Origin of the sequence: Nonomuraea jabiensis, from assembly GCF_014204795.1 — a bacterium.
Taxonomy (GTDB): Bacteria; Actinomycetota; Actinomycetes; order Streptosporangiales; family Streptosporangiaceae; genus Nonomuraea; species Nonomuraea jabiensis.
On record NZ_JACHMB010000001.1, the window covers coordinates 3,238,564 to 3,349,318 of the forward strand.

Below are 110,755 nucleotides of genomic sequence, written 5' to 3' on the forward strand. Positions count from 1 at the left end.
CGAGGACGTCCATCACGGCCCTCCGAGCGGTGCTCGGCAATGAGCACGTCGCGGTGGGCCAGCTCGCGCAGGGCGTCGGCCGCGTAGATCACCAGGGACACGAACGAGACCGCGGCGATCGCGCCGCCGAGCCACAGGTCGTTGACCGTCGCGTCGACGTAGGCCGCGCCCCTGCCCTGGTAGCCGACCGCGAACGGCGCGGCGACCAGCCACAGGCCACCGAGGAACAGCAGGACGAGGGCGGAGACGCCCAGCTTGGCCTTCATCGGTTGTCCTCCACTCCGACCAGGGGAGCCTTGCCGTTGCGGCGGTGCTCACCCGAGTTGTTCATGTCCTCGCGCAGCGCCTCGACGAGCGGGGCCAGCAGGCTCGCCAGCTCGGCGGACGACGCCTGGGGCGCCACCGGCACGGGCTCCGGCTCCGGCTCGGGCCGGCGCTGCCGGACGACCACGAGGCCCCGCGCCACGAGCTCCTCGTAGATGGCCAGCACGAAGCAGATCGCGCCGACGAGCCCCACGACGGCCACGCCGAGGCCGGTGAAGAACTCCGACCGGGTGATGTCCGTCCAGTCGGCGTCCTCCGGCTGGGAGCCCAGGGCGAAGGGGGCGATCATCAGCCACAGCCCGGCCAGGACGGCCAGGGCGGCCGCGACGGCGCCCACGAACTTGCGAATCACTGTGAGATTCCTCCTGATACGAGGTCTTTCTGCGGGGGCGCGGCCTGCGCGATGAGGGCTCGCGAGGTCGGCCGCAGTACGTTCTGGGCGACGGACCGGGCCCGCTCGCGTTCCGGGCGGTCGTCCGGTGGCGCCATCTTGGCGACCGCGGTGAGCAGGGCGGACGGCTGGCCGTTGGTGCGTTCGATGCGCTGGGCGATCAGCTCGAGCAGCAGTCCGGCCAGGACCAGGTCGTCCTTGCTCAGCGGATTCGGCGCCGGGGGCGGCGTCGAGGAGCCGCGCAGCGGCAGCTCCTTGAGGAAGATCGTCGCCACGAACCCGAGCAGCGCGATGGGCACGCCCACCATGAACACCGTCTCCAGGCCCCTGGTGAACGCCTCCAGCACGATGTTCTTGATCGGCGCGGGCAGCTGCTGGATGGCGCTGGGGCTGCCGAGCTTGACGTTCGAGCCGCCGGGCAACGAGATGTGCGCGGCCCTGATCATGTCGGCCATCTCGTCCTTGAGGCGGTTCGTCAGGATCGCGCCGAAGGCCGCCACGCCGACGGCGCCGCCCAGCGAGCGGAAGAACGACACACCGGACGTGGTGGAGGCCATGTCACGGGGCTCGGAGCCGTTCTGGGCGGCCAGGATGAGCATCTGCATGGACAGGCCGAGCCCGGTGCCCAGCACCGCCACGTCGAAGCCGATGAGCCATTCGCTGGAGTCCACGTGCAGCCGGGACAGCAGGAACAGCCCGACCGCCACGACCAGCAGGCCCACCACCGGGAAGATCTTCCACCGGCCGGTCTGGGTGACGATCTTCCCGGAGATCACGCCGGCCAGGAACAGCGCCACCACCATGGGCAGCGTCATCAGGCCGGACTCGGTGGGGCTGAGGCCCTTGACGATCTGCAGGTATTGGGGCAGGTAGATCATCGCGCCGAACATCGCCATGCCGACGAACAGCGAGGCGAGGCCGGTGAGCACGAACGTACGGTTGCGGAACAGCCGCGGCGGCAGGATCGGGTTGCGCGCGGTCCGCTCCGACAGCACCGCCAGGGCCAGCATCAGCAGACTGAGCGCCGCCAGGAAGTACGTCCACAACGAGTTCCACTCGAACTCGACGCCGCCCAGCGTCAGCAGCAGCATGAGCGCGCTCGCGCTGGCCGTGATCGTCGTCGCGCCCCAGATGTCGATCGAGGTGCTCCGCCTGATCTTCGGCAGCTTCAGCACCTTCTGGATCACGATGAAGGACACCAGGGCGAACGGCACCACGACGTAGAAGCACCAGCGCCAGCCGAGCCAGTCGGTGTCCACCAGGAACCCGCCGAGCAGCGGCCCCGCGACCGTGGAGATCCCGAAGACCGCCCCCATGTAGCCGGAGTAGCGGCCACGCTCGCGGGGGGACACGATGTCGCCCAGGATCACCTGCGCGAGTGCCGACAGGCCGCCCACGCCAAGGCCCTGCACGGCCCGCGCCGCGATGAGCTGCCCCATGTTCTGCGACAGGCCGGCCACCAGCGAGGCCGCGACGAACAGCCCGAGCGCGGTCTGGAAGAGCAGCTTCCGCCCGAACAGGTCGGACAGCTTGCCCCACAACGGCGTGGACACCGTCATGGTCAGCATGGTCGCGGAGGCGACCCATGAGTACTGGTCCTGACCGCCCAGCTCGCCCACGATCGTCGGCAGCGCCGTGCCCACCACCGAGGTCGAGATCATCGACGTGAGCATGGCGAGCATGAGCCCGGACATGACCTCGAGGATTTCGCGGTGGGTGTACTGCCGCCTCGCGGGGGCTGCGGCCTGAGCGTGCGCTACCAAGACACTTCATCCCCTTACTACAACTTTGCGAACTTGAGTATACGCCCGTTTACTAGCCGCGCGGCAAGTGGGGGTGCGTTCAGTAGAGTTCGGGTGTGGATGCTCAGCTGTCTGAGGCCAGGCCCCGCGACCGCGAGGCCACTCGCGAGCGGATCCTCCGTGCGGCCCGCACGCTCTTCGGCGAGCAGGGGTACGAACGGGTGACCGTGCGCATGATCGCCGCCGCCGCGGACGCCAACATCGCCCTGGTCGGCCGCTACTTCGGCTCCAAGGCCGGCCTCTTCGGCGCGGTCCTGGACGGGGAGCCGACCATAAGAGACCTGTTCGGCGGCGACCGCGAGAGCCTGCCGCGCCGCCTGGCGGAATACGCGGCCGAGCGCATGGAGCACCCGCCGGAGAGCCCGATCCTGCGCACCCTCGAACGCTCCGCCGGCGATCCGGAGATCCAGGCCGTGGCCCGCGAGCGCCTGATCACGGCGCTGCTCGACCCGCTCGAGGAGCAGCTGGGCGGTCCGGACGCCCACGCCAGGGCCCGCATGGCCACGGCGGTCTTCCTCGGCATCGGCGCCCTGCGCCGCCGCCTCGGCCCCGAGAAGCCCGGACCGGCCGACGTCGACCGCCTGACCGCGGTCTTCGAGGCCTGTCTGCGCTGAAAGTTTCACCTCCTGCCAAGGGCCTGACCTGGGAAGACCTGGACGCCAGCGATCGGATGTCTTGGAACGGACACTGACCGTTACCTACGATCCGAGGAGCTGGTGGGAGCGCTCCCACATGACGGACGGAGTGAATTCCATGTCTCGCAAAAGGCCCGTCCTGGCGGTGCTCCTCTCGGCGGCCGCCATGGCCGCGGCGGGGGCGATCGTCCTGTCCTCGTCCACCGCCGAGGCCGCCGACTCCGCTTTCTACGTCGATCCGCAGACGAACGCGGCCAAATGGGTCGCCGCGAACCCGAACGACAGCCGCACCCCCGTGATCAGGGACCGGATCGCCGCCGTGCCCCAGGGCCGGTGGTTCGCCACGTACAACCCCGCCACCGTGCGGAGCCAGGTCGACGCGTACGTCGGCGCCGCCGCGTCGGCCGGCAAGATCCCGATCATGGTCGTGTACGACATGCCGAACCGCGACTGCGGCGGCGCGAGCGCGGGCGGCGCGCCGGACCACGCGTCGTACCGGGCCTGGATCGACCAGATCGCGGCCGGTCTCGGCGGCCGGCCCGCCACGATCGTGCTGGAGCCGGACGCGCTGGCGATCATGACGAACTGCATGAACTCCTCGCAGCAGGCCGAGGTCAAGGCGTCCATGGCCTATGCCGGCAAGAAGTTCAAGGGGACGTCGTCGCAGGTCAAGGTCTATTTCGACATCGGGCACGACGCCTGGTTGTCCGCCTCGGAGGCCGCGTCCAGGCTGACCGGCGCGGACGTGGCCAACAGCGCCGACGGCATCGCCGTCAACACCTCCAACTACCGCTCCACCCCGGGCCTGGTGTCGTACGCGAAGAGCGTCATCGCGGCGACCGGCGTGTCCAGGCTGAAGGCGGTCGTGGACACCAGCCGCAACGGCAACGGGCCGCAGGGCAGCGAGTGGTGCGACCCGGCGGGCCGCGCCACCGGCATCTGGAGCACCACGAACACGGGTGACTCGGCCGTCGACGCCTACCTGTGGGTCAAGCCGCCCGGCGAGTCGGACGGGTGCATCGCGCCAGCGGGACAGTTCGTGCCGCAGCGGGCCTACGACCTGGCCATCGCCGCCCCGCCGCCCACCGTCGGCCCGACCGTGACGCCCACGGTCACTCCCACTGTGACGCCGACCACCGGCCCCGCGGGCTGCGCGGCGACGTACAAGGTGACGAGCCAGTGGCAGGGCAGCTTCCAGGGTGAGGTCACCGTGAAGAACACGGGCTCGTCCGCCATCGCCGGCTGGAAGGTCGGCTGGACGTTCCCGAACGGGCAGACGATCACGCAGCTCTGGAACGGCAACCTCTCGGGCAGCGGTACCGTCACCGTGACCAACCTCAACTGGAACGGCGCCCTCGGGGCCGGGGCGAGCACCACGTTCGGCTTCGTCGCCAACTGGAACGGCCAGAACGGCGTCCCGTCACCGGTGACCTGTACGGCCTCATGAGGCGCGATGGGCCCCTGCGCCCGCCAGGGGCCCATCGATGAAATAACGGCGCCTTCGCGGCTGTTGACCACAGCCAGGTCGAACCGCTCTGCGAAAGGCGCGTACTCATGGCTCTGCCGCTGTCCATCCTTGATCTGGCGATCATCGGCGAGGGCGAGACGGCGGCGGACAGCCTCGCCGCCAGCGTGGCCCTGGCCCAGCGGGCCGAGGACCTGGGCTACCGGCGGATCTGGTACGCCGAGCACCACAACATGGCCAGCATCGCCTCCTCGGCGACCAGCGTGCTCATCGCCCACGTCGCCGCCCACACCCGGACGATCCGCCTCGGGGCGGGCGGCGTCATGCTCCCGAACCACGCCCCGCTCACCATCGCCGAGCAGTTCGGCACCCTCGAAACCCTGCATCCGGGACGCATCGACCTGGGCCTCGGCCGGGCGCCCGGCAGCGACCAGCAGACCCTGCGCGCCCTGCGCCGCAACCCGTCGGTCGCCGACGCGTTCCCGCAGGACGTCCTGGAGCTGCAGGGCTACCTCTCGGGCGAGTCCCGGATCCCGGGCGTGGAGGCCACGCCGGGCAAGGGCACGAACGTCCCGCTCTACATCCTCGGCTCCTCGCTGTTCGGGGCCCAGCTCGCCGCCGCGCTGGGGCTTCCGTACGCGTTCGCCTCGCACTTCGCCCCGGCCGCCCTGGAGGAGGCCGTGGCGCTCTACCGGCGCGACTTCCAGCCGTCGGCGCAGCTCGACCGGCCCTATGTCATCGCCGCGCTCAACGTGATCGCGGCGGACACGTCGCAGGAGGCGCAGGAGCAGTTCCTGGCCTCGAAGCGGATGAGGGTGAGCAGGTTCCTGGGACGGGGGCGCGAGTTCACGAGGGAGGAGGCGGACATGATCCTCGAGTCGCCGGCCGGGCAGCAGATCGTGCAGATGGCCAAGTATTCGGCGGTCGGGGACGCGGCGGAGGTCAAGGAGTATGTGGACCGGTTCGCGAAGCTCGCCGACGCCGATGAGCTGATCGTCGCCTTCTCGGCCACCGACAGGAAGGTCTGGATGCGCTCGGCCGAGCTGCTGGCCGAGGCGCACGGGCTCTGACCGCCCGGGCGGGGGGAGCCCGATCAGGTCAGCGCCGGCTAGCTTTCGCCGAGCAGGCGCCTGCGCAGGTAGGGGCCGGTGGCCTCGGACGGAGGCACGGGAGCCATCCCCGCGGCGATGAGCTGGGCGCGCAGGGCGACGACGGTGCGTTCGAGGGCGCGGATCTGGGCCTGGAGCTGGCCGATCTGGTCGCGCATCGCCGTGGCCGTGCTCTGCTCGCTGATCAGGTCGGTGCTGAGCTGGGAGGCTTGGTTCTGCACCCTGCTCAGCTGTTTCTCCATCTGGCTCAGCGCGTCCTCATAGATCGTCTTCGCTCTGAGGAAGGCCTCGGCGTCCACTTTGGAGCGTTCTAACTCGGCTTGGCGCTCGGCCTGGAGGATGGCGGTCTGCTGGGTCTTCTTGTTGGCGTCGGTGGCGGAGCGGAAGGCCAGGTACGCCACGCCGAGCGGGACGATCCCGAGGGCGACCTGGATGAGGATGTCAGTCAGCGTGGCCTCCTTCCACTGTGCGTATGACGCCGGTGTACGTGACCCCGTCGTCGCTGTGCCAGGCGTTGACGGTCAGCGCGATGGCGAACTCCGTGCCGTCGCGGCGCAGGCCGACCAGCGGGATGATCCGACCGGCCAGCTCGGAGTGGCCGTTGACGCGGACCTTGGCCAGCCCCATGTCGTGCTTGTCGCGGAAGCGCGCCGGCATGAGCATGGTCAGCGGCCGCCCGACCGCCTCGTCGGTGCTCCAGCCGAACATGGTGGCGGCCTGCGGGTTCCACGACTGGATGATCCCGGCGGCGTTGGCGACGATCACCGCCGAGCCGGAGCCCGGGAGCCGGTCGAGCGTGACGGCCTCCGGCCAGGTCGCGATCAGCGTGATCCAGCCGCCGAACGCCAGCCACACCGCACCCCCGACCCAGCCGCGCGGATTGTCCCCGGTGAACGTCGAGACCAGGAACACCAGGCCGTACAGGAGGACCAGCGCGGTGGCGGCGGCGAAGGCCATCCGGTCGGAGCGCAGGAACATCTGCACCAGGCACAGCATGCCGGTGGCGAGCCAGAGCACCGCCCAGACGTCGAGCGGCGCGATGGAGGCCAGCACGGCATAGGAGGCGGTGGCACGCTGGCTCGCCGGCGCGAAGGCCAGCGAGGCGGCGATCGCCAGAGATAACAGGCCGACGAACGCCAGGGACGCGCCGCGCCGCCCGATCCGCCGGAGGACTCTGTTACTCACGGTGGCAACAGTAGTGCAGAGAGTGAATGTTTCGCGGGATTGTCAGCCCAGAGCCGAACCCCCAGGCACAATGAGGCCATGGCGGCCTTCGAGAGGCTCACGATCGAGGAAGCACGTGCCCTGACCCGCGCCGAACTCCTGCCGCGGATCGAGGAGGAGCAGAAGTACTGGTACGAGCGCATCCACCGCTGCCAGATGAAGCCGGGTGACGACGAGGCGTTCCGGATCTTCAACCGGATCCTGCACGTCACCGCCGACCTCGGCCGCACCCACGACGACACCGAGGCCCTCCTCCAGAGCAGGTCCCTCGACGCGGACTACTGGCGCAAACCCCTCGGCGAGCTGGGCCTGCTCTGAGGCTCACGCCGGGTGCGGGCAGACGGTGCCCTGGGCGGGCAGGCGCAGGCTGGTCAGGTAGCGGTTGACGTGGGCGATGATGCAGGAGTTGTTGCTGTTGTAGAGGCCGTGGCCGTGCCACTGGTACTGGACCGCGGCCGAGCCGGGCACCCGCCGTACGAGGTCCGCGACCCCGTCGAAGTCCGTCCAGGAGCCGACGCCCAGGAAGGGCGGCAATCCCTTGGCGGGCAGCGGCGCGGGCGGGTTGGTGACCGGAGTCGGCCAGCCGACGCAGGCGAGCGAGTGCCACAGCTCGATCCCGGCGACGTTCGGCAGCAGGCGCTCACCCTCGCGGCGCTCCTCGCGGTACTCCTCGTAGTCGCGGAATCCCAGGCCGTCGAGGCAGTGGGTCATGTTCATCCCGATGAACGCGGGAACCTTCTGGCTTTTGGTGCTCTGCCGGACGTAGCCGGCGAACCCTGAGGCGTCACCGCCGGCGGCCCGCTTGATCGCCTCGGCGAGCTCCGTCCACCGGGGGAACTCGGGTTCCGGACCCGGCGAGATGATGCTGGGCGCGGCGGCCTCCTTGATGTCGAACCCGCTGTAGGCGACCCGCTCTCCCTCGACCGGCACCGGGGAGCGGTCGGCCCGGGCCACCAGCGCCCGCCAGACCTCGCCGACGTCCTGACCGTGCAGCGCGCAGGTGGTGGTCGCCGCGCACCAGGCCGCGAAGCGGGTGAAGGACTTTTCGTGAGAGAGCCTGCCCTGCGCGCGGTCCATGTACGGGTTGACCGTGCCGTCGAGCACCATCGCGCGCACCCGGCCGGGGAACAGCCGGGAGTAGGCGATGCCGGGCATGCCGCCGTAGGAGTTGGCGACGAAGCTCAGCTGCTCCTCGCCCAGCGCGACGCGGATCGCCTCCATGTCCCGCGCCACGGAGGACGAATCCATGTGGTCGAAGAACTCGGGATCGGCGGCGCGGCACCGCTCGGCCGCCGCCCGGTTGCGCCTGCCCACCTCGGCGTACTCGTCGCGAGTATCGGGCCAGGTGATCCACGGGCCGGAGACGAGGCAGTCGTACGGCAGCACGCCCTTGTCGATGGTGTTGCGGGGCTCGACGCTGACCACGTCGAAACGGTCGCGGAGCTCGGCGAAGCTGCCCGAATTCTTGGCCAGGTTCTCCACGCCCGAGGCGCCCGGCCCGCCGGGGATCGCGAACACCGTGCCGATCCGGCGTTCGGCGCCGGTGGCGGGCAGCATGCCGACGGTCAGCCGGATCTTCCGCCCGGACGGCTTGGCCCAGTCCAGCGGCACCTCGATCGAGGCGCACCGCATGTCCTTGGCGCCGTCCTTACAGGCCGCCCAGGCTAGCGAGGACGGGCCGGAGCCCGGCGAACCGGACGCGGCGGCGGGCACCGCCGACACCAGGACGGCGGCGGCCGTTCCCACCGCCAGCGCCCTGATCCTGCGCCCCTTCAGCGAGATCGTCGCCGCGCCCGCCGTCAGTGCGGCGACCACGTACGCGACCAGCAGTCCCGCCGCCGCGGCAGGCGGCAGGATCCCGCCGCCGACCCCCGCGATCTGGAGCGGCAGGTTCTCGATCATGAACGAGCCGGCCTGGGCGCGCAGCGGCATGGGCAGCGTCTTGGCCACCACCGGCAGCACCACGATGATCACGATCAGCGCGACCAGGGCGCCCGGGGTGGAGCGGACGGCCGCCCCGACGCCGAGCCCGATCAGCGCGACCGCCGCCATCGACAGCCCGGCGAGCACCACCGAGGCGAGCACGCCCGGCTCCGACAGCGGAGTGCCCAGCGTCTGCCCGTCGCGGAGCAACTGCCCGGCCCGGTCGCCGAGCACGACCATGGCCCCCGCGTGCATGCCGAACGCCAGGAGCTGACCCGCCACCAGCGCGACCGCGGCCAGCCCCGGGATCTTGGCCAGCAGCAGCACCTGCCGGCGCGGCACGGCCACCAGGCTCGTCTGGATCATCCCGGTGCTGTACTCCGAGGTGATCGCGAGGGCGCCCAGCGTCGCGAACACGAAATAGGCGACCGCGATCCCGTTGCCCAGGCCGTCCCCGTTGCCGGTGAAGCCCATCCGCTCGTGGAGCGGCTGGTTGTCGAACCCGCGCCCGATCATGAACGCCACCCCGGCGCAGGCCAGGACGGCCGCCACCGAGCAGGCCAGCAGGTAGAGGTTCGAGCGGAGGGAGCGGAGTTTCTGCCACTCCGAAGCGATCACTTCGGTCATCGGATGCCTGCCTTGTACTCGGTGCTGTCCTCGGTGAGCCGTACGAACGCCTCCTCCAGGGACGCGGCACGCGGGGACAGCTCCGCGAGCGCGATCCCCGCAGACAGCGCGAGCACGCCGATCCGGGCCGCGTCCAGGTCCCGCACCGACAGGGCGCCGTCGTCCTCGGAGGTCACCGCCGCCCCGTGCGCGCGCAGCACGCCGGCGAGCCGCTCCGGGTGAGGGGTACGCACCAGCACGTCGCGCTGGAAGTGCCCGGCCAGGGCTTGCATGTCGGTGTCGGCGATCAGCCGGCCCCGCCCGATGACGACGACGTGGTCGGCGGTGAGCGCCATCTCGTTCATCAGGTGGCTGGACAGCAGCACGGTGCGGCCCTCGGCCGCCAGTGAGCGCAGCAGGTCGCGGAGCCAGCGGATGCCCTCCGGGTCCAGCCCGTTCAGCGGCTCGTCGAGCATCAGCACCCCCGGGTCCCCGAGGAGCGCCGTGCCGATCCCCAGGCGCTGCCGCATGCCGAGCGAGAAGCCGCTGATCCGCTTGCCGGCGACGTCGTTCAGGCCGACCTGATCGAGGACGGCGGCCACCCGGGCGCGGCCGATGCCGTTGCTGCGGGCCAGGCAGGCGAGGTGCGCGTACGCGCTGCGCCCCCCGTGCACCGCCCCGGCGTCCAGCAGCGCCCCCATGGAGCGCATGGGCCGGGGCAGCGACGCGTACGGGCGGCCGTTCACCAGCGCCTTGCCGGCGGTGGGCACCTCCAGGCCGAGGACGGCACGCATGGTGGTGGACTTGCCCGCGCCGTTCGGGCCGAGGAAGCCGGTCACCAGCCCCGGTTTCACGGTGAACGTCAGGTCGTCGACGGCCACCTTGGCGCCGTATCTCATGGTCAGTCCGCTCACTTCGATCATGTTCTCCCCCCGGTCGTCCGGTTGACGGCCGCCAGCCTGCCGGTCCGGCGGGCGGATCTCGATGGGGGTGCGCCCACCCACGGAGGTAGGTCTGGGCCTACCGACTGCGCGCCGCGCGTCGGGCAGACTGCAGGCGTGACCTGGATCCGCCGAGCGTGCGCCGCCGGTGGCGGGCTGCTGCTGAACGCCGCCACGGGCGTGGCCGCGTCGGCGCTGATCGCCCTGCTGCTGGTGAGCGCCGCGCTGGTCCCGGTGGCCGGGCTCGGCGTGCCGCTGCTGCGCCGCGTGCTCGCGCTCGTCCGGTCCCTGGCCGGGGTGCAGCGGGCCTGGGTGCGGCGCGTGCTCGACCCGGATCCGCGGCCCGCTCCGCACGAGAGCGGGCCCCGGCGGGAGCTGGCCTGGCTGGCCGTGCACGCCGTCACGTGGCCGGTCCCCGCGCTCGTCGTCTGGGGGCTGCTGGCCGCCTTCGACTACATCTACTTCCGGGTGAACGTGGTCCAGACCAGCATTCTGAACACGTTCTCCCTCAGCGTCTCCGCCGCGGCCATCGCGACGATCACCCTGGCGGCGCTGCCCCTGATCAGAACGGGACAGGCACGGCTGTCGGCGCTGCTGCTCCTCCCGGAGGCGACCGCGACGGCACGGATCAGGCAGCTGACCGAGTCGCGGGCCGTGGTGGTCGACGCGCAGGCGGCCGAGCTGCGCCGGATCGAACGCGACCTGCACGACGGCGCGCAGGCCAAGCTGATCGCGATCCGGATGAACCTGGGGCTGGCCCGCGACCTCCGCGACCCGGCCGAGGTCCGGATGATGATCGACGAGGCCCGGGAGATCGCCGGCCAGGCCCTGACCGACCTGCGGGACCTGGTGCGCGGCGTCCATCCTCCGGTGCTGGCCGACCGCGGCCTGGCCGGCGCGGTCGAGGCCGCCGCGCTGCTGTGCCCGGTGCCGGTGGAGGTCGAGATCGACCTGCCGGGCCGCCTGGAGGCGCCGGTCGAGTCCGCGGTCTACTTCGCCACCGCCGAGGCGCTGACCAACGTGGCCAAGCACAGCGGCGCGTCCCGTGCGTGGCTGCGGGTGTCCCACGCGGGCGGCCTGCTCCGGGTGGCGGTACGCGACGACGGGCGCGGCGGGGCCGACCGAGCCGCCGGCACCGGCCTGCGCGGCATCGACAGGCGCCTGTCCGCCTTCGACGGCCGGCTCGTCGTGCGCAGCCCGCCCGGCGGCCCGACCGAACTCACCATGGAGCTCCCGTGCGCGTTGTCATAGCCGAAGACCTCGCCCTCCTCCGCGACGGCCTGATCCGCCTGCTGACGGCGAACGGCTTCGAGGTGGCCGCGGCGGTCGACAACGGCCCGATGCTGCTGGACGCGCTGACCCGCGACCGCCCGGACGTGGCCGTGGTCGACGTGCGGCTGCCGCCCGGCTACTCCGACGAGGGGCTGCGAACCGCGTTGGAGGCCCGCCGCCTGGTGCCCGGGCTGCCGGTGCTGATCCTCTCCCAGTACGTGGAGCAGCTGTACGCCCGCGAGCTGCTCTCCGACCGGTCCGGCGGCGTGGGCTACCTGCTCAAGGACCGGGTCGGCGACGTCGACCGGTTCGTGGACGCGGTACGCCAGGTCGCCGCGGGCGGCACCGTCATGGACCCCGAGGTGGTCGCGCAGCTGCTGACCCGGCGCAGCCGGGACGAGCCGCTGGGCGGGCTCACGCCGCGGGAGCGGGAGGTGCTGGCGCTGATGGCGGAGGGCCTGTCCAACCTCGCGATCGCCGCCCGGTTCCAGGTCACGGACAAGGCGGTCGGCAAGCACACGAACAACATCTTCGCCAAGCTGGGCCTGCCGCCGTCCGACGACCACAACCGCCGGGTGATGGCGGTCCTCACCTACCTGCAGCACGTGACGTGATGGGGGCCCGCCACACCCCGGAACCCCGGTTCGCCGCAGCGTCAGCCGCGGGGCCCGGCGGAGGGCGGCACGATCCGGACCCGCTCCTCAGGGCGGCTGTCGAGGTCGTCGAGCTGCTCGCGGAGCGGCTCGCCGGCGTCAAGGACGAGGGGCTGGAGCTGCCGGCGATCACCGGCGTGTTCGACACCCCGCGGCCCTCTACCTCTACACCTGTGAGTCGGCGTGCTACCGGCAGATCAACCGCCACCCTGCGCGATCCCGACCGCACCCGCGTCGTTCCGTACCTGCCTTACCTGCGGCTGCTGTTCTCGGCCGTGTCGCGGGGTGTCGCTGGACCTGCGGGCGCAGTACCCGCTCGGCCGGACCGTGACGTGGTGGGGCGTGTCCTCGTGCACGTCGACGTGAAGGCGGAACGCGGCGGCCTGTGCACGGTGACGCTCATCGAACTGGCCGAGCAGCACCTGATGGCCTGAGCGGGTGGTCATCCAGGATGCGGTCCAGCGTGCGCCGGCCCATCCGGCTCATGGGCGGGTTGCTCCTGAGGTAGTACCAGACGACGCCCATCGCCTGCTGGAAGGCCCACGCTTTGCCCCGCTCCCATTCGAGGTCGTCGCACCCGAGGTCCGAACGGAGCACCTGCCGCGGCCCGGCCTCGAGCAGATGCCAGGCGCTCACGAGATCCAGAGCAGGGTCGGCCGGTCCGAAGCCGCCGACGTCGAGAACCCCGGCCAGCCGGCCGGCGGAGACGAGCACGTTGCCCGGGATGAGATCAGCGTGGGTCATCACGTCGGCGTCCTTGCGCGGCAGACTCCGAAAGTCCTTCCACAGCCGCCGGAGCCGGGGAACGTCGAGGAGCTGTTCGCTGTGCTCGAAACAGGTCTCCATCCACTCGTCATGGGCCCGCAGGTCGCCTCCGCGGCCTTTGCCGGCGAACGTACGGCCACGCGTGTCGACGGCGCGCAGGTCCTTGATGAGATCGGCCAGGTCGTGGGCGAACGCGACCGATTCGCCCGGGTCCTCGTCGGTGGCCACGGCACCGGGCAGCCAGGTCTGCACCGACCACGGGAGAGGGTATCCCGCGCCGGGCTCACCGAGCGCGACCGGCTCGGGCGTGGGGAACCGGGTACGGCCTGCCAGCTCGCGGGCGGCTTCCGCTTCGGACTCCAGCCAGCCTCGAATCGCGTCGACGTGCCCGTCCTGCAGAGGGAACCGGGCCGCGAAGCGGTCGCCGACGCGGAAGATGGCGTTCACCGTCCCATGGGACGCGATGCCGGTGATCGGCAGGCTCCGCCACTCAGGGAACTGGTCGTCCACCAAGGCGCGTACTGTCTCCGGCGACACCGTCAGTTGGTTGGCGTGCATGTCCACGCTGGCAGCGTTCCGTGTCCCGGCCTTTGCCCGCAACGCCTTTTCGGCCCCCCAAGGCGGCGCGATCGATCGGCTGCGTGTGGGGGCGCGCGTCGTTCACGAAGCGAGCGTGATCTCGGCCAGCTCGCGCCAATCCCGCGCCGCACCGTCACGGGTCGCCTCGGTGAACAGGGGTTCACCGAGGCGATTCCGCGTCTCCTCGGCGATCCTGGAGGCGTCCGGCAGCGAACGGTCCGGCGTGCCGCGTACGCTGTCGCTCGCCCCGAGCAGCCGCGCGGCCTGCTCGTACTCTCCCTGGCGCAGCGCGAGATCCGCGATCCCGATCAACACCTCGGCGACCGCCGGTGGATACGCATGCTCTGCGGCCGCGTGGAGCGCCTCGGTCCGGTACGCACGGGCCGTCTCGAGATCCTCGGCGAGGTAGCCGTACAGGTCCAGGGTCTGGGCGCGGATGGGGCCGAGCTTGTCCGCGTCGCCCAGCATGGCCCGCACCGTGGCCAGGTGCTCGTGTGCCTGGTCCGGCTCGCCGCGCCAGCGCGCCAGCGCCGCCTTCGAAAGCGCCAGTTCAGCGAGCGCGTCCGGCCACGCGATCCCGCCCGCGCACCGCTGCGCTTCCGCCATGGCGGACGCGCTGGATCGCTCGTCGCCGAGCAGCCAGTACAGCTGCGCCTGCCGCGCCCGCAGGCCGATCACGTCCTCGGTCGCGCCTATCTCGGTCAGCGCCACGGCCGCCTCTTCGTAGTGCTCACACGCGCGGGTGAACTCGCCGCGCATGGCGCGCCGAGCGGCCAGGAAGGTCAGCGCCAACGAGATCCCCCACCGGTCGCCCAGTGCGCGGAACTCCGAAAGGGCGGTCTTGGCGTCGATGTCCACGTCGGTCTCGTCGCCGCCGAGCGTGAGCCGGAATCGGCCACGGGTGAGCCTGGCCTGCGCGCGTACCCACGGGTCCTCGCCGGCGATGAGCGGCTCCAGCGCGGGCAGGAAGTCCGTGGGGCCCTGCAGCATCCGCTCCAGCAGCGCGACGAACCCGAGCAGCGGGTGTCGATACCCGCTGCGCTGGGACAGCCGGTACGCCTCCTGGATCCACTCCCGCGCCTGGTACTGATCGCCGCCGACCCCGGAGGTCACGAAGATGGTCACGACGAGGCACGCCAGCGCCCGCACCTCATCGGACACCTCACCGGGCAGCGAGACCGCCGCGATGCTCAACTCGGCGCCCTCGACCCTGTGCCTGCCGTAGTAGTACCAGCCCGCGGCCCCGACCAGCCGCATCGCCTCCTCGGCCCAACCCTCGGCGATCGCCCCGCGCAGGGCCACGCTGATGTTGTCGTACTCGGCCTCGAGCGTGGACAGCCATTCCAGCTGCTCGGCCCGGCGCAGGTGCGGATCGGCCGTCTCGGCCAGCTCGGTGAAGTAGGCGAGGTGCGCCCGGCGGGCCGGCTCGCTCTCCCCGGCTTCGGCGAGGCGCTGCGCCGCGTACTCCCTGATGGTGTTGAGCATCCGGTAGCGCGGCGTGTCCCCGCCGTCGGCGAGCAGCAGCGACTTCTCCATCAACGCGGTGAGCACGTCGAACACCTGCTCCCCGGCGAACGCCTCGCCCCCGCACACCCGTTCGGCCGCTTCCAGGCTCGCCCCGCCGGAGAACACCGACAGCCGCCGCAGCACGCCGCGTTCGGCCTCGGTCAACAGGTCCCAGCTGTAGTCGACGACCGCGCGCAGCGTCTTGTGCCGGGAGAGCGCCGTACGGCTGCCACCGGTCAGCAGACGGAAACGGTCATCGAGCCCGCGTGCCAGCTGATCGACGGACATGGTGCGCAGCCGTGCCGCGGCCAGCTCGATCGCCAGCGGCATGCCGTCCAGCGCCCGGCAGATCCGCGCCATGGTCGACAAGGTGTGCGGGTCGGAGCCGATGTCCTTGCGCACCAGACCCGCGCGGTCCCGCAGCAGCCGCACCGCGGACGAGGACGCCACCTCGGAGGGGTCGGCTCCCTCCGCGGGCAGCGCGAGCGGCTCGACCCCCCACAGCACTTCCCCGAAGATACCGAGGGGTTCCCTGCTCGTGGCCAGGATCCGCAGCCTGCGGCACTCTCCCAGGAGCCGATCCGCGAAGGCCGCGGCCGCCTCGATCACGTGCTCGCAGTTGTCCAGGATCAGCAGCATCGTGCGCTCCCGGACCGCGGTGATGAGCCGATCCATCGGGTCCCCGGCTCGCGCACCGCCGAGCAGGGCCTGGTCACGCAGGCCGATCGCGGTGAGAACGGCCTGCGCCAGCTCGCCGCCTCCCCCCACCGAGGCCAGCTCGACCAGCCACGCCCCGTCCGGCAGCTCGGTGAGCATCGTCCGCGCGGTCTCGGTGGCCAGCCTGGTCTTGCCCGAGCCGCCCGCCCCCGTCAAGGTGACCAGCCGGTGCTTGACGGCCAGCTCGGCGACCGCGGCGATGTCATCGTCCTTGCCGACGAAACTCGTCAGCTCGGCGCGCAGGTTCGTCCTGCGGTTCTCCGCCCGCTCGCCCAGCTCGCCACGGAGCAGCGCCGTGTGCAGCGCGGACAGCTCGGCCGACGGGTCGGCGCCCAGCTCCTCGGCGAGCCGCTCGCGCGTCCGCTGGTACAGGGTCAACGCCTCGTTCCCACGCCCGGCCTCGGCCAGTGCTCGCATCAAGGCCGCCACGAACCCCTCCCGCAGCGGGTACGTGGCGACCAGCTCGGTCAGCTCGGAGACCAACTCCGAGCCGTGGCCGAGGCGGAGGTCGGCATCCACCCGATCCCCGAGCACGGCGACGTAGAGCTCGTTCAGCCGGGTGACCGCGGCGTCGAACGTATCGCTGCCCTGCAGGGCGATGTCCGCCATGGCCGTACCACGCCACAATGCCAAGGCCGAGCGCAGCAGATCCGCCCGCGCCGCCGGCTCGGCGGCACGGGCCTGACCGACCAGCTGCTCGAACCGGCTCACATCCACCGCATCGACAGCCACGGCCAGCCGGTAGCCGCCGGAGTCCGCCTCGAGCACACCGGCCGGCAACACCCTGCGCAGCCTGGACACCAGCGCCTGCAAGGCGTTCACTTCGTCCGCGGGCGGCTCTTCGCCCCAGATCCAGTCCACCAGCCTCGAACGCGTGACGATCCGGCCGGGTTCGAGGGCGAGTGCGGCCAGCAGCGCGCGCAGCCGAATCCCGGGAACCTCGACGACGGCCCCATCATGGTTCCGGACCTCGAAGGGTCCCAGCAATCCGACTCGCATATCGGTAATTGTGCCGAACAGTGGTGATAACTACCGCCACTGCGTGCAATCCGCAGACACCGCCGCCCTTCAGCGATCCGTCATCACAGGTCGCGCTTCGGCTTCTTCTTCGTGGGCGGCCCGCTTGTGACGTTCTGAGCGGTCAGCCCCGGCGGATGCACCAGGCTCAGGAGGATGCCGATCTGGGCAGTCGACAGCGGCATGCTGCTGCTGAGCAGCTCTTTCATGGGGATCATGGGTCCAGCCTGAGGGAGATCGCGACGCGGGGTCCAACACCGGAAAGGCCGGGATTAACGCGGATCTGTTGTTAATGTTGCCGCGTGGACCTGCATCCCCGGCTGCTCAGGGTGTTCGTGACCGTCGCCGAGGAGCTGCACTTCGGCCGCGCCGCCGCCCGCCTGTACGTGGCCCAGCAGGCGCTCAGCCGCGACGTGCGGCGGCTGGAGGAGCAACTCGGGCAGGCGTTGTTCACGAGGTCCACCCGGCGCGTGGAGCTGACCCCGGCGGGCGCGCGGCTGCTGTCCGGGGCCAGGCGGCTGCTCGCGCTGCATGACGAGCTGGTCGCGGAGCTCTCCGGCGCTCGGGGGCCGCTGCTCGTGGACGTCAACATGCAGGGGCACGAGCCGCCGCAGTCGCTGGTCAGGGCCAGGGAGCTGGCGCCGGGAGTGGAGATACTCGCCCGCTTCCACGGCGGCCTGGCCGCCGGGGTCGCCGCCATGCGGGAGGGGCGCCTCGACGTGTCGTTCGGCCGGTTCGCCGGATTGCCCGCTTCCGTACGCAAGGGCCTGGTCCAGGTGCCGGTACGGCTGGATGCCCTCGCCCTGCTGGTGCCCGAGGGGCATCCGCTGGCCGCGCTGGAGGAGGTGCCGCTCGGCGCGCTGGCCGAGTTCCCGCTGGACGCCCTGGCGGGCAACCCCGCCACCACGGAGTGGACCGACCTGGGGGAGCGCCTGGCGGAGGAGTTCGGACTCACCCTGGCCCCGCCACACGCGCCGCCGGTCGGATCCCACGAGATGGGCCTCTACCTGCAACGGCACCGAGAGCCCGTGCTGGCCACGGCGAAGGTCGGCGGAATCCCCGGCGCCGTGGTGCGGCCGCTGGTCGATCCCGTGCCGCTCGCCCTGGAGAACCTCGTCTTCCCCGAGGGCCTGCGGCATCCGGGTCTGGACGCGCTGCTCCAGGCCGTGACGGAGATCGGCGGCGCGGGACGCCGGCCGCCGCACTCGTGGCTGCCCGAGGCCGATGAGGCACTGCTGAGGCGGTCGCTATCCGGTTAGCGAGGTCGCTGGATCGTCGTGACAAACACGAAGGCCCGCTCCAGATTTTCCCTGGTAGCGGGCCTTGCTGCTGTGCGCGGCCGAGAGGACTCGAACCCCTAACCTTCTGATCCGTAGTCAGATGCTCTATCCATTGAGCTACGGCCGCTCGCTGCGTAAGCAAGCATAGCGGGTTCTGAGGAGTACCTCGAACCAGATATCGCAATCATGCGCTCGCGGAGTCGGACCGGAGGATGATCTCGCTGGTCGACCGGGGGATGGCGGTACATCGAAGGGTGTATCCACAGGCGGGTCCCGTGCAGGAGGGAACAGGGCGTGTCGGGTGGTGAGATGGGGGCATGAAGCGGGAGGCGTTGGGGGCCGGGGTGGCCTTTGCGGTGGGGGTGGTGCTCATCGCGGGTGGGGCCGCGCTCCAGCGGGGCGTGCCCGTCTGGCTGCTGTGCGTGCCGCTGGCGATCACCTGTGCCGGGGTGGTGGTGCGGCAGCGGGCGCCCCTCGCCTCGCTGGGGCTGGGGGTCGTCGCGATCACGATCGACGCGTTCGTGGGGCCCTCGCTGGCGACGGTGCTGATTTTCACTGACAACCTCTATGCCGCGGCGCTTTACGGGCCGGTTCGGTTCGCTCGGTGGCTGCTCGGGATCACCGCGGTGCTGGCGGTCGCGGCCGGGGCCGTGGCGGGGTTACTGGCCGCGGACTGGTGGCTGCTCGCGGTCATGGGGGTGCAGGCGGGGCTGGTGCTGGTGACGCCCGTCACCACGGCGCTGGTGCTGCGGGAGCATCGGGATCGGGCGGCGGCGGAGCGGGAGCGGGCCGAGCAGGTGGCTCATCTGGCCGAGCTGGACCGGCAGGCGGCCGTCGCGGCGGAGCGTACGCGGATGGCGCGCGAGCTGCACGACATGATCGCCAACCATTTCAGCGCCATCGCCATCCAGTCCACCGCCGCGCTTTCCCGCAAGGATCTCGATCGGGCGACCGTTCGGAAGGTCATGGAGTCCGTACGGGAGAACAGCGTGAAGGGGCTGGCCGAGATGCGGGCGATGATCGGGCTGCTGCGGCAGGAGGGTGACGATCCCGCGGAGGCCATGCGGCCTCGGCTGGCCGACGCGCAGACGTTGGTGGAGCGGGTCACGCGGGCCGGGCTGGTCGCCGAGCTGCGGGTCGAGGGGGAGCCGCGGGAACTGCCCGCCCCCGTCGATCTCGCCGGATACCGGATCCTGCAGGAGGCGCTCACCAACGCGCTCAAGCATGGGGAGTCGCCCGTCCGGGTCGTCATCACGTACGAGGCGGGGCGGGTTCTGATGAGTGTCGGGAACGCGGTCGGCGGGCGTGGGGCGCGGCTGCCCGGCGCGGGCGCAGGGCTGATCGGGATGCGGGAGCGGGTCTTGCTGGTGGGCGGATCTTTCGAGGCCGGGGCTTCGTCGGACGGTGATCGGTGGCTGGTGTCGGCCGAGTTGCCCACCGGTGAGGAGCAGGTGGTGCCGTACGCGGCCGTCCTGGGCTTCGGCCCCCGGGACAGGGAGTTCGGGGCCGAGGCGCGGCCGGAGGGGGCGCGGTGACGATCAAGGTGCTGGTGGCCGACGATCACGCGGCGGTCCGGGCGGGGATCGTGCTGATCCTGGACGGGGTCGAGGACATCGAGGTCGTCGGCGAGGCGGCGGACGGGGAGCAGGCCGTGGCCATGGCCCGGGAGGTGCGCCCGGACGTGGTGCTGATGGACGTGCGGATGCCGCGGCTCGACGGCATCTCGGCCACGCGGGAGCTGGCGGGGGTCAGCGATGTGCTGATCCTGACCACGTTCGATCTCGACGAGTACGTCTTCGGGGCGCTGCGGGCGGGGGCCGCCGGGTTCCTGCTGAAGAGCACCGACGCCGAATCGCTGGTCGAGGCCGTGCGGCTGGTGGCGCGCGGGGATGGGCTGATCTCGCCGGGGGTCACGCGCAAGCTGATCGCGGCGTTCGCCGGGCAGGCGCCGCGAAGGGAGCCGGTGGCCGATCCGGGAAGCCTGACACCTCGGGAGCGGGAGGTGCTGGCCTGCATCGGGCGGGGGTTGTCGAACGCCGAGATCGCCAGAGAGCTGGACATGGCAGAGGCCACGACGAAGACGCATGTCAGCCGGGTGCTGAACAAGCTGGGGCTGAAGAGCCGGGTGCAGGCGGCGATCTACTACTCGGGGTAGCGGGCTCTGCGGGGGAGTCATCGGGGTACGGCCGCCAGGTTCAGGACGATGTACTCCTTGGCGTCCTGCACCCTCGACCCGGTCCACCAGAAGGGCGTGGTCGAAGGCGACGTCGAGTAGCCGTTCCCCACCGCGCCGTCTCCCGCCGCGAACGGCCGCTCCCCGAGCTTGGCCATCACCCCGGTCTCGAAGTCGTACACGATGCTCAGCGGCACCCCCCGCTTCATCGGCTCGTCCAGCACGCCGAAGATCGCATACCGGTCACCCAGCAGCCCCCTCGGCTGCAACTCCTGAGGCAGGGTCTTCGGCTCGGACCCGTCCACGCGCTGCACGATCCCGCGCTGCCCCCGCGCTCCGGCGCACCACTCCGGATGGCACTGCATCGTCCTCACCCCGTCGGGCAGGGAGACCTCGGTCGACTCGCCGGTCTCCAGGTTGACGATCCGGTTCTGGACCAAGGGGGAGCCCGTGCCCGCCGCCCAGGGCCAGGAGGTCAGCCGGAGCCCGTCGGTGCCGGGCAGCCGCTGTGGAGTCCCGCCGGTCACGGGCATGCGGTAGACGCCGCCTCCCCCTCTGACCGACCAGACGAGGGTGTCGTCCGGGATCCCGAACGAGTCGACATCCGCCGCCACCTGGCCGACGCGCCTGGCCGCGCCGCCGGCTCGGGGCATGATCCAGAAATCCACCGGCCCACCGCTGAGCGGGCCCGTGTACCAGGCGATGTACCGCGTTCCCACCGCCACGTACCGCAGGTTCTGGGGCTCGGGGATGGAGCCCAGGATCCGGATCGTGCCGCGCGCCGCGTCGTACACCTCCAGCCGCCGCTCCTTCCCGGCCTTGGCCAGCAGCAGCACCTCGGTCGCGCTCATGCTGGTCGCCACCTGCGTCCGCCAGCCCTCGGAGTCGTAGGCGGGCACTCTGACCACGGCCCGCGGCCACAGCTCTTCGGCCGACCTGATCCCGTCCCAGCCGGGCAGGGTGATCGTCGCGGGCTCGGCCCGGCGGTGGCCGTCCGGGCGCGAGACGATCGCGGCCGTACCCGCCACGACCGCCACCACCGCCGCGGCGGCGAGCGCCACCCGCACGCGCCGCCTGGTACGCCGGGAGCGGCGCCGGCGGGCCACGCCGTCCGCGAGGTCGCGGTGTTCCATCTGGACGGCCGCAGTCCGCAGGGTCCGGACCAGATCGCGCTCGTCCCGCACCGCGTCATCGCGCCTTCCCGAAGCCCCGTTCATCGCGCCTCCTGCAGCACTCGCTTGATCCGGAGCTTGTCCAGGGCGCGGGCCGCCTGGCTGCGTACGGTTCCGCGGGAGACGCCGAGGATCTCGGCGATCTCCTTGTCCGAGAGGTCCTCGTAGTAGCGGAGCACGAGTACGGCCCGCTGCTTGCGGGGCAGTTCCTGGAGCTCGGCCCAGAGGTCGGCGTCGCCGTACCGGTCAGGTTCGCCGCGCTCGGGGACGGCGGCCACCAGGTCCTCCCGGCGCCGGCGGCGCCACGACCTGATGTGGAGCCTGACCATGGTCGTGCGGACGTACCCCTCAGGGTCGTGCTTCTTGCGCACGCGGGGCCAGGCGTCACCCAGCCGGGCCAGGGCCTCCTGTACGAGATCGGCCGCGTCCTCGGAATTTCCGGCCAGCACGAAGCCGTACCGGAGCAGCGCGTCGCCCCGGGCTCGGACGAACTCGTCGAAATCCTCCACGAACCCAGGGATCACGCGGGGCGCGCTTCTGTTGCAAACCTACTCGGCGGGCACGTACAGGCTCAGCGTCTCGGCGATGCAGGCGGGCCGCTTCTCGCCCTCGATCTCGATCGTCATCTTCAGGTTGGACAGGTAGCCGGCGGGGGTGCCCTTGACGTCCGTCAGCTCGCCCACGGCCCTGATCCGGGCGCCGACCATGATCGGCCGGGGGAAACGGACCTTGTTGAGGCCGTAGTTGACGCCCATGGCGATCCCCTCGACCTTGACCATCGAGAACATGAACGACGGCAGCAGCGACAGGCTCAGGTAGCCGTGGGCGATCGTGCCGCCGAACGGCCCCTCCTTGGCCCGCTCCACGTCGACGTGGATCCACTGGTGGTCGTCGGTGGCGTCGGCGAAGAGGTTGACCTGGTCCTGGGTGACGGTGCGCCACTCGGTCGGGCCGAACTTCTCGCCGACGGCCGCCTTGAGCTCCTGAACATTCGCGAAGGTCCGCATGGGTCCGAACGCTATTGCGCAGGCGGGACGGCTGCCAAGTTCGGCGCCGCCGCGACCTGTTGCGAAGATCTTTACTCGAAACCATCGCATAGGTGTTCGAGTCCGCGCTACAGTTCTATGTACCGCAATCGAACAAGGGTTCGGCCTGGTGAGAGGGGGTGTGTCCGATGACGGTGCTGGCGACCGCCCCTGCTCGGACACGCCGTAGCACTTTCTTCCCAAATCTAAGACGGCCGCTATATCCGGCAATAAAGTCCGAGAGCGTGGACCCTGTGCGAAACCCCTACGCTCCCGGCGCCGGGCAGCGACCGCCGGAGCTCGCCGGGCGCGACCGAGAGCTGCAGCAGTTCGAGGTCGTGCTGGAGCGGGTGGCCCGCGGCCGTCCCGAGCGCAGCATGGTCGTCACCGGCCTGCGGGGGGTCGGTAAGACCGTCCTGCTCAACACGTTCAAGTCCATGGCCATGCAGCGGCTGTGGGGCACGGGCAAGATCGAGGCCCGGCCCGACCAGTCGATCCGGCGCCCCGTGGCGGCCGCGCTGCACATGGCCATCCGGGAGCTGGCGCCGCGCCACCGCGCCCCCGAGCGCATCGAGGAGTTCCTCGGCGTGCTCAAGGCGTTCGCCATGCGCGATCCGGCGGCGGCCAAGGGCACCTCCCACTGGTCGCCCGGCATCGAGGTGCCCGCCAGCCGCGGGCGCGCCGACTCCGGCGACCTGGAGATCGACCTCACCGAGCTGTTCGTCGACGCCGCGAGCGTGGCCACCGACCTGGCCGTGGGCATCGCGCTCTTCATCGACGAGATGCAGGACGTCCCGGCCGCCGACGTCTCCGCGCTCTGCGCCGCCTGCCACGAGCTGTCCCAGACGGGCGGGCCGCTGATCGTGGTGGGGGCCGGGCTGCCGCACCTGCCGAGCGTGCTGTCGGCCAGCAAGAGCTACTCCGAGCGGCTGTTCCGCTATGCGCGTATCGACAAGCTCGACCGCGAGGCGGCCGATCTCGCGCTGATCCTGCCGGCGCGGGAGGAAGAGGTGGAGTTCACCCAGGAGGCCCTCGACGCCCTCTACGAGGCCGCCGACGGCTACCCCTACTTCGTGCAGGCGTACGGCAAGGTCGCCTGGGACCTGGCGCCGCGCAGCCCGATCACCATCGAAGACGTCAAGGTCTCCGCACCGGAGGCCGAGGAGGAGCTCGCGGTCGGGTTCTTCGGCAGCCGCTACGAGCGGGCCACCCCGGCCGAACGCGACTACATGCACGCCATGGCCCAGATCGGCGACGAGCCGGTCGCCACCGCGGAGGTGGCCGACGCCCTCGGGCGAAAGCCGTCCAGCCTCTCGCCCGCCCGTGACAGCCTCATCAAGAAAGGGCTCATCTACAGCGCCGAGCGCGGCCTGATCGCGTTCACGGTGCCGCACTTCGGGAAGTTCCTGCGCGCTCAGCCGATCTGAGCGACGCCCCTAGACCTCTATTGGGCTGTCTAGTGGGGAAGCTAGACAGCCCAATAGAGCTATATCGCCATGCCTGTCGAGCGGAATCTAACGCTCTCTAGCGTCAGGCCGATACTGGCGTATATTCCGGCAGAGTCCCGTTGTCCGCCGCGCTGACCACGGCCATCCGCACCGCCGGGCGCCGGCCGCTGAGGTAGACCGCGAAGACCACGTCGTCCGCGTCGTGGTTGCGGAAGGCGTAGAAGCGCCAGCACAGCTCGCGCCAGCTGTCGTACGGCTCGGCCGAGGTCAGCTCGCCCGCGTGGGCCCGCCAGGTGCCGCTCGACCGGAGCCTGGCCAGCGTGACCGATTCGGCGGGGCCGCGGCGCTGCTCGCAGGGGGCGCGGAACCGTACGCGGTCGATCAGCTCCTCGATCTCCGGGGAGAGGAGCGCGAGCACGGCCACGCCCGCGACCGTCAGCCACGACGGGTGGGCCACGGCCCCCCACCCGGGCACCGGCGCCCACACCGACAATCCGGCCATCCCGGTCAGCGCGACCGTCCGGCCGATCGAACGCAGCCCGACCGGCGCCGAGCTCACCTCGCCGAAGCAGCCGCAGCCCGCGTCCGGCCGGCGTCTGCGCAGCTCCAGCAGTACGTACGTGGACAGGGCGAAGAAGGCGACCGTACCCCAGCGGAAGAACGGATGCGTCGTGACCAGCAGCCCCACGGCCAGGAACAGCTCACCCGCCGCGCAGATCAGCAGCGCGATGGCCTGCATCCGCCCCGGCACCAGGACCGCGGGCCCCAGCCTGGACAGCGAGCCGGGTTCGCCTCCCGTGCGCACGGTGATCAACTTGGCCACCATGCCCAAGAGGAGCAGCGCGATCAGAAGCGGCAGCTGTGATTCGAGCACGTGCCCGTCACCCCAATCCGATCTGAGCGTTGAAACAGCCTTTGACCAGGTCGCCGCCGAGCTCCACGTAGGAGAACGGCGACAGCTCCACCACCCGCCCGCGCGGCGACGTGTCGCACTCTACGCAGCGGTCGCAGAAGCGCCCCGCCACGCAGCCGCACGCCACCACGGGGACGTTGGCGTTCCGCTGCGAGCACAGGTTCCTGACCTGGAGCAGCGACCCGACGGCCAGGTACGGCAGCCCGGTGCACGACACCCCGGCGTCGGGGCAGCCGGTGTCGGAGCGCTCCAGCATCGGGTACGCGGCGCCGCGCTCTTCCTGGTCGAACGTGTCCGACCAGGTGGCGGGGCCCGAGATGCGGGACTGCAGCCCGGCGTACGCGGGCGGCGGGGTCGGCACCGCGCGGGCCGGGTAAGGGGGCTGCGAGGTCGCGGGCAACATGGCCAGGCTCGTCCCCTCCTGCCTGATCCCGATCGCGTCGAACAGGTAGCCGGGCTCGAACTTGGGATGCCGCACCTGCAGCCGCCCCGACGCCCGGTAGGGGATGACGACCGTACGGTGGCCCCGGTGCGGGCCGCAGTCGAGCTCGACCGTCAGGTCCCTGCGCCCGCTGATCGACAGGATCGTCCCGGTGATGCGGGTGGTGTCCGCCCAGATGCGCTCCACCACGCGGCCGTCGCGCGTACGCATGATGACCATGGAACCCGCGGGGAGGTCGGCGGGCGCGGCGTCCTTCCCGTGCCAGGCGGTGGCCCAGGGGGCGATCACGAGCCGCTCCTCGGTGCCGTCGGGGGTCTCGATGATGATCAGATGCGGGCTGACGTCCTTGATCTCGCCGGCGACGGCGCGTAAAGGCTCCCCATTGTCCGGGTCAGCACCGGGAACGCCGGATTCGCGACCGAGCGCGGCCGCGGCGAGCACCCGACGGCGCTCAACGCTCGGATACCCCATCGGCCCCTCCCTCGTCGGTACTAGGTTCACACGACTCGGGCGTGGCTCACACCGTAGCGGCGCAGACGGGATCAAAATACGCATCCCCGGGGAAGTGAGATGACACCCGGCGTCGAACAAACCGCCACCGACCTTGACCTACCTTTATCGTCGGCGGACCGAAACCTGAATTCTGGTTCAGGCTCAATAGAGCATCCGGCTGCGATTCTGGCCACGATGCAGACCACCGGTTGGGAAGACGAGTTCCGCGAGTACGTGAGGGCGCGCGGTCCTGCTCTGCTGCGCGCGGCCCACCAGCTCACCGGACATCCGCTGGACGCGGAGGATCTGCTGCAGAACGCGCTGACCAAGACGTACCTGGCCTGGGACCGCATCGAGGACCGGGGGGCGCTCGACGGGTACGTGCGGCGGGCCATGGTGAACATCAACATCTCGCAGTGGCGGCGGCGCAGGCTGGAGGAGTATCCCTCGGACGATCTGCCGGAGGTGTGCTGCACCTTCGAGGAGCCGCACGGGGACGTGCACGAGCAGCTGGAACAGGCGCTGGAGGAGCTGCCGGAGCGGATGCGGGCGGCGATCGTGCTGCGGTATTACGAGGACATGACCGAACCGGAGATCGCCAGGACGCTGGGGATCAGTGTGGGGACGGTCAAGAGCACGGTGTCGCGCGCGATGGCCAAGCTCAGGAACGCCCTGGGCCTGCCGTCCCACGGTCACGGCTCGTGACCTTCGGCCCTGCGGCTTCGACCTACGACCTCGGCCTCATGGCGGCTTCCGCCGCGCATGCTACGGCCTGCGCCCCAGTTGCTTCAGTTGCCCCATTTGCCCCTGCGGTGGCACAGGGCCGTACCACATCCCTGATCTTCCGCAGCGTGGCCAGGAACCCCTCCAGCTCCTCCGCTCCCAGCAGCCCGGTGAACCAGTCCTCGATGTCCTGCACGTGCTGCGGCAGCACGGACTCCAGCCGCGCCCTTCCGGCCTCGGTGAGTACGGCATAGGAGGCCCTGCGGTCGCTCGGGCACGCCTGCCGGGTCACCAGCCCTTCCCGCTCCAGCCGGTCGACGACCCTGGTCACCCCGCTCGTCGACAACTCGGTCTGCGCGGCCAGATCACTCATCCGCAGCCGCTGACCCGGGGAGCGGGCCAGCCGGATGACGGTCTCGAAATCGATCTCCGACAACCCCGCGCCGCTGAGCACTGGCTGGAGTCTGGCCAGCAGACCCCCATGCACCTCCGTCAGAAGCCCAACGGCCGTCAGCCGGTGGTCGTCAAAGTTCATCACTCTCATAGCGTAACTGACGATAGTTGACGCGCGGAATATTCCTCGTGTAGAAATTTGTTGCCGCAGACATCCGCACCGCAACGAACCCCAATCGAGGAGAACCCCGATGACCACCACCCGCACCTGGGAGTCCCTGACCATCCCCGCCGCCGGCACCTACAACCTGGACGCGGCTCACACCCGCATCGGTTTCATGGTCAAGCACATGATGGTCAGCAAGGTCCGCGGCCACTTCGGCTCCTTCAGCGGCTCCGTCACGATCGCCGAGAACCCGCTCGAGTCGAGCGCCGAGCTCACGATCCAGGCCGCCAGCATCGACACCGGGGTCGCCGACCGCGACGGCCACCTGCGCAGCGACGACTTCCTGGCCACGGAGAAGTTCCCGACGATCACCTTCAGGAGCACCCGCGTGGTCGGCCACTCCGGCGACGAGTTCACCGTCGTCGGCGACCTGACCGTCCGTGACGTCACCAAGGAGGTCGAGCTCACGGTCGAGTACGGCGGCGCCGGCACCAACCCGTGGGGCGCTCCGGTCTGGGGCTTCTCGATCACCACGGAGTTCGACCGCGAGGAGTTCGGCCTGACCTGGAACCAGGCCCTGGAGACCGGCGGCGTCCTGGTGGGCAAGAAGGTAAAGATTGAGATCGAGGGCGAGGCCAACCCGGCCGCGTAACCTGGTTATCCACAGCCTCGAAGCCCGTCCACGCTCTGGACGGGCTTCATCCACAGGCAGTTACCCACAGGCTGTTGATAACTCTTGGCGAAGGACGGGGATCAATCACTTTGCCGCCTCGCCAGAAGGCCGGTACGCTGTCCTGAGCCGCGAAGGCTTCCAGGAGGATTCGCCTAGTCAGGTCTATGGCGCCGCACTGCTAATGCGGTTTGGGTTTACCGCCCATCCGGGGTTCAAATCCCCGATCCTCCGCAGGTGAGAGCCCTGCCCCATGATCACGGGGCAGGGCTCTTTGATCTTGATTGACTCGATGCCGGACCATTGCCGGACCATTGCGCTAACGATCATGGTTTTCCACAGCTCGCGGGATCGCCGCGATGGTCGCGTCCGCGGCCGCCTGGGCGACGTCGGGGACGACGCTTGTGTACACGTCCGCCGTGAAGCTGTGGCGAGCGTGGCCGAGATGTACTTCATGTCGACGCCGGCCGCCAGCATGATCGTCGCGACGAGCCGCGGCTTTCTGGTAATCGACCACGACCGTGGCATCGGAGACTGGGCGGTGGGATGGCTCCTCTGCTCGCGCTGCAACACCTGCTCGACTCCCACCAGCACGTGCTCGAAAAGGTCGCCGTTAAGGATGTTTGGTTATGAGGAGAGGCTGTGCGGCCGATCTGGGGGTATTGGTTCGAAAGAGGTTTAGACTGCACCTTCAAACAAAGGACACCGATGGTAGATCAGAAAGCTCCGGAGGATGTGGGGCTAACGCGCGACATGGCGATGCAGCACAACTGGCGGGCCTGTGCCAAATGCTTTGGCCTGTGGTGGAACGGCAACGCCTCCAGTAACGGCGTATGCCCTGCTGGGGGCTCACACGCCGGCCAGGGGCGTAGCTGGGATTACGTCTTGCCCGCCGACCCGAATGACCGCGTTTGAACTATCATTTGGTCGGCATAGTAGCCGCCACTATGGTTGAGTAGATGCGGTCACGCACAAAACGATGGAATTGGGGGCGGCGGCTGATAGTCATTCGTCGCCCCCATTTGTGAACGTCGTCGCTGACCCCAGGCCCGGCGGCGCCCAAAGCCTAACGCTCGATATGCCTGCGTTCTCTTGGGTAGCTCTCCCCACGCGCCGGCGCTAGGTCGACCTCGTCCGCTTCGCTGGCATGAGTCGGGGAGCCAACGCCAGGCACTCGATCCCGCGATTCGGGAGGCCGTACACGCGGCCCGCGCGGCGAAGAGGCAGAGCAGTAGGACGTCGGCCGCGGCCGAGCGACATCTCCACCGGCTGGCGCAGCTGCTCGGCCGTGTACCGCAGGACGCCGAGGTAGTCGGGTCGTGCTAGGGCTTGCTGACCAGGGTGCCGCCGAGGACGGATCGGGCCGTGTCCAGTGTGGCGCGGTCGTCGTGGTTGACGGTCCAGTTGCGGCCGGTCAGCAGCGAGACGCCGATACCGAGAGACTCCTCGAACTCAACTTGAGCCTGGACGTCGCCTTCACGCTCGTAGATCGACACCACAAGATCGCCTTGCTGGCATGATCCCCGATCCTTGGCGCCGGTGGCGCCCGCTATCGGCTCGTAGTCGTCGCAGGCGATGCCGGCGGCTTTGAGTTTTGTGACGATGTCGCGGGGTGAGGTGTAGCTGCCGCCGTCGGCGGGCGGCGTGGAGGCGGCCGACGCCGCAGCTCCGCTGGTTCCTGTGTCCGTGGCCGTGGTGGTGCCACACCCGGTGGCCAAGAGCGCGGCAGCGATCAGGGTGGCGGCTGTGAGCCTCAGCATGCGCATGGTGACTCCAAGTGTCGGGGAGATAGCGCACAGTATGACGCGGGGTATGGAGCTCGGCGGGCGGAAGCGTGGATGTGGGCCGGCGGCCGGCCGTCAGCCGCCCGGGAAGACCTGACGTCCCGCGTTGGGGTGCGTTCCCGCCGGCGGTGGTCTGGCAGACCGTGCCGGACCATTGCCGGACCCAACTCCCTGGCAATGCTCGGTAGTCATCAGTCATCCTCGGTACTGGTGTGAGGCGGCTGACCAGGGGATTCGGTACTCATCGATCATCCTCAGTTCTAGGCGATCACGGCGGACAGGGGACTGCTGATGCGGTTTGGGTTTACCGCCCATCCGGGGTTCAAATCCCCGATCCTCCGCAGGCGGAGGGCCTTCTCCCGTAGCCCTCCTTCCAGTGGTCGTCGCAACACCCCAGATGAGGGGATGCGATGGACTTCGAGATCCGGGAGGACCGGGAGCGCGCGCGGGGACGCAGGGCCCTTTCCCGTGAGCGAGCGGCATACTTGCGGCTCGTGCAGCAGGGCTTGAGCAACAAGGAGGCATGCCGGATCGTCGGCATCAACCTCCGGACCGGTCGGCGATGGCGTAACGGACGCAATCCGACCGGCAAGCACATGGGGGCGCTACCGATCACATCGGCGGCCCCCAGACGTGCGTGGCCGCTACCTGAACGAGACCGAGCGAATTCACATCGCCGACCGGGTGCGGGAGAAGGCGTCGATCCGCGAGATCGCGCGCGAGCTGGTCGTGCGTCCTCGACCATCAGTCGGGAGATCCGCCGCAACCGGCACCCCGCCAATGGTCAGTACCGCCCGCACGCGGCGCAGGCCCGAGCCGGCCGCGACATGCGCAAGCCCCGTCGCCATGCCCAGCAGCGCCAACCCCGCTACAGCGCGCCCATGGTGATGATCAGCGAGCGGCCGGCCGAGGCTGATGACCGGGCCGTGCCCGGCCACTGGGAAGGTGACTGCATCATTGGCAAGAACGGCACCTCGGCCATCGGCACCCTGGTCGAGCGGACCACCCGCTACGTGATGCTCGTCCACCTGCCGATCGACCGCAGCGCCGAGCGCATGCGCGACGCTCTGGTGGAGACCATGGCCACGCTGCCGGCTCATTTCAAGCGCTCTTCGACCTGGGATCAGGGCAGCGAGATGGGCGCTCACCGGGCGTTCACGCTCGCCACCGACATCCCCGTCTACTTCTGCGACCCGGCCAGCCCTTGGCAGCGCGGCTCCAACGAGAACACCAACGGCCTGCTGCGCCAGTACTTCCCCAAAGGTACCGACCTGCCCGTTCACATCCGCCACCAGCTCGACGCCGTCGCCGCCGAGCTGAACTTCAGACCTCGCAAGACGCTCGGCTGGGAGTCTCGTGCACAGCGCCTCACCGAGCTCATGACGGCCTGCCTCTGACCTGTGGGAGCAGCAGGACGGCCAGTGCTCCTGGTGGGCTAATCAGCCGCAGTGTTCCCGGTTCTGCCCGTCGCGCTGCCGGACTTCAGCTCCTCGGACAGGAGCTGCAACAGGCCGGGCAGATGACGCTCGATGTCCTGCCTGGGCAGTGAGACGGCGCTGCCGTTGCCGTGGTCACGCTGCATGATCAGCCCTGCCTCGCGCAGCACCCGGAAGTGATGCGTGCGCGCGGCCTTCTTCACCGGCAGGTCGAACGAGCCGCAGGCGCGCTCCCGGTCTTCGGGATCGGCCGCGAGTTCGGCCACGACCCGGCGGCGGGAGTCGTCGGCCAGCGCGCGGAACACCTTGCCCAGATCCATGACTCACTCCTAGGTACGATTTGCATCATACCTGGTCTGATGGCTAGCGTTGGCAGGTATGAAAATTGTCGTACCTGAAGGAGGCGGGGCGGTCGGTATCTACGGCTTCGCCCGGCCGAAGCCCGAGCGTGCCGATGAGCTGGAGCGGCTGCTGCTGTCATTCGTGGAGCCGACCAGGGCCGAGCCTGGCTCGATGCAGTATCAGGTCCACCGCGACGTGGCAGACCCCAGCACGTTCGTGTTCTACGAACTGTGGCGGTCGGCCGACGACCTGCGCGCGCATCTCGCGCGTCCCGAACTCGCACACTTCCAGGAGCACCGCATGGACTACCTACGAGAAGACCTGGAGATCCACTGGCTCACGCCTCTCAGCGTGACCCCCTGACCCCAGTGTCAGCGTCTCCACGCCCGATGCGCTGGACAGAGTGACCGACCTTGGCCAGGCGCTCCCCCGTCACATGCGTCGGCTCCCGCAGAACCTCGCCGCCGTCCGCATCGCATGAACACGCAGACGAACGGCCGCCCACTCCCCGCTATCGAGGGAGCGGGCGGCCATCGCCGCAACGCGCGGGGTCAGCGCGGACGTTCTCGCGGCTATGCCGACCGCTGACAGCAATTGATCACGTGTGTTGCGACGACCCCTCGAATGCGCCTAGTTGGGGAGAGGACCTTTTGATCTTCGGTTGCAACGGCTAGGGATTTCCCCAGAGTGCGGAGGCGAGCCGCTCGCCCGCGTCGCGCATCAAGGGTGTGGATACGTGGGTGTAGCGCTCGGTGGTGGTCACTCGGGTGTGGCCGAGCACTTGCTGAACGACCCGGATGTTCACATCTTGCTCGATGAGGAGTGTCGTGGCGGTGTGGCGAGCGTCGTGAACCCGGACGTCTCGGACGCCGGCCTGCTGAAGGATGGACTTCCAGATCTTGCAGTCCTCGGTGCGCTCGATGGGAGAGCCGTGCTTGGTCGCGAACACCAGGCCACGGTCTTCCCATCGATCTCCCGCCCTCTCCCGCTCGGCATCCTGCACCTCGGATGTGCCTTGAGCTGGGCGAGGAGTTCGAGCGGGCACTGGAGGGTGAGCTTGCTCTTGCCCTTGCGCTGGCGGAAGACCAGGCCGCCGCGGGTGCGCTTGGGGCACTTGTCCGCAGGGCCGGCGCAGTCCTTGAGGCAGGGCCGCTTGTAGCAGGCATGGCCTGATTTGGTGCGGCCCGGCTTGCAGGTCGGCTGGTGTCCCGTGGATCGTGCATCTCTTGTGGCAGGAGCGTCGACCTGACTCAGCAGGAGGTGGTCGTCTCGGCTACGCAGGAATCGGTGCCCGGCCCGCCGTTAGCGGTGTCGGTGCCCGGCCCGCCCAGGATCCGGTCGTTGCCGGCTTCGCCGTCGAGGGTGTCGTTGCCGTCGTCGCCGCTGATGTCGTCGTCGCCGTTGCCGCCGAAGACGGTGTCGTTGCCGCCACCGGCGGAGACCCGGTCGTTGCCCGCGAAGGAGAGGATGACGTCGTCGCCGCCCAGCGCGGCGATACGGTCGGCGAACGGTGACCCGCAGATGACATCGGCGCCCGAGGTGCCGACGATGGTCTGCCCCGAGGTGGCGGTGCGCCGGTCGATGGTGCAGCCCGGTCCGTTCTGGAGCGTCCCGTCGACACTGTTGGTGTTGAAGAAGCCGCTGCCGGTCTTTGCGGGGTTGTTGGTGAGGACCAGGCCCGTTTCCACCTTTAGCGCGCGGGTTGCGCCCTGCGCCGACGCCACGTCGTCGTGAAGCAAGATCCGGTCGGAGAAGAGGTACGTGTCGTCGTGTGGCCCCGAGATCTGCGAGCGAACCGACTGAGCCGGGAGGGGAGCACCGAGGAAGTCGTAGCTTGCGCTCTGCGTCGCGCTCATCCCTGCTTGGTCCATGAGCGCGTAGCCCTGGTAGGAGAACTTGGCGGTGGAAAGCGAGGTCCCCGGCGGCGTATGCACGTTCAGCGAGAGCGTGCATTCCTTATCCGAAGCATCACCACCAGGTTCGATGAGCGTCTCGTATGAGCTGAATGTAACCGTGAACGTCTTCCCGTCGGGGCTGATCGCCGCCTCCCATGTCCCGGGCGGGCACCCGTTTCCGTTCGCACTGACGCTCGAGATGTATGCCTCGGCCGGGTTGGGGACAGAGGACGCCGCGACCGCGGGCGTCATGACTGCTGCGGTGAGGACGGCGGCGGTGAGTGTACGTGCGGCCGGCTTGGGGAGTGTGTTGCGCATGATGAATGGCATAGGGCATTCCTTTCCGTGGTGAGCATTCCTGGCGAGAACGTCAGGTAATTTCCTGAGGCTCGTTGACCTGTGTCAGATCGAGTTCGTGAATGGTGCCGCGGTAGCGCGGATGCCGGAGCTGTACTTTTTGTATCCACCCACCCCGCTGCGATAGTGCGACAAGGGAGATACCCCAGCGTCAAACATGAAAGACGTACGCACTTTTATGAGGCAGGCAAACAATCAGCAAGGAGCGAAAAGAGAGCGTGTCCTTGATGTCCGGATATTCGCCATTAAATGGATATTATCCCGACGTGTAGCTCCCGAATTCCGATTTGCGCAGATGTGCCATGATTTGAGAATCTGGCCCATCGTGCGGCGGTGGGCCGGGGGCAACAACCGCAGCAGCAACCGCGCCATATCCGGGCGACCTTGAGCGGTCGTTAATGACCCCTGCGCGCAGCGCAAACGACCTGTAGCGATCTCGCTGCCGAGATTTCATGGCTCTGAGGTTTCCGCGCTCGACTCGGCGCGTGTCGACTCGGTAGGTCGGCGATGAGCGATGGCTACATTGATGTCCGTCACTCCGCGCTTGGCGATCAGGCGGCAGTGGGGCTGGTCTAGTTGCAGTTCTAGTTGCAATCCCGTCTCGTATATAGCCCGTCCAGGGAGACCAACGCGGCCAGGTGGTCCAGGTGAACCAATAGGGACACCCAAGACTCGAGCTGCTGATGCGGTTTGGTTTACCGCCCCTCCGGGGTTCAAATCCCCGATCCTCCGCAGGCGGAAGGCCCTCTCCCGTAGTTGGGGAGAGGGCCCTTTTGATCTTCGGTTGCAACGGCTAGGGATTTTCCCAGAGAGCGGAGGCGAGCCGCTCGCCCGCGTCGCACATCAGGCGTGTGGATACGTGGGTGTAGCGCTCGGTGGGGGTCCTGCCGCCGTTGTCGCTGGTTGGTTCGAGCTGGGTCGTGGACTCCTCGGCCAGGTAGCGTGCCCGCGTGACTGCCGCTCGTCGTGCATGTCCGGTCGCTGGGTCAGCGGTGTTGCCGGTACTGCAGATATACGATCCCGTTGCTGGAGGCGGTACTGGAGACCAGGTCGAGCTGGTAGGACTTGGGGACGCCGTCGAACAGCCGGGTGCCCTCGCCTGCGACGTAGGGGAACATGCTCAGCTGGAGCTCGTCGATCAGGTCGAGCCGCATGAGCGACCGCCAGAGGCTGACGCCGCCCCAGACCACGATGTGGCCGTCGCCGCCCAGCCTGAGCTTGTCGATCTCTTCTGCCGTGTCACCAGCGGCGATAGTGGTGTTGGCCCAGTCGGCCGCCTTCAGGGTCCGGGAGAAGACGACCTTGCGCCCGGCGTTCAGGATGTCGGCGAACGGGTGGTCGGTGGACGTTGTCATGCCCTCGGCGATGCCCTCGTAGGCGGTGCGGCCCATGATGTGCGCGTAGGCGCTCTGGAGAAAGTCGAGGTGCGCCGGGGCGTCGGGCTCACGGTTTTCGGGCAGGTCGAAGCAGAACTTCCAAAACTCGGTGCCCTCGTCGGCGAGGAGGCCGTCGAGGGAGTAGTTGAACACTGTCGCTATCAGCTTCCGCATGGTCAGAACTCCGTGGTCTCGGGTCGTCTGGGGGGAACGTGCGTGCCCCGGGCCGCAGCGCTCGCGTGGCGGCGGCGTCTGTGGCCTGTCGCTGATGCTTTTGACGACACTGCCGCCCGGAAATCATCGGTGCCTGGTCTACTGGCTGGTTACACGGTCAGGTACCGGGGTGTCTTGGAGCAGTGCGCACGTCCGCACGGGTCAGGTCCTCTGCAGGTGAGAGCCCTGTCCCGGGATCGCGGGGCAGGGCTCTTTGATCTTGGTTGACCCGATGCCGGACCATTGCGCTAACGGTAATGACTGCGAGAGACCCTCGCCGAGGATGCGGGCGATCACCTCGTCGACCCACGTCGCCGGCCGCGGATCCTCCCAGACGCCCCGCCGGATCGCGTACTCGGTCCGTAGTCAGGGCCTGGGTCGGCGGAGGCGCCTCGGCGCGAGATGAGGCGAGGTGGCGCTTCTCGCGCGCCAGCCGTGCCCTTACGGATGCCCGGCGACGCCGTATTGCGCCCTGAGGTTGGCACCCCGGCGTGCGCGTTGTGCCGTCGTGGGCTCGTGGGCTCGTGGGCTCGTGGGCTCGTGGCTCAGGGTGCGTCATCGGCCGCGATCGAGACGGCCACCCGAAATGTCCGCTGAGAAAGCGCACGTCAACCGGCACGCATGCGTGCTCGCCCACGCTTCCATCACCCGAGAAGGAGAACCCATGCGTACCCTTACCGTCCTGCCCGGCGCCCTGATCGCCGGCCTGCTGCTGGCAGGCTGTGCCCCTGTCACCAAAGGACCACTGTCCGCCCCCGCCTCCGCGAGCGGCACACCCTCGGCAGCCGCTACCACCTCCGCCCGCCCGGCCTCGTTCACGCACACACCGGACCCTGAGGAATTCGGCATCCGCGTGAAGATCCTCGAAAAGAAGTGTTTCGGCAGCGCCGGCTGCAACGTCACCTACAGCATCCGCGTCAGCTACTCCGGACCGGCGCTGAACCCGGAGCAGGAGTATCAGGTCACCTACGAGGTGACCGGCCTCGAGGACGGCCCGGCCGTCAACACGTTCACGATTCAGGGGGATGAGGTCAGCTACCAGGAGGAGGAGTTCGCCTCCACTCCGTCCTCGTCCAGGACGCTCAAGGCGAAGGCGACGGAGGTGGAACGCCTCGGCCTGTAGATCGCGCCATATGGCTGCCGGGCCCGCCTGGCGGCGGACCATGCCGGACCTTTGCCGGACCCAACGGTCCGGCAGCGTACGTGACGCGATGGACGCTTACACCCCCGACCAAGCGTACGTTCCTACCGTGCGGCGATCGCCTCGATCTCCAGCAGCCATGCCTCGTCGTAGATGCCCGTGATGATGACGGTGAGTGCCGGGCTGTGATCACCAAGGATTTCGCGGCGGATGGCCGAGTTCTCCGCGCGGTAGGCCCGATCGGACAGGAACGTGGTCACCTTCACCAGGTCAGCCAGAACCATGTCGTGATGCGCCAGGACGGCGGCCACATTGGCCCACACCTGGCGGCACTGTGCCGCGAAGCCTTCGGGAACAGTGCCGTCCGCGGTCACGGGGATCTGCCCGCTGACGTGTACCACGCGTGCAGGGGCCGTGATCTCGTACGAATGGACGTACCCGCCACCATCGGGCACCACCTGGCCAGGAGTAATCATGCGGAAATGATCACAGGCCGGAGATCTCTCGGCAAGACCGGGTGAGACGGGCTTGCAGGACCGGCTTGACGGTAGGCCAGTCTTCGGCGACCACCGCGAACATGGCCGAGTCGCGGACCTTGCCCTTCTCGCCGCGCGCCCACGACATGGACCAGGCGCGCAACACGCCCTCAAAGGGGATGCCGAGCCGCTCCAAGGCCCGGCGGCAGCGATGGTTGCGGGCGTCGGTCTTCAGGTCGACGCGGGCGACCCCGAGCACGTCGAACGCGTACGAGAGCAGCAACAGCTTCGCCTCGGCATTGATCCCGGTGCCCTGCGCCGAGGCGGCCAGCCAGGTGAAGCCGATCTCGATCGCCCGCAGGCCGGGCCGATCGGGCCACCCGCGAGGATCCCACAGCCCGGTGCAGCCCACCGCCCTGCCGTCGCTGAGCCGGACCTGTGCGAACGGGGTGAGCCCGTCGCGTGAGAGTTGGGCCGCCAGGTAGTCCGGTATCTCGTGGGCGCGTGGCACCAGCGTGAAGTCGTAGGACGACCGATCCTCCTCGACCGCCTCCGCGAGCTCTGGCGCGTGCCGCATCGCCAGCGGCTCCAACCGCACCAGATCACCGGCAAGGACAGGAACGTCAAGCCGCACGCTCATCAGCTCTCCCTCATCGTTCCTGGCATTGGCACCTTTCCCGCGGATTCCCCGCCGGGGAGGTTGCCGGACCGTCACAGGGCCAGGTCCCTCAGATCCTCTGGATGAACTACCGAGTCGAGATCATGCCCGCACGGGCGGGCACCGTCAATTCGCCGCAAGGGTGCGCACTCCCGACGTGGTTTCTTCCATCAGGCGTTGATCGACTTGCCGAGGGCGCTGCCCGCCAGCCAGTCGTCCCACGACTTCGCCCACGGCGTCGGCCCGTTGCCGAACTCGAGCTTCCGCGACGTCCCCGTGACCTCGATGATGTCTCCCCGCTGCGTGAAGTTGTAGAACCAGCGGGCGTTGGCCATGCTGGCGTTCACGCAGCCGTGGCTGACGTTGCTGTTGCCCTGCGCGCCGGTCGACCAGGGGGCGGCGTGGAAGAACATGCCGCTGTAGGTCATCCTGACATTCCACTTGGTACGGGCGTAGTACTCGCCGGGCCTGCCGATGGTGGCCGAGTCCATGAGGGTCTCCGCGGCCTTCTCCTGGGCGATCATGACGCCGGACCAGCTTTCGTCGCCCTTCTTGCCCAGGCTGACCGGGATGGTCCTGACGACCTTGCCGTTCTCCCGCACGACCGCGCGGTGGGTGGCATTGCGGATCTTGGTGATGTGCTCGTCGCCGACGGTGAACGTCAGGCTGCGGTCCCTGGTGCCCCACACGTCCCGCCCGGCACGCAACCCGGCCAGGTGCGCGACCACCGTGACCTTCTCGCCGACCGGCCAGTACTCGCGCGGCCTGAACTGGACCTCGCGGTCACTCACCCAGCTCCACGCGCCCTCGACCGGCTTGGACATCCGCACCTCCAGCGACCGCTCGACCGCGGCCCGGTCCCTCGTGGCGGTCACGGGGCGCGACAGCAGGAGCTGGACGGGCATGCCGACCCCGACCTTCTCGCCGTCCAGCGGGGACATGCCGCTCTCCAGCACCCGCTTCGGCTTGAGCGTGGTGAACGTGGACCGCGCGGTCACGGGCTTGCCGTCCGTGCCGGTGGCTTGCGCGCTCACCGTGTACGCCGTCGAGGGCCGCAACGGCCACGTGGGACGCCACGTCCCGTCCGCGCCCAGGGTCCCGCGTACCTCATGCCCCTTGGCGTCGGCGACGGTCAGCTTGGTGACCTTGCCGTAGGTGGCCTTGACGCTGACCCTCGTGTCCGGGGGCACCTTCTTCGTGCCGTTCGCCGGGGTGATCGAGAGTTTGGCTGCGAGGGCCCGCTCCTGCGGGCCGGCGGGCGCTGGTGGGTTCGAGCCACCCGAGGTGCAGCTTGCGGTCAGCAGCAGCACAGCCGTGAACGTGCTGACGAGTATGGTTCGGCCGTTCCGCATCGTCGATGCCTCCACTCCCCGACAAATAGGCATCTTTCAGACAAGACGGCCTATTGGTGATACGGAGAGCTATATGCCCATAACTGTAGGTAACAATGCAAAGATGCCTTGATCGATGCGGCAGGTTGCGAGGAGGGCGTATCCAGAGGGGAGTCTGCGAGGTCGAGGAGCGGGGGGCCAGGGTTCGGGGTGGTGGACGTGACCGATCACCCGCGCCGGCTCAGCCTTACCCGAACAAGGCAAGCCGGCAAGCCATGAGAGGCGAGCCCGGGCTGGTGGTCCTTCGCAATGGCGGGAGCGGCAGATGTTGGGGGCTCGGCAGTGACAACGTTCGCGACTTGGCCCGGGCGAGCGCAACGCGGAAAGTGAGGGGGATGCTCATCCCATCGTGAGGGATTCTCATGGCTACTCCTCTCCAGATCCCCGTGCCGTCGGAGCGGACGTCCGAGACCATCCGCCGTTACCACAACCAGCGCGGGCCGATCCTGCGCATCGAGCTCCCGGGCCAGGTGCCCGCCTGGCTGGTGACCTCGTACGAACTGGTCAACGAGGTCCTGACCAACGACGGCACGCTGTTCAGCAAGGACCCGGGGAACTTCACGGCGCTGAATGACGGCACCATCCCCGCTGACTGGCCGCTGCGCCAGCTCATCGAGGGTGAACACCTGCTGACCAAGGATGGCGCGGACCACCGGCGGCTGCGGGGGCTCGTCAACCGGGCCTTCACCCCCGCCCGCGTTCAGGGGCTGGCCCCGCGCATCCAGCAGATCACCGACGAACTGCTCGACCGGATGCCCGACCAGGATGACGCGGTGGACCTCGTGCGCTTCTTCAGCGAGCCGCTGCCGGTCATGGTGATCTGCGAGCTGTTCGGCGTGCCGCATGACGAACAGCAGCAGATCCGCGACTGGAGCCACACGCTGCTGCAGCACACCACCTCGCCGGAGGAGATGCTCGCCACCAACGCCGGGATGCTCGGGTATCTGGCGGCCTTCATCGAGCGCAAGCGCGACGATTCGGGTGACGATCTCACCACGGGGCTGATCCGGGCGCAGGAGGACGACGGCGATCGCCTGTCCGACAGCGAGATGTTATGGATCCTGTGGCTGGTGCTCATCGCCGGCCACGAGACCACGGTGCACCTGATCGCCAACACTGTCTGCGCCCTGTGCTCGGACCCGGAGCAACTGGCCTTCGCGCGCGCGAAGAACGCCTGGGAGCAGGTGGTCGAGGAGGCGCTGCGCAGCAGGAACTCCGTGGTCAGCGTCCTGTTCCGGTATCCGCTGAGGGATGTGCGGCTCGGCGAGGTGACGGTCGGGGCGGGGCAGCCCATCATGGTCGGCCTCTGCAGCGCCGGGACGGACCGGGACAGGTTCGGCGGGGAGGCAGGGCGGTTCGACGCGGCGCGGGAGTCGGCCGCGCATCTGGGGTTCGGCCGCGGCCCGCACTTCTGCCTGGGGGCACCGCTGGCCAGACTCGAGGCACGGATCGCGCTGGCGTCGTTGTTCGGCAGGTTCCCCGATCTGCGGCTGGCGGTCCAGCCCGGCGAGGTCTCCTACACCTCGTCACTCATCACCGAGGGGCCCAGGGCCCTGCCGGTGTTCCTCCGCTAGAGCCGGCTCAGTCGCATTCGCGGCGGACGGCGTGGACGTCGCCGCCGACGGCGCCGCGGCCCTGAGCATGTTTTCCGCGTCTCTGGGAGACTGGGTGCCTGTGACGCGCTCCGACCTGGCTCGCAGGATTCATGCCGCATCCCACCTCACCGGCCACTTCGTGCTCCGCTCAGGACGTACCGCCACCGAGTACTTCGACAAGTACAGGTTCGAGGGTGACCCTGTTCTGCTGGATGACATCGCTCGGGCCATGACTTCCCTGGTCCCGGGGGACATCGAGGTGTTGGCCGGGCTTGAGATGGGCGGGATCCCGGTGGTCACCGCCCTCGGCCGGCACACCGGCCTGCCGTGCGCGTTCGTCCGTAAGCAGGCCAAGGCGTACGGGACCTGTCGACTGGCCGAAGGCGCGGAGGTGGAGGGGCGGCGGGTTCTCGTGGTCGAGGACGTCGTCACCAGCGGCGGCCAGATCGTCCTGTCCACCGCTGAGCTGCGGAGCCTCGGAGCCCAGGTCGGCGAGGCACTGTGCGTCATCGACCGCGAACAAGGGGGCGCGGCGGCGCTGGCCGCGGAGGGCATCAGACTTTCGTCGTTGTTGACCGCGACCGACCTACGCATGACGAGCTGATCCGCCGGGCCATCGGCAAGAGCCCTCTCTCTACGATCGTCACCCGTCCGGCCAGGCAGAACAAGACTGTTTCTTCGGCCGGTGCCGTCGCAATGCTGTAACCGTGAACGCCATGAGCAGCGAGGTCTGGGATCCGTTCGGCACCTTGCACAACGCCCTGTGGATCGGAGGCGGACAATGGGCCGGCAAATCCACCGTCGCCAGGCTGCTGGCCGGCCGGTACGGCCTGACCGCCTACCACTACGACTACCACGACGCACGCGCACACAACGACCGTCGGATCGCCCGCCGCGTACGGCTCGGCGAGCCCGAGCCCATCGCGGAGCCCGACCCGGACGCCGTCTGGGTGAACACCAGCCCGCAGGAAATGGCCGACGAGACCCTGGCCGGCTTTCCCGTGCGCTTCGAATGGGCCCTGGACGACCTGCGCGGCCTGGTCTCGGGGCGACCGGTCATCGCCGAAGGCTGGGGGCTGCGGCCCGAACTGGTCGCTCCCATCATCGACTCGCCCTGGCGAATGATCGTCATGGTGCCGAGCGAAGGGTTCCGCCGGCGCCAGGTTCGCGAGCTGCCCCGTGCCGCCGCCGTCAGTCATCAAGTCAGCGATCCTGAACGAGCCCAGCGCAACCGGCTCGCCCGGGACCGGCTCGTCGCCGATGAGGCCGTCCGTTCGGCGCGCCGTCTGGGCATCCGGGTGCTGGAGGTGGACGGGGCCGATGATGCGGAGGCTGTGGCGGACATCGTGGCCGACCACTTCAGCTCCTACCTGCCGCCGCGGCCCTGCTCACCAGCTCAGCGCTTTCTGCCGGCCGCCCGCGGCGGGCAGCCGGTCTCGGAGCATCCGGGCGCCCAGCGGGACCAGCGCCACGCAGAGCAGGCCGGTGACCAGCACGTCGGGGACGGAGGCGCCCTTCAGCACGCCCATCCACGTGCCCCCGGCCAGCAGCACCATCACGGCCCGGGCGGTGCCGAGCAGGCCCGAGCGCCAGGCGGCGACGGCCAGCAGGAGCGAGCCCGCGTACTGGCCGACTGAGGCCCAGACCGGCACCCGCCACGGCCCGTAGGAGATGTCCACGTACTCCTTCATGATCGCGCTCGTCGTCTGGTCCAGGCCGATGACCTCGGTGAGCTGGAAGGCGGTCTGGTCGGCGCCGGCGAAGTACAGGCGGGCGAAGAGGCCGACGACCAGCAGCGTGGCGCCCCAGTAGGCGAGGTGGCCGCCCGCCTGCTGGGCCAGGGCGACGAAGGCGGGGAAGAGCAGCAACGCCCCCAGCGCGAACACCGCGTAGGAGAGGGTGAGCATGAAGGGCTCTGAGGTGTAGGCGAGGAGCTGGCCGTAGGCGGCGAAGGGCTGTGCCTCGTCCCAGGCCTGCTGCTGAGGGGTGAGAGCGGTGACCGTGCTCAGGTGACGCAGCAGGTATCCGGCGCACATGATGATCGGCCCGGCGATGAGCGTGGCGCCGCCGATCCATCGTCCGGGGAAGGGGGTGTTCATGGGAGTGAGCCTGGCGCCGGCGAGGGGGGCCGGTCATCGGCCGATGGTCAACCGGCGCCCCTGTCGAAAGTCAGGGGCGCCGGCCGGAGACGACGGTCAGTCGAGGATGTGGGTGGTGGCGCGGGCGTAGCGGTCGCGGATCGCGGGGACGGCGTCCCCCTCGTACGTCTCCGTCTCCTCCGACCGCCAGTCCGGCGTGGTGACCAGCGTGGCGGCCTGGTACGCGGCGCCGTTGGCGACGTACTCGGCCGGCGGCGGCACCGTGATCGGGACGCCGAAGATCGTCGGGGCGATGCGGCGGACCGCCTCGGAACGGGCCGCGCCGCCGATCAGCAGCACCCGCTCCGGCTTGGTGCCCAGCGCGTCGAGGGCGTCGGCGAGGCCGCACAGCATGCCCTCGATGGCCGCCCGCGCCAGGTGGGCGGGGGTCGAGGTGGCCAGGGTCAGCCCGTGGACGGAGCCCGTCGCGGTCGGGCGGTTGGGGGTGCGCTCGCCCTCCAGGTACGGCACCAGCGTCAGCCCGTCCGCCCCCGGCGGGGCCTGGAGAGCCAGATCGCTCAGGGCGTCCAGGCTCACCCCGGTGATGCGGGCGGCGGCGTCCATGACGCGGGCGGCGTTGAGCGTGCACACCAGCGGCAGGAACCGTCCCGTCGCGTCGGCGAAGCCGGCCACCGCGCCCGACGGGTCGGCGCTGGGCGACTCCGCGACCGCGAACACGGTGCCGGAGGTGCCCAGCGACACCACGACGTCGCCGGAACGGGCGCCCACGCCGAGCGCCGCCGCCATGTTGTCGCCCGTGCCCGGCGCGATCAGCGCCGCGCTCCCTTCGTACGCCGCCTCGGCCGGCCCCAGCACCCGGGGCAGCAGCGGGATCGAGCCGAACGCCAGCTTCAGCAGATCCGTCCGGTACGCGCCCGCCGACGGCGACCAGTAGCCCGTGCCCGAGGCGTCCCCCCGGTCCGTGGCCAGCTGGTCGAGCGGCGGCACCGGGGAGTCGGCCGAGAACGTCCCCGAGGCGAACGCGCCGGCCAGGCGCCAGGAGAGCCAGTCGTGCGGCAGGCAGACGGCCGCCGTACGGGCCGCGTTGTCCGGCTCGTGCTCGGCCAGCCAGCGCAGCTTGGTCACCGTGAACGAGGCGACCGGCACCGACCCGACGGCGGTGGCCCAGGCCTCCGGCCCGCCCAGCTCCGTCACGAGGTCGGCGGCGGCCTGGGCGGAACGGGTGTCGTTCCACAACAGGGCGTCACGTACGACATTTCCGGACTCGTCCAGGCAGACCATGCCATGCTGCTGCCCGCCCACACTGATAGCGCTCACATCGTCCAGCCCGCCGGCCTCCTCGATGGCCCGCAACAACGCGTCCCACCAGTGCGACGGATGCACCTCCGTGCCGTCGGGATGCGGCGCGCGGCCCTGCCGGACCAGCGCGCCCGTCTCCGCGTCACGAATGACGACCTTGCAACTCTGCGTCGAAGAATCGACCCCAGCGACCAGCGTCACCCACGAACTCCTAACAAGTGCTCCAGCGCAAGCTGGTTGAGATGCGTGAAATGGTATCCGCGCGCGGCGGCGCGGTCCGGATCGAAGTCGTCGGAGGCGAGATCGGCCAGCGTCTCGCCGCGGTTGAGCGTGGGCAGGCCGAGCTCCTCGACGCGGGAGGCCCGCAGGGCCTCGCGCACCTCGGGGTCGGCCCTGAAGGCGCGTGCCTTCTCCCGCAGGATCAGGTACGTACGCATGTTCGCGGCGGCCGACACCCACACGTCCGAGGCGTCCTCGGTGCGCAGCGGCTTGTAGTCGAAGTGCCGCGGCCCGTCGTAGCCGCCGTGCTCCAGCAGGTCCACCAGGAAGAAGGCGCTCATCACGTCGCCGTGCCCGAAGACCAGGTCCTGGTCGAAGCGCGGGCCGTGCTGCCCGTTGAGGTCGATGTGGAAGAGCTTGCCGTGCCACAGCGCCTGCGCGATGCCGTGCACGAAGTTGAGCCCGGCCATCTGCTCGTGGCCGACCTCCGGGTTGAGGCCCACCATCTCAGGGTGCTCCAGCTCGCCGATGAACGCGAGGGCGTGGCCGATCGTGGGCAGCAGGATGTCGCCGCGCGGCTCGTTCGGCTTGGGCTCGAGGGCGAACCGGATGCCGTAGCCGCGCTCGCGCACATAGCCGCAGAGCAGGTCGACGGCCTCCTTGTAGCGCCCGAGGGCCGCGCGCACGTCCTTGGCCGCGTCGGACTCGGACCCCTCCCTGCCGCCCCAGCACACGTAGGTGGTGGCGCCCAGCGAGGCGGCCAGGTCGAGGTTGCGCATGACCTTGCGCAGGGCGTACCGCCGCACGTCACGGTCGTTGCTGGTGAAGGCGCCGTCGCGGAAGACGGGGTGGGTGAACAGGTTGGTGGTCGCCATGGGCACTTTGAGCCCGGTTTCGGCAAGCGCTTTCCTGAAGGCCGCGATCGCCCGGTCGCGATCGGGCTGGACGGCCAGCAGGTCGTCGTCGTGGAAGGTGACGCCGTAGGCCCCGAGCTCGGCCAGCCGGTGCACGCTCTCCACCGGGTCGAGCGGCGCCCGCGAGGCGTCCCCGAACGGATCGCGCGCCTGCCAGCCGACCGTCCACAGACCGAACGTGAATCGATCTTCAGGAGTTGGCTCGTACATGTCTCGATGCTCCCCTGGCGATCAGCTGTTCACAAGCCCGAGGGATCACGTCCCACGCTGATCTCCTCGGCGATCTTGCGGATCTCCGCCACCTCGAGGCCCGGAGCCTCGGGCAGGTGGCGCAGCAACGCCTCCATCACCACGGGCACGGGCTGGCCGGCGAACCGCCCCGCGATGCCGTGGACCGCCCGGAACAGCGCCTCTTCGGTGTCGTGCATCGGCCTCTCCTTGTTCGGGTACCCGGAGAAACCTACGGCCTCGGCACGACAGTTCGCTCGCTACCCCTCCAGCGTGTTCCGCACTGCGACGCAAATCTCGTCGAGCCGGCGCACCTGCTCGGGCGTCAGCACGTCGAAGAGGCTGCGCCGTACCTCCTCGACGTGTCCGGGCGCGGCGGCGGCCAGCGCGGCGAACCCGGCGTCCGTGAGCACCGCGAAGCTGCCGCGCCCGTCGTCGGGGCAGCGCTCGCGGCGGACCCACCCGCGCTCCTCCAGGCGTGACACGGCGTGCGACAGGCGGCTCTGGGAGCTCTGCGCCCTGGCGGCCAGCTCGCTCATCCGCATCGACCGCCCGGGCGCCTCGGAGAGCGCCACGAGGATCATGTAGTACGTGTGCGGCATGCTCGCGTCCCGCTGGAGCTGGCGGTCGAGCGCCTCGTTGATGAGCTGGGTCGCCGCCAGGAAGTTCCGCCAGGTGTGCTGTTCGTCCGCATCCAGCCATCTCGTCACGGTCCCAATTTAGTTGAACTCTCATATACTTGAGACGGGACTCGGCCCGGAAAGGGGCACATCATGCCTGTTCAGCGACTCAACCACGCGGTCCTTTACGTCCGTGACGTGGAGCGCAGCGTCGCCTTTTACCGCGAGGCCCTCGGCTTCGACGTCGTGATGGGCATGCCGGGCGCCGCCTTCCTGCAGGCCCCCGGCTCGACGAACGACCACGACCTGGGCCTGTTCCAGATCGGCCCCGACGCGGATTCGTCCCCGGCCGGCCGGACGTCCGTGGGGCTCTACCACCTGGCGTGGGAGGTCGACACCCTCGACGAGCTGGAGCGGGTCGCGGTCAAGCTGAGCGAGCTCGGCGCGCTGGTCGGCTCCTCCGACCACGGCACCACCAAGGCGCTCTACGCCAAGGACCCCGACGGGCTGGAGTTCGAGGTGTCGTGGCTGGTGCCGGCCTCGCTGATCACCGACGAGGTCCTCGCCGCCCGCGCCCGCATCCGCCCGCTCGACCTGGCCGCCGACAAGGAGAGGTACGGCGCCACGACCCGAGGCGGAGTGGGCGTGTCCATCCCCGCCTGAAGTACCGTAGGGGTGATACGACCCTTCTTCCACGGGGAACGGTCATGCCAAGCGATCCTGACCACGTGCTCGACGCCATCGACGGCGTCGTCGACGAGTGGGAGACGCTGAGCGCGGACGCCATGCGCTGGTCGCCTCCCGAAACCAAGAGTCCCGATTTCCTGACCGAGGTGACGGAGATCTTCGGTCCGCTGGTCAACGCGTTCGCGCAGGCGCTGCGTCCCGTCAGCGACGCGTTCGAGCGGGTCATGCACACCTTCGACGACGACGATCACTAGCCGGTGCGCCGGCGCCGTGCCCGCCGCGGGTAGGCCTTGGCCGTCTCGGCCAGCCGTACGGCGTGTTCGGCCTGCTTGCGCCAGTGCCCGTAGGCGTCGCCGCGCTGTGCCAGCCGGTCCAGCTCGCTCATGGTCGCCAGCGGGATGAACGCGGGCTCGGCGTCCCGCCACGGCGTCCCGGGCAGCGGCATGAACGTGTGGGTGTGGATGCGGGCCCCCAGCTCGGCCAGGTCGGAGGCGAGCTTCAGCGACTGCTCCTGGTCCTCCTCGGTCTCGCCCGGCATGCCGAAGATGAAGTCGACGTTCGGCCGGAAGCCGTGCTCGACCGCGATCCTGACGGCGTCGCGCACCGGTGAGGTGTCGTGGCCGCGGCCCGAGGCGGCCAGCACCTTGTCGGAGCCGGACTGGGCGCCGATGATCAGGTTGTCGTTGGCCACGTAGCGCTTGAGCATGCGCATGGCCTCGGGGGTGACGTGCTCGGGCCGTACCTCCGAGGGGAAGCTCCCGAAGAAGACCCGGCCGCGCGGCGGCAGCTCCTCCTTGACCCCGGCCAGCAGCTCCTCCACCTTGCCCAGGTCGGGATCGGGGCCGGGGGAGCCGTAGGAGAGTGAGGTCGGCGTGATGAAGCGGATGTCGCGCAGGCCCCGGTCGACCATCCCGCGCACGTGCTCGCGCACGCTGGCGACCGAGCGGTGGCGGAACTGCCCGCCGAACATGAACGGCGTCTGGCAGAAGCGGCATGTATTGTTCACTTCATGACGCCATTGCCAGAGAGCGAGTCGGCACTCCTCGCCGCCCTGTACGCCAGGATCAGCGACGACAAGATGGGACAGGAGGCTGGCGTCAAGCGGCAGCTCGCCGACGGGCGCGGCATCGCTCAACGGCTGGGCCTGCCGGAGCCCCGCGAGTTCGTCGACAACGACATCAGCGCGACCAACGCCAAGCACCGTCCCGAGTACGAGAACCTCCTGGCCGCCATCGCTGCGGGCCTGATTCGCATCGTGATCATTTACCACTTGTCGCGGTTGTGGAGGAATCGCAAAGAGCGGGCCGCTGGCATCGAGTTCTTCAAGAAGTACGGCGTGCGGCTGATCATGGTGAAAGGCCCTGAGATCGACTTCGCCACGGCGTACGGTCGGGCGATGGCTGGGCTGTTGGGCGAGTTCGATTCGATGGAGGTTGAAGTTAAGAGCGAGAGGCAGGTGAGTGAGATGGAGCAGGCCGTGCGTGATGGCCGCCCGCCGACCGGTCGCCGGGCATTCGGCTACGCCCGTACGGGCGGCGAACTGGTCGCCGAGGAGGCCGAAGTGGTCGCCGAGGCGTACCGACTGCTACTCACTGGCGCCAGCCTGTCGAGCATCGCGAAGTGGCTCAACGAGGCCGGATGGCGGACCACGACGGGCGGCGCGTGGGGACACAACAGCGTGCGCAGCGTACTCATGAACGAGCGCAACGCGGGCCTGCGTGAGTACCACGGCGACCTGTACGGGGGCTCGTGGCCGCCGATCGTCGCTGAGGAGACATGGCGAGCGGCCCATGCCATCCTGACCGACGCTGGCCGCCGCACGAACAAGGTGGGCAGCTCGCGGAAGTGGCTGCTGACGAACCTCGCACACTGCGGCGTGTGCGCCGCCCAGGATATTGAGAGCGTGATGCTCTGCACATACCGCGACGACGCCAGGCGCGTATATCGATGCAAGCGATCGCCCGGCCACCTGACGCGCAACGCGGCGCCGGTCGACGAGCTGGTTGCCCGCGTCGTTGTTGAGCGGTTGTCCCGGCCAGATGCGGCCGACCTGCTCGTGAACGAGGACGCGCCAGATCTCGCGGCCCTCCGAGGAGAGGCCATGACCCTGCGGGCCCGCCAGGAGGACATTGCGGCCGCGTTCGGCGACGGTGAGATGACCCGCGTGCAGTTCAGAACCGCAAACGAGCGCGTGGCCGCGCGCCTGGCCGAGGTCGAGGCGGCCATGGGCGACGTGCAACGCGTGCCAGTGCTCGCCGACCTCGTGAAGGCTGATGACGTGTCGGCCGTCTGGGACGGGCTCATGCTGGACCGGCAGCGCGCCGTCGTGGACGTGCTCATGACCGTGACCATCCTGCCGGCTGGACCGGGCCGCCGCGTATTCGATCCCGCGAGCGTAAAAATCGACTGGCGCTAAATGTTCGATTTTTGGGCGATTTGCCGTATCGCTAGCTAAAGGGCGGTAGCTAATTAGGCCTAGTGTTCGTGTCGAAACTGGCGCGGCTATCCCGACTTAGCAATAATGATCACAGTCCGCCTCGGGATAGGCGGCGGTGCCGGGCGAGCAGTTGGCCCGCACGACGACGGTTTATCCACAGGCTCGGTTCGCGCCCGATGCCGTCCCCCATGCCGTCGCCAAGGTCGTGGCTGCGCGAAGAGGAACCGAAGCGCGGCCACGCGGCAAGCCCTTATCAGGAGGGCCTGCCGTCCGGGAAGTCCAGGGGGACTTCGTGGAACGCATCGCACCATCGTGGACCAACGCGCGAGCGCGGTTGGCCCGCGCCAGACAGACCGGCGATAAGGAGGCCGAGGAGCGCGCACGCGTTGACCTCAAGGCGGCACGGGCCGCCGACTACATCCAGGCCCTAGTGGATAGCGCGCCACCGTTGAGCCAGGAACAGCGCGACAAGTTGGCCATGCTCCTCCAAGGTCCTCGCGTGGCCAGGGGTGGCGCAGATGCCGCCTGAGGACAACGCAGAAGGCCGCCCCCGGGCAAGGGCGGCCTCCAGAGTCGATATCAACGGGCTCGACGCGACCAGCGTACGGCACACCCATGCTCGCCGCACGGTTCACGCGCTGCGCGGTCTGAGGCCGGCCGACCGGGCGCGCGTGCTGGGTCGGCTCGCCGAGCTCCGCGACCTCGAGACCCTGGCGCGGCAGCGCGGCACGCTGGCGGCCTGATGTCGGAGCGTCCAGCGGGCAGTGCCCGCCTTCACCGCGCCGTCATGGTGGCGAACGCGGACCGCAAGCCCGACCAGCGACTATGGCCGGACCAGGTCTACATTGACGCTGTGTGGGAGTCGTCGCTGACGAGCACACAGAAGATCGCCGCACTCTGCTACGCCAACCATGCCCGCACCAACCGCGAGCGTGACCGCGCGTGGGTGGTCTACGGCCGCTTCATGCAGCAGACCGGGATCCGGTCGCGGAACACCGTGGCGAAGGTCCATCAGGATCTGCTTGGTGCTGGGTGGCTCGAAGACGCCGGGCCGCGTCCCGGCCACAAGCAGATCCGTGTGTACTGGCTCGCTTTGCCAGCGGCGACCGGTATCGAAATCAGTACCGGTACTGATTTCGATACCGGTACAGCTAGCGACCAGACCGGTACGGATTTTGAGCCTGGACCGGTACGGAAATCACGCGCGACCAGTACCGATTTCGGTACCGGACCAGTACCGAAATCGGTACGCGACCCTCTCTCTGGAGATCCTCTAAAGGATCTCCCAGAGACCTCCGCGCCGACCGGCGCCGCCACGCAGAGCGCGGCGCCATCCGGCGAAACCCCGGCGGTGGCCGAGGAGGAAGGCGAACCGCTACCGAAGGACCAGGCCATCGCGCGTGCGCGTGCAAGCCTCGGCGTCGTCGGCAAGGGCAAGCCCGCGAGCCGATGGAAGCCCTACCGGTCGTCGAACGAGGGCCCCAACCCGAACTACGATCCGCGCATCGCCGCCGCCGCGGCTGGCCACCTGGAAGCGGTGGAACCGGGCGGTGATGCCGCGTGATCGCCTCACACGTCCGCAAGGCGAGGCACGACCACGGTCGGTGCCCGCTCTGCTGCATGACCATGCGTATTGGGCAACGGGTGTGCCGTGTCGGCCGCGGCGGCTCATGGGTGCACGTGGCGTGCTTCCTCCAGAAGTATCGGGCGGCCGATCAGGGGGCACTGTGACCGCCCTACGGGACTTCAACGCGCAGCTCGAAGTGAGAGGCCACCTGCGACGCCGTGTACTGCCGCCGCCCGCTGAGAGGCACCTCGACGCCGTAGAAGGGCTGACCGGCCGGGACGTTCGCCACCTCGAACTGGAACACACAGCCCCGATCGTCTCGCTGCCCAGCGCCGAGCTTGCCCAGGCCGATGGTCGTGCCCGACGTGTCGGTAACGACGACCTGGGCGCCCTGCCGGATGTCCGCGTACGACTCGGCACCCGTGCAGCTGAACGGCGCGTCGCCAGGCTTCGCGGAGACCCAGGGACGCTCCAGGATCACAGCCCCGCGCAGCGCGAACAGCGCCGGGGGCGCGGCCTGACTCGCCGCGACTGGCGCCGCCGCCGGAGGCTTGGCATCGGTGCCAGGCGAGAGCGCCAGGACCACGGTCGCGATAGCCGCCAGGACCAGGACCGCCAAGCCGCCCGCCAGGGCCAAACCCTTGACCATGCGGGCATCTTGCACCGGTCCACACGCCTCACGCCAGGCCCAATCACGGGCCGTCCAGACCCGAAGGAGAGGAACACCGCATGTTCACCATCCCCGTTGAAGAGATCACCGAGCGGGCCCGCCAGGCCCATCCCGGCCGCGCGCTACTGACCGCGATCGTGCTCGTGCCCTGGCTGCTCGGCTGGTCGCTGCGCAAGCTCTGGCTCGGGCTGACGATCCTCTGGCAGGCCGCCACGGTCGGGTGGCACGACGCCGGCGGCGACCCGCCCAGCGGCGGCCGACCGACACCCAGCGACCACGGCCCGTTCGGCGGTGCGTGATGCCCTTCATCGTCACAGGCAAGCCGACACCCAGCGGGCGCCTGGTCGTCGATCCCTGCCCAAGCTGCGGACGTCGGCACGTCCACCGCCACCCGGGCACGCAGCACACCACGTGCGGCATGACGTACGAGGTGATCAAGGTCGTCCCGGTGACGTCGGCAGCACCGACACCACTCAAGGGGCTAAGCACTGCTGAGCCCCTCGACGGGCGGCACTCATGATCCGGGGGCGGCTTCGACCAGGGCCCCGCATCACCGCCGGGGCCACGCGCACCGAGGCCACGATGCGGCCCCGGCGTAAGGCCGCCGCTCGGGCCACACCGGGCCAGGCCTCCACCCCACCCAACCAGGCAGCAAGGACAACGACGTGAGCGACGGACCCGACCCCGAGCGCGTGGCCAACGGCATCAACCACGTGATCAGCACCCTGCCACCCGAGTGGCGCCGCGTCGCGTACGACCTGATCGCCGAGATGCCGCACCGCACCACGTCCGAGATCCTCGCCGCGATCCTCACCCTCGTCGCCATCGAGGCACGGCGGGAAGCCGAGCAGGCGGACGCAGCAGAGGCGGACAACGACCGGGCACCGGGACGAGAGGAGGAGGCAGGGCCAGGCACCCCCGCCCCGCCCCCGCCCGTGCCCCGCCAGCACCCCACCTGCCTGCCACCCACCACGACCACGAACACATTGAGTAATCACGATGACGAACACGTTGAGTGACGAATCCCAATGGAGATCAACAAACGTGACAAACAGTAATCGTCAATCGAGTGACGTTTTCGCAGGTCAGGGCCCCGGGGGGCCGGGTCGGCGCGTGGATCTTGAAACCGTTCCCCACCCGGCCGCCTGGAACTTTTTTTCTCTCCCCGCTACGGGGGGCACGGAGAGTAATCATCAAGATCAACAGCACCGGATCGTAACCGGCATTCGATCTTGAAATGTCACGGAGGGTGATATGGCCCGGAAGTACGGCGCCGACCGCATCGGCAGCATGGCGTGGAAGGAACTGCGTCTCCAGATCCTTGAGCGGGACGGCTGGCGCTGCCGCAACTGTCAGGCGCCGATTCGCGCGGGTGACGGCTCGGCACATGTGGATCACCGCATCCCGCGCCACCGCGGTGGCCTCTCGACGCCGGAGAACTTGCAGGCGTTGTGCCGCCGCTGCAACTTGATCAAGTCGCGGGCGGAGGCGGCGGAGGTGGGTCTCCGCAAGCGGCGCGAGGCCGGCGGTGGCGCGGCCGACGCGACGCCCATCACCGAGGCCGGGGTGCCGTGCGAGATCCACGGCGCCCGGTGCTCTGCCCGGGGCCAGCATTCGAGGGAATGGTGATCATGGACGGGAACAGGATGTTGGCGAGGCTCGGCGAGATCATCCGCCGGAGCGTGGAGGGCCTCGACGCGGCTGACCGCGCCGAGCGGGTCGCCTACTGCCAGCGCACCGGCGAGCACGGGGTCAGGGTGCACGCCGAGAGTGAGGGCGTGCTGGTGCTCACGTGGGGCGGCAAGACGCTGGCCGCCATCGAGCGGACGGTGCTCACCGGAGACGGGCCGTTGCCCGAGCCGGAGCTGATCCCGGCGGTGCCGGATGACCCTCGGGAACTGACCCGGCCACGCGGATATGTGCGCGTCGTCGGACAGCGGTCCTTTCACCGCCACGACGACGAGCTCCATCTCTTCGCCCAGAACGGCACCGTCATCCCAGAGAGCCACTGGGCCTTTCAGCACTTCGGCCAGAGGGCGCCCGAGGCGTTCCAGCGCATCAGCAACGAGGAGGCGGAGCAGGCGTTGGCCAACGGCGAGGGTGTCGCGGATCTCGACCCCCGCGCGCTGGAGTTGCGGCACCTCGGGACACGGTATGGCCGCGACCGCTCGCGGTGGCCGGCCCATGTGCGTCGCCGGGCGGAGCAGCTCGACGACCGCGGCGAGAGCGGAGGCGTCGCGTGAGCGCCACCGACTCTCTCGTGATGGAGGCGCTGAGGGGCCTGCCGCCGGAGCTGGGCCCGGTGTTTGTGCGCGAGCTGGGCTACTTCGTCGAATCCCTGTGGGCGAACCCGGAACGCACCGAGACGTTCGGCATCGTGCGGGAGTTCGACATGGAGGCCGCCGTACGCGTGGCGTCCGGCTCGCCCACGGCGCCGCTATGGCTGGCGTTCTGCGAGTCGGTACGGCTGACGAGTGTCGTGCTGGAGATGGAGCACAACGCGTGATCTTTCCGTCTATGCTGGTAGTGACGCACGACGCGGCCACGGGCCGCCCGGCCACCGGCAGCGCCCCTGCCACCAGCCCGGCACCCTCGCCGCCGACGTCCGGACGCTTGCCGGAGCGCACCTGCGCCACCACTCGCCGCCGTCGATCACTCGACCTTGCGATCTGTGGTGGCTGCCCATGACCCTGATTCGAGCCTTCCCGAACGGCGATCTGTCGCTCGGGCGCGATGGCCGCACCGTGACCGGCGTCGCCGTGCCGTTCGGCGTCCAAGCGGACGTCAACGACGGCTACGGGATGTACCGCGAAGAGTTCCGGCGCGGCGCGTTCACCAGGACGATCGCCGAGCGCGGCAACCGCGTGAAGGTGCTCGCCCAGCACAACCGCAACACCATGCCCATTGGACGCGCGACCCTTCTCCGCGAGGACCCCGCCGGGCTGTACGCCGAGCTGCGCATCAGCCAGACGACGGCCGGCGACGAGGCGCTGGAGCTGATCCGCGATGGCGCGCTGGACGGCCTCTCGATCGGCTTCAACGCCATCCGCGACGAGCGCGGCGCGGACGGCACGGTCATCCGCACCGAGGTCCGGCTGAACGAGATCAGCGTCGTTCCGTTCGCCGCCTACGAGAGCGCCACGATCACCGGCGTCCGCTCCCAGGACGCCAGGCCCCACCTGAACCTGGCCCGCGCGCGACTCGCGCTCATCGAGGCCACCCTGAACCTGAAGGAGGAGCGGCGATGACTCAGCCGCACATCCCGCCCGCACAGAACTTCCGCGCACAGGACTACCACCGCCAGGCGGCCGACCTCACGCGAGACCGTGACGACCTGCTCGCGCAAGCACGGCACATCCTGAACACCGCCGAAGCCGAGGGCCGCGACCTCACCGAGGCGGAGCGCACCGAGCACGCCGAGCTGCTCACCCGCATCGAGGGGCGCACGACCGACATCGCCACCAGCCAGGACCGCGCCAACCGGATGGATCACCTGATCCACACCGTGCGCAGCGGCCGGGCCGGCTTCGAGCACGGCGACGGCAACCGCCCGGTCGACTACGGGACGCAGCAGTTCGGCGATCGGCAGTACGCCTCGCTGAGCGTTACCCGCAACGAGGCGGTCTATCGCCGCGGCGACCCTGGCGTGTCGTGGGTGCGCGACCTGGTCGCCGCAGGCATGCACCACGACCGCGACGCCGCCGACCGGCTCCGCAGCAACAACCGCGAGGTCGCCGGCCTGACCCGCGCCCTGTCCACGACGGACGGCGCCGGCGGCGAGTTCGTGCCGCCCGCGTGGCTGGTCTCCGAGTGGGTGCACCTGGCGCGCGCCGGCCGCGTGGTCGCCAACCGGATGCGCGGCCAGACCCTCCCGGCAGGCACCGACGTGATCAACCTGCCGAGGGTGGCGACCGGCACGAGCACCGCCGAGCAGGCCACGCAGAACACCGCCGTGTCGAACACTGACGCCACGACCGACAGCGTGGCCGCGAACGTGGCGACGCTCGCCGGTCAGCAGGTCGTCTCCCTGCAGCTCATCGAGCAGAGCCCGGTCAACATCGATGACGTACTGCTCGCCGACCTGCTCGCCGATCTGGCGGTCAAGGTGGACACGTTCGTGATCAACAACAACGCGGCGAACAAGCGAGGACTGCTCAACGTGAGCGGCCTCAACGCGATCTCGTACACGGACGCCTCGCCAACGGTCGGCGAGCTGTATCCCAAGCTGGCCGACGCGATCCAGCAGATCCACACCGGACGCTTCATGGCCGCGGACCACATCTTCATGCACCCGCGCCGGTGGGCGTGGATCATGGCGGCGGTGGACACGCAGTCCCGGCCGCTTGCGGTCCCGGCGGCAAACGCTCCGCAGAACGTGATCGCGGCGGTGGGCACCGTGGCGGCGGAGGGCTTCGTGGGCAGCATGCACGGTTTGCCCGTTTTTGTCGATCCGAACATTCCGGTCAATTTGGGCGCGGGCACCAATGAGGACCGGGTCATCGTCGCTCGCGCGAACGACGTGATCCTTTATGAGAGCCTGCCCCGTGCCGAGGCGTTCCGCGAGCCGCTCGCTGCACAGATGAGCGTCCTGCTCAGGGTGTACGAGTACGTCGCCCTGCACAGTGCCCGATACCCGAAGTCCATCAGCGTGATCAGCGGTACCGGGCTGATCGCGCCGACGTTCTAAGGCGGCCCCCATGAGCCAGGCCGAGTGGGACGTCACTCACCTCGACCCCGTCACGGGGACGCCGAGCTGGGACGAGCAGGCCATACACAGGAGTGGGGCCGGCGCGGAACGGGAGCCCGCGCCGGACCCCGAGGCGGTGCACGCCCAAGCTCTTTTCCGGGAGCGCGAGGGGTACGTCCGCCGCGGCCTGGCTGACCGCGTGGCCGCCGTCGACGCCGAGCTGACCCGGTTGGGCCATCCGGGGCCCGCCGGGCAGCAGGTGACCGCCAAGCCTGCCCGCAAGAGCCGGGCCAGGAAGGTTACCGATGGCGTCGCGTGACCTGATCATCGCGCTGAAGTCGAAGTGGGATGACAGCGGCTTCCAGCACGGCAACACGAGTACCAAGGCGTTCGCAAGCGAGTTGGGGCGGCTGGAGCGGCAGGCCCGGCAGCAGCGTGAGGCGCTCGCGCAGAGCGGCGCCCAGGCCGGCCGGTTCAGCGAGCAGCTCGACGACATCGGCCGCACGTCTATCCGCACCCGCCGATTGCTGGAGAACGCCACCCGGCGGCTTCCGGCGATCGAGATCACGGCGGACACCGGGGACGCTGAGCGGGAAGTCGCGGCCCTCTCGACGCGTCTTCGGGCGCTGTCAGACATGCGCATCGGGATCGACGTCGATGCCCGGGAGGCGGCGAACGAGGCGGAGGCGATCCGCCGTCAGCTGACCGAGCTGGCGGCGATGAACCCCGAGGTGTTCGTCGGCGCCAACGTCGAGCGCGCCATCCGCGATCTGGACCGGGTCGAGCGGGAGGCCCGCGACCTCGACCGCCGCGTCAACGTCAAGGTCGACGTGGACGGGGCCAGCGCGGCGTCCGCGGCGATCGGCTTGATCGGATCGGCACTCGCCACAGTCCGCTCGTCTGCCCCACTCACCGGGGCGGCGGTGGCGGCCGGGATCGGTGCGCTGCCTGGCATTGCCGCCGTTGCGGCCAACGCGGTCACGGTCGGTCTGGGCGGGGCCCTGGCCGCCCTGGGCCTGGCCGCGGCGCACGGCTCGGATGCCGCACAGGACGCGATCGGACACCTGAAGGAGGCGGCCAAGCGCGAGGCCGCCCTGATGGGTCAACCCTTCGAATCGGTCTGGACCAAGATCGTTCAAGTTGCCGAGCGTGAGCTGATCAAGCTGTCGCCGGTGGTCCGCCGCAACCTCGCCGAGCTCGCCCCCGAATTCGAGGGCTTCGTCGACGATGCGGGCGCCAGCCTGGAGGAGCTCACGCCGACCCTCGACGGAGTCGAGCGCGCGTTCTCCGCTGTGCTGTCCAAGCTCGGTCCCCAGATGCCGGAGATCCTCCGACATTTTGCTGCGGCGATCAATGCGATCACCCAGGCCGTCGAAGAGGACCCGCAGCTCCTGGCCGATTTCGTGACCAACCTCGCCAAGGTGACCGAGTGGGCGGCCAACGCCACCGCATCCCTCGCGAAATTCGTGAGGTGGTCGCAAGAAAACGCGGCGGCGATCAAGGGGCTGATCGCCGTGACCAACCCGGCCGCCGGCGCCCTGGGGCTCTTCGTGGGCCAGGCGGACGAGGCCGGGCGCACGAGCCTCAACATGGGCCTGGCCACCCGCGAGGCGGCCGATGACCTCAAGGTGATCGGCACGTCCGCCGACGAAGCGTCACAGGAGATGCGCGCGGCTTGGGCGTCCGCGTACGCCGAGTTCTCCAAGCTGGGCGACCTGCTGTCCTCCGCCCGCTCCCGGGCGTCCGGACAAGAGAGCCTGGCGGCCGCGCAAGCGCGCGCGGCTGAGGTACAGAAGCAGGGCGCCGAGCGGATCGCACGGGCGGAACGCGAGCTCGCCGACACTCAGGAGCAAGCCGCGGAGCGCGTGAAGGCTGCCAAGCAGCGGGTTGCGGACGCGCACCGGCAGGCCGCCGAGGCGGTGGAGGCCGCCCAGGAGCGGGTGCGGGACGCCGAGGCCGCCGTGACCGCGGCGGAGGAGGAAGGGGCCCGCCGGGTCGAGGACGCTCAGCGGCGCGTCGACGACGCCCGTGAGCAGATGGCGAGGGTCGCCGAGGAGTCCGGCCGCCGGATTGAGGACGCCGCACAGAGGTTGGCCGACGCCCAGGCGGACGCCGCGGCACGGCAGGTGGACGCCGAGCGGCGCGTGGCCGACGCCCACCGGCGCACGCAGGAGGCGGTCGAGGACCTCACTGCCGCGCGGGAGCGGGCGCAAGAGCGCATCGAGGACCTGATCGCCGCTGAGTCCGGCGCTGCCCTCGACGAAGAGGGCGCGCAACTCGCGATCGACCGAGCCCGGCAGCGCCTCGACGAGATCAACGCCGATCCGAACGCGACCGAGCTGGACCGGCGCGAGGCGGACCTGGCCTACAGGCAAGCGCTCCAGCGGCTGGAGGAGGTCCGCCGGCGCAACGCCGAGCTGCGCGACGACCTGGCCGACGCGCAACGTCGGGGGATCGACGGCTCGACCGAGGTCGTGGATGCGATCGGCCGGATCGAGGATGCCCGTCGCGCCGAGGCCGAAGCCGCGGATGCCGCGGCCCGGCAGCGGGAGGAGTCCGCCCGCACGGTGGCTGATGCCGAGCAGGCCCTGGCGTCCGCGTACGCCGAGGCGGCCCGGCAGAGGGAGGACGCTGCTCGGGGCCTGGCGGACGCCGAGGCCGAGCTGGACCAGACGCGGGTCGAGTCAGCGAAAGCCGTGCAGGAGGCTCAGAAGGAGGTCGCTCGCGCCCAGCAGGACGCCGCCCAGGTGGCCAAGGACTCCGCTCGCACGGTCGCGGAGGCGCAGGCGGAAGCCGCCAAGGCGGTTCGGGACGCCTCCCGGGAGATCGCCGACGCTGAGCGGGCCGTCCGCGATACCCGGCAGGAAGCCGCTCGCGACACCCGCTCCGCCAATGACAGCGTGCTGGAGTCGTGGGCCAAGCTGCGCGGTGACGCCAAGCTGACCAGCGCCGAGCTGCTCACCGAGCTCGAGAGGCAAGTCCGCGATCAGGAACAATGGCGGGCCAACTTGGTCCACCTGGCCGGCCGAGTGCCCCCGGAGATGCTCGACGAACTGGCCAAATTGGGGCCGGGCGCGGCCGGCGTCGTCGCCACCGCGGCGCAGATGTCGGACGCGGAGCTGGCCAAGCTGATCGGCTTGTACGGCCGGTCGGGCAAGTCGGCCGGCGACGAGTTCGCCAAGAACCTGAACGAGGCCGAGGACGTGTTGCGCCTGATCGGGTACCGCCACGGCGAGGCGGTCGCCGACCAGGTCCGACGGGCCATGGACAATGGCCGGCTGAGCGTGTTCGAGGCGGCGAGGCGGATCGGCCTGGAGATAGACCGGGGAATCATGGGTGACCGGGTGGTCACCATCCGAACCGAGGCACAAGAGTTCGCGGCGCGGATCTCCCAGCAGGCCAATGGCGGCATCCTGACCGGCTTCGCGGACGGCGGCATCGCCCGGTTCGCGGCCGGCGGCGAGCACCACGTCGCACAGATCGCGTCGGCGAACACGATCCGCGTGTGGGCGGAGCCGGAGACGCAGGGGGAGGCTTACATCCCGCTCGCGACCTCGAAGCGGCAGCGTTCGGAGGAGATTCTCGGCGAGGTCGCGGAGCGGTTCGGCGGCCGGTACTACCGCACGATGCCCGTGAGCCGCTCGCCTGTCTCGGCGAACCTGGGCAGCATGCTCCGTCCGATGAACAACTACAGCATCACGGTGCAGGTGCCGCCGAACGCCGACATGGCCAACATCGGAGCGACGACCGTGCGCGCGATCCAGGAGTTCGAGCGCCGCTCGGGGACCGGGTGGCGGGCGAAGTGAGAAAGGGGGCCGTCCTCGGAGGGGCCCGGCTCGCAGCGGCGCCAGGCGCGTTCGGCGGCGCGAGCGTGATCCGAGGACGGCCGTCTACACCCCCACTCGGGGAACCCCTCCAGTCCCTCGGGCGGGGGCGGTCTGTGGCTCGGCTGCGAGCCTCAGGTCGTCGAGAGTGACCAGGAGTTGTTTGGCCAGCGTGTAGTCGAGCCGGGCGAACGCGTCCAGCGGTATCTCCGTCGCCTGTCCCACGGCCACGAGGCGGTTTCCGGCCCGCTGGTACACCTCTCCTGCCACGGCGTATGGTTCGACGTCTCGGGCGGTGTAGACACGCGAGTGCTTCCGCAGAATGGGGCACAGCATGCGAGCCTCGGGGATGCAGGCCCGGCACGTCGGTGGCGCGTTGGTGGACAGCTCGCCCGCAGGAGTGCGGATCGGGTCGTCCGCCATCACCCACCAGATCCGGCCGTTCTCGTCTTTGGCCGACTGCCCGCACACCTGACACAGGCAGTGCCACATGCACCGGCGCTGGCGGATCGTGTTGACCAGCTTCCACTGGGGATTGCCCGCGCGGGAGAGGCCGTGCCGATGCCACAGCACTCCGAACATCCAGTCCGTCTCAACCGGGTCGGCATAGGAGAGCCGGATACCATCCGTCGCCTCCGCCGATCGGGCGAGCGCCAGCTGGTAGGTGACATCTTCCCCGTCGTAGGCGGTGACGTAGGGGACGCGCCTCACGGCCAGTCTCCCGCCACGAACGGCACGTCGCCCGAATCTTCCGGCAACTTGCCGGAAGGGACCCAGACCCACCGCAGGCGCTTGAAGGGCGGCACGACGGCGGGACGCCTGGGAGCGGACTCGCCGTCGTGCCGGTCTAGGGGTTCCCTCATAGCTCGCCCGCCAATCGGGCCAGCTCCAACAGCGCGCGCGCCAGCTCGACAGCCTCGCCTGGGAGGAGGCGCGCGACCGGCTGCTCGTCAACTTCCATGTGGATCAGCGGGCGAGCGTCGTCCGGGCCCTGTCTGAGGTCGAGGTAGAGGCGCGGCGTGTGCGCGGCGGTGCCGTCCGCCGTCACCGTCACGTCGAGCAGCTCGGCGAGATGCCTCGCCTCGCCGTCATGGTCCCCGGCGCACCAGGCCGGGCAGGTGGCGGGCGGTGGTGTGGGGGATACGGACCGGGAGGTGCCCATGGCTAGGACGGTAGGGCGGTGATTTGCGCGCGACAATGATTATTCTCGAATATTCGATATCGCTGGTGTTGAGGGCTGAGCAGCGAAAACGCGAGAATCAGCGGGTGAGATCGTCCAGTGCGCATGTGATCAGTTTCCGGGCCGCGGCGCCGTAGCTGGCAGTGGCCGCGAGCTTGTCGAAGACGCGTCCGTACAGCGCGATTTCCTGGGGTTGGGTCAGCGTCAGCTCGGCGCCGATCGTCTCGACCAGGACGCGCTTATCGTCGAAGATCCAAAATCCGTGCTTGGGGGACTCGGTCAGCTCGGCGTCGAACCCGATGACGCCGACGTGGACGGTCCTCATGGCGCACAGGGACACGAGCCGGTCGAGTTGCCCGGCCATCACCTCGACGGGGCACAGCCGGTACCGTAACGCGGCCTCGGTCAGCACGAAGTGCAGACGCTTCCCCGGCCGGTACAGGACCTCCTGTCGCTGCATGCGGACGCGCACGCCCTCGTCTACATCGTTCGGGAGCCCGTGACGCTCGATGGACTGGGCGAGGCGGTGGCGCGCGTAGTCGGGGGTCTGCAGGAGGCCGGGGATCACCGTTGTCTCGAACGCGCGAATATGCTTGGCCGCGGCCTCGAGAGAGATGCTCTGCCGCTGGCGGGCCGACGTGCCCGCGCCGAGTTGCCTCCGCCACTCGGCATACATGGTCTCCAGGACATCCAGCCGGGCCAGCAGCCGCTCAGCCTCGCCCGCGCGGCCAGTGGCCTGCGTCCAAGCGAGAATGTCTTCCCGGGTCGGTGTCTGCCGCCCTGTCTCGATCTTGCTGACCTTGGATTGAGGCCACCCGAGCAGCTCCGCGAGGGCTGTTCCGGTGTACCCGGAACCCTTGCGGGCCTCGCGGAGCTCTCGGCCGAGGCCCTCGCGGGCCTCTTGTACTCGGGTCACGGGAAGCAGTTCTACCTTCCCGCGTACTGGTCGTACGGCATCGCGTGGTGCCAGGCCGCATCCCGCCACTGGCAGTGACGCAGCACCATGTCGGGATCGGTCACCAGCTCATGCTGAAGAGGCCGATCCTGATCGTCGAAGTTGAGCAGGACGAGCCGCGCGGAATCGAAGATCGCGAAGTCGTGATCTGGCAATTCCAACGTCGCAGCGTGCGTGCGCGGCAGGTATCGGACGTCCTCGCCCGCAGCCGCATTCAGCGGAGCGCCGGCCAGCAGCCACCGCACATAGTCGCTGTGCGGTTCGGTGACGACGCGGACCCGCTCGACCCGCTTGCCCTCCCCGGTGGCCGCTTTCATCTTGGCCAACCAGGGCCTGGCGGCTCGTTCCGGGTCAGGCTGCCCCGCGAGGAACCTTCGGAGAGACTCCTGTTCGGACGGGACGTCGTACCGGTCGCGCACCTCGAACTTGAAAGCGGTGTGCTGGAACGCGTCCCACAACGCGCCGAACTCGGCCGGGGTGAGCAGAGCCACTCAGGACTCCTGCGCGAAGCGCAGCAGCGCTTTGGGGATCTCCACGAACGTCTCGCCCGGTAGGACGTCGCGCAGCTCGGCGAGCGCTTCGGGGTCGGTCACCCGGTCGCCCTGGACCACGTAGGTTCCGCGGTCGGTCTCGTACAAGGTGGGGCACTGACCGTCGTCCGACGTGGTGCCGAGGAACCTTAGCTTCATGCTCGGAGCCCTCCCCATATTCGAGAATTTCCTGGACCACCCCGATAGTGAACGGCGAATAGCGGCCGGTCAATGGGTCGTCGCGGAGGGCGCCGCGAACGACGACGCCCCGCCACCCGGCGAGGGGTGACGGGGCGTCGGAACTGGAAAGTGGTTTCCAGTCAGCGCCTGCGGGCGCGCTCGCGGTCGAGGTCGATCACCTCGCCGCCATCGAAGTTGTAGATGAGCGTCACGAGCTGCGCGTTGCAGCGCCTCAGCGCGGCGTACTCCTCGGCGCCGAGCTGCCGCCCGCCGCCCATGATGCCGGACGACGCGGCAACCAGCCTGCGCACGACATCGGCGAGGCTGCGCGCGTCGGCGCGGCTGAGCATGACCGGTTCGGCCGGGTGCCCGATGGCCTCGGCGGTCATCAGATCAGCCTGTTCTGCTCGGCGACCAGCTCGCCCACGAGCGCGCTGCGGGCCTCGTGGAGTGCGCGCAGCGCTTCGTCGATCGCCTTGACGGCGGCGTGCCCGGCGCGGAGCGCCTCGGCGGTGCCCTGCTGGCCGTCGCGTCGAGCCAGCGCCGCCAACGCATCGGCAACGGCCTCGGCGGCGGTGGTGAGATGAGCGGTACGGTGGCCCATAGTCCGACCTCCTCAGTAGGTCAGGATCAGGCCCCGGCCAGTGGTGGAGTCACCGGTTCGGGGCCGCCCTTTTGTGGAGTTATGTATTTATGTGCCACATAAAATCAAGCCTGATTGTGCCGGTCAAGGGCTCGCTACGATTCGGTCCGTGACAGAGAAGCGGAAACGTGGCCGCCCGGCCACCGGTCAGACTCCGAGTCATGGAGTCCGCGTCCCGAAAGAGCTATGGGACAAGGCTGAGAAGAAGGCCAACAGGGAGGGCCGCAACGTCTCTGACGTGGTCCGCGACTGCCTCGACAGCTACACCCGCGAGGACGACGAAGGGGAGTGACCTCTAAATAGGGGTAGTCGGGTGAACTACTGGCAGGTGTAGCGGCAGCCGCGGGTGATCTCGATCGGCCCGTTCCGGCCCACGAAGGAGGGGTACGCGTCGAGCGGCAGCTGCGGCGCCGGCCTCGTGCGCAGGGCGACGCCGTCGGCGTCCTTGATCGCCAGCCCCGGCACCGAGGTGAGCGGCTCGTCCTGCTGGAGCGCCCGGACGAGCGAGATGATCGTGGTCTCGCCCTCGCCGATCCCCGCCAGGTCCCAGCCGGCGTCGATGACCTGCTGCGGCTCGGCCGTGGCGTGCACGCCGCCCGCGATGTGCAGCCCGCGGCCGCCGCTCAGCGACCTGACCGTGGCCAGCTCGGCGGCCATGGCCTCGGCGTCGGGCGAGTAGAACGACCAGAGCACGAGCACGCGGTCGGCCTGGCTGGCGGTGATGTGCTCCGCGGTCTCCTCAGGGGTGGTGCCCAGCCTCAGCTCGTGCTCCACCCCGGCGGTCTCCAGCGCGGCGAGCAGCGCGTGCACGCCGTACGTCACCGCCTTGCGGTAACGGACCACCACACATACAGCCAGTGCCACGTCCGGCAGCGTAGCTCAGGCGGCGCGCATCGGACGCAACGCGCCGGTCAGCTTGGCCAGCTCGGCGAGCATGGCGTCGGCGGCGGAGTCCATGACGTCGTTGGCGCGCACCTTGCCGTCCTCGCCGACGAACTGCGTGTAGAACGGGATGTTCACCGCCTCCACCACCGGGATCATCTTCAGCGTGCTGGTGACCTGGCGCAGGCTGTTGACGGCGCGGGTGCCGCCGGAGACGCCGCCGTAGCTGACGAACCCGGCCGCCTTGTGCTGCCACTCGTGGTGCAGGTAGTCGAGGGCGTTCTTCAGCACGGCGTTGAAGCTGTGGTTGTACTCGGGGGTCACGAACACGTACGCGTCGCCCCGCTCGACGGTGGCGCTCCACTCCTTGGTGTGCGCGTTCACGTACTGCTTGAGCCGGGGGTGGTTGGGCTCGTCCAGGAACGGCAGCGCGACCTCCGCCAGGTCGATCAGCTCGACCTCGAACAGCCCCGACGCCACGGCCTTGCCCTGGAACCACTCGGCGATGGCGCGCCCGGCGCGACCGGGGCGGGTGCTGGCGACGACGATCTGCAGGACCGGCTTGCCCATGACATGCTCCTTCACTCAGGCGGGTGTAGCTACTCAACATTATTGAGCTGCTACATATTTCTGAGCAAGCGTTGGTAGGATTTGTGGCATGAGTCTCGATTCGGTATGCGTGCGCTTCCACGTCGCCTTAGAGCTGATCGGCGCCCGCTGGTCGGGCGCGGTGATCCACATGATCTTCAAGGGCGCCCACCGGTACGCCGACCTCAAGGCGGCCATCCCCGGCATCAACGACACGATGCTGGCCCGGCGGCTGCGCGAGCTGGAGAGCGCCGGGCTCATCGAGCGCCGCGTGCTGCCCACGTCGCCGGTGCGCGTCGAATACCACCTGACCGAGATGGGGCAGGAGCTGCGGCCGGTGCTGGACGAGCTGGTGACGTGGGCGCACAAGTGGATCCCGTTGCCGGAGGCGGAGTCCGCCTAGCGATCCGGCATTCAGTGACGGGCGGTAACGGTGCCATGCCGACCCGTCACGCTTTAAGGCGATAAATCGGGCTATGCCACCTGTGTCCGAAAAGCCCCCATAACACCGAAATAGAGGCTCTTTGGCATGCTGGCAGGCGCCTTAGCAGCCGTTAGCTTGACAGCACCCCCACCCGAGGAGTGCACATGTTGAGTAAACGCTGTGCGTTGGTGGGCGGCGTCATCCTCGCCGCCTGCCTGGCCGCCCCCCTCAGCCCCGCAGCAGCTGACCCGGCGCCTCAATCCGCCTCCCCATCCCTCCCCCCGTCCGTGGTCGACGCGCTGGAGCGCGACCTCGGCCTGTCCGAGCAGCAGGTCACCACCCGGCTGGCCAACGAGGAACGCGCCGCGGCCACGCAGGCCACGCTCACCTCCCAGCTCGGCGCGTCGTACGGCGGCGCCTGGCTGAACGACGACGCCTCCAAGCTCCTGGTCGCCACCACCGACCCGAACGCCACCGCCACCATCCAGGCCCAGGGCGCCGAGCCGGTCGTGGTCGCGCGCTCGCTCACCCAGCTCGACGCGATCATGCAGCAGCTCGACCGGGCGCCGAAGCGGGCCCAGGCCGGGGCCGCGCTGTGGTTCGTGGACGTCAAGACCAACAGCGTCTCCATCCAGGCGCCCACGGTAGCGGCCGCCGAGGCCCTGGCCAAGGCCGCGGGCGTGGACAGGAGCGCGGTCAGCGTGGCGGCGACCGCCGAGCGGCCCGTGCCGCTGATCGACATCATCGGCGGAGCCCCGTTCTACATCGGCTCCAGCCGCTGCAGCGTCGGCTTCTCCGTCACCAGGGGCAGCACCCCCGGTTTCGTCACCGCCGGGCACTGCCGCGTGGCCACCAACACCACCAACCCGACGGGCACCTTCCAGGGCGCGTCCTTCCCTGGTAACGACTACGCGTGGGTCGCCGCTCCCGGCAACACCCCGCAGCCCTGGGTACGCGGCTCCGGCGGCGCGAACGTGATCGTCCGCGGCTCCACCCAGGCCGCGGTCGGTGCGTCCATCTGCCGCTCCGGTTCGACCACCGGCTGGCGCTGCGGCACCATCCAGCAGCACAACGCCACGGTCAGGTACTCGCAGGGCACCGTCACCGGCCTGACCCGCACCAGCGCCTGCGCCGAGCCGGGCGACTCGGGCGGCTCGTTCATCTCGGGCAGCCAGGCCCAGGGCGTCACCTCGGGCGGCTCGGGCAACTGCTCCGTCGGCGGGACCACGTACCACCAGCCCGTCAACGAGATCCTGAGCGTCTACGGGCTCACCCTCCGCACAGGCTGACCCGCGGCGCCGAACTCCGCGCGGCACGCCCGGCTGGGCGTGCCGCGCGGAAGTTTTTTGCGTTCACAGCGATGAGTTCTCCCGCCCCGTCCGGTCTGTCTGATGGAAAGCACGTCAACACCATCGGAGGAGCTCGCGATGAGGCGACCCGTTCTCGGCAGCCTGCTGCTCGCCAGCACGAACCCCGAGCGTCTGCGCACCTGGTACGCCGACGCCCTCGACCCGGAGGACAACTCCGACGTCGGCGGCTACGGGGTGCTCAAGTTCGGCGAGTGCTACCTGTTCATCGACACGCGGACGGACGTGTCGGACAAGAATCCCGAGCCCGGCAGGGTGATCCTGAACTTCGACGTGGCCGACGCCCGCGCGGTCGCCGCGCGCATGGAGAGCGCGGGCGTGACGTGGCTGGCCGAGCTCGAGGACCGCGACGGCAGCCTGTTCGCCACCGCGATCGACCCGGACGGCAACTACGTCCAGATCATCCAGCTCAGCGAGGCCCACCGGGCGGGCATGTGACATCGGGGGAGGCGATCATGTTCGGGACGACGAAGGCGTTCAGCGGTTTCTCGGTGAACGACATCGCGGCGGCCAGGCAGTTCTACGGGGAGACCCTGGGGCTGCGGGTGTCGGAGGAGCGCGGGATGCTGACGCTCCACATCGCCGGGGGCACCGACATCCTGATCTACCCGAAGGAGCAGCACACCCCGGCCACGTTCACGATCCTCAACTTCCCGGTCGAGGACATCGACAAGGCGGTGGACGAGCTGGCGGGGCGAGGGGTGCGCTTCGAGCGCTACGAGGGCTTCCCGCAGGACGCGAAGGGCGTCATGCGCGGTGAAGGCGGCCCCATCGCCTGGTTCACGGACCCGGCCGGCAACGTGCTGTCGGTCATCCAGCCGTAACCACCTCTCAGGGTCGGGTCAGGGTCGGCTCGGGGACAGGGCCCGATGTTAAACACCCGTCCCCGGCGGGAGAGTTGCTTCATGACCGCAGTGAAGAGGCTCTCCCCCCTGATCGCCTGCGCCGCGATCCTGTTCTCGGTGGTCGCCGTGCTGGTCGGGCAGTTCGGGCCCGACCCTCAGCTCGACCCCATGAACGTCACCGTCAGCGAATACGCCGTGTCCGACCGCGGGGGCGTCACGGAGGTCGCCATGGCGGTGCTCGGGCTGGGGTCCCTGGCGCTGCTCGTGGGGTTGCGGGCGGCCGGGGCGCCGGTGCGGGGGATGCCTCAGTGGTTGCTGGGGGTGTGGTCCGGGGCCCTGGTCGTGGCGGCCGTGGTCCCGACCACGCCCCTCGGGGCGGATCTCGACCTCGCGGCCCAGATCCACCGGTACGTGTCCGTGGCGGCGTTCGTGAGCCTGCCCGCCGCCGGGGCGCTGATGGTGCCCAGACTGGGCTCAGACGCCCGCTGGAAGCCCGTGGCGCGGGTGGTCGAGTGGGTGGCCCTGGCCGGGGGGTTCGGGCTGCTGGCGATCACGTACGTGGCCCTGCCCGGCGAGCGGGTGATGATCGGGCTCGTCGAGCGGTTGCTGCTGGGCGCCGAGGTGACCTTGCTGGGCGTTCTGGCCGCGTGGCTGGCCTGGCTGACCTGGCGTCCGGTCAGCCGCGCGGCCCGTGCACAACATGCAGATTTCCTGACATATCACAGATTTATCGCAAGTCGATCTTAAAACCACCTGTTTCGATGCTATTCTCTCCCGCGATCTTCTATCCGGGAGCAGGTGTCATGGCATCGGGCAGATCCATCAGATTCAAGATCTCGACGCTGCTCGTCATCCCCTTGGTCTCCCTGGTCGCACTCTGGGGCTTCGCCGCGAGCACCACGTCGGGAGACGCGCTCAACCTGCTCAAGGTCGAGACCATCTGGACGGGCGTCATCAACAACGCCGACGGCCTGATCTCCAACCTCCAGACCGAGCGGCTGGCCTCCGCCGAGCGGATCGCGGGCACCGTCACGGACCCCGACGCGCTGAACAAGGCGCGGGCCAAGGTCGACAACAACCGCAAGACGCTGCGCGAGCGCGCCATGTCCGAGGACGTGCAGTCGGCGCTCACGCAGGACATGAAGACCCAGCTCCAGAACGTCTTCGAGGCGATCAACCGGATCCCGGACATCCGCAGCAAGGTGGACGACCGCAAGCTCACCCCCGGCACCCTCGTCACCGAGTACGCGAAGGTCTCCGACGAGATCCACCTGCTGTACTCCAGGATGATGGTCAGCACCGACCTCCAGATGGCGCTCCAGGCGCAGGGCCTGATCGCCGCTGACGAGGTACGCGAGCTGCTGAGCCGGGAGCACGCCCTGATCGTCGCCGGCAACGGCCGGATGACCATGCACTCCGACCTCCACCTGCTGGCCGGCCTGGACAACACCAGGACGTACCTGTTCCCCAAGGCCCTGGCCAACCTCGACACCGAGCTGCGGGCCCCGTTCGAGAAGCTGTACTACTCCCCGCGCTACGGCACCATGGAGAACCTGCTGGAGAGCTACATCTCCGGCCAGCCGGTGGACGTCGAGCTGTGGCGGGGCGTCTCCGAGCAGGTGCAGAAGGAATACCGTGAGGCCGTCTGGCGCACCGGCGACAAGCTGCTGGCCAGGATGGAGCCCGCGGGCCTGGGCATCCTGGTGCGGGCCGCCGTCGCGGGCGCGCTCGGCCTCATCGCCGTCATCTTCTCCATCGTCATCTCGATCAAGGTCGGCCGCAGGCTCACCCGCGAGCTGCGGACGCTGCGCCGTACCGCGCTGGACCTGGCCGAGATCAGGCTGCCGGAGGTCGTGACGAAGCTGCGCAAGGGCGAGAGCGTGGACATCGCCACCGAGGCGCCGCCCATCACGGTGGGCCGCGGCGCGACCAGCGAGGTCACCGACCTGGCCGCGGCGTTCGACAGCGTGCAGAGCACGGCCGTGGACGCGGCCGTCGAGCAGGCCAGGCTGCGCGAGGGCGTGTCGCAGGCGCTGCGCAACCTCGCCCGGCGCAGCCAGTCGCTGCTGCAGCGCCAGCTCAAGATGCTCGACGAGATGCAGCGCCAGACGGAGGACCCGGAGGCGCTGGAGCGCCTGTTCAGGCTCGACCACCTGACCACCCGCATGCGCCGCCACGCCGAGGGCCTGGTGCTGCTCTCGGGTGGCGCGGCGGGCCGCAGGTGGCGCGGCGTCATCCCGATCGAGGACGTGCTCAGCGGCGCGGCGGCCCAGGTCGAGGAGTACACCCGGGTACGCGTCTACCCGATGACCGAGTGCGGCGTCTCGGGCGCGGCGGTGGCCGACCTCATGCACCTGTTCGCCGAGCTGATCGAGAACGCCGCCTCCTTCTCCTCGCCCAGCAACGAGGTCTCCGTACGCGGTGAGATGGTCGGCCGGGGCTTCGCCGTCGAGATCGAGGACCGCGGCCTGGGCATGGACGAGGCCACCCGCAGGGGCATCAACGCGCGCCTGGCCAACCCGCAGGAGTTCGACCCCTCCCAGACCGAGCGGCTGGGCTTCGCGGTGGTCGGCATGCTCGCGGCCAGGCACGGCGTCAAGGTGACGCTCAAGCCCTCGCCGTACGGCGGCACCACCGCCATCGTGCTCGTGCCCGGCTCCCTGGTGGAGCCCATGGCGACCCCGGTGCAGCCGATGGCCTTCGAGTCCGTCTCGGTCTCGGTGCTCGGCCGCGGTGAGGTCCGGCAGGAGCCCACGGGGCCGGGCGAGCTGCCGCGCCGGGTCCGTACCAGCAAACGGGGCCAGCAGGCGGGCGGGAGCGGCCCCGTGGCCGTGCCCCAGCAGCAGACGGGCAGCGACCCGGTGACCGCCCTCCCGCAGCAGCAGGAGCCCGACCTGCCGCGCCGCCAGCGGCAGCGGGAGACGGGCCTGCCCCAGCGCGAGCGGGAGACGGGGTTGCCCCAGCGCGAGCGGGAGACGGGGCTGCCGCAGCGCGAGCGGCAGCGGGAGACGGGCCTGCCGCAGCGCGAGCGGCAGGCGGGCCTGCCGCAGCGGCTCAAGCAGACGCCGCCACCAGCGCCGCCGGCCGAGGAGCGCTCACCGGAGGAGGCCCGGGCGCTGCTCTCCTCGCTCCAGTCGGGCTGGCAGCGCGGGCGGCAGGACGCCAGTGACCAGGATGGGGGATCTCAATCGTGAGCGGCGAGCACGAGTGGGTCGATGAGGAGGCGGGTCCCGTGGTGCGGCCGTACGCGGTCGCGCGTGGGCGTACCAGGCCCACGTCCTCCAACGCGCTCGACCTGCTGGCGACCGTCGCCGGGACGGGGCTGCCCGTCCCGGCCAAGGCGGAGCTCAGCGCTCAGCACCGGCGGCTGCTGAGCGTCGTGGCAGGTCAGTCCAGGCCCGTCGCCGAGGTCGCCTCGGATCTGAGCCTGCCCGTCGGCGTCGTGAGAGTGCTGCTGGGCGACCTGCTCGACCACGGACTGGTCACGGTCCGCCCGCCGCGCGACAAGGCCGCGACGCCCACGGAGAGCCTGCTCCGAGAGGTGATCAACGGCCTCAGGGCGCTCTAGTTCGCCGAGGTCAGCGTCCGCAGGGAGTGCTCCACGAGGGCGATCATGACTTCCTTGGCGGAGGTGCGCCGCCGCACGTCGCACAGCATGACCGGCACGTCGTCGTCCAGGTCGAGCGCGATGCGCACGTCCTCGACGCTGTGCCGCGCCGCCCCGTCGAAGCAGTTGACGGCCACCACGAACGGCGTGCCGCGCTGCTCGAAGTAGTCGACGGACGGGAAGCAGTCGGTCAGCCGCCGCGTGTCCGCGATCACGACGGCGCCCAGCGCGCCGTAGGACAGCTCGTCCCACATGAACCAGAACCGCTCCTGCCCGGGCGTCCCGAACAGGTACACGACCAGCCCGTCGCGGATCGTGATGCGGCCGAAGTCCATCGCCACGGTCGTGGTGTTCTTGGCCTCCACGCCGTCGAGGTCGTCGATTCCGATCCCACGGTCGGAGAGCACCTCTTCCGTGCGCAGCGGCTTGATCTCGCTGACCGCCCCGACCAGTGTGGTCTTGCCGACGCCGAACCCCCCTGCGATGAGAATCTTCAGCGCGACGGGGTCCTCAGAGAGCACGGAGTCCATTGATCACTTCCTTGAGAATGCGCTCATTCGACCGCGACCCTCCGGATGAGGGCGACGACACCGAGATGAGGCCGTGGTCACGCATGTCGCCCAGCAGGACCCGGACGACGCCGACGGGCAGGTCGAGCTCGACGGCCAGGTCGGCCACCGAGATCGGATTACGTGCTGCCCGCAGGATGAGTTGCTGTTCGGGGCCGAGCTCGCCAGGCGGGTCGCCGATGGCGCGCACGGTTGCCACGAGGTCGAACGCGTCCCCTGAGGAACGCGTACGGCCGCGGATGAGAGCATAGGGCCGAACGACGGGCCCCGCGTCCTCATCGAACCACTGCGGGCTATCGCTCATGACGCTCCAGCGCGCGGATTGGTGGTGATGTGCTGGCCCACCCGCTTGACCAGCATCGCCATCTCGTAGGCGATGTGGCCGACGTCCACGTTCGCATCGGCGATCACGGCCAGGCAGGTGCCCTGTCCCGCGGCTGTCACGAACAGGAAGGCCGACTCCATCTCCACAATGGTCTGACGCACGTCGCCGCCGCCGAAATGGCGTCCGGTGCCACGGGCCAGGCTCTGGAACCCGGCCGCCACGGCCGACAGGTGCTCGGCGTCCTCCCGGGTCAGACCCTTCGAGTGACCCACCGCCAGGCCGTCGGTCGACAAGATGACGGCCTGGCGCACCGCGGCGACCCTGGTGGCAAGATCGTCCAGCAGCCAGTTGAGCTCACCGGCGTTGGTGGTCGGCAAAGTCATGCATCCCCCTTACTCATGGCCCCTCCTCAGAGGCTTCTTCTCGGGCGCGTTGGGTCCCCCGCTGGAACGCGGAGAACAAGTCCCTTACCTCGTCCGGAGAGCGTTCGGGCGGCGGCTCCTGCCCACGCGGCTGCTGCCCACGGGGCTCCTGCCCGCTCGGCTCCTGTTCGGGAGCCCGCTCCTGCCCGAGCGGCGGGCTCTCCTTGAGCTGCGGCACCAGGTTGGCCTGGCGCACCCGTCTGGGCAGTCCCGCGTGGGTGCCCGAGGTCACCACGGCGAGCGCCTTCTTGCGCGTACGGCTCGGCAGATCGGCCTTGCCGTCGACGTCGCCCGCCTCCAGCGCCGCCTGCTCGGTCACCATCGAACGCGGCACGAGCACGATGGCCGTCGTCCCGCCGAAGGGCGAGGCCCGCAGCAGCACCTTGATCCCGTACCGTTCCGCCAGCTTGGCCACCACGAACAGGCCCAGCCTGTCGCTGTCGGCCAGGTCGAACTCCGGCGGCGCGGCCATCCGCGTGTTGAACGCCGAGTACTCGGCGACCGACAGCCCGAGCCCCCGGTCCTCCACCTCGATGACGTATCCGTTGCTCACCAGGTCGCCGCGCACCTGGACCGTGGTGTCCGGCGGCGAGTAGATGGTGGCGTTCTCGACCAGCTCGGCCACCAGGTGGGTGAGGTCGGCGGCGGCGGTGCCGTCGACCGCGGCGACCGGCATGCCCTCGACGGTGACCCTGGTGTAGTCCTCGATCTCGGCGATGGCCGCGCGGACGATGTCGATCACGGGCACCGGCTTGCGCCAGGCCCGTCCCGGCGCGGACCCGGAGAGGATCATCAGGCTCTCCGCGTGCCGGCGCATGCGGGTGGTCAGGTGGTCGAGGCGGAAGAGCTCCTCGAGCCGGTCGGGGTCGTGCGTACGGCGCTGCATGGCGTCCAGCAGCGAGAGCTGCCGGTGCAGCAGACCCTGCTTGCGCCGGGCGAGGTTGAGGAAGACCTGACCGACCCCGCGCCGCATCGCGGCCTGGCCGACCGCCGCCGTGACGGCGGTGCGCTGCACGGAGCCGAAGGCCCTGGCGACGTCGGTGATCTCGGCGGAACCGTGCACCCTGATCGCCTTGGCCTCCTTCCGCACGTCGACCTCCTCGCCCTTGCGCAGCCGCTCGACGATGTCGGGCAGCCGGCTCTGCGACAGCTCGATCGCGGCGGTACGCAGCCCGGCCAGCTCGCCGGCCAGGCGGCGGCCGAAGCGTACAGAGATGATGATCGAGGCGAGCACGGCGATCAAGCCCACGCCGCCCGCGATGGAGATCTTGACGACGGTGGAGGTCGCGGCCTCGGACGTGCGCGTGGCCAGCACGCCGGCGGAGGAGGAGCCGAGCTGGTCGAGCCGTGCGGTGAGCTTGTCGACGGCCTCGGTCCAGCCCTCGGCGGTGGGGGGCGGGCTGCCGGTCTTGATGATCCGCGCTTCCAGGGTGGCGAAGGTCTGGAACGGCTCGGAGGCGAAGACCTGCTCGTACGGCCGGCGCAGCGACACGTCGAGCCCGGCCAGGCCGCGCGAGTGCAGGAACTTCCTGGAGGCGGCGTACTCGGTGAAGGCGGAGACCTCGGGCGGGGTGAGCCGGCGGTCGGCCAGCGCCCCGATGACGAGCGCGTGCTCCCTGGCGATGTACTCCCTGGCCATGCCCATGGCCTGCAGCGAGGACGCCTGCTGGAAGATCGTCAGGTCGGAGACGGAGACCAGGTGGTCGTAGAGGGTGAAGATCGCGTCGAGGATGCGGTTGTACGCGTTCAGCCCGGCCAGCCGGGAGCCGAGGCCCCCGTCGATGTCGGCCCTGATCGCCGGGAGACGGCCGACGGCGGATTCGAGGGTGTCGAGCGGCAGCCGCAGGTCGTCGCCGACCGAGCCGCCGGCCTCCATGACGGCCAGCTTGAAGTCGGTGACCGACCGGTCGGTGCGGGCGCGCTGGGCGCTGAGCACCGAGGTGAGCTTACGCGTAGTGAGCGTCTCCGCGGAGCGCACCCGCTCGGCCTGCAGCTGTAGTCCCAGGTCGGTGGAGGTGACGCCGAGGGTCCGATAGAGCGTGTTCGCGCGGAGCAGTGACTGGGCGTCGCCCATGGTGAGGTTGAGGACGAAACCCCAGAGCGCGCTCAGAGACAGAAGGGGTAGCAACAACAATAAGAAGATCTTGAACCGAATTGACCGGTTTCGCGAGCCCATGTCCCAACCTCGAGTCGGGGGCATTTCCACACCTTGTGTAAATACACCTCCGGAAGATCGCATAGGAGACTAGCACCGTTTATGGTTCCGGCGCAGTGGGAGGAACAGGTTCATTACCGTGATTATTGGGACAAGATCTCGCGCCCGCGACGCGCCCTGCCGGCGATCGTCCGCAGCCACAGCAGCGCTACCAGGGAGATCGTGATGAGGCCCGCCCAGTTGATCACGGTGTACACGTGCACCTGCCACGCGCTCACGTTCGGGACCCGGCCGATGCGCAGGAGCTCCCACTGCCAGGGCAGGCCGGTCAGCACGAGCGTGATCGCGATCGCGATGGCGGTCATGGAGTCCCAGAGGGCGTGCAGCAACGAGACGCCGAGATAGGCCAGGACGACGGAGCCGGTGATCCGGCCGCGCGCCGCGAAGAGCACGCCGCCCGCGATGGCCGTCCACAGGCCGTGCCCGACGGGCGACAGGATGCCGCGCAGCACCTCGGTCTCGACGAGCTGCGACAGCGACAGGCCGTCGGCGGTGAAGAGGGCGTTGAAGGCGTACCCGGCGCTCTCGAACGCGGCGAAGCCGAAGCCGACGGTGGCGCCGAGCACGATGCCGTCCCGGGCGGAGCGCCGGACCATCCTCCTGGTGACGAACACCAGCGCGCCGAGCTTCACGCCCTCCTCGATGAGGCCGACGAGGACGTACATGATGATCGACGGCCGGATCAGCAGGCTCTCGAGGAGGGAGGCGCCGAGCACGCCCAGCACGCCGCCCACCACGAACGCCACGAACAGCATCTCGACCGTCACCTGCGGCGAGCGGTCGCGCCCGTAGGCCCAGACGACGAACGTCACGGGCACCAGGAAGCTGCCGAACAGCACCACGGTCGGCACGAGGTTGGAGTTGGCCGTCCAGGCGGTGACCGCGACGCTGGCCAGCCACAAGACGAACCCGATCAGGAAGACCCGCAGCCACAGCTTCACAGCGCCTTCACCTCCACAGCGCGGAGGGCCGCCGTGACGGCGCCGCCAGGCCGAGCCCAAACCGTCGAACCGCGAATACCCCGTTCCCCAGGCGTCAACCGTCGTCCCAAGCGCCAATCGTCCCGAATGTCCGTATGTCTGGGCCCGCCGGAATCTTTCGTGCGGCCTATTACCGCGCATGCCCGTTTGGAGTAGCGTCCGGACTATCGCGAGCGGGGGGAGTCCGGTGGTCGGCAAGCAGGGCAGGGTCACGGGAAAGATCGGCCCAGGGCTCGTCGGCGAGGTCATGATCCCGGTCAGGGGCGGCGTGGAGGCGTTCTACGCACATCCCAGCGTGCCCGACGAGGAGTTCCTGACCGGATCCATCGTGGTCGTGGTCGAGTACTTCCCCCCGCGGACCGTCTATGTGGCCAGGGCGCTCGTCTGAGGGAGGCGGCTCCGATGTCCCCCGAGTTCTCCATCGCCGCCGGCGGCATCGTCGCCGCCGCAGTCGTCATCATCCTGCTGTTCAAGGCCGTGTGGCGGGTCGCCGAACCCAACGAGGCCCTGATCATCTCCGGGCTGGGCGCCCGCCGCCGTGGCGAGGGCGTGGACAGCCTGGGCTTCAAGATCATCACCGGCAAGGGCACGGCCGTGCTGCCCGGGTTCCAGGCGGCCAGGCGGCTGCGGCTGGACACCAGGGCCGCCAACCTCCAGGTCTCCTGCGTCACCCAGCAGGGCATCCCCGTGCACATCCGCGGCGTGGTCATCTACAAGGTCGGCGACGACCTGTCCTCCATCGCCAACGCCGCCCGCCGCTTCCTCGACCAGCAGGACTTCATGACGAGCGCCATCCACGAGCTGTTCACCGGCCACCTGCGCTCGATCATCGGCAACCTCACCATCGAGGACCTCATCCTCAACCGCGAGCGCCTGACCAGCGAGACCAGGGCCTCGGCCGCCGACGAGATGAGCAAGCTGGGTCTGATCGTCGACTCCCTGCAGATCCAGGAGATCGACGACGAGACCGGCTACATCGTCAACCTCGGCAAGCCGCACGCCGCCAAGGTCGCCTCCACCGCCCGCATCGCCCAGGCCCAGCGCGACCAGGAGGCCACCGAGGCCGAGCAGATCGCCGCCGCGAACATGGCCGCCGCCCGCCGTGACTCCCGCATCAAGGAGGCCTCCTACCAGGCCGAGATCGACCGGGCCCAGGCCACCGCCCGCCAGGCGGGGCCGCTGTCGGAGGCGACCGCCCGCCAGGAGGTGGTGGTCCAGGAGACGAAGGCCGCCGAGCTGGAGGCCAAGCTCGCCGAGCAGCGGCTGCAGTCGCAGGTGCGCAAGCCCGCCGACGCCAAGGCGTACGAGACCGTCACGCTCTCCCAGGCCGAGCGCGACGCCCGCATCGCGCAGGCCGAGGCCGAGGCCAGGGAGACCGAGCTGCGCGCCGCCGCGCAGGCCTCCCAGGTCAAGCTGGCCGCCGCGGCCGAGGCCGAGTCGGTACGGCTGCGCGGCGAGGCCGCCGGAGCCGCCACGAAGATCGCCGGCGAGGCGGAGGCCCAGGCCGCGCAGGCCCGCGGTCTGGCCCAGGCGGAGGCCGCCAAGGCGCTGGGCCTGGCCGAGGCGGAGGCGTCGTCGGCCAAGGGCCTGGCGGAGGCCCAGGCGATCAGGGCGCGCGCCCAGGCGCTCAAGGAGAACCAGGAGGCGGTCATCGCCCAGCAGCTCGCCGAGCGCTGGCCGGAGATCGTGGAGGCGGGCGCGAAGGCGTTCGGGAACGTGGACCACATGGTCGTGCTGAACGGCGCCCAGGGCGTCGAGGAACTGCTGGCCAAGGCCCTCACGCTGGGCGGCGCCGGGATCGGCCTGGCCAGGGCCCTGCTCAACGGCGCCACTCCCAATGGGAAGGAACCGGAAATATCTAGTAAAGCGCCTTGATCGGGCGTACCTTCTAATGGGGCGAGCCGGGAAGTCTGGTCGGCGACTCATACGTCGACGTCCTCCCGGAGCCGGTCATGGACTTAATGCTCGCAGGCATCATCGCCCTCATCGCTTTCGTCGCCGTCGTGGCGTTCAAGCTGGTCTGGCGGGTCGCGGAGCCGAACGAGGCGATCCTCATCTCGGGCCTGGGCGCCCGCGGCCGGGAGACGCTCGGCTTCAAGATCGTCACGGGGAAGGGCGCGCTGGTCGTCCCGGGGTTCCAGACCGCGCGCCGCATGTCGCTCGACAGCCGCGTCTCCCAGCTCGAGGTCAAGTGCGTCACCAAGCAGGGCATCCCGGTGCACGTGCGCGGCGTGGTGATCTACAAGGTGGGCGACGACTTCGTCTCCATCGCCAACGCCGCCCGCCGCTTCCTCGACCAGCAGAAGACCGTGGACGACAAGACGCACCAGCTCTTCTCGGGCCACCTGCGCTCGATCATCGGCAACCTGACGGTCGAGGACCTGATCGTCAACCGGGACGCGCTCACCAACGAGATCCGCACCTCGTCGGCCGACGAGATGAGCAAGCTCGGCCTGAACGTGGACTCCCTGCAGATCCAGGAGATCGACGACGCCACCGGCTACATTTCCAACCTCGGCCGCCCGCACGCGGCCGCCGTGGCCTCGCTGGCCAGGATCGCCGAGGCCCACCGCGACCAGGAGGCCAACGCCGCCGAGCAGGAGGCCGCCATCAAGAAGGCCGCCGCGGTCCGCGAGGCCCGCATCCAGCAGGCCGGGTACCAGGCCGAGATCGACCGGGCGGCGGCCATGGCCAAGCAGGCGGGCCCGCTGGCCGAGGCCACCGCCCGCCAGGAGGTCGTGGTCCAGCAGACGACCGCCGCGGAACGCGAGGCCCTGCTCGCCGAGAAGCGGCTGGAGGGCGAGGTGCGCAGGCCCGCGGACGCCAGGGCGTACGAGCAGGTCACGCTCGCGGAGGCGGCGCGGCGCGCGGCGGTCGCCGAGGCGCAGGCCGAGGCCGAGGGCATCAGGCTGCGCGGCGAGGCGGAGTCGGAGGCGACCAGGCTGCGCGGCATCGCGGAGGCCGAGGCCGCGCGGGCCAAGGGCCTGGCGCAGGCAGAGGCCATCAAGGCTCGCGCGGAGGCGCTGGCGAGCAACCAGGAGGCGGTCGTCGCGCAGCAACTCGCCGAGCGCTGGCCGGAAATCGTCGAGGCCGGCTCGAAGGCGTTCGGAAACGTCGAGCACATGGTGGTGCTGAACGGCGCCCAGGGCGTCGAGGAAATGCTCGCCAAGGCGCTCACGCTCGGGGGCGCCGGATTGGGCCTGGCCAGAGCCCTGCTCAACGGCGGATCGCCAAACGGCGTCGAACCGGAAATCGTTCGTAAAACCGCTGAATCCCGCGAATAGCGACGTTACCCGGCTGTCCGGTCTTCCATTCCTCTAGCGTTTTGACAATGCCGCTGGAGCGAATTGGAGGACGAATGCTTAAGCCTATTTCCGGAATATTCATGGGTTTGCTGGCCATTGCCGGATGTTCCGCCGACAACGCCCCGTCGGCGGCGCCCGCGGCCGCGGCGTCGTCCGCGCCGCAGGCGTCCGCCGAGTCGGCCAGGCTGCGCGCCGCCCTCCTGCCGGTGCCCAAGGGCATGCACGTCGCGTACGGGCCCGAGCTGGGCTCGTTCGGCTCGCTCAAGTCCACCCAGCAGGGCCTCGCGGCCGTCCGCGCGGCCAAGCTGCAGCGGCCGGAGTGCGCGGGCGCGGCCCAGCTCGACGCCGAGAAGCCCGACGTCGCCCAGGCGCCGGCGGCCGTCATCGCCTTCGCCGCCGACCGCGGCTCGATCACGCAGGCCGTGGTGTCGCTGCCCAGGAAGGCCTTCCCCGCGCCGCTGCCCAAGGAGTGCGCCTCGTACACCGCGGACGTGAGCGGTACGCAGGTCACCTACAGGACGCGCATGCTCGCGATGCCGGCCAAGGGCGACGAGTCGCGGGCCTACCTCACGACGGCGGCGGGGGATCAGAAGAACGCGCAGATCGGGTCGGTCATGATCCGGCGGGGGACGCTGATCATGAGCATGCTGGTGGTCGGGCAGCGGGTGAAGCCGCAGGGGCTCTACGAGCTCGCCCGCCTCGCTGACCAGAACCTGGCCCAGATCACCCACTGACCCGCCGCACTCCGGCCGGGGTCCTTCGGGACAGGGGCACCGACCGCACCGCCTGCGCGGCCGCCGTCTGCTCGGGGCTTCCCCCAGGGGGACGCCGGCCGACGAGGTGCGTCAGATCAGGACGTGGTCGTCGGGGCGGCCGACGAAGGAGAACTGGGCGTTGCGGGTCAGCTTGATGTGGTCGGCCTGCCAGGTGTGCATCGACGCGTCCGCGCTGCGCCAGTAGACGAAGTTGAAGCGGTCCGCCGAGTAGATCTTGACGGAGTCCTCCTTCAGCCGGCGCACCAGGTGGGTGTCCTCGCCACGGGTGATGTCCGCGAAGCCGTACGAGCGGAACATGTCCGCCTTGCCGAGGAACGTACCGCCCTGGACCAGGAAGGAGTAGCGGTGCTCCAGCCCCGGCAGGCGGAGCATGGTCGTGTTGCTGCCCTCGAAGTACGCGTAGTGCGCCCCCTTGCCGACCAGCTCGGCGTCGGAGTAGTCGAACGCGCGCACCAGGTCCGACAGGTAGTGATCCCCGTACAGGTTGTCGTCGTCCATCTTGGCGATCAGGTCGCCCTCGGCGGCCGCGATGCCCAGGTTCATGCAGGCGCCGAGCGACAGGGAGGCGTCGGCGGGCAGGACGACGACGTCCGTGATGCCCGCCATGCGAGCCTTGTCGGCGACCACGACCGGGTCGATGTCCAGCCCGTGCAGCACCATGACGAGCTGGAGCGGCCGGTGGATCTGGCGGGCCACGGAGGAGATGGCGTGCTCGATCTGGGAGGCGCGGTTGGTGGGCAGCACAACCGAGATCGAGCGCGACCTGGGCTGCACCTGGTGCCCGAGGTCCTGCAGGATCTGGTCCACGCGGTGCGAGAACAGGTGCTTGTCGAAGACCTCCCGCATCGCCAGGTGCCCCATCCTGGCCCGCAGCTCGGGGCTGTTGATCAGGTGCAGGACCTGGTTGTACGACTCGACCGGCTCGCGCGCGATGGGGACGAGGTCGCCGAAGGTCTCCTCGACGGCCCGCGACCACCCCGACACGACGGGCGTGGCGCAGGCGGACAGCTCGAAGACCCGGCGGGCGCACATGGTCGGTGACTCGAGCACCGAGTTGACGTTGAGGAAGACCTTGTACATCCGGTACGCGGCCAGCATCTGGTCGTAGGGAAGCTCGCCCACGATGTGCGGCCGGTACTTCTCCGGCCAGGCGTACTTCTCGTCCACCTCGCCGTTGCGCGCGAAGATGTGCAGACCCAGCTCCCTGACCGGGTCGATGACGGTCTCCATCTGCTCGCGGCGCTCGGGGTGCTTGTCGCGGAAGTACATCCCGGCGAAGACCACGTCGTGCAGGCGCCCCTGCCGCTGCTGGATCGGGTTGTGGACGCGGGGCTGGGCGGCGAACTGCAGCACATCAACCCGATCGTGTCCCAAAATTTCCCGATATTTCGGCACCATGTCGCCGTCGCAGGTGAACACGTAGTCGAACAGCTTGGCCGTGTCGATGAAGAAGTCGAAGTTCGGCGGGTCCTCCTTGTTCCAGAAGACCGTCGGGATGCCCTCCCGCCTGCACCAGGCCACCAGCTCGCGCAGCGGCTCCTTGGGCGCGTTGGTGCCGGTCATCTGGTAGCGCCAGCGGCCCTGGTTCCCGTGCCAGGCCGACTCGCAGAACAGCAGGTCGGGCCGCTTCTCGGCGAAGATCTCCGGCCAGTCCTTGAGCCCGAACTCGATCTGGTCCCACTCGTACTTGAACGCCATCCGGGAGAAGTCGTCCAGGATCACCGCGACCTTCAGGTCCGGCCTGTTGACCGGCCCCTTCGGCCATTTCACCGCCGGCACCTCGACCAGCGGCGGCCGGTGGTTGGCGAGCTCGGTCGCCTCGGAGACCGGGATGGGCGGCTTCGGCGCCTTCTCCTTCGACCGGACCGCCTCGACGATCTTCCCCGGGCTCTTCGAGCCCAGGGCCTCGCCCAGCTTGTACGTCCGCTTCGCCTGCGTGGCCTCCAGCTTCCAGCTCGCGTACGCGGCCTTGGCCTCGGCGATCTCCAGCCGCCGCCGCAGCTCCCTGACCTCGGCCTCGAATCGCTCGATGAGCTTGCGCTCCTCGGGCAGCCAGTTGACGGGCCCGAGCCGCTGGTACGTGGGCTCTTCGGGGGTTTCGGCCATGGTGATACGCCTATCGCTTAGCGGAGGTACGTGTCATGTTAAGGGGGATAAGGCCGCTATTCGGGGCGTTTGGCCTGAGAGGCGGGGGCGAGGTTGTCACCCTTCAGCCAGGCGGAGATCACCCGCGCGATCCGCATCCCGGCCTGGCCGTCCCAGAGCACCGGCAGCTCGCCCGCCGGCGTGGCGGCGCCGTCGGCCAGCGCCTTCTCCGCGGCGGCCGGCAGGAGGGCCGGCGTGACCAGGCGGTTCGTGCCGTGCGTGATCGTGATCGGCCGCTCGGTGTTGGGCCGCAGGGTCAGGCAGGGGACGCCCAGCACGGTCGTCTCCTCCTGGACGCCGCCGGAGTCCGTGACCACCAGCGCGGCACCGCGTACGAGTGAGAGAAAGTCCACATAGCCCAGCGGATCGACGACCTTGATCGACTCCCCGTCGACCAGGCCCGCCTCGGCCAGGCGCGCCTTGCCGCGCGGGTGGACCGGCACCACGATCGGGATCTGGCGCGAGACCTCCAGCACCGCGTCCACGAGCTCCTTGGCGGCCTCGGGGGTGTCCACGTTCGCGGGCCGGTGCAGGGTCGCCACGGCATAACGAGCCGGTATGGCCAGCCGCTCCACGACGGGCGCCGGGTCCAGCGAGGGCAGCGCCGCGTACAGGCTGTCGATCATGGGGTTGCCCACCAGGTGCACCTTGGACGCGGGCACGCCCTCGTTCGCCAGGTAGGCCAGGGCCTCGGGGGAGGTGGCGAAGAGCACATCGGCCAGCGCGTCGGTGACGACCCGGTTGACCTCCTCCGGCATGCCCCGGTCGAACGAGCGCAGCCCCGCCTCCACGTGCGCGGTCCTGACGCCCAGCTTGGCGCAGACGAGGATCGCGGCCAGCGTCGAGTTCACGTCGCCGTAGACGACGACCAGGTCCGGCTCCTGCTCCTGGACGACCTCCTCCAGGCCGACGAGCAGGGCCGCGGTCTGCTTGGCGTGGCTGCCCGAGCCGACCCCCAGGTTCGCGACGGGCTCGGGGAGGCCGAGGTCGGCGAAGAAGACGTCGGACATCAGCGCGTCGTAGTGCTGACCAGTGTGGATGATGCCCTGCCGCACGCCGAGTTCACCGAGTGCCCGGACCACCGGGGCCGCTTTCACGAAATTGGGACGAGCGCCCAATACGTGCAGGACCAGGGGGTTCTCCCTCATTGACCTCGCCTTTCATAGCGGAAGGGGAAAAACGTTGCCTATGGTACGGTCACCGCGTGGCATCCGACGCCAGTCGTCAAGACTCCTCCAAGGTTTCCGCGAAGTCCGCCCGAGCCGGCGTCGGTGGACTTCTCAAAGGTTTCGTCCAGCACCCGATCATCGTTTCCCGCGTCGTCGTGACGAAGGTCAAATCCGACCCCGTCCGGGTGGCCCAGGCCGCCGCCGACGCGCTCCCGCCCCGGCTGCGTCCTGTCGTGGGCAGCGTCGCGTGGCCCGCCGCGCGCCGCGCCCGGCGCATCGTGCGCAAGTTCGGCATGCGCGTGGTCAAGGGGCCGTGGAACGAGGCCAAGGCGCTGTGGGACGCCGGCAGGGTGACCGAGGCCGCCGAGGTGCTCGAAGCCCACACCAAGTACCCGTTCGTCAAGCGCAGGGCCGCCTACTACCGGGGCGAGCTGGCCGCGATCAGCCCTGACCCGATCCCGCCCGCGCCGAAGGTGGCCGTCACCGACCGCGTGGAGGGCCGGGTGCTGCACCTGGTCACGAACGCGCTGCCGTACACGCAGGCCGGCTACACCGTCCGCACCCACCGCATCGTCACCTCGCAGCAGGCCGCCGGGCTCGACCCGCACGTGGTCACGAGCTGGGGCTGGCCGATGCTGCAGGGGCACGCGGACGCGGCGCCGTTCGAGGAGCTCGACGGCATCCCCTACTACCGGCTGCTGCCCGACGGGCACGGCGAGATGCCGTTCGAGACGCGCGGGCGCATCATCAAGGGCGCCGCCGCGGTCACCAAGCTCGTCACCGAGCTCAAGCCGCAGATCCTGCACGCCGCCACCGACCACCGCAACGGCTCCATCGCGCACGCCGTGCGCGACAGGACGGGCACGCCGTTCGTCTACGAGGTACGCGGCTTCCTGGAGGAGACCTGGGCCTCGCGCGACCCGATCCGCGTGGGCAGCGAGCGGCACGTGCTCCAGCGCGAGCGCGAGGCGTTCCTCATGCGCGAGGCCGACGCCGTGGTCACGCTCGCCGAGACCATGGCCACGGAGATCGTCGAGCGCGGCGTGCCGCGGGAGAAGATCCACCTGGCGCCCAACGCGGTGGACGACTCGCTGCTGACCGCCCACTACGACGGCGCCTCGTTCAGGAACGCGTACGGCATCGCCCCCGATGAGATCGTCGTCGGCTCGGTGTCCAGCATCGTGGCCTACGAGGGCTTCGCCACCCTGCTGCGGGCCGCCGCGCTGCTGCGTGACGGCGGCACCCCCGTACGGGTGCTCATCGTGGGCGACGGCACCGAGCGCGAGAACCTCCTGGAGCTGGTCGAGGAGCTGGGTCTCAGCGACGCGATCCTGCCGGGCCGGGTCGGTCCCGACGAGGCGTTGCAGGCGCAGGACGCCATCGACATCTTCGCCTGCCCGCGAGAGGACCTGCGGGTATGCCGACTTGTTACGCCATTGAAACCCGTGGAGGCGATGGCGCTCGGAAAGCCCGTCGTACTCAGCGATCTGCCCGCTCTGTCCGAGCTCGTGGGCTCCGACGGCGCCGGGCTGCTCGTCCCCCCGGGCGACCCGGCCGAGCTCGCCAAGGCCATCGCGGGGCTCCGGGAGGATCCGGCCCGGCGCGCCGAGATGGGCGAGGCCGGACGGGCGGAAGTGGCGGCCAAGCGGACTTGGAGCCGCGTTGCCGAGACTTATCAAGCCCTATACCGTTCGCTTGCCTAATGTTGACCTTCATGTTGGCTGTCACTTCTGACGTGTTCGGTCGCATTAGGCGTGAGCTAGGTGGACTTGAGATAACCTTTGCGACCATGAAGTGTTGTTTCCGGCTCTCTAAGGCGCTGCTGTGACAGAAATGGACTTGGCTGTCATCGGCCTGGGCTATGTCGGCATGCCGCTGGCCAAGGAGGCGGTCGCCGCCGGCCTGCGGGTCGTCGGCCTCGACGTCGACCCCGCCAAGGTCGACGCGCTCAACGCCGGGCGGTCGTACATCGATGACCTCGCCGACGCCGACCTCGAGCACATGCTGGCCAACGGGTTCAGCGCCACGCTCGACGAGACCGTGCTGGCCAGAAGCAACACGATCGTGATCTGCGTGCCCACCCCGCTGGACGAGGACCACCGGCCGGACCTGTCCGCCGTGGAGGGCGCCACCAAGGCCGTCGCCCGCAACCTGAGCAAGGGCACGCTCGTCGTGCTCGAGTCCACCACCTGGCCGGGCACCACCGACGAGGTGGCCAGGCCGCTGCTGGAGAGCTCGGGGCTCGTCGCGGGCAAGGACTTCCACCTCGCCTTCTCGCCCGAGCGCATCGACCCCGGCAACCCCAAGTTCGGCCTGCGGAACACCCCCAAGGTCGTGGGCGGCTACACGCCGACCTGCCGCGACCGCGCGACGGCGTTCTACGGGCAGTTCATCGAGCAGGTGGTGCCGGTCAGCGGCACCCGCGAGGCCGAGATGGCCAAGCTGCTGGAGAACACCTACCGGCACGTCAACATCGCCCTCGTCAACGAGATGGCGATCTTCTGCGACGAGCTCGGCATCAACCTGTGGGAGTCGATCGAGGCCGCGGCGACCAAGCCGTTCGGCTTCCAGAAGTTCCTGCCCGGTCCGGGCGTCGGCGGGCACTGCATCCCGGTCGACCCGTCGTACCTGTCGTACACCGTGCGCAAGCTCGGCTACCCGTTCAGGTTCGTGGAGCTGGCGCAGGAGATCAACGAGCGGATGCCGTCGTACGTGGTGGCCCGCGTCCAGCGACTGCTGAACCGGCATAAGAAGGCCGTGAACGGCGCCAGGGTCGTTATGCTCGGCGTCACCTACAAACCGGACATCGCCGACGAACGCGAAACTCCGGCCCTCCCGGTGGCGCGTGCGCTGCTGGAGCTGGGCGCCGAGCTCTCGTTCGCGGACCCCTACGTCAAGGAGTGGGCGGTAGACGGCACCCCGGTGCCGCGTGAGGAGGATCTGGCCAAGGCCGTGATCGACGCGGACGTGACGCTGCTGCTGCAGCAGCACGCCGCGTTCGACCTCGACATGGTCGAGGACAAGGCCCGGCTCGTGCTCGACACCCGCGGTGTGCTCACCGAGGGTGAACGCGTCGAGCGGCTGTAGCGACGGAGGGCTGCGCGCAGTGCACGTGCTCGTCATGACGGTGGTGCATAACCCCGAGGATGCTCGAATTCTGCACAGGCAGATTCGTGCCCTTGTGGATGCCGGTCATGAGGTCACGTACGCCGCCTCGTTCACCGCTCACGGAGTCGTCCCGCGACCCTGGGTGACCGGCGTCGACCTCCCCCGCGCCGCGCAGCGCAAGCGGATGGCGGCCGTGTGGGCCGCCCGGCGGCTGTTCAAGCGCATGCGCGACAAGGTCGATCTCGTCCTCATCCACGACCCCGAGCTGCTGTTCGCCGTCTGGGGGGTACGCAACCGGCCGCCCGTGGTGTGGGACGTGCACGAGGACACCCCCGCCACGCTCTCGCTCAAGCCGTGGCTGCCGGCCCCGCTGCGGCCTCCCGTGCGGTTCTTCGCCCGCATGCTGGAAGGCACCGCCGAGCGTCACATGCACCTGCTGCTGGCCGAGACGGCGTACGCGGGCAGGTTCAAGCACGCCCATCTGATCGTCCCGAACGAGACCTGGGTGCCCGACTCCGTGACGCCTCCCGGCGACGACCGGGTGGTCTACCTCGGCTGGCTGTCCAGGGCCAGGGGCGTGTTCGAGGCCGTCGAGGTGGCGAAGCTGCTGCAGCCGTACCGGGTGGCCGTGGAGCTGATCGGGTACGCCGACCCGCAGAGCCGTCCGATGCTCAACCAGGCCGTCACCGAGGGCCTGCTGGAGTGGCGCGACTTCATGCCCAACGACGAGGCGCTCAAGCGGCTCGACGGGGCGCTGGCCGGGCTGTCGCTGCTGCACGACGAGCCGAACTACCGCCACTCGATGCCCACGAAGATCGTGGAGTACATGGCGCACGGCATCCCCGTCATCACGACCCCGTCGCCGCGCGCCGTCGAGCTGGTGGAGCGCTATGACAGCGGCGTCGTGGTGCCCTGGGAGGACCCCAAGGCGGTGGCGCAGGCCGTCCTGACGCTGCGGGACGACGTACGGGAGCGGCGGGCGCAGGGCGCGCGCGGCTACGCGGCGGCCCGGGCCAACCACCACTGGCCGAACTCGGCCAAGCGCTTCGTGACCCAGCTGGAGTCCTGGGCCGGGGTCAAGCGGGGGTAGGTTCCTGACCGTGCGCTGGCTCTTACTCGTTGTGGGCGCAGCGATCCTGGCAGTGGTCGCCGCCGTGGTCATCGTCATGCCGCCGTCCGACGAGCCGGCGCCCACGGCCGCGTCCTCGACGCCCAAGCCGTCGCCGAGCGATCCCACGCCGAAGGTGCCCGAGTTCACCGACAACTGTGGAACGTTCGAGACCAGAGAACGGGCCCCGTACGCCGTCACCGGCTACTGGATCACCCCCAAGTCCAACCCCTGCACCTGGCGCAGCCAGCTGGAGGAGATCCACAGCGTGGGCGGCGACACGATCATCAGGATCGGGTACGGCCTGCAGTTCCGCACCGTCTCCGACTCCGGCGAGATCCTGACGAGGGACGGGGAGCTCGACTCGCTCTACAAGGCGTGCGAGGAGGACGGGCTCGCCTGCCACGACGCGGCCGAGCGGGACCTGCGCGAGGCCAACCCCGGCAACCGGGTCGGCCGCACCTACGTCTACCGCACGGACGAGTCGTTCGGCACCAACCTGTTCCGCTGCCCGCAGATGGAGCACCCCATCAAGGCGGGCAAGCGGATCTACTACCGGCTCCTCACCCAGCCGGACGGCTCGGACGACGCCACGTGCGACTTCTCCAGCAAGGCCACCTCGTACGACCTGATCCTGGTGGCCGGGTCGGAGGAGGACAGCCTGGCCAAGCTCCTCGACCTGGGCGACCAGTTCGGCATGCGGATCTTCCCGGCGCTGCCGCTGGCGCCGCGCGACCCCCAGACGCCCACCAGGGCGTACAAGAAGCATCTCGGCACGCTGACCACGCTGACGCGGCGCATCCTGCAGGACTACGGTGTGCGGTTCGCCGGCCGCGACTCGCTCGGCGGCGTCTACCAGCCGTTCGAGGTGCAGATGGCCGACACCCTGGCCACGAACCCGACGCTGGAGGTGTACGCCGACCAGCACACGATCGTCGAGCAGGAGCTCGGCAAGCCCATCCTGATCAGCCCCTACATGGACGCGCGCAAGAGGGTGCCCTTCGGGCAGACGCCCAAGCAGGTGGCTGAGGCGTTCAAGGCGCTGGCCAAGACCGGGGTCGGCATCATCGCGCCCCAGGACAGCCGGGGGACCGGCAAGGTGGGGCTGTTCTGGCCGGACCAGCGTGACGACGAGGTGGACGAGCGGCTGCGTCCGGTGGTGGGGGAGTCGACGTACGGGACGGCTTACCACGGATCCACGCGGGACTACTACCGGGAGATGGCGGCGGCCCGCGCGGAGATGGTCGCGGCCGGCTTCCAGGTGGACCTGTGGGCGAACGTCGAGGCGTTCGAGCCCTCCGGCAAGGAGCCGTGCGCCCCGCAGGGCACTCGCGGCAAGACGGACAAGAAGCGTCTGGACCAGGCCGTGACCATGGCGGGCCGGTACGTGCAGAAGGTCGTCTCCTACATGTGGAGCGACTTCATGACGTGCGGCACGCCGTCGCTCGAGAAGGAGATCATCGCCGACTGGCGGCGGCCGATCGCGGTGGACGCGATCAGGAAGGGCCGCGACATCCAGGACGGGGTGGAGGTACGCGGCTACAACTTCAAGGACAGCACCGTCACGATCACCTGGTCCGGGGGGACGAAGGACCTGTCGGTGCCGGCCGTCGGCTGGCTGGACGAGGCCCGGCAGGAAGGGCTGGCCGAAGGCATGGTCACGGCGTGGGTGCCGTTCGACTGGACGCAGGTGCCGGCCGGGGACTGGGTGCGCATCACCGTCAAGGGTCCGTCGGGCCAGGCCACGACGGAGCCCCTGCACGTTCGGATTGTCACCTAACTACTGACAGCGTGTAGCGTGCCTGCATGGTCCCGAGCATCCCGGTCAGCGTCGACCTGGTCGTGCTCACCGTGCGAAACCACGCCCTGAGCGCTCTGGTCTGGCGCCGCGACAACCCCCCGTTCCTGCGCCGGTGGTCCCTGTCCGGCGGCTTCATCCAGCTCGACGAGGACCTCCCGGCCGCCGCCCACCGCATCCTCGCCGAACGCGCCGGCCTGCCGGGCGCGCCGGTCCACCTGGAGCAGCTCCAGACGTACGGCTACCCCGACCGCGACCCCCGCCAGCGCGTCCTGAGCGTCGCCTACCTGGGCCTGGCCCCCGACCTGCCGGCCTCGGAGAAGGCCCACATGAGCTGGCAGCCGGTCGACTCGCTGACGGTCATGGCCTTCGACCACCGCCGCATCATGCAGGACGGGATCGAGCGGGCGCGGGCCAAGCTGGAGTACACGCCGCTGGGTGCGGCCTTCTGCCCGCCGGAGTTCACGGTGGCGGACCTGCGCCGCGTGTACGAGATCGTCTGGGGCCGGTCCCTGGACCCGCGCAACTTCCACCGGAAGGTCACCAAGGCCGAGGGCTTCCTGGTGGAGACGGGCGCCACCACGACCAGGGACGGGGGCCGCCCGGCCAAGCTCTACCGCCGCGGCCCCGCCGAGCTCCTCCATCCGCCGATGCTGCGCAGCCTCAAGGAGTAGGGCTCCTCAGCACGGCCGCGGTCATGGGGGTGTGCAGGGTCCAGCCGAGGGTTTCGTAGAGGGCCTGGCCTTCCGCCGTGGCCACCAGGACGCCCGTGCGTGCCCCCCGCGAGGCCGCCGTGCTGGCCAGCGTACGCATGATCACGGTGCCGAGCCCGCGGCGGCGGTGGTTGCCCGCCGTCTCCACCTGGTCCACCACGGCCGTGCGGCCCGCCAGGGCGAACTGGCCCCTGGCGGCGACCTCCCCCGCGGCCGTCAGCAGGCGGGCCGCCGTGACCCCGGCGCGGGTCGTGACGGCCAGCGTGTAGCCGGGGGGAGCCCGGAAGGCACTGCGGGTCAGGGGCGCCGTCATCATGAACTCCGGGTCCTGGACCGCCCACCGCTCCGGCAGGAAGGGGCTGACGTCCGGGGCGGAGGCGCACAGCTTGAGCCAGGTCCCGGGCGTCGTGAGGGTGTCGGTCAGGTGGTGGAGGGTCTCCGGCGTCGGAGCGGCGACGATGTGGCGGGACACGTGGCCGGGCAGGCCCACGTCCACCCGCAGGCCCCATGGCACCGGTACGGGTCGGGGGGCGTTGCGGGAGATCACCCAGCCGTCCACCCAAGCCCGAACTGTTGCGGTATGGGCAGTTTTGAGAACCTCCGTCATGATGTCCAGCTTATGGTCTGGCCTCCAGTACTGACCGGGGCGTAGCAGGATAAAAAGGACACGGCGTGGCACCGCCGAGTCGTGACCCGGGCCAGGTAGGGTCCCCGGTGTGCGCGTTGAGATACATGGTCACAGGGGAGCTCGTGGCCTCTGGCCGGAGAACACCCTGCCGGGGATGAGCCGCACGATGGAGCTCGGCGTTCACGCGCTCGAGCTCGACGTCGCCCTCACCGCCGATCGGCGGCTCGTGCTCACGCACGACCTCACGGTCTCCGCCGTCACCAGTGCCGACCGGCGGCCGCTCAGGGCCGACGATCCGCTCTACCCCTATGTCGGCAAGCCGATCAACGCCCTCACGCTGGCGCAGCTGCGCACGCTCGACGTGGGCGTGCGGCTGCCGCGCCACCCCGACGACCCGTTCGCGCTGACGCAGGTCGCCATGCCCGAGACCAGGATGCCGACGCTCGGCGCGGTGCTGGGGCTGGTGAACGCCTACGAGGCGGAGAGTGTACGGCTGCACGTCGAGCTGAAGTCCGACCCCACCAGGCCGCATCTGACGGCCGACCCCGAGCTGTTCACCGAGCTGGTCGTCGAGGAGCTCGACCGGCACGGCAGGCTGGACAACGCGGCCGTGCTCAGCTTCGACTGGCGCATCATCACCCATGCCGCCGGGCTCGCCCCGGGCACGCGGCGGTTCGCGCTGATCGAGCTGGACACCCTCCACTGGCACGAGGACCTGGGTGACGACATCCCCGCCGCCGCCCGCGACGCCGGGGCGACCACGCTCTCGCCCGAGCACGCCATGGTGGACGAGGCGCTGATGGCCCAGGCCCGGGCCGCCGGCCTCGACGTGGCGGTCTGGACCGTCAACGAGGCCGGCCTGGCGGCGCGAATGCTGGACCTGGGGGTGGCCGGGATCGTCACCGACTATCCCGATCGGATGCGGGAGCTCTGGCGGGAGCGGGGGATGGAGCTGCCCGAGCCCGTGGGCCCGCTCAAGCCGGTGGGGGTCTAGAGCCAGCCGTTCCTGCGGAAGCCCCGGTGCAGGAACACGCAGGCGGTGACCATGACGGCCAGCACCGCGGGGTAGCCCCAGACCGAGTGGAGCTCCGGCATGAAGTCGAAGTTCATGCCGTAGATCCCGGCGATCATGGTGGGCACGGCCAGGATGGCCACCCAGGACGAGATCTTGCGCATGTCCTCGTTGGCCAGGGCGTTCGAGCGGGCCAGGGCGGCCTGCAGGATCGAGCTGCACAGCTCGTTGGAGGACTCCACCTGCTCGCAGACCCGGGAGAGGTGGTCGCCGACGTCGCGGAAGTATTCGCGCATGTCCGAGGGGATGACGCGACGCTGCGGCAGCGCGGCCATGGGGGACTGCAGCGGGGTGATGGCCCGCTTCATGTCCAGCATCTCCCGCTTGAGCTGGTAGATCCGGTTGATGTCGCGGGAGCTGACGTCGGCGAACACCGTCGCCTCGACCTCTTCCAGCTCCAGCTGCATGAGGTCGGCGACCTGGAGGTACTGGTCGACGACGTGGTCGGAGATGGCGTGCAGGACGCCGGCGGGGCCGCGGTTCATCAGCTTGGGCTTGTCCTCGAGGCGCTCGCGGACCACGGTGAGCGGGCAGTGGTCGCCGTGCCGCACCGTCACCACGAAGTCCGGGCCGAGGAACACCATGATCTCGCCGGTGGCGATGATCTCGCTGGTGGCGGTCAGCTCGTCGTGGTCGAGGTAGGCGATGGTCTTGAGCACCATGAACAGCGACTCGCCGTACCGCTCGACCTTGGGGCGCTGGTGGGCCTTGACGGCGTCCTCGACGGCCAGCGGGTGCAGGCCGAACACCTCGGACAGCCACTCGACCTCGGGGGCCTCGGGCTCGTGGAGTCCCACCCAGACGAACGCGTTGGCGCCGTCGGACTCCTTGTTGCGCTCGCGGACGAGGCTGAGCGCGTCGTCGATGCCGGTGGTGGCGACCTTCTTGCCCTGGACGTAGGCGCCGTACTCGACGATGGAGGCGACCGGGGGCACGCACATGTCACGCACCGGCTCGGCGAGCTGGAGCGCGGTGCGCGTCTGAAGAGGGTGACGGTTGATGCGACGGAAAAGCGTGGACGAGCGCATGGCAGTCCCTTTCCGCCCGACCTGGCACGCTCCACGCGCGATGAAACTTCACCTCACAGAATGCGCGGAGGCACGATCAGGCTGCCGGATTGGAGTGGTCGGGGGTATACGGGGTGTACGTGAGCGAGCACGTACTGCTGGGATCACCAGGATTCATCCCGGACCACCTCCAATCGCATGGGGACGCCGCGAAGCCGCCCTAACTTACCACAGTCGGGTGAACTTCTTTGACGATACTCGCCAGGACAGTCTCGGCTCAGGTAGAAGTCCACAAAGTTATGGCCCTATTCCGGCGATTGGTGTGGCCCGGGCCCCAGCCTGTGCCAGGCTGCGGGCCTGCGACAATGGACCTCGTGCGCGTTCTAGTCATTGGTTCCGGAGGGCGTGAGCACGCCCTGTGCCGTTCCCTCAGCCTCGATCCCCAGGTCAGCGAGCTCCACTGCGCCCCGGGCAACCCGGGCATCGAGGAGGTGGCGACCCTTCATCCCGTCGATCCGCTCGACCCCGGGCAGGTGGCCGAGCTGGCCGTGCGGCTGCGGGTCGATCTCGTGGTCGTGGGGCCGGAGGCGCCGCTCGTCGCGGGGGTGTCCGACGCCGTGCGCGACGCGGGCATCGCGTGCTTCGGGCCGTCGAAGGACGCCGCCATGATCGAGGGCTCCAAGACGTTCGCCAAGGAGGTCATGAAGGCGGCCGACGTGCCGACCGCGCGGGCCAGGACGTGCGTCACCGAGGAGGAGGCGGCCGCCGCGCTCGACGAGTTCGGGGCGCCGTACGTGGTCAAGGACGACGGGCTGGCCGCAGGCAAGGGCGTGGTCGTCACCGACGACAGGGACAAGGCCCTGGCGCACGCGCGGGCGTGCGAGCGCGTGGTGATCGAGGAGTTCCTCGACGGGCCGGAGGTGTCGCTGTTCGCGCTGTGCGACGGCAGCACGGCGGTGCCGCTGCAGCTCGCGCAGGACTTCAAGCGGGCCTACGACGGCGACGAGGGCCCCAACACCGGCGGCATGGGCGCCTACACACCGCTGCCGTGGGCGCCCGAAGGGCTGACCGAGCAGGTCATGCGGGAGGTCGTGCACCCGACGATCGGCGAGCTGACCCGGCGCGGGCTGCCCTACCAGGGCGTGCTCTACGTGGGGCTGGCGCTGACCTCCAAGGGGCCGAAGGTCGTGGAGTTCAACGCGCGCTTCGGCGACCCGGAGACGGAGGTGCTGCTCGACCGGCTGGAGACGCCGCTGGGCGGGCTGCTGATGGCGTGCGCGACGGGCGAGCTGGGGCTCGACCCGGTGTTCAAGGACGGCTCGGCCGTGACCGTGGTGATCGCCTCCGAGGGCTACCCCGAGGCGCCGGTCAAGGGCGACGTGATCAAGGGGCTGCAGGAGACCGGCGACGCGTACGTGCTGCACGCCGGGACCAGGAGGCAGGGCGACGACGTGGTCTCCGCCGGCGGGCGGGTGCTCGCCGTGGTCGGCCACGGGCCCGACCAGGACAGCGCGCGCCAGGCGGCCTATGACCTCGTCGGCCGGATCGAGCTGCGGGGCTCCCACCACAGGACGGACATCGCCCGATGAAGCACGTGCACTCCGGCAAGGTACGCGACCTCTACCGGACCGACGACGACAAGCTGCTGATGGTCGCCTCCGACCGGATCTCGGTCTTCGACTACGTGCTGGAGACCAGGATCCCCGACAAGGGGGCCATCCTCACGCAGATGTCGTTGTGGTGGTTCGACCAGCTCAAGGACGTCGTGCCCAACCACATCCTGGGCAAGGGCGACGACTCCCGCAGCGTGCTGTGCAAGCCGCTGACGATGGTGCAGGTCGAGTGCGTGGCGCGGGGCTACCTCACCGGCGGCGGGCTGAACGAGTACCGCGCCGGCGGCACGGTCTCCGGCGTCCGCCTCCCGGAAGGGCTCGAGGACGGTTCCCGGCTGCCCGAGCCGATCTTCACGCCGTCCACCAAGGCGCCCATGGGGCAGCACGACGAGCCGATCTCGTACGAGCAGGTCGTCCAGGAGGTGGGCAAGGAGACCGCCGAGGAGCTGCGGCGGATCACCCTGGCCGTCTACACGCGCGGCGCGGAGATCGCCCGCGAGCGCGGGATCATCGTGGCCGACACCAAGATCGAGCTCGGCTGGGACGCCGAGGGGGTGCTGACCCTGGGCGACGAGGTGCTGACCCCTGACTCCTCGCGCTTCTGGCCGGCCGACGAGTGGCAGCCGGGCCGCGCGCAGCGCTCTTTCGACAAGCAGTTTGTACGTGATTGGCTGCTATCGCCCGAATCCGGATGGGACAAATCCTCCGGAACTCCCCCGCCTGCGCTTCCCGACCACATCGTGGAGCGCACGCGGCAGCGATACCTAGAAGCATATGAGCGCATCACGGGGGCTTCCTTTAGCGGATGATTCGGCTGGGCCAGTTGGTGTTACCCACTACTGTTGGCCCGATCGAGCCTCACCGTTGATTTCAAGGAGCCGCACGAATGGTCCGTTACCGCGTGCGCGGTGGCAACGCACTGCGTGGAACCGCGTTCATCCAGGGCGCGAAGAATGCCGTGCTCCCCATGATCGGTGCGGCTCTGCTCGCCGCCAAGGGCCGCACCGTTCTGCGCAACGTGCCGATCATCGAGGACGTCCGCCGCGCGGTCGAGCTGGCCGAGTCGGTCGGCGCGTACGTCGAGCTGCACGAGTCCGAGCGCACGCTGGTCATCGACGCCTCCAGGCTGACCAGCGCCGTTCTGCCGGCAGAGATCGCCAGGCGCTTCCGCGGCTCCGTCCTGTTCACCCCCGCCCTGCTCCACCGGCTGGGCGAGGCGATCATCGAGGGGATCGGCGGCTGCAATCTCGGCAGCCGCAACCTCGACTTCCACTACCTCGGCTACAAGCGGCTGGGCGCGCTCGTGGACGAGGGCGAGACCGTCATCCACGTCAAGGCGTCCGGCCTGACCGGCGCGACCCTCTACCTCGACACCCCGTCCCACACCGGCACCGAGAACCTCATCATGGCCGCCGCCCTGGCCAAGGGCACCACCGTGATCGAGAACGCGGCCCTGGAGCCCGAGGTGCTCGACGTCATCGACATGCTGACCAAGATGGGCGCGCGGATCAGCGGCGGCGGCACCGGGTTCATCACCGTGGAGGGCGTGGAGGAGCTGCACGCCGTCGAGCACACGGTGATGCCCGACCGGCTCGACGCGGGCGTGTTCGCGATGGCCGCGGCGATCACCGGGGGCGAGCTGAGCCTGGTGGGCACGGGCCTCGACCTGGGCGTCGTCCGCTACAAGCTGGAGCAGATGGGCGTCGAGTTCGCCCGGCAGGGCGCCGTCCTGCACGTGCGGTGCGAGGGCCCGCTGCGCCCGATCAACATCATCACCGACACCTACCCCGGCTTCGCCACCGACCTGCAGTCGCCGATGATGACCGTCGCGGCGCTCGCCGACGGCACCAGCTACATCCACGAGCGCATCTTCGACGGCAGGTTCGCCCTGGCCGGAGAGCTGAACAAGATGGGCGCGAACGTCGAGGTCGACGGCAGCCGGGCCATCGTGCGCGGCCGCACGCCGCTGGTCGGCGCCCGGGTGACGGCCCACGATCTTCGCTCCGGCATCGCCCTGGTGCTCGCCGGCCTCGCGGCCGAGGGGGAGACCCAGATCGACTCCGGATACCTCATCGATCGCGGCCACGCGCATCTCGCCGCCCGAATGCGCGCTCTCGGTGCGGACATTACACGAGAGATTTCAGAGCGCTAAAAAACGCCAGAAAAACCTCGTTGAGCTGCTAGGACATCTAGTCGGGCGGTCAACCTGAACGACTTTCCGGAAAAGTCGGGCGTGACATTACGGCCCCCGCGAGCGATCGTTCCAAAAGAGAGCACTGCAACGGACGGCAGGATGGGACGAACATTGGTCGAGAGGGCCGAAGAAACTCCCCGAGTGTCACGCCCGGGCGCTATGACACCGGACCTCACCATCGGCGTGGTCGGACCCCACGACCTGGTCGAGCGAGTCATGCTGATGGGTCATGCCGCGGCTCCGCTGCCGTGTCGCCTGGTCGCGGCCGCATACCGCGACGAACAGGAGGCGCCCGACAAGGTGACGCGGCTCGGACCCGGAGTCGACGCATGCTTGTTCGCCAGCCCGGTCCCCTATGACCTGGCCAGGCGTTCCGGCGTGCTGACGATGCCGGCGACGTACGTCCAACTCGGCGGAGCAGCACTGGTGGCGGCGTTGGCCAAGGCCGCGCTCGACACCCGCATCGACCCCCAGCGGGTCAGCATCGACGTGGTGAGCCGGGCCGATGTCGAGGAGGCGTACACCGACCTCGGCATCCCCGCGACGGACGTGCACAGCCGCGACGAGCCGGGTGCCACCGGCACGATCGCGGCCTACCACGAACGTCTGGCCAGGCAGGGAGCCACCTCGGGGGCGCTGACGTGCCTGCCCGCGGTGGCCGAACGCCTGCACGCCGCGGGCGTACCGGTCATCAGGATCAGGCCGACCTCGGCGGCGGTCCGCACGGCGCTGCACACCGCGGCGCTGCTGGGGGCACACCACCGGCTGGAGGAGTCACAGCTCACCGTGGTGCTGGTGGAGGTGCCGACGCTGCGCGAACCCGTGCGCCGCGCGGCCCCCCGCTACTGGCGCGACGAGCTGCGGCTGTCGCTGCACCGGCTCCTGGTCCAGGAGGCGAACCGGATCAACGCCACCGTCTGGCCGATCGACGATCACAGCTATCTGGTTACCGCTACCAGAGGCTCGATCGCGGCGGCGACGGACGGGTTCAGGGTGTTGCCGTTCGCGGCCAGGATCAGGGACGAGCTGGGACTGGCGGTCGAGGTCGGCGTGGGCATGGGGCGCACGACGCATGACGCGGAGTCGCACGCCCGGGCGGCACTGGCCCGCACGCAGGCGGGCAAACAGGCACAGGGATTCGCGGTGGACCGCGAGGGGCGGGCGCTCATCCCGGCCCCGCGGATGCCACCGACCGGGTCCAACGCACTCAAACCGAAGGGAGTGGAAGTACTGGCCCGGCTGGCGGCCAAGCTCGAAGGCGGAGACACCGTGGTGGACGCCGAGGGCGCGGGCAAGATGCTGGGAGTGACGCCGCGTACGGCTCGGCGGTTGCTGCGCACGTTGGTTGACGAGGGACTCGCGTGGCCGCTACCGCCGAACCGCACACCGCAGCCTGGCCGTCCGCGCCAGCTGTACCGGCTGATCGTGGAGAAGCTCGGGCCCCGATGAGGGTCCGGGACTGAGCGTTTCGGTGCCGGGCCGCCTCTCGGCACCGAGCGTCACGGGCGGGGTCCGCGCCCGCGGGGCGGCACTTCGTGCTGCCCGCCGTACGGGCCTGAGGCGTCTTTTGAGGCTGGAAACGCTCCTGGGGCTGGTCTTGATACCGGCCGGGGGCCGCCGCCCCGCTGTGTGCATTACGGAGTCGTGTGTGACTGTTGAGGGTTTTCGTATGACCTGAGCAACACGATGGCGTTGACAATCGATGTCATCTTTGCGAACTCACGCGTTGACTCTTGTGAACTTATTGGTTGACCCGTGTAGATCCGGGTATGTTCTCGGGTGCCCCCGATCGACGGGATTCGGACGGGGGCGCCAATTCTTTCAGGCGTCGATCTTCCGCCCTCGCGCGCGTTCCGGCTGTGTGTTTCTGGCCGAGGTGCCGCGGTTTCGTCCAACACCACGTGGCTCGGTGTGTTTCCGCAGGTCGGAGGCTGGGAGTCGTGGTACGGAAGTGGCCGGTTTCGGGCTGATTCGTCCGGTGTTGCGGGCCGTGCGCGTCAGCAGGCGCAGGCGATGCCGGACACCGGCGCCGTGAGGGCGTCCACGGGGCGCCGGGTGACGCCCGAGGCGGTCTCCACGGGGAAGCCCTCCCTCGCCCAGTACTCGAAGCCGCCGATCATCTCCTTGACCCGGTAACCCAGCTTCGCGAACTCCAGGGCCGCCCTGGTGGCGCCGTTGCACCCCGGCCCCCAGCAGTACGTGACGACCTGGGCCTCCGCCGGGACCAGGCCGGGCGCCCTCGCGGCGATCTCGGCGGTCGGGAGGTGCACGGCGCCCTCGATGTGGCCCTGGTCCCAGCTCTCCCGGCTGCGCGAGTCGACGACTACGACGCCGGGGACCCCGGCGGCCAGGTCGGCGGCCACGTCCGAGACGTCGGTCTCGAAGGCGAGGCGGGCGGCGAAGTGGGCGAGCGCGGCGGCGTTGTCGGACATCAGGGGACCGTTCCTTTCATGGCGGGCGGGGTGACTGTGCAGGATCGTGTCACTCTTCGCAGGTGGGAGGACAGTGGCGGGAATGCCGCTGATCGCTAATATCCCGCCATAGTGCTAGGTCTGATACCTGCGAGAGTTCTGTCGGGGTCGCCCGGTACAGTCATGAGCCATGCGTACGGACACCACTGACAGCCGGCCCACTGTCCTCATCTGGGGCGCCCTGGCGGTCGTCTACGTGGTCTGGGGTTCGACGTACCTCGGGATCGGCGTCGCGATCGAGTCGATCCCGCCCATGCTCAGCGGGGCCCTGCGGTTCATCACCGCCGCCGCCCTGCTCGCGGGCTTCCTGCTGATCCGGTCGGGGCCGTCGGCCTTCAAGATGTCGCGCCGGCAGTTCCTGGGCGCGGCCGTCGTGGGCGTGCTGCTGCTGACCACCGGCAACGGGCTGCTGGCGGTGGCCGAGCAGTACATCTCCACGGGTCTGGCGGCGCTCCTGGTGGCCTCGGTGCCGCTGTGGCTGGTCGTGTTCAGGTTCGCCGTGCGCGACCGTCCCAAGGCGCTCACGCTCGCGGGCGTGCTGGTCGGGCTCGGCGGCGTCGCGGCGCTGTCGCTGACCGGCGCCGACGGCGGCAGCGGCGTCGGGATCGTGACGGTCCTGCTCGGCTCGGTGTCCTGGGCCGTGGGCTCGTTCCTGTCGAGCAGGATCCAGATGCCCGCCAACGCGCTGGCCACCAGCGCGGTCGAGATGGTCGTGGGCGGCGCCGGGCTGCTGGTGCTCGGCACCGGGGTCGGCGAGCGGCTCGACGTGTCGGCCGTCACCACCAGGTCGTGGGTGGCGCTGGCCTACCTGATCCTGGTGGGCTCGCTGATCGGGTTCACCGCGTTCTCGTGGCTGCTCGGCAACGCCCCCATCTCGCTGGTGTCCACCTACGCCTACGTCAACCCGGCGGTGGCCGTCGCGCTCGGCGCGCTCCTGCTGGACGAGCCGATCACGACCCAGGTGGTCGTCGGCGGCCTGGTCATCCTGGCCGGCGTGGCGCTGGTGATCTCAACCGAGCGGAAGGGACCGAAGCGCGTCCTCGAAGACGTCGACGGTGGTGGCGACGTCGGCCTCGGTGTGGGCGGTGGACAGGAACCACAGCCCGCGCGGCACCATGTTGACCCCACGGTCGAGCGGCGCGGCGGGTAGGCGGGTCATCATGGCGTGGTCGGCCCTGGCGAAGTCGCGGTAGTCGCGCACGGCGGGCGCGTCGGTGAAGTACGCGCGCCGGCGGTCTACGCCGACCACGCCGTCCAGTCGCAGTACGGCTCCGCGCTGCTGTCGGTCGCCTACCTCAACTGGCAGCCCCGCCGCTGATCAGCCGCTGTTCAGCCGCGGAAGGCCGCAGCGGCGGTGAGGAACGCGTCGTTCGCCTCGGGGGTGCCGATGGACACCCGTGCGCCCTCCCCGGCGAACGGCCGCACCGCCACGCCCTCCACGGCGCAGGCGGCCGCGAAGTCGAGGGTGCGCTCACCGAGCCGGAGCCAGACGAAGTTCGCCTCGGTGGGCGGCACGGTCCAGCCCTGGGCGATGAGCGCCTCGCGGACCCTCGTACGCTCCTTGACCACGTGCTCGACCCGCTCCAGCAGCTCGTCCTCGGCCTTGAGCGAGGCGACGGCCGCGACCTGGGCGAGGTGGTTGACCGCGAACGGGATGATCGTCTTGCGGATCGCCGTCGCCACGGGCTCGTGCGCGACCAGGTAGCCGACCCGCAGGCCCGCCAGCCCGTACGCCTTGGAGAACGTGCGCAGCACGCAGACGTTAGGCCGGTCCCGGTAGAGGGTGAGGCCGTCGGGGACGTCCTCGTCGCGCACGTACTCCCGGTACGCCTCGTCCAGCACCACCAGCACGTGCTCGGGCACCCGGTCCAGGAACGCCTCCAGCGCGCCCCGGCGGATCGAGGTGCCGGTCGGGTTGTTGGGGTTGCACACGAACACCATGCGCGTGCGCTCGTTGATCGCCTCCGCCATGGCGTCCAGGTCGTGGTCCTCCCCGGCCAGCGGCACCCTGACCGACTTCACCCCGGCGAGGTCGGCCAGCAGCGGGTACGCCTCGAACGACCGCCACGCGTACACGACCTCGACCCCGGGCTCCCCGATCGACTCGAACAGCTGCTGCGCCACCGTGACGGACCCCGCGCCGAGCGCGATGTTGTCGGCCGGCACCCCGAACCGCTCCGCGATGGCCTCCGTCAGCCCGACGGCGCCGGGGTCGGGGTAGCGGTTGATCTGGCGCGCCCCCTCGGCGATGGCCTCGACCACGGACGGCAGCGGGTCGTACGGGGATTCGTTGGAGGACAGCTTGTACGACCGGCCGTCGGGAGTCGCTACGACCTTGCCCGGCTTGTAGGCGGCCATGGTGTCCAGGATGTGGCGGAAACGAGGCATGCCCCTACTTTAAGTCGTGGCCACTTCCCCGCTGTTCGCGGCATGTGCCGCCGGGACCGGTCCCGGGCCGCGGCTGCTAGGAATGCCGCGAACGGCGCCACCCGGGGCGAAGGAGCTGAGGAAGTGCCGATGCCCAAGGCCGGTCTGTCCGCCCTTCTCGTCGCTGCGCTGGTTGTGACCGGCTGCTCGTCCGGCAGCGCGCCGGCGCCGTCAGCGGCGCCCGCGACTCCATCGACCTCGCCCACGCCCACGCAGGACCTCGTCTCCTGGATGGATCGGGTCTGCGCGGCCACCCGCCTGTTCGAGCACAAGCCCAAGGCGCCCAAGCCGGAGGCGCCCGACGGCAGCATGTCCGATCAGACGGCCGAGCACTTCGCGATCTTCCAGTACATGGAGCTGCAGGCGTATCTCCACGAGATACCGGAGTTCACCCGCGCCTCGATCGAGCTGCTGGAGGATCCGGGGCCGGAGCCCGTCAAAGGCGGCGCCGCGACGATCGAGGGTTACCGCACGGCGCTGCGCCGGTTGCTGCCCAAGGTGGAGAAGTACCGTCCGAAGAAGGCCCCGGACGATCTCCCGCAGCGGGCGCGCAAGGTCGCCAAGCTCGTCGCCTTGCTCAGGACCGACGGCCCGAAGCTGGCCGACCTGGTGGATCGCGAGCCCGCCCTCGCACGGGCCCGCGCCAAGGCGGTGAACTGCGGGCCGGACGGCATGTTCCCGCAGCCCGGCGAGGGGGTGCCGACGCCCGCCGCCGCGGCGGCTCCGCCGTCCACCCCCGGCCGGTGAGCGGTCAGACGAGCGAGCGCACCACCACGGTCTGGTCGCGGCCGGGGCCGACGCCGATGGCCGAGATCGGGGCGCCGCTCATCTCCTCCAGCGCCCGCACGTACGCCTGCGCGTTCGGCGGCAGGTCGTCGAACGACTTCGCGCTCGTGATGTCCTCCTGCCACCCCGGCAGCTCTTCGTAGACCGGCACGGCGTGGTGGAAGTCCGTCTGCGTCATCGGGATCTCGTCGTGCCGCACCCCGTCCACGTCGTACGCCACGCACACCGGGATCCGCTCCAGCCCCGACAGCACGTCCAGCTTGGTGAGGAAGTAGTCGGTGATGCCGTTGATCCGGGTCGCGTAGCGGGCGATGACCGCGTCGAACCAGCCGCAGCGCCGGTTGCGGCCCGTGGTGACGCCGTACTCGCCGCCCGTCTGGCGCAGCCACTCGCCGACCTCGTCGGTGAGCTCGGTCGGGAACGGGCCGGAGCCGACCCGGGTCGTGTACGCCTTGAGAATGCCGATGATCTTCGTCAGGCGGTTCGGCGGGATCCCGGCCCCGGCGCAGGCGCCCCCGGAGGTCGGCGAGGAGGACGTGACGAAGGGGTAGGTGCCGTGGTCGATGTCCAGCAGCGTGCCCTGGCCGCCCTCCAGCAGCACGAACTTGCCCTCGTCCAGCGCCTTGGAGAGCACCAGCGAGGTGTCGGCGATGTGCGGCTTGAGGCGCTCGGCGTAGGCGAGGTACTCCTCCAGGACCGCCGCGGGCTCGATGCCGCGCCGGTTGTAGACCTTGGTCAGCACCTGGTTCTTCTCGCCCAGGGCGACCTCGATCTTCTTGGCCAGGATGCCCGGGTCGAGCAGGTCCTGGACGCGCACGCCCATACGGGCGATCTTGTCGCCGTACGCGGGCCCGATGCCGCGGCCCGTGGTGCCGATCCGGGCCTTGCCGAGGTAGCGCTCGGTGACCTTGTCGAGGGCCTTGTGGTGCGGCATGATCAGGTGGGCGTTCGAGGAGATCAGCAGGCGCTCGGCGGAGATGCCGCGCGCGGCCAGCCCGTCGATCTCGCTCAGCAGCACGCCGGGGTCGATGACCACGCCGTTGCCGATCACGGGGACCACGTCGGGCGACAGGATTCCCGTCGGTAGAAGGTGCAGCGCGTATTTCTGGTCCCCGATGACCACGGTGTGTCCCGCGTTGTTGCCACCCTGATAGCGGACGACGTAGTCGACGTCGCCACCGAGCAGGTCGGTGGCCTTGCCCTTGCCCTCATCGCCCCACTGGGCGCCAACGAGAACGGCAGCCGGCATGGTTCAGTCTCCCGTGCACAAAACGAAACCCCTGGCGCAAGCGCGACAGGGGCTCTTGCGTAGAGAGACTACCCGAACGTGCCTATTCGTCCCAAGACAACGAGGACTAACCGTTGGTGAGCGCCTCGTAACCCGTCTCGGTGCTGTCCTTGAGGAACTGCGCGCACCGCTCGGCCTCGTCCTTCTCGCCGATCGCCTGGGCGGCCCTGGACAGGGCGTACAGGCAGCGCAGGAAGCCTCGGTTGGGCTCGTGCTCCCAGGGGATGGGCCCGTGTCCCTTCCAGCCGTTGCGGCGCAGCGCGTCGAGCCCGCGGTGGTAGCCCGTACGGGCGAAGGCGTAGGAAGTGACGGCGTGCCCCTGCGCGAAGTACTCTTCCGCGAGCGTTGCCCAGGCCGCCGGGTAGGCGGGGAAACGGGCGGCCACGTCAGAGGCCTTGGCTCCGGATTCGAGCGCCTCCCTGGCCTCGGGCAGATCCGGCAGTTGAGTCGGGGGCGGCCCGGCGAGAAGGTTATCCATAGGACAAGTCATACCCGCCGGGCCCCGAAAATGGCTAGGAGATCTTCGTCCCAGCGCTCTTGAGGTTCTCGCACGCCTCCACGACGCGCTTGGCCATGCCGGCCTCGGCGCTCTTGCCGTAGGAGCGCGGGTCGTAGGTCTTCTTGTTGCCCACGTCGCCGTCCACCTTGAGCACGCCGTCGTAGTTGCGGAACATGTGGTCCGCGATCGGCCTGGTGAAGGCGTACTGGGTGTCGGTGTCGATGTTCATCTTGACGACGCCGTACGAGATCGCCTCGTGGATCTCCTCCAGCGACGAGCCGGAGCCGCCGTGGAAGACCAGGTCGAACGGCTTGTCCTTGCCGTACTTGGCCGCGACCGCCTCCTGGATGTCCTTCAGCACGGCCGGGCGCAGCTTGACGTGGCCGGGCTTGTAGACGCCGTGGACGTTGCCGAACGTGGCGGCCAGCAGGTAGCGGCCCTTCTCGCCGATCCCGACGGCCTCGGCGGTGGCCAGCGCGTCCTCCGGGGTCGTGTAGAGCTTCTCGTTGATCTCGCCGACGACGCCGTCCTCCTCGCCGCCGACGACGCCGATCTCCATCTCCATGATGATCCGCGCCTTGGCGGACTTCTCCAGGAGCTCCTTGGCGATCTCCAGGTTCTCCTCCAGCGGCACGGCGGACCCGTCCCACATGTGGGACTGGAAGAGCGGGTCGAGGCCCTTGGAGACCCGCTCCAGGGAGATGTCGAGCAGCGGCCTCATGAAGCCGTCGAGCTTGTCCTTCGGGCAGTGGTCGGTGTGCAGCGCCACCGTCACGGGATATTTGGCGGCCACCACCCGCGCGTACTCGGCCAGCGCCGTGGCGCCCGTGACCATGTCCTTGACGGTCGCGCCGGACAGGAACTCGGCGCCGCCCGTGGAGACCTGGACGATGCCGTCGCTCTCGGCCTCGGCGAAGCCCCGCAGAGCGGCGTTCAGCGTCTGCGAGGAGGTCACGTTGATCGCCGGGTAGGCGAATCCGCCGGCCTTCGCCCGGTCGAGCATCTCAGCGTAGACCTCTGGAGTCGCAATAGGCATGATTCATCTCCCTGAGAAGTAACGGCTTCGCGCAGGCCCAGTATCCCGACTCACTACCCCGTGTGGTAGTCACAACGCGTTTGTCGCCTCTACAGGTAGGCTCTCGGGGTGGACTGGCTCTGGAATCTCCTCGACCCGACATGGTGGCTGACCGTGTTGGGGGCTTTCGCGACGATCGGCGTTCTCGCCATCATCTTCGCCGAAACAGGCTTGCTGCTCGGGTTCTTCCTCCCCGGTGACTCGCTGCTGGTGGCCGCGGGGATTTTCAGCTCCGTCTCGGTGGCGCAGGGAATGAACATCGCGCCGCTCTCCTTTCCCGTCCTGTTGATCGGCACGCCCCTGTGCGCCATTGCCGGTGCCCAACTCGGACATTTCCTGGGGGCCAGGTTCGGCCGCAGGCTCTTCGACAAACCTGATTCGCGCTTGTTCAAGAGGGAGCACGTCGTCAGGGCCGAGGAGTTCTTCGAGAAGTTCGGTCCGGCCAAGGCGGTGATCCTGGCCAGGTTCGTGCCGATCGTGCGCACGTTCATGAATCCCGTCGCGGGCGTGCTGGAGATGCCGGCCAGGCGGTTCTTCCTGTGGAACGTCGTCGGCGGCGTCGTCTGGGTCGAGGGCCTGCTCCTGCTCGGCCACTTCCTCGGCAGCAAGGTCGACCCCAAGCAGATCGACAGGTACATCCTGCCGGGCGTCTTCGTCATCGTGTTCATCTCGCTGATCCCGATCATCATCGAGGTGATCAAGAAGCGCAGGGAGCACAAGAACCTTCCCGAGCCCAACGGCAAACACCACCGCGTCCACTGACCCGTGAACCGGGGGTTACCCGGGGTACGCTGCCCCCTGTGGGACGCCACAGGTCAGATCCGATGGGCGTCGCCCGCTTGGCGCTCGCCGTCCTCGCCGCGGGCGCCGTGGTGACGCTGCTGGTCATCGGCGGCCGCGCGCTGTTCGGCTCGTTCGGCGCCACGCCGCCCGAACGCGAGCGCGCGTCGGCCGTCACGCCCGGCCCCGCCGCGGAGACCACCGCGCGGGTGCCGACCGTGCACATCGAGTGCGTGGCCGATACCTGCCCGATCGTCACCGTACGCGTGCCGGGCGGCGACGTGCTGCAGTATCGCGAGATGAGCAGGGGCGAGGAGGTCAGCTACTACGAGCCGGAGCTCGACGTCGTGCTCAGCGACGCGGGCACCGTACGCGTCAACGAGAACGGCAAGCCGCGCGAGCAGGGCAAGGCCGGCGCGCGCGAGGCGTTCACCGTCAAGGCGCCCGGCGGCTGAGGCCCGCGGCTCTCAGAGCCCGAGATCGTCGAGGGTGAAGACCGAGCGGTACTCCAGGCCCTCGCCGGTGATGCGCTCGCGGGCGCCCCGGTCGACGATCGTGGCCACGGCCACCACCTCGGCCCCCGCCTCGCGCAGCGCCTCCACGGCCGTCAGCGGCGAGGAACCCGTCGTGGAGGTGTCCTCGACGGCCAGCACCCGCCGCCCCTTCACCTCGGGCCCCTCGATGCGGCGCTGCATGCCGTGCTGCTTCTGCGCCTTGCGCACCACGAACGCGTCGAGCGTGCGCCCGCGCGCCGCCGCCGCGTGCAGCATCGCGCCCGCCACCGGGTCGGCCCCCAGCGTGAGCCCGCCCACCGCGTCGAACTCCAGGTCGGCCGTCAGGTCGAGCATCACCCGGCCGACGAGCGGCGCGGCCACGCCGTCGAGGGTGATGCGGCGCAGGTCGAGGTAGAAGTCGGCCTCCATGCCGGAGGAGAGGATGACCTTGCCGTGGACGACGGCCTTGCTCTTGATCTCGGCCAGCAGGTTGTCGCGATCCGTCATGCGCCCAAGCTTATGGCTCCGGCCACAGGGACCGTCGCGGCGCCCTCGAACCTCCCGAAGGTAAAGGGGCGGGCGCGGTTTAGCCCCGACGGGGAGTGCGGAATGAATGCGCGAGGCAACCCCCAGTAATCGTGAGGTCACTATGGGTGGCGGAACTCCGCAAAGCGACGCAGAGCTTCTTCAGGCGGTCAGAGAGGGCAACGCCGCCGCCTACGGGCAGCTCTACGAGCGCCACGTCGCCGCCGCTCGCGCGCTGGCCAGGCAGCTCGTCAGGCGCGCCGAGGTCGAGGACGTGGTCGCGGAGTCGTTCACGAAGATCCTCGACCTGGTCGGCAGGGGCGGCGGGCCCGAGTCCGGCTTCCGCACCTATCTGCTGACCGTGGTGCGGCGCACGGTCCACGACCGCTCCAGGATCGAGAGCCGCCAGGTGGCCACGGGCGAGATCGAGGAGTACGACCCGGGGGTGCCGTTCGTCGATCCGGCGCTCGTCGGGCTGGAGAAGTCGCTGATCGCCAAGGCGTTCCTGTCGCTGCCCGAGCGGTGGCGGGCGGTGCTCTGGCACACCGAGGTCGAAAGGCGCAAGCCGGCCGAGGTGGCGCCGCTGCTGGGCCTGTCGCCCAACGGCGTGGCGGCGCTCGCGTACCGGGCGAGGGAGGGGCTGCGGCAGGCGTACCTGCAGATGCACCTGGGCTCGCCGCCCAAGCACGACTGCCGGCCCGTCCTGGGCAAGATGGGCGCGTACGTCCGGGACGGGCTGACCAGGCGCGACGCCAAGGAGGTCGACGAGCATGTGGGCGCCTGCGAGGAGTGCAACGGGGTCCTGCTGGAGCTGACCGACGTCAACCGCGGGCTGCGCGTCATGGTCGGTCCGCTGATCGCGGGGCCGACCTTCGGCGGGTACGCGGCGACCCTGGCGAAGTCGGCCGCGGGCGGCGGCGGCGGCGCGGGCGGGCTGCTGCGCGTGTTCGGCCGGCTGTGGCGGTGGCCCAGGCACCAGCAGGCCGCGATGGCCGGCAGCATGGCCGTCACGGTGGCCGTGGCGGCCGGGCTGCTGCTGGTCGCCGACGAGAAGCCGATCGCCAGGCCCACCGCCGCCGTGCCGGTCGCGGGGCCGCCGCCGTTCGCGGGCGAGCCGATGCCGGTGCCCGTGCCGTTGCAGAGCGAGGAGCCCGCGCGGGCGCGGCCGCCGGCCAGGAGCCCTGTCACGAGCCCTGTCACGAGCCCTGTCACGAGCAGGGAGCCCGGCAGGGCGCGGCTGCGTGCCACCGTCGAGGCGCTGGGATCGCTCGTACGCGCCCGGCCCGGCATCGTCGGCCTGCGCGTGCGCAACTACGGCGAGGCGCCCAGCGAGGAGCTGGCGGCGCTCGTGGACCTGCCCTCCGGCGTGACGCTCGTCCCGCCCGCGCGGCACGACGGCCACGACAGCGTGGGCACCGTGGACGGATGGGCGTGCCGCCCCTCGGGGCACGACGCGCGGTGCGCCAGGGCGCCGCTGGCGGCGGGCCAGGGGACGGCGCTGTTCCTGCGGGTACGGGTGGCGGCGGCGGCCCCGGAGGGCGAGGGCCCGGCCGTCCGGATCGACTCGGGCCCGCTGCACGTCACGGCGCAGGCCGAGGACGGCGTACGGACGACCGGGGCGCCCGCCAGGTTCGCCACCGACGGGAAGGTGGCCGTCAGGGCGATCGGCAACTCGCTGCTGACCTGCCCCGAGACGGGGGCGGGTTGCGCGGAGGCCAGGGGGCGCCAGCGCGGCCAGCGCGACAACGACCTCTGGCCGATGACCGCGCTCGACCAGGACGACAGCTCCGCCACCGGCGCGTCCAGCGGGGCCGAGCTGAGCCTGCCCAAGGGGAGCAAGGTCGTGTGGGCCGGCCTCTACTGGTCCGCGAGCGCGACGACGGCCGGGCCCATCAAGGTCAGGCCGCCTGGACGGCGCCAGTACACGCTGGTCAAACCTGACGACGTGGCGCTCCGCGAGCTGCCGTCGGGGCCCGTCTACCAGGCGTACGCCGACGTCAGCGAGCTGGCCGCCGCCTCGCAGCGGAACGGCACCTGGTGGGCGGCCGACATGCCCATGGAAGAAGGGGTGTCCCGGCACGCCGGATGGAGCCTGGTGCTGATCGTCACGGATCCCGCGGAGCCGTACAGCCAGGCCATGGTGCTCGACGCGGCCACCGTGGTCGGCGGGCCGGCGCGGCGGGTGCGCATCCCGCTCGGCGGGCTGAGCCCGGCCGCCGCGCCCGCCAGGGTCGAGCTGGTGACGTGGGAGGGGGACGCCGACCTCAAGGGCGACAAGGTCTCGCTCGGGTCCGGCGCGCTCGCCCCCGAGGGCGGCGACCGGGACGCCGCGAACGTCTTCGACGAATCCTCGGCCGGTGCGGCGCAGATGACGTTCGGCGTCGACGTCGACACGGTCGGGGCCGAGCTCGGGGTGGATCCGGGGCTGACGATCGCGACAGACAAGGATGTCGTGCTGTTCGGGGTGGCCGCGTTGAGCGTCCGGGCACGATCATGACCATGAACGGGACAAACTGGTACGGTCTGGCTGAATGGTCGGGGGTGGCAGCGGGTCGATGCCGAATCGTCGGGATTAACCCTCGCGCGATCACCAGCTTTCATTACCCTGAGAGAGGGCCGCCGAGTCCGGTCTCTGACGGTGCAGAGCCAGCCAGGACGGACCACCAGGAAAGGGGCGGTGCTAAGTGGATCGCTGTGCGCTGTTCGTGGACGCCGGCTATCTGCTGGCCGATGGCGCGATGGCCGTGCACGGCACGCGTCATCGCGAAGCGGTTGCCTGGGACTACCCGGGGCTGCTCCAGCTGATGACCAGCCTGTCGCGCGAGCGCACCGGCCTGCCGCTGCTGAGGTGCTACTGGTACGAGGCGACGGTCGAAGGCCGTCGCACGCCGGAGCACGACGCGTTGGCCGACATACCGGGCCTCAAGCTCAGGCTGTCGCGCATCCGGCCGGGCCGGCGCGAGGGCGTCGACGCCCAGGTCCACCGCGACCTCATGACGCTCGCCCGCAACAACGCCATCTGCGACGCGGTGGTCGTGAGCGGGGACGAGGACCTGGCCCAGGTCGTGTGCGACGCGCAGGACCTCGGCATCAGGGTCAGCGTGATCCACATCGCGGCCGACGGCGGCTGGGCCGTGTCGCGGTCGCTGCGCCAGGAGTGCGACGACCTGGTCGAGCTGGGCGCCGTCCACCTGCGCCCCTACGTCAGCCTCGTCACGGGCATCACCGAGTCGTCCAACGGGCACCAGCCGATCAGCAACGGGCAGGCCGCCCATTCGCTGCCGCCCGCCCAGCCGTCCCTGCCGCCGTCGCTGCCGTCCAGCGGCAGCCACGCCGCCGGCTCCTCCTCGACGCCGTCCTCGTCCAACGGGTCCTCCTCCGGGCGCGGGCAGTCGTCCACGCCGCCCGTGCTGCCGACGTACGCCAGCTACCAGCCCGAGCAGCCGCCGACCACCCCCGCGCCACCGGCCACTCCGGCGACCGGGCCCATGCAGTCGCAGTCGCAGTCGCCCAGCACGGGGCAGTTCGCCAGCCCGTCGTCCAGCACCGGGCAGTTCGCCAGCCCGTCGTCCAGCGGCACCTATCAGCCTGCGCAGCTCGGGCCGTACACGGGGCCGCAGCCCGCGCCCGTCACCCCGCCGTCCGCGGCCACCGCCGGCGCCACCACGCTGGCGGACGCGGTCAAGTCCGCCCACCGGGAGGGTCACGACTTCGGCGAGTCCGTGGCGCGCGACGCGCCCGCGCTGTGGCTGGAGGCGGTGCTGGCGCGCAAGCCGCGCATGCCTTCGGACCTGGAGGCGCGGTTGCTGCAGGGGTCTTCCCTGCCGATCGACTTCCTGCTGCACGACGAGGTACGGCACGCGCTGAGACGCGGCTTCTGGGACGCTTTGGAACGCGCCCGCCACTGACCCACCCCCCAGCCGATCCCGCCGCCGGTCACTTCTCCGCCCCGTCGGCCACCCCCGCCGCAGCCAGTCACTTCTCCACCCCGTCGGCCACCCCCGCCGCTCCCGCTTCGCCGCCTCGCCCACCACGCGACCTTCCGGCCGGGAGCACCCGGGCCGCTGCACCTCCCCGCTACAGGAATCCTGGTTACGGCGCTCCGCGTTACGCGACCCCTCCGGCCTTTTTCTTCTCGGCCACCCCCACGCACGGACACCCCACCACACACGGACCCCCACCGCCGATCCGCCGTGACTTCGGCCCCCATGGCCCTGGCCCGCTCTGAGCGCCGTTCGCGTTGCGCCGGGCACCACCGTCGGGCGGCTCGCCGACGCGGCGCTTGAGAGGCGGCGGTTGCATGGTGGTGCCTGCGCCCCCG

General features: G+C 69.8%; 115 protein-coding genes, 2 tRNA genes, 1 pseudogene and 1 riboswitch (1 of these 119 cut by a window edge). Of the genes and pseudogenes, 62 read left to right on the forward strand and 56 right to left on the reverse strand.

Going from position 1 to position 110,755, the window contains the following annotated elements:
- The 3 genes in view from HD596_RS14430 to HD596_RS14440 are tightly spaced (each overlapping or abutting the next) and all read right to left on the reverse strand, a layout consistent with a single transcriptional unit that may run on beyond the window.
- On the reverse strand, window positions 1-266 hold the 5' portion of the coding sequence (locus HD596_RS14430; protein ID WP_185069735.1) for a hypothetical protein. It extends 37 nt beyond the left edge of the window; the window shows 266 of its 303 coding nt (coding positions 1-266); it begins with the start codon at window positions 264-266; its stop codon lies beyond the left edge, outside the window.
- The gene (locus HD596_RS14435; protein WP_185069736.1) at window positions 263-676 is read right to left on the reverse strand and encodes a hypothetical protein; all 414 of its coding nucleotides are present in this window, start codon (window positions 674-676) and stop codon (window positions 263-265) included. The genes HD596_RS14430 and HD596_RS14435 overlap by 4 nt, the downstream gene beginning before the upstream one ends.
- Complete coding sequence (locus HD596_RS14440) at window positions 673-2,478, reverse strand: MDR family MFS transporter (protein ID WP_185069737.1); 1,806 nt, start codon at window positions 2,476-2,478, stop codon at window positions 673-675. The genes HD596_RS14435 and HD596_RS14440 overlap by 4 nt, the downstream gene beginning before the upstream one ends.
- 95 nt (window positions 2,479-2,573) lie before the next feature.
- Here HD596_RS14440 and HD596_RS14445 point away from each other — a divergent pair, with 95 nt between their 5' ends.
- From HD596_RS14445 to HD596_RS14455, 3 genes are all read left to right on the forward strand, one after another.
- Window positions 2,574-3,131, forward strand: a complete 558-nt coding sequence (locus tag HD596_RS14445) for a TetR/AcrR family transcriptional regulator (protein WP_185069738.1) — start codon at window positions 2,574-2,576, stop codon at window positions 3,129-3,131.
- Window positions 3,132-3,270: 139 nt separating this feature from the next.
- Window positions 3,271-4,599: a glycoside hydrolase family 6 protein gene (locus tag HD596_RS14450; RefSeq protein WP_185069739.1), complete on the forward strand. Its 1,329-nt coding sequence runs from the start codon at window positions 3,271-3,273 to the stop codon at window positions 4,597-4,599.
- A gap of 107 nt (window positions 4,600-4,706) precedes the next feature.
- The gene (locus HD596_RS14455) at window positions 4,707-5,687 is read left to right on the forward strand and encodes an LLM class flavin-dependent oxidoreductase (RefSeq protein WP_185069740.1); all 981 of its coding nucleotides are present in this window, start codon (window positions 4,707-4,709) and stop codon (window positions 5,685-5,687) included.
- A gap of 38 nt (window positions 5,688-5,725) precedes the next feature.
- Here the strand turns inward: HD596_RS14455 and HD596_RS14460 are convergent, their stop codons facing one another.
- Together HD596_RS14460 and HD596_RS14465 are read right to left on the reverse strand one after the other, a co-directional pair.
- A complete protein-coding gene (locus tag HD596_RS14460) occupies window positions 5,726-6,127 on the reverse strand; it encodes a hypothetical protein (RefSeq protein ID WP_185069741.1) in 402 nt (133 codons plus the stop codon).
- Window positions 6,128-6,167: 40 nt separating this feature from the next.
- Window positions 6,168-6,911, reverse strand: coding sequence for a PAS domain S-box protein (locus HD596_RS14465; protein ID WP_185069742.1), 744 nt, complete (start codon window positions 6,909-6,911; stop codon window positions 6,168-6,170).
- A 78-nt stretch (window positions 6,912-6,989) separates the two neighbouring features.
- On the opposite strand from HD596_RS14465, the gene HD596_RS14470 reads away from it, so the two are divergent.
- Window positions 6,990-7,268 (forward strand): hypothetical protein, encoded by a 279-nt coding sequence (locus HD596_RS14470; RefSeq protein WP_185069743.1) that lies wholly within the window; start codon window positions 6,990-6,992, stop codon window positions 7,266-7,268.
- 3 nt (window positions 7,269-7,271) lie between these two features.
- Here the strand turns inward: HD596_RS14470 and HD596_RS14475 are convergent, their stop codons facing one another.
- Window positions 7,272-9,500, reverse strand: a complete 2,229-nt coding sequence (locus tag HD596_RS14475; protein WP_185069744.1) for an alpha/beta fold hydrolase — start codon at window positions 9,498-9,500, stop codon at window positions 7,272-7,274.
- Complete coding sequence (locus tag HD596_RS14480; protein WP_185069745.1) at window positions 9,497-10,402, reverse strand: ABC transporter ATP-binding protein; 906 nt, start codon at window positions 10,400-10,402, stop codon at window positions 9,497-9,499. The genes HD596_RS14475 and HD596_RS14480 overlap by 4 nt, the downstream gene beginning before the upstream one ends.
- Window positions 10,403-10,537: 135 nt before the next feature.
- Between HD596_RS14480 and HD596_RS14485 the strand changes: the two genes are divergently transcribed.
- The 3 genes from HD596_RS14485 to HD596_RS14495 are packed head-to-tail and all read left to right on the forward strand — an operon-like array spanning window position 10,538 to window position 12,779.
- A complete protein-coding gene (locus tag HD596_RS14485; RefSeq protein WP_185069746.1) occupies window positions 10,538-11,671 on the forward strand; it encodes a sensor histidine kinase in 1,134 nt (377 codons plus the stop codon).
- Entirely contained in the window at window positions 11,656-12,306 is a 651-nt protein-coding gene (locus tag HD596_RS14490) for a response regulator transcription factor (RefSeq protein WP_185069747.1), read from the forward strand. Before HD596_RS14485 ends, HD596_RS14490 begins: the two co-directional genes overlap by 16 nt.
- A complete protein-coding gene (locus HD596_RS14495; RefSeq protein ID WP_221519323.1) occupies window positions 12,306-12,779 on the forward strand; it encodes a hypothetical protein in 474 nt (157 codons plus the stop codon). The genes HD596_RS14490 and HD596_RS14495 overlap by 1 nt, the downstream gene beginning before the upstream one ends.
- Here the strand turns inward: HD596_RS14495 and HD596_RS14500 are convergent.
- The 3 genes from HD596_RS14500 to HD596_RS14510 form a co-directional block, all read right to left on the reverse strand.
- Complete coding sequence (locus HD596_RS14500; protein ID WP_185069748.1) at window positions 12,745-13,668, reverse strand: aminoglycoside phosphotransferase family protein; 924 nt, start codon at window positions 13,666-13,668, stop codon at window positions 12,745-12,747. The genes HD596_RS14495 and HD596_RS14500 overlap by 35 nt on opposite strands.
- A 102-nt stretch (window positions 13,669-13,770) precedes the next feature.
- On the reverse strand, window positions 13,771-16,911 hold the full coding sequence (locus HD596_RS14505; protein ID WP_185069749.1) for an AfsR/SARP family transcriptional regulator: 3,141 nt from the start codon (window positions 16,909-16,911) through the stop codon (window positions 13,771-13,773).
- An 83-nt stretch (window positions 16,912-16,994) separates the two neighbouring features.
- Window positions 16,995-17,147, reverse strand: a complete 153-nt coding sequence (locus tag HD596_RS14510) for a hypothetical protein (protein WP_185069750.1) — start codon at window positions 17,145-17,147, stop codon at window positions 16,995-16,997.
- Window positions 17,148-17,231: 84 nt separating this feature from the next.
- On the opposite strand from HD596_RS14510, the gene HD596_RS14515 reads away from it, so the two are divergent.
- Entirely contained in the window at window positions 17,232-18,188 is a 957-nt protein-coding gene (locus tag HD596_RS14515) for a LysR family transcriptional regulator (protein WP_185069751.1), read from the forward strand.
- Between the two features lie 75 nt (window positions 18,189-18,263).
- On the opposite strand, the gene HD596_RS14520 is transcribed toward HD596_RS14515, so the two are convergent.
- Window positions 18,264-18,336: transfer RNA gene (locus HD596_RS14520), tRNA-Arg, on the reverse strand.
- 190 nt (window positions 18,337-18,526) lie between these two features.
- Here HD596_RS14520 and HD596_RS63740 point away from each other — a divergent pair.
- Entirely contained in the window at window positions 18,527-19,744 is a 1,218-nt protein-coding gene (locus tag HD596_RS63740; protein WP_221519324.1) for a sensor histidine kinase, read from the forward strand.
- On the forward strand, window positions 19,741-20,364 hold the full coding sequence (locus HD596_RS14530; RefSeq protein WP_185069752.1) for a response regulator: 624 nt from the start codon (window positions 19,741-19,743) through the stop codon (window positions 20,362-20,364). Before HD596_RS63740 ends, HD596_RS14530 begins: the two co-directional genes overlap by 4 nt.
- A 17-nt stretch (window positions 20,365-20,381) precedes the next feature.
- Here HD596_RS14530 and HD596_RS14535 read toward each other — a convergent pair whose 3' ends face one another.
- Genes HD596_RS14535 through HD596_RS14545 form a run of 3 tightly spaced genes read right to left on the reverse strand, consistent with a single transcriptional unit; the run spans window position 20,382 to window position 22,561 of the window.
- Entirely contained in the window at window positions 20,382-21,599 is a 1,218-nt protein-coding gene (locus HD596_RS14535; RefSeq protein ID WP_185069753.1) for a hypothetical protein, read from the reverse strand.
- The gene (locus HD596_RS14540; RefSeq protein WP_313044033.1) at window positions 21,596-22,078 is read right to left on the reverse strand and encodes a SigE family RNA polymerase sigma factor; all 483 of its coding nucleotides are present in this window, start codon (window positions 22,076-22,078) and stop codon (window positions 21,596-21,598) included. The genes HD596_RS14535 and HD596_RS14540 overlap by 4 nt, the downstream gene beginning before the upstream one ends.
- 24 nt (window positions 22,079-22,102) lie before the next feature.
- Window positions 22,103-22,561, reverse strand: coding sequence for a MaoC family dehydratase (locus tag HD596_RS14545; RefSeq protein WP_185069754.1), 459 nt, complete (start codon window positions 22,559-22,561; stop codon window positions 22,103-22,105).
- A gap of 263 nt (window positions 22,562-22,824) precedes the next feature.
- Between HD596_RS14545 and HD596_RS14550 the strand changes: the two genes are divergently transcribed.
- The gene (locus HD596_RS14550) at window positions 22,825-24,006 is read left to right on the forward strand and encodes an ATP-binding protein (protein WP_185069755.1); all 1,182 of its coding nucleotides are present in this window, start codon (window positions 22,825-22,827) and stop codon (window positions 24,004-24,006) included.
- A 103-nt stretch (window positions 24,007-24,109) separates the two neighbouring features.
- Here the strand turns inward: HD596_RS14550 and HD596_RS14555 are convergent, their stop codons facing one another.
- Together HD596_RS14555 and HD596_RS14560 are read right to left on the reverse strand one after the other, a co-directional pair.
- A complete protein-coding gene (locus HD596_RS14555) occupies window positions 24,110-24,901 on the reverse strand; it encodes a MauE/DoxX family redox-associated membrane protein (RefSeq protein WP_313044037.1) in 792 nt (263 codons plus the stop codon).
- Between the two features lie 7 nt (window positions 24,902-24,908).
- On the reverse strand, window positions 24,909-25,853 hold the full coding sequence (locus HD596_RS14560; RefSeq protein WP_185069756.1) for a hypothetical protein: 945 nt from the start codon (window positions 25,851-25,853) through the stop codon (window positions 24,909-24,911).
- A gap of 216 nt (window positions 25,854-26,069) precedes the next feature.
- Here HD596_RS14560 and HD596_RS14565 point away from each other — a divergent pair, with 216 nt between their 5' ends.
- Window positions 26,070-26,579 carry a SigE family RNA polymerase sigma factor gene (locus tag HD596_RS14565; RefSeq protein WP_185069757.1) on the forward strand — a complete coding sequence of 170 codons (510 nt, stop codon included), beginning with the start codon at window positions 26,070-26,072 and terminating at the stop codon, window positions 26,577-26,579.
- A 22-nt stretch (window positions 26,580-26,601) separates the two neighbouring features.
- Here the strand turns inward: HD596_RS14565 and HD596_RS14570 are convergent, their stop codons facing one another.
- Complete coding sequence (locus HD596_RS14570; RefSeq protein WP_246556165.1) at window positions 26,602-27,132, reverse strand: MarR family winged helix-turn-helix transcriptional regulator; 531 nt, start codon at window positions 27,130-27,132, stop codon at window positions 26,602-26,604.
- A gap of 109 nt (window positions 27,133-27,241) precedes the next feature.
- Here HD596_RS14570 and HD596_RS14575 point away from each other — a divergent pair, with 109 nt between their 5' ends.
- Both HD596_RS14575 and HD596_RS14580 read left to right on the forward strand, forming a co-directional pair.
- A complete protein-coding gene (locus HD596_RS14575; RefSeq protein WP_185069759.1) occupies window positions 27,242-27,808 on the forward strand; it encodes a YceI family protein in 567 nt (188 codons plus the stop codon).
- A 162-nt stretch (window positions 27,809-27,970) separates the two neighbouring features.
- Window positions 27,971-28,060, forward strand: a tRNA-Ser gene (locus tag HD596_RS14580).
- 1,088 nt (window positions 28,061-29,148) lie between these two features.
- Here HD596_RS14580 and HD596_RS14585 read toward each other — a convergent pair.
- A complete protein-coding gene (locus tag HD596_RS14585) occupies window positions 29,149-29,592 on the reverse strand; it encodes a hypothetical protein (protein ID WP_185069760.1) in 444 nt (147 codons plus the stop codon).
- Window positions 29,593-30,020: 428 nt separating this feature from the next.
- Here HD596_RS14585 and HD596_RS61725 point away from each other — a divergent pair.
- Window positions 30,021-31,007 (forward strand): annotated as a pseudogene (locus HD596_RS61725) (IS30 family transposase).
- A 38-nt stretch (window positions 31,008-31,045) separates the two neighbouring features.
- Here the strand turns inward: HD596_RS61725 and HD596_RS14595 are convergent.
- Window positions 31,046-31,366, reverse strand: coding sequence for an ArsR/SmtB family transcription factor (locus HD596_RS14595; protein WP_185069761.1), 321 nt, complete (start codon window positions 31,364-31,366; stop codon window positions 31,046-31,048).
- Between the two features lie 58 nt (window positions 31,367-31,424).
- Here HD596_RS14595 and HD596_RS14600 point away from each other — a divergent pair, with 58 nt between their 5' ends.
- Entirely contained in the window at window positions 31,425-31,751 is a 327-nt protein-coding gene (locus HD596_RS14600) for a putative quinol monooxygenase (RefSeq protein WP_185069762.1), read from the forward strand.
- A 307-nt stretch (window positions 31,752-32,058) separates the two neighbouring features.
- On the opposite strand, the gene HD596_RS63745 is transcribed toward HD596_RS14600, so the two are convergent.
- The 3 genes from HD596_RS63745 to HD596_RS14615 form a co-directional block, all read right to left on the reverse strand.
- Window positions 32,059-32,502: a tyrosine-type recombinase/integrase gene (locus HD596_RS63745; RefSeq protein ID WP_313044043.1), complete on the reverse strand. Its 444-nt coding sequence runs from the start codon at window positions 32,500-32,502 to the stop codon at window positions 32,059-32,061.
- Window positions 32,503-32,638: 136 nt separating this feature from the next.
- Window positions 32,639-33,613 carry a DUF4360 domain-containing protein gene (locus tag HD596_RS60385; RefSeq protein WP_221519325.1) on the reverse strand — a complete coding sequence of 325 codons (975 nt, stop codon included), beginning with the start codon at window positions 33,611-33,613 and terminating at the stop codon, window positions 32,639-32,641.
- 1,013 nt (window positions 33,614-34,626) lie between these two features.
- Complete coding sequence (locus HD596_RS14615; protein WP_185069764.1) at window positions 34,627-35,190, reverse strand: dihydrofolate reductase family protein; 564 nt, start codon at window positions 35,188-35,190, stop codon at window positions 34,627-34,629.
- A 703-nt stretch (window positions 35,191-35,893) separates the two neighbouring features.
- Between HD596_RS14615 and HD596_RS14620 the strand changes: the two genes are divergently transcribed.
- On the forward strand, window positions 35,894-36,352 hold the full coding sequence (locus HD596_RS14620) for a hypothetical protein (protein ID WP_185069765.1): 459 nt from the start codon (window positions 35,894-35,896) through the stop codon (window positions 36,350-36,352).
- Window positions 36,353-36,474: 122 nt separating this feature from the next.
- Here the strand turns inward: HD596_RS14620 and HD596_RS14625 are convergent, their stop codons facing one another.
- From HD596_RS14625 to HD596_RS14635, 3 genes are all read right to left on the reverse strand, one after another.
- Window positions 36,475-36,846 carry a RidA family protein gene (locus HD596_RS14625; protein WP_185069766.1) on the reverse strand — a complete coding sequence of 124 codons (372 nt, stop codon included), beginning with the start codon at window positions 36,844-36,846 and terminating at the stop codon, window positions 36,475-36,477.
- 10 nt (window positions 36,847-36,856) lie between these two features.
- Window positions 36,857-37,486, reverse strand: coding sequence for a GNAT family N-acetyltransferase (locus HD596_RS14630; protein ID WP_185069767.1), 630 nt, complete (start codon window positions 37,484-37,486; stop codon window positions 36,857-36,859).
- Between the two features lie 7 nt (window positions 37,487-37,493).
- Window positions 37,494-37,594: riboswitch (SAM riboswitch) on the reverse strand.
- A gap of 80 nt (window positions 37,595-37,674) precedes the next feature.
- Window positions 37,675-38,856: a L,D-transpeptidase gene (locus tag HD596_RS14635; RefSeq protein WP_185069768.1), complete on the reverse strand. Its 1,182-nt coding sequence runs from the start codon at window positions 38,854-38,856 to the stop codon at window positions 37,675-37,677.
- A gap of 401 nt (window positions 38,857-39,257) precedes the next feature.
- Between HD596_RS14635 and HD596_RS14640 the strand changes: the two genes are divergently transcribed.
- Window positions 39,258-40,469, forward strand: coding sequence for a cytochrome P450 family protein (locus HD596_RS14640; protein ID WP_185069769.1), 1,212 nt, complete (start codon window positions 39,258-39,260; stop codon window positions 40,467-40,469).
- A 94-nt stretch (window positions 40,470-40,563) separates the two neighbouring features.
- Window positions 40,564-41,094, forward strand: a complete 531-nt coding sequence (pyrE, locus tag HD596_RS14645) for an orotate phosphoribosyltransferase (RefSeq protein WP_221519326.1) — start codon at window positions 40,564-40,566, stop codon at window positions 41,092-41,094.
- A gap of 784 nt (window positions 41,095-41,878) precedes the next feature.
- Here pyrE (HD596_RS14645) and HD596_RS14650 read toward each other — a convergent pair.
- The 5 genes from HD596_RS14650 to HD596_RS14670 all read right to left on the reverse strand — a co-directional run bounded on the left by HD596_RS14650 (window position 41,879) and on the right by HD596_RS14670 (window position 45,959).
- A complete protein-coding gene (locus tag HD596_RS14650; RefSeq protein ID WP_185069770.1) occupies window positions 41,879-42,589 on the reverse strand; it encodes a hypothetical protein in 711 nt (236 codons plus the stop codon).
- Window positions 42,590-42,685: 96 nt separating this feature from the next.
- Complete coding sequence (gene xylB / locus HD596_RS14655) at window positions 42,686-44,089, reverse strand: xylulokinase (protein ID WP_185069771.1); 1,404 nt, start codon at window positions 44,087-44,089, stop codon at window positions 42,686-42,688.
- Complete coding sequence (xylA, locus tag HD596_RS14660) at window positions 44,086-45,231, reverse strand: xylose isomerase (protein ID WP_185069772.1); 1,146 nt, start codon at window positions 45,229-45,231, stop codon at window positions 44,086-44,088. The genes xylB and xylA overlap by 4 nt, the downstream gene beginning before the upstream one ends.
- A 29-nt stretch (window positions 45,232-45,260) precedes the next feature.
- Window positions 45,261-45,449, reverse strand: coding sequence for a hypothetical protein (locus tag HD596_RS14665; RefSeq protein ID WP_185069773.1), 189 nt, complete (start codon window positions 45,447-45,449; stop codon window positions 45,261-45,263).
- 60 nt (window positions 45,450-45,509) lie between these two features.
- A complete protein-coding gene (locus HD596_RS14670) occupies window positions 45,510-45,959 on the reverse strand; it encodes a MarR family winged helix-turn-helix transcriptional regulator (protein ID WP_313044053.1) in 450 nt (149 codons plus the stop codon).
- Between the two features lie 63 nt (window positions 45,960-46,022).
- On the opposite strand from HD596_RS14670, the gene HD596_RS14675 reads away from it, so the two are divergent.
- Both HD596_RS14675 and HD596_RS14680 read left to right on the forward strand, forming a co-directional pair.
- Window positions 46,023-46,532 (forward strand): VOC family protein, encoded by a 510-nt coding sequence (locus HD596_RS14675; protein ID WP_185069774.1) that lies wholly within the window; start codon window positions 46,023-46,025, stop codon window positions 46,530-46,532.
- A gap of 44 nt (window positions 46,533-46,576) precedes the next feature.
- Window positions 46,577-46,810, forward strand: coding sequence for a hypothetical protein (locus HD596_RS14680; protein WP_185069775.1), 234 nt, complete (start codon window positions 46,577-46,579; stop codon window positions 46,808-46,810).
- Here the strand turns inward: HD596_RS14680 and HD596_RS14685 are convergent.
- Window positions 46,807-47,562: a TIGR04013 family B12-binding domain/radical SAM domain-containing protein gene (locus tag HD596_RS14685; protein ID WP_313044056.1), complete on the reverse strand. Its 756-nt coding sequence runs from the start codon at window positions 47,560-47,562 to the stop codon at window positions 46,807-46,809. The genes HD596_RS14680 and HD596_RS14685 overlap by 4 nt on opposite strands.
- Before the next feature lie 3 nt (window positions 47,563-47,565).
- Between HD596_RS14685 and HD596_RS14690 the strand changes: the two genes are divergently transcribed.
- The 3 genes from HD596_RS14690 to HD596_RS14700 all read left to right on the forward strand — a co-directional run bounded on the left by HD596_RS14690 (window position 47,566) and on the right by HD596_RS14700 (window position 50,557).
- Window positions 47,566-48,972: a recombinase family protein gene (locus HD596_RS14690; RefSeq protein ID WP_185069776.1), complete on the forward strand. Its 1,407-nt coding sequence runs from the start codon at window positions 47,566-47,568 to the stop codon at window positions 48,970-48,972.
- Window positions 48,973-49,511: 539 nt separating this feature from the next.
- The gene (locus tag HD596_RS14695) at window positions 49,512-49,736 is read left to right on the forward strand and encodes a hypothetical protein (protein WP_185069777.1); all 225 of its coding nucleotides are present in this window, start codon (window positions 49,512-49,514) and stop codon (window positions 49,734-49,736) included.
- Window positions 49,737-49,780: 44 nt separating this feature from the next.
- Window positions 49,781-50,557 carry a hypothetical protein gene (locus tag HD596_RS14700; RefSeq protein ID WP_185069778.1) on the forward strand — a complete coding sequence of 259 codons (777 nt, stop codon included), beginning with the start codon at window positions 49,781-49,783 and terminating at the stop codon, window positions 50,555-50,557.
- 172 nt (window positions 50,558-50,729) lie between these two features.
- On the opposite strand, the gene HD596_RS14705 is transcribed toward HD596_RS14700, so the two are convergent.
- Window positions 50,730-51,209: a hypothetical protein gene (locus tag HD596_RS14705; RefSeq protein WP_185069779.1), complete on the reverse strand. Its 480-nt coding sequence runs from the start codon at window positions 51,207-51,209 to the stop codon at window positions 50,730-50,732.
- Window positions 51,210-51,289: 80 nt separating this feature from the next.
- Between HD596_RS14705 and HD596_RS14710 the strand changes: the two genes are divergently transcribed.
- The 9 genes from HD596_RS14710 (at window position 51,290) to HD596_RS14750 (ending at window position 59,723) form a co-directional block, all read left to right on the forward strand.
- Window positions 51,290-51,529 carry a hypothetical protein gene (locus tag HD596_RS14710; RefSeq protein ID WP_185069780.1) on the forward strand — a complete coding sequence of 80 codons (240 nt, stop codon included), beginning with the start codon at window positions 51,290-51,292 and terminating at the stop codon, window positions 51,527-51,529.
- Window positions 51,530-51,895: 366 nt separating this feature from the next.
- Window positions 51,896-52,249 (forward strand): hypothetical protein, encoded by a 354-nt coding sequence (locus tag HD596_RS14715; RefSeq protein WP_185069781.1) that lies wholly within the window; start codon window positions 51,896-51,898, stop codon window positions 52,247-52,249.
- A 235-nt stretch (window positions 52,250-52,484) separates the two neighbouring features.
- The gene (locus HD596_RS14720) at window positions 52,485-52,859 is read left to right on the forward strand and encodes an HNH endonuclease (protein ID WP_185069782.1); all 375 of its coding nucleotides are present in this window, start codon (window positions 52,485-52,487) and stop codon (window positions 52,857-52,859) included.
- 2 nt (window positions 52,860-52,861) lie between these two features.
- Window positions 52,862-53,473 (forward strand): hypothetical protein, encoded by a 612-nt coding sequence (locus tag HD596_RS14725; RefSeq protein ID WP_185069783.1) that lies wholly within the window; start codon window positions 52,862-52,864, stop codon window positions 53,471-53,473.
- The gene (locus HD596_RS14730; protein WP_185069784.1) at window positions 53,470-53,736 is read left to right on the forward strand and encodes a hypothetical protein; all 267 of its coding nucleotides are present in this window, start codon (window positions 53,470-53,472) and stop codon (window positions 53,734-53,736) included. The genes HD596_RS14725 and HD596_RS14730 overlap by 4 nt, the downstream gene beginning before the upstream one ends.
- 178 nt (window positions 53,737-53,914) lie before the next feature.
- Window positions 53,915-54,478: an HK97 family phage prohead protease gene (locus HD596_RS14735; RefSeq protein ID WP_185069785.1), complete on the forward strand. Its 564-nt coding sequence runs from the start codon at window positions 53,915-53,917 to the stop codon at window positions 54,476-54,478.
- A complete protein-coding gene (locus HD596_RS14740) occupies window positions 54,475-55,917 on the forward strand; it encodes a phage major capsid protein (protein WP_185069786.1) in 1,443 nt (480 codons plus the stop codon). The genes HD596_RS14735 and HD596_RS14740 overlap by 4 nt, the downstream gene beginning before the upstream one ends.
- Before the next feature lie 10 nt (window positions 55,918-55,927).
- Window positions 55,928-56,236, forward strand: a complete 309-nt coding sequence (locus HD596_RS14745) for a hypothetical protein (RefSeq protein ID WP_185069787.1) — start codon at window positions 55,928-55,930, stop codon at window positions 56,234-56,236.
- Window positions 56,223-59,723: a hypothetical protein gene (locus HD596_RS14750; RefSeq protein ID WP_185069788.1), complete on the forward strand. Its 3,501-nt coding sequence runs from the start codon at window positions 56,223-56,225 to the stop codon at window positions 59,721-59,723. Before HD596_RS14745 ends, HD596_RS14750 begins: the two co-directional genes overlap by 14 nt.
- Before the next feature lie 84 nt (window positions 59,724-59,807).
- On the opposite strand, the gene HD596_RS14755 is transcribed toward HD596_RS14750, so the two are convergent.
- The 7 genes from HD596_RS14755 to HD596_RS14785 form a co-directional block, all read right to left on the reverse strand.
- Window positions 59,808-60,452, reverse strand: a complete 645-nt coding sequence (locus tag HD596_RS14755; RefSeq protein ID WP_185069789.1) for a hypothetical protein — start codon at window positions 60,450-60,452, stop codon at window positions 59,808-59,810.
- A 148-nt stretch (window positions 60,453-60,600) separates the two neighbouring features.
- Window positions 60,601-60,903 carry a DUF6907 domain-containing protein gene (locus HD596_RS14760; protein WP_185069790.1) on the reverse strand — a complete coding sequence of 101 codons (303 nt, stop codon included), beginning with the start codon at window positions 60,901-60,903 and terminating at the stop codon, window positions 60,601-60,603.
- Window positions 60,904-61,000: 97 nt separating this feature from the next.
- Window positions 61,001-61,837: a helix-turn-helix domain-containing protein gene (locus tag HD596_RS14765; RefSeq protein WP_185069791.1), complete on the reverse strand. Its 837-nt coding sequence runs from the start codon at window positions 61,835-61,837 to the stop codon at window positions 61,001-61,003.
- Between the two features lie 11 nt (window positions 61,838-61,848).
- Window positions 61,849-62,367 carry a DUF6879 family protein gene (locus HD596_RS14770; protein WP_185069792.1) on the reverse strand — a complete coding sequence of 173 codons (519 nt, stop codon included), beginning with the start codon at window positions 62,365-62,367 and terminating at the stop codon, window positions 61,849-61,851.
- Window positions 62,368-62,565, reverse strand: a complete 198-nt coding sequence (locus HD596_RS14775; RefSeq protein WP_185069793.1) for a hypothetical protein — start codon at window positions 62,563-62,565, stop codon at window positions 62,368-62,370.
- Between the two features lie 161 nt (window positions 62,566-62,726).
- Window positions 62,727-62,975 (reverse strand): hypothetical protein, encoded by a 249-nt coding sequence (locus tag HD596_RS14780; RefSeq protein ID WP_185069794.1) that lies wholly within the window; start codon window positions 62,973-62,975, stop codon window positions 62,727-62,729.
- Window positions 62,975-63,190, reverse strand: a complete 216-nt coding sequence (locus tag HD596_RS14785) for a hypothetical protein (protein ID WP_185069795.1) — start codon at window positions 63,188-63,190, stop codon at window positions 62,975-62,977. The genes HD596_RS14780 and HD596_RS14785 overlap by 1 nt, the downstream gene beginning before the upstream one ends.
- Window positions 63,191-63,338: 148 nt before the next feature.
- Here HD596_RS14785 and HD596_RS14790 point away from each other — a divergent pair, with 148 nt between their 5' ends.
- Window positions 63,339-63,521, forward strand: coding sequence for a hypothetical protein (locus HD596_RS14790; RefSeq protein WP_185069796.1), 183 nt, complete (start codon window positions 63,339-63,341; stop codon window positions 63,519-63,521).
- 26 nt (window positions 63,522-63,547) lie between these two features.
- Here the strand turns inward: HD596_RS14790 and HD596_RS14795 are convergent, their stop codons facing one another.
- Window positions 63,548-64,093: a radical SAM protein gene (locus HD596_RS14795; RefSeq protein WP_313044074.1), complete on the reverse strand. Its 546-nt coding sequence runs from the start codon at window positions 64,091-64,093 to the stop codon at window positions 63,548-63,550.
- A gap of 15 nt (window positions 64,094-64,108) precedes the next feature.
- Window positions 64,109-64,681, reverse strand: coding sequence for an NADPH-dependent FMN reductase (locus tag HD596_RS14800; RefSeq protein WP_185069797.1), 573 nt, complete (start codon window positions 64,679-64,681; stop codon window positions 64,109-64,111).
- An 88-nt stretch (window positions 64,682-64,769) separates the two neighbouring features.
- Here HD596_RS14800 and HD596_RS14805 point away from each other — a divergent pair, with 88 nt between their 5' ends.
- From HD596_RS14805 to HD596_RS14835, 7 genes are all read left to right on the forward strand, one after another.
- Window positions 64,770-65,102, forward strand: coding sequence for a winged helix-turn-helix transcriptional regulator (locus HD596_RS14805; RefSeq protein ID WP_185069798.1), 333 nt, complete (start codon window positions 64,770-64,772; stop codon window positions 65,100-65,102).
- A 185-nt stretch (window positions 65,103-65,287) separates the two neighbouring features.
- On the forward strand, window positions 65,288-66,412 hold the full coding sequence (locus HD596_RS14810) for a S1 family peptidase (RefSeq protein WP_185069799.1): 1,125 nt from the start codon (window positions 65,288-65,290) through the stop codon (window positions 66,410-66,412).
- A gap of 138 nt (window positions 66,413-66,550) precedes the next feature.
- The gene (locus HD596_RS14815) at window positions 66,551-66,928 is read left to right on the forward strand and encodes a VOC family protein (RefSeq protein ID WP_185069800.1); all 378 of its coding nucleotides are present in this window, start codon (window positions 66,551-66,553) and stop codon (window positions 66,926-66,928) included.
- Between the two features lie 17 nt (window positions 66,929-66,945).
- Entirely contained in the window at window positions 66,946-67,314 is a 369-nt protein-coding gene (locus HD596_RS14820; RefSeq protein WP_185069801.1) for a VOC family protein, read from the forward strand.
- A gap of 81 nt (window positions 67,315-67,395) precedes the next feature.
- Entirely contained in the window at window positions 67,396-68,082 is a 687-nt protein-coding gene (locus HD596_RS14825) for a DUF998 domain-containing protein (RefSeq protein ID WP_185069802.1), read from the forward strand.
- Window positions 68,083-68,138: 56 nt separating this feature from the next.
- Window positions 68,139-70,529 (forward strand): sensor histidine kinase, encoded by a 2,391-nt coding sequence (locus HD596_RS14830; protein ID WP_185069803.1) that lies wholly within the window; start codon window positions 68,139-68,141, stop codon window positions 70,527-70,529.
- On the forward strand, window positions 70,526-70,903 hold the full coding sequence (locus HD596_RS14835; protein WP_185069804.1) for a DUF742 domain-containing protein: 378 nt from the start codon (window positions 70,526-70,528) through the stop codon (window positions 70,901-70,903). Before HD596_RS14830 ends, HD596_RS14835 begins: the two co-directional genes overlap by 4 nt.
- Here the strand turns inward: HD596_RS14835 and HD596_RS14840 are convergent.
- The 5 genes from HD596_RS14840 to HD596_RS14860 form a co-directional block, all read right to left on the reverse strand.
- Window positions 70,900-71,472, reverse strand: a complete 573-nt coding sequence (locus HD596_RS14840; protein WP_185069805.1) for a GTP-binding protein — start codon at window positions 71,470-71,472, stop codon at window positions 70,900-70,902. The genes HD596_RS14835 and HD596_RS14840 overlap by 4 nt on opposite strands.
- Window positions 71,453-71,815, reverse strand: coding sequence for a DUF742 domain-containing protein (locus HD596_RS14845; protein WP_185069806.1), 363 nt, complete (start codon window positions 71,813-71,815; stop codon window positions 71,453-71,455). Before HD596_RS14845 ends, HD596_RS14840 begins: the two co-directional genes overlap by 20 nt.
- Window positions 71,812-72,219: a roadblock/LC7 domain-containing protein gene (locus HD596_RS14850; RefSeq protein ID WP_185069807.1), complete on the reverse strand. Its 408-nt coding sequence runs from the start codon at window positions 72,217-72,219 to the stop codon at window positions 71,812-71,814. Before HD596_RS14850 ends, HD596_RS14845 begins: the two co-directional genes overlap by 4 nt.
- Window positions 72,220-72,232: 13 nt before the next feature.
- The gene (locus HD596_RS14855; RefSeq protein ID WP_185069808.1) at window positions 72,233-74,389 is read right to left on the reverse strand and encodes a sensor histidine kinase; all 2,157 of its coding nucleotides are present in this window, start codon (window positions 74,387-74,389) and stop codon (window positions 72,233-72,235) included.
- Window positions 74,390-74,556: 167 nt separating this feature from the next.
- On the reverse strand, window positions 74,557-75,414 hold the full coding sequence (locus HD596_RS14860; protein WP_313044083.1) for a PrsW family intramembrane metalloprotease: 858 nt from the start codon (window positions 75,412-75,414) through the stop codon (window positions 74,557-74,559).
- 226 nt (window positions 75,415-75,640) lie between these two features.
- On the opposite strand from HD596_RS14860, the gene HD596_RS14865 reads away from it, so the two are divergent.
- From HD596_RS14865 to HD596_RS14880, 4 genes are all read left to right on the forward strand, one after another.
- Window positions 75,641-75,841 carry an NfeD C-terminal domain-containing protein gene (locus HD596_RS14865; protein ID WP_185069810.1) on the forward strand — a complete coding sequence of 67 codons (201 nt, stop codon included), beginning with the start codon at window positions 75,641-75,643 and terminating at the stop codon, window positions 75,839-75,841.
- Between the two features lie 14 nt (window positions 75,842-75,855).
- Complete coding sequence (locus tag HD596_RS14870) at window positions 75,856-77,328, forward strand: SPFH domain-containing protein (protein ID WP_185069811.1); 1,473 nt, start codon at window positions 75,856-75,858, stop codon at window positions 77,326-77,328.
- 77 nt (window positions 77,329-77,405) lie between these two features.
- On the forward strand, window positions 77,406-78,737 hold the full coding sequence (locus HD596_RS14875) for a flotillin family protein (protein WP_221519328.1): 1,332 nt from the start codon (window positions 77,406-77,408) through the stop codon (window positions 78,735-78,737).
- A gap of 107 nt (window positions 78,738-78,844) precedes the next feature.
- Window positions 78,845-79,492, forward strand: a complete 648-nt coding sequence (locus HD596_RS14880) for a hypothetical protein (RefSeq protein ID WP_221519329.1) — start codon at window positions 78,845-78,847, stop codon at window positions 79,490-79,492.
- A 111-nt stretch (window positions 79,493-79,603) separates the two neighbouring features.
- Here the strand turns inward: HD596_RS14880 and HD596_RS14885 are convergent, their stop codons facing one another.
- Both HD596_RS14885 and wecB read right to left on the reverse strand, forming a co-directional pair.
- Window positions 79,604-81,640 carry a glycosyltransferase family protein gene (locus tag HD596_RS14885; protein WP_185069813.1) on the reverse strand — a complete coding sequence of 679 codons (2,037 nt, stop codon included), beginning with the start codon at window positions 81,638-81,640 and terminating at the stop codon, window positions 79,604-79,606.
- A gap of 56 nt (window positions 81,641-81,696) precedes the next feature.
- The gene (gene wecB / locus HD596_RS14890) at window positions 81,697-82,827 is read right to left on the reverse strand and encodes a non-hydrolyzing UDP-N-acetylglucosamine 2-epimerase (RefSeq protein ID WP_185069814.1); all 1,131 of its coding nucleotides are present in this window, start codon (window positions 82,825-82,827) and stop codon (window positions 81,697-81,699) included.
- Window positions 82,828-83,003: 176 nt separating this feature from the next.
- Between wecB and HD596_RS14895 the strand changes: the two genes are divergently transcribed.
- The 5 genes from HD596_RS14895 to HD596_RS14915 all read left to right on the forward strand — a co-directional run bounded on the left by HD596_RS14895 (window position 83,004) and on the right by HD596_RS14915 (window position 89,536).
- Window positions 83,004-84,551 carry a glycosyltransferase family 4 protein gene (locus HD596_RS14895; protein ID WP_313044088.1) on the forward strand — a complete coding sequence of 516 codons (1,548 nt, stop codon included), beginning with the start codon at window positions 83,004-83,006 and terminating at the stop codon, window positions 84,549-84,551.
- A gap of 130 nt (window positions 84,552-84,681) precedes the next feature.
- Entirely contained in the window at window positions 84,682-85,935 is a 1,254-nt protein-coding gene (locus tag HD596_RS14900; protein WP_185069816.1) for a nucleotide sugar dehydrogenase, read from the forward strand.
- 19 nt (window positions 85,936-85,954) lie between these two features.
- Window positions 85,955-87,046 (forward strand): glycosyltransferase, encoded by a 1,092-nt coding sequence (locus HD596_RS14905; RefSeq protein WP_185069817.1) that lies wholly within the window; start codon window positions 85,955-85,957, stop codon window positions 87,044-87,046.
- A gap of 10 nt (window positions 87,047-87,056) precedes the next feature.
- Window positions 87,057-88,844, forward strand: a complete 1,788-nt coding sequence (locus HD596_RS14910; protein ID WP_185069818.1) for a DUF4434 domain-containing protein — start codon at window positions 87,057-87,059, stop codon at window positions 88,842-88,844.
- A gap of 26 nt (window positions 88,845-88,870) precedes the next feature.
- On the forward strand, window positions 88,871-89,536 hold the full coding sequence (locus HD596_RS14915) for an NUDIX hydrolase (protein WP_185069819.1): 666 nt from the start codon (window positions 88,871-88,873) through the stop codon (window positions 89,534-89,536).
- Here HD596_RS14915 and HD596_RS14920 read toward each other — a convergent pair.
- Window positions 89,526-90,134, reverse strand: a complete 609-nt coding sequence (locus HD596_RS14920) for a GNAT family N-acetyltransferase (RefSeq protein WP_313044091.1) — start codon at window positions 90,132-90,134, stop codon at window positions 89,526-89,528. The two genes, HD596_RS14915 and HD596_RS14920, sit on opposite strands and share 11 nt — an antisense overlap.
- Before the next feature lie 157 nt (window positions 90,135-90,291).
- Here HD596_RS14920 and HD596_RS14925 point away from each other — a divergent pair, with 157 nt between their 5' ends.
- On the forward strand, window positions 90,292-91,197 hold the full coding sequence (locus tag HD596_RS14925) for a glycerophosphodiester phosphodiesterase family protein (protein ID WP_185069820.1): 906 nt from the start codon (window positions 90,292-90,294) through the stop codon (window positions 91,195-91,197).
- Here the strand turns inward: HD596_RS14925 and corA are convergent.
- Window positions 91,194-92,303 (reverse strand): magnesium/cobalt transporter CorA, encoded by a 1,110-nt coding sequence (gene corA / locus HD596_RS14930; protein ID WP_185069821.1) that lies wholly within the window; start codon window positions 92,301-92,303, stop codon window positions 91,194-91,196. The two genes, HD596_RS14925 and corA, sit on opposite strands and share 4 nt — an antisense overlap.
- 353 nt (window positions 92,304-92,656) lie before the next feature.
- On the opposite strand from corA, the gene purD reads away from it, so the two are divergent.
- The 4 genes from purD (at window position 92,657) to HD596_RS14950 (ending at window position 97,538) form a co-directional block, all read left to right on the forward strand.
- Window positions 92,657-93,871, forward strand: a complete 1,215-nt coding sequence (gene purD / locus HD596_RS14935) for a phosphoribosylamine--glycine ligase (protein ID WP_185069822.1) — start codon at window positions 92,657-92,659, stop codon at window positions 93,869-93,871.
- Entirely contained in the window at window positions 93,868-94,704 is an 837-nt protein-coding gene (locus HD596_RS14940) for a phosphoribosylaminoimidazolesuccinocarboxamide synthase (RefSeq protein ID WP_185069823.1), read from the forward strand. The genes purD and HD596_RS14940 overlap by 4 nt, the downstream gene beginning before the upstream one ends.
- 77 nt (window positions 94,705-94,781) lie before the next feature.
- Window positions 94,782-96,047, forward strand: a complete 1,266-nt coding sequence (gene murA / locus HD596_RS14945; protein ID WP_185069824.1) for a UDP-N-acetylglucosamine 1-carboxyvinyltransferase — start codon at window positions 94,782-94,784, stop codon at window positions 96,045-96,047.
- Window positions 96,048-96,248: 201 nt separating this feature from the next.
- Window positions 96,249-97,538: a GTP cyclohydrolase IIa gene (locus HD596_RS14950; RefSeq protein ID WP_185069825.1), complete on the forward strand. Its 1,290-nt coding sequence runs from the start codon at window positions 96,249-96,251 to the stop codon at window positions 97,536-97,538.
- Window positions 97,539-98,086: 548 nt separating this feature from the next.
- Here the strand turns inward: HD596_RS14950 and HD596_RS14955 are convergent.
- A complete protein-coding gene (locus tag HD596_RS14955; RefSeq protein WP_185069826.1) occupies window positions 98,087-98,521 on the reverse strand; it encodes a rhodanese-like domain-containing protein in 435 nt (144 codons plus the stop codon).
- 169 nt (window positions 98,522-98,690) lie between these two features.
- On the opposite strand from HD596_RS14955, the gene HD596_RS14960 reads away from it, so the two are divergent.
- Both HD596_RS14960 and HD596_RS14965 read left to right on the forward strand, forming a co-directional pair.
- Complete coding sequence (locus HD596_RS14960; RefSeq protein WP_185069827.1) at window positions 98,691-99,710, forward strand: EamA family transporter; 1,020 nt, start codon at window positions 98,691-98,693, stop codon at window positions 99,708-99,710.
- A 15-nt stretch (window positions 99,711-99,725) separates the two neighbouring features.
- Window positions 99,726-99,878, forward strand: a complete 153-nt coding sequence (locus tag HD596_RS14965) for a hypothetical protein (RefSeq protein ID WP_185069828.1) — start codon at window positions 99,726-99,728, stop codon at window positions 99,876-99,878.
- 11 nt (window positions 99,879-99,889) lie between these two features.
- Here the strand turns inward: HD596_RS14965 and hisC are convergent, their stop codons facing one another.
- A complete protein-coding gene (hisC, locus tag HD596_RS14970) occupies window positions 99,890-100,948 on the reverse strand; it encodes a histidinol-phosphate transaminase (protein ID WP_185069829.1) in 1,059 nt (352 codons plus the stop codon).
- 123 nt (window positions 100,949-101,071) lie between these two features.
- Here hisC and HD596_RS14975 point away from each other — a divergent pair, with 123 nt between their 5' ends.
- Window positions 101,072-101,734: a hypothetical protein gene (locus HD596_RS14975; RefSeq protein WP_185069830.1), complete on the forward strand. Its 663-nt coding sequence runs from the start codon at window positions 101,072-101,074 to the stop codon at window positions 101,732-101,734.
- 4 nt (window positions 101,735-101,738) lie between these two features.
- On the opposite strand, the gene HD596_RS14980 is transcribed toward HD596_RS14975, so the two are convergent.
- The 3 genes from HD596_RS14980 to fbaA form a co-directional block, all read right to left on the reverse strand.
- Window positions 101,739-103,022: an adenylosuccinate synthase gene (locus HD596_RS14980; RefSeq protein ID WP_185069831.1), complete on the reverse strand. Its 1,284-nt coding sequence runs from the start codon at window positions 103,020-103,022 to the stop codon at window positions 101,739-101,741.
- Window positions 103,023-103,128: 106 nt separating this feature from the next.
- Window positions 103,129-103,539, reverse strand: a complete 411-nt coding sequence (locus HD596_RS14985; RefSeq protein WP_221519334.1) for a DUF3151 domain-containing protein — start codon at window positions 103,537-103,539, stop codon at window positions 103,129-103,131.
- A 34-nt stretch (window positions 103,540-103,573) separates the two neighbouring features.
- On the reverse strand, window positions 103,574-104,596 hold the full coding sequence (gene fbaA / locus HD596_RS14990; protein ID WP_185069833.1) for a class II fructose-bisphosphate aldolase: 1,023 nt from the start codon (window positions 104,594-104,596) through the stop codon (window positions 103,574-103,576).
- Between the two features lie 108 nt (window positions 104,597-104,704).
- Between fbaA and HD596_RS14995 the strand changes: the two genes are divergently transcribed.
- Complete coding sequence (locus HD596_RS14995) at window positions 104,705-105,397, forward strand: DedA family protein (protein WP_185069834.1); 693 nt, start codon at window positions 104,705-104,707, stop codon at window positions 105,395-105,397.
- 62 nt (window positions 105,398-105,459) lie between these two features.
- Window positions 105,460-105,870, forward strand: a complete 411-nt coding sequence (locus HD596_RS15000) for a hypothetical protein (protein WP_185069835.1) — start codon at window positions 105,460-105,462, stop codon at window positions 105,868-105,870.
- A 12-nt stretch (window positions 105,871-105,882) separates the two neighbouring features.
- Here the strand turns inward: HD596_RS15000 and pyrE (HD596_RS15005) are convergent, their stop codons facing one another.
- On the reverse strand, window positions 105,883-106,416 hold the full coding sequence (gene pyrE / locus HD596_RS15005) for an orotate phosphoribosyltransferase (RefSeq protein ID WP_185069836.1): 534 nt from the start codon (window positions 106,414-106,416) through the stop codon (window positions 105,883-105,885).
- 142 nt (window positions 106,417-106,558) lie between these two features.
- Here pyrE (HD596_RS15005) and HD596_RS15010 point away from each other — a divergent pair, with 142 nt between their 5' ends.
- On the forward strand, window positions 106,559-108,931 hold the full coding sequence (locus tag HD596_RS15010; protein ID WP_185069837.1) for a sigma-70 family RNA polymerase sigma factor: 2,373 nt from the start codon (window positions 106,559-106,561) through the stop codon (window positions 108,929-108,931).
- 187 nt (window positions 108,932-109,118) lie between these two features.
- A complete protein-coding gene (locus tag HD596_RS15015; RefSeq protein WP_185069838.1) occupies window positions 109,119-110,342 on the forward strand; it encodes an NYN domain-containing protein in 1,224 nt (407 codons plus the stop codon).
- Window positions 110,343-110,755 lie beyond the last annotated feature (413 nt).

What these genes read in the sequence shown, in the direction of transcription:
- HD596_RS14565 (WP_185069757.1), top strand. Translation starts at nt 26,070, where the DNA reads ATGCAGACCACCGGTTGGGAAGACGAGTTCCGCGAGTACGTGAGGGCG.
- HD596_RS14595 (WP_185069761.1), bottom strand. Translation starts at nt 31,366, where the DNA reads ATGGATCTGGGCAAGGTGTTCCGCGCGCTGGCCGACGACTCCCGCCGC.
- HD596_RS14725 (WP_185069783.1), top strand. Translation starts at nt 52,862, where the DNA reads ATGGACGGGAACAGGATGTTGGCGAGGCTCGGCGAGATCATCCGCCGG.
- HD596_RS14495 (WP_221519323.1), top strand. Translation starts at nt 12,306, where the DNA reads ATGGGGGCCCGCCACACCCCGGAACCCCGGTTCGCCGCAGCGTCAGCC.
- HD596_RS14475 (WP_185069744.1), bottom strand. Translation starts at nt 9,500, where the DNA reads ATGACCGAAGTGATCGCTTCGGAGTGGCAGAAACTCCGCTCCCTCCGC.
- HD596_RS15000 (WP_185069835.1), top strand. Translation starts at nt 105,460, where the DNA reads ATGGGCGTCGCCCGCTTGGCGCTCGCCGTCCTCGCCGCGGGCGCCGTG.
- HD596_RS14585 (WP_185069760.1), bottom strand. Translation starts at nt 29,592, where the DNA reads ATGCGCATGCTGAGGCTCACAGCCGCCACCCTGATCGCTGCCGCGCTC.
- HD596_RS14505 (WP_185069749.1), bottom strand. Translation starts at nt 16,911, where the DNA reads ATGCGAGTCGGATTGCTGGGACCCTTCGAGGTCCGGAACCATGATGGG.
- HD596_RS14980 (WP_185069831.1), bottom strand. Translation starts at nt 103,022, where the DNA reads ATGCCGGCTGCCGTTCTCGTTGGCGCCCAGTGGGGCGATGAGGGCAAG.
- HD596_RS14950 (WP_185069825.1), top strand. Translation starts at nt 96,249, where the DNA reads ATGACACCGGACCTCACCATCGGCGTGGTCGGACCCCACGACCTGGTC.
- HD596_RS14745 (WP_185069787.1), top strand. Translation starts at nt 55,928, where the DNA reads ATGAGCCAGGCCGAGTGGGACGTCACTCACCTCGACCCCGTCACGGGG.
- HD596_RS14535 (WP_185069753.1), bottom strand. Translation starts at nt 21,599, where the DNA reads ATGAACGGGGCTTCGGGAAGGCGCGATGACGCGGTGCGGGACGAGCGC.
- HD596_RS14560 (WP_185069756.1), bottom strand. Translation starts at nt 25,853, where the DNA reads ATGGGGTATCCGAGCGTTGAGCGCCGTCGGGTGCTCGCCGCGGCCGCG.
- HD596_RS14470 (WP_185069743.1), top strand. Translation starts at nt 6,990, where the DNA reads ATGGCGGCCTTCGAGAGGCTCACGATCGAGGAAGCACGTGCCCTGACC.
- HD596_RS14825 (WP_185069802.1), top strand. Translation starts at nt 67,396, where the DNA reads ATGACCGCAGTGAAGAGGCTCTCCCCCCTGATCGCCTGCGCCGCGATC.
- HD596_RS14625 (WP_185069766.1), bottom strand. Translation starts at nt 36,846, where the DNA reads ATGATTACTCCTGGCCAGGTGGTGCCCGATGGTGGCGGGTACGTCCAT.
- HD596_RS14735 (WP_185069785.1), top strand. Translation starts at nt 53,915, where the DNA reads ATGACCCTGATTCGAGCCTTCCCGAACGGCGATCTGTCGCTCGGGCGC.
- HD596_RS14480 (WP_185069745.1), bottom strand. Translation starts at nt 10,402, where the DNA reads ATGATCGAAGTGAGCGGACTGACCATGAGATACGGCGCCAAGGTGGCC.
- HD596_RS14820 (WP_185069801.1), top strand. Translation starts at nt 66,946, where the DNA reads ATGTTCGGGACGACGAAGGCGTTCAGCGGTTTCTCGGTGAACGACATC.
- HD596_RS14510 (WP_185069750.1), bottom strand. Translation starts at nt 17,147, where the DNA reads ATGATCCCCATGAAAGAGCTGCTCAGCAGCAGCATGCCGCTGTCGACT.
- HD596_RS14690 (WP_185069776.1), top strand. Translation starts at nt 47,566, where the DNA reads ATGACGCCATTGCCAGAGAGCGAGTCGGCACTCCTCGCCGCCCTGTAC.
- HD596_RS14850 (WP_185069807.1), bottom strand. Translation starts at nt 72,219, where the DNA reads ATGACTTTGCCGACCACCAACGCCGGTGAGCTCAACTGGCTGCTGGAC.
- xylA (WP_185069772.1), bottom strand. Translation starts at nt 45,231, where the DNA reads ATGTACGAGCCAACTCCTGAAGATCGATTCACGTTCGGTCTGTGGACG.
- HD596_RS14780 (WP_185069794.1), bottom strand. Translation starts at nt 62,975, where the DNA reads ATGACCGCCGAGGCCATCGGGCACCCGGCCGAACCGGTCATGCTCAGC.
- HD596_RS14450 (WP_185069739.1), top strand. Translation starts at nt 3,271, where the DNA reads ATGTCTCGCAAAAGGCCCGTCCTGGCGGTGCTCCTCTCGGCGGCCGCC.
- HD596_RS14800 (WP_185069797.1), bottom strand. Translation starts at nt 64,681, where the DNA reads ATGGGCAAGCCGGTCCTGCAGATCGTCGTCGCCAGCACCCGCCCCGGT.
- HD596_RS14915 (WP_185069819.1), top strand. Translation starts at nt 88,871, where the DNA reads ATGGTCCCGAGCATCCCGGTCAGCGTCGACCTGGTCGTGCTCACCGTG.
- HD596_RS14630 (WP_185069767.1), bottom strand. Translation starts at nt 37,486, where the DNA reads ATGAGCGTGCGGCTTGACGTTCCTGTCCTTGCCGGTGATCTGGTGCGG.
- HD596_RS14985 (WP_221519334.1), bottom strand. Translation starts at nt 103,539, where the DNA reads ATGGATAACCTTCTCGCCGGGCCGCCCCCGACTCAACTGCCGGATCTG.
- corA (WP_185069821.1), bottom strand. Translation starts at nt 92,303, where the DNA reads ATGCGCTCGTCCACGCTTTTCCGTCGCATCAACCGTCACCCTCTTCAG.
- HD596_RS14760 (WP_185069790.1), bottom strand. Translation starts at nt 60,903, where the DNA reads ATGGGCACCTCCCGGTCCGTATCCCCCACACCACCGCCCGCCACCTGC.
- wecB (WP_185069814.1), bottom strand. Translation starts at nt 82,827, where the DNA reads ATGAGGGAGAACCCCCTGGTCCTGCACGTATTGGGCGCTCGTCCCAAT.
- HD596_RS14810 (WP_185069799.1), top strand. Translation starts at nt 65,288, where the DNA reads ATGTTGAGTAAACGCTGTGCGTTGGTGGGCGGCGTCATCCTCGCCGCC.
- HD596_RS60385 (WP_221519325.1), bottom strand. Translation starts at nt 33,613, where the DNA reads ATGCCATTCATCATGCGCAACACACTCCCCAAGCCGGCCGCACGTACA.
- HD596_RS14875 (WP_221519328.1), top strand. Translation starts at nt 77,406, where the DNA reads ATGGACTTAATGCTCGCAGGCATCATCGCCCTCATCGCTTTCGTCGCC.
- pyrE (WP_185069836.1), bottom strand. Translation starts at nt 106,416, where the DNA reads ATGACGGATCGCGACAACCTGCTGGCCGAGATCAAGAGCAAGGCCGTC.
- HD596_RS14775 (WP_185069793.1), bottom strand. Translation starts at nt 62,565, where the DNA reads ATGAAGCTAAGGTTCCTCGGCACCACGTCGGACGACGGTCAGTGCCCC.
- HD596_RS14720 (WP_185069782.1), top strand. Translation starts at nt 52,485, where the DNA reads ATGGCCCGGAAGTACGGCGCCGACCGCATCGGCAGCATGGCGTGGAAG.
- HD596_RS14665 (WP_185069773.1), bottom strand. Translation starts at nt 45,449, where the DNA reads ATGCACGACACCGAAGAGGCGCTGTTCCGGGCGGTCCACGGCATCGCG.
- HD596_RS14695 (WP_185069777.1), top strand. Translation starts at nt 49,512, where the DNA reads ATGCCGCCTGAGGACAACGCAGAAGGCCGCCCCCGGGCAAGGGCGGCC.
- HD596_RS14710 (WP_185069780.1), top strand. Translation starts at nt 51,290, where the DNA reads ATGTTCACCATCCCCGTTGAAGAGATCACCGAGCGGGCCCGCCAGGCC.
- HD596_RS14955 (WP_185069826.1), bottom strand. Translation starts at nt 98,521, where the DNA reads ATGTCCGACAACGCCGCCGCGCTCGCCCACTTCGCCGCCCGCCTCGCC.
- HD596_RS14575 (WP_185069759.1), top strand. Translation starts at nt 27,242, where the DNA reads ATGACCACCACCCGCACCTGGGAGTCCCTGACCATCCCCGCCGCCGGC.
- HD596_RS14785 (WP_185069795.1), bottom strand. Translation starts at nt 63,190, where the DNA reads ATGGGCCACCGTACCGCTCATCTCACCACCGCCGCCGAGGCCGTTGCC.
- HD596_RS14900 (WP_185069816.1), top strand. Translation starts at nt 84,682, where the DNA reads ATGGACTTGGCTGTCATCGGCCTGGGCTATGTCGGCATGCCGCTGGCC.
- HD596_RS14680 (WP_185069775.1), top strand. Translation starts at nt 46,577, where the DNA reads ATGCCAAGCGATCCTGACCACGTGCTCGACGCCATCGACGGCGTCGTC.
- HD596_RS14635 (WP_185069768.1), bottom strand. Translation starts at nt 38,856, where the DNA reads ATGCGGAACGGCCGAACCATACTCGTCAGCACGTTCACGGCTGTGCTG.
- HD596_RS14650 (WP_185069770.1), bottom strand. Translation starts at nt 42,589, where the DNA reads ATGAACACCCCCTTCCCCGGACGATGGATCGGCGGCGCCACGCTCATC.
- HD596_RS14845 (WP_185069806.1), bottom strand. Translation starts at nt 71,815, where the DNA reads ATGAGCGATAGCCCGCAGTGGTTCGATGAGGACGCGGGGCCCGTCGTT.
- HD596_RS14620 (WP_185069765.1), top strand. Translation starts at nt 35,894, where the DNA reads ATGCGTACCCTTACCGTCCTGCCCGGCGCCCTGATCGCCGGCCTGCTG.
- HD596_RS14960 (WP_185069827.1), top strand. Translation starts at nt 98,691, where the DNA reads ATGCGTACGGACACCACTGACAGCCGGCCCACTGTCCTCATCTGGGGC.
- HD596_RS14840 (WP_185069805.1), bottom strand. Translation starts at nt 71,472, where the DNA reads ATGGACTCCGTGCTCTCTGAGGACCCCGTCGCGCTGAAGATTCTCATC.
- HD596_RS15010 (WP_185069837.1), top strand. Translation starts at nt 106,559, where the DNA reads ATGGGTGGCGGAACTCCGCAAAGCGACGCAGAGCTTCTTCAGGCGGTC.
- hisC (WP_185069829.1), bottom strand. Translation starts at nt 100,948, where the DNA reads ATGCCTCGTTTCCGCCACATCCTGGACACCATGGCCGCCTACAAGCCG.
- HD596_RS63740 (WP_221519324.1), top strand. Translation starts at nt 18,527, where the DNA reads ATGAAGCGGGAGGCGTTGGGGGCCGGGGTGGCCTTTGCGGTGGGGGTG.
- HD596_RS14455 (WP_185069740.1), top strand. Translation starts at nt 4,707, where the DNA reads ATGGCTCTGCCGCTGTCCATCCTTGATCTGGCGATCATCGGCGAGGGC.
- HD596_RS14640 (WP_185069769.1), top strand. Translation starts at nt 39,258, where the DNA reads ATGGCTACTCCTCTCCAGATCCCCGTGCCGTCGGAGCGGACGTCCGAG.
- HD596_RS14570 (WP_246556165.1), bottom strand. Translation starts at nt 27,132, where the DNA reads ATGAACTTTGACGACCACCGGCTGACGGCCGTTGGGCTTCTGACGGAG.
- HD596_RS14545 (WP_185069754.1), bottom strand. Translation starts at nt 22,561, where the DNA reads ATGCGGACCTTCGCGAATGTTCAGGAGCTCAAGGCGGCCGTCGGCGAG.
- HD596_RS14705 (WP_185069779.1), bottom strand. Translation starts at nt 51,209, where the DNA reads ATGGTCAAGGGTTTGGCCCTGGCGGGCGGCTTGGCGGTCCTGGTCCTG.
- fbaA (WP_185069833.1), bottom strand. Translation starts at nt 104,596, where the DNA reads ATGCCTATTGCGACTCCAGAGGTCTACGCTGAGATGCTCGACCGGGCG.
- HD596_RS14740 (WP_185069786.1), top strand. Translation starts at nt 54,475, where the DNA reads ATGACTCAGCCGCACATCCCGCCCGCACAGAACTTCCGCGCACAGGAC.
- HD596_RS14615 (WP_185069764.1), bottom strand. Translation starts at nt 35,190, where the DNA reads ATGCGGAAGCTGATAGCGACAGTGTTCAACTACTCCCTCGACGGCCTC.
- murA (WP_185069824.1), top strand. Translation starts at nt 94,782, where the DNA reads ATGGTCCGTTACCGCGTGCGCGGTGGCAACGCACTGCGTGGAACCGCG.
- HD596_RS14830 (WP_185069803.1), top strand. Translation starts at nt 68,139, where the DNA reads ATGGCATCGGGCAGATCCATCAGATTCAAGATCTCGACGCTGCTCGTC.
- HD596_RS14675 (WP_185069774.1), top strand. Translation starts at nt 46,023, where the DNA reads ATGCCTGTTCAGCGACTCAACCACGCGGTCCTTTACGTCCGTGACGTG.
- HD596_RS14805 (WP_185069798.1), top strand. Translation starts at nt 64,770, where the DNA reads ATGAGTCTCGATTCGGTATGCGTGCGCTTCCACGTCGCCTTAGAGCTG.
- HD596_RS14600 (WP_185069762.1), top strand. Translation starts at nt 31,425, where the DNA reads ATGAAAATTGTCGTACCTGAAGGAGGCGGGGCGGTCGGTATCTACGGC.
- HD596_RS14870 (WP_185069811.1), top strand. Translation starts at nt 75,856, where the DNA reads ATGTCCCCCGAGTTCTCCATCGCCGCCGGCGGCATCGTCGCCGCCGCA.
- HD596_RS14815 (WP_185069800.1), top strand. Translation starts at nt 66,551, where the DNA reads ATGAGGCGACCCGTTCTCGGCAGCCTGCTGCTCGCCAGCACGAACCCC.
- HD596_RS14885 (WP_185069813.1), bottom strand. Translation starts at nt 81,640, where the DNA reads ATGGCCGAAACCCCCGAAGAGCCCACGTACCAGCGGCTCGGGCCCGTC.
- HD596_RS14700 (WP_185069778.1), top strand. Translation starts at nt 49,781, where the DNA reads ATGGTGGCGAACGCGGACCGCAAGCCCGACCAGCGACTATGGCCGGAC.
- HD596_RS14500 (WP_185069748.1), bottom strand. Translation starts at nt 13,668, where the DNA reads ATGCACGCCAACCAACTGACGGTGTCGCCGGAGACAGTACGCGCCTTG.
- HD596_RS14940 (WP_185069823.1), top strand. Translation starts at nt 93,868, where the DNA reads ATGAAGCACGTGCACTCCGGCAAGGTACGCGACCTCTACCGGACCGAC.
- HD596_RS14750 (WP_185069788.1), top strand. Translation starts at nt 56,223, where the DNA reads ATGGCGTCGCGTGACCTGATCATCGCGCTGAAGTCGAAGTGGGATGAC.